This is a genomic window from Vibrio sp. bablab_jr001 (assembly GCF_016464285.1).
In the GTDB taxonomy this organism is placed as follows: Bacteria; Pseudomonadota; Gammaproteobacteria; order Enterobacterales; family Vibrionaceae; genus Vibrio; species Vibrio fluvialis.
On record NZ_JACDWZ010000039.1, the window covers coordinates 401,735 to 516,714 of the forward strand.

Annotated in this window: 119 protein-coding genes and 2 tRNA genes (1 of these 121 cut by a window edge); 32 read left to right on the forward strand and 89 right to left on the reverse strand. The window is 48.2% G+C overall.

The window, feature by feature from the left end; all coding sequences use genetic code 11:
- Positions 1–51 precede the first annotated feature (51 nt).
- Positions 52–930 (forward strand): winged helix-turn-helix domain-containing protein, encoded by an 879-nt coding sequence (locus JIG40_RS04620; protein ID WP_199464861.1) that lies wholly within the window; start codon positions 52–54, stop codon positions 928–930.
- Positions 927–1,415, forward strand: coding sequence for a hypothetical protein (locus JIG40_RS04625; RefSeq protein WP_199464862.1), 489 nt, complete (start codon positions 927–929; stop codon positions 1,413–1,415). The genes JIG40_RS04620 and JIG40_RS04625 overlap by 4 nt, the downstream gene beginning before the upstream one ends.
- A 764-nt stretch (positions 1,416–2,179) precedes the next feature.
- Here the strand turns inward: JIG40_RS04625 and JIG40_RS04630 are convergent.
- The 3 genes from JIG40_RS04630 to sohB all read right to left on the reverse strand — a co-directional run bounded on the left by JIG40_RS04630 (position 2,180) and on the right by sohB (position 4,290).
- Positions 2,180–2,413 carry a hypothetical protein gene (locus JIG40_RS04630; protein ID WP_231118042.1) on the reverse strand — a complete coding sequence of 78 codons (234 nt, stop codon included), beginning with the start codon at positions 2,411–2,413 and terminating at the stop codon, positions 2,180–2,182.
- A gap of 474 nt (positions 2,414–2,887) precedes the next feature.
- On the reverse strand, positions 2,888–3,139 hold the full coding sequence (locus JIG40_RS04635) for a DUF2999 family protein (protein WP_020329897.1): 252 nt from the start codon (positions 3,137–3,139) through the stop codon (positions 2,888–2,890).
- An 89-nt stretch (positions 3,140–3,228) separates the two neighbouring features.
- On the reverse strand, positions 3,229–4,290 hold the full coding sequence (gene sohB / locus JIG40_RS04640; RefSeq protein WP_199464863.1) for a protease SohB: 1,062 nt from the start codon (positions 4,288–4,290) through the stop codon (positions 3,229–3,231).
- Between the two features lie 89 nt (positions 4,291–4,379).
- On the opposite strand from sohB, the gene JIG40_RS04645 reads away from it, so the two are divergent.
- The 4 genes from JIG40_RS04645 to JIG40_RS04660 all read left to right on the forward strand — a co-directional run bounded on the left by JIG40_RS04645 (position 4,380) and on the right by JIG40_RS04660 (position 10,431).
- Positions 4,380–5,123 carry a YciK family oxidoreductase gene (locus JIG40_RS04645; RefSeq protein ID WP_020329895.1) on the forward strand — a complete coding sequence of 248 codons (744 nt, stop codon included), beginning with the start codon at positions 4,380–4,382 and terminating at the stop codon, positions 5,121–5,123.
- 127 nt (positions 5,124–5,250) lie between these two features.
- Positions 5,251–5,925 carry a translesion DNA synthesis-associated protein ImuA gene (imuA, locus tag JIG40_RS04650; protein WP_024374713.1) on the forward strand — a complete coding sequence of 225 codons (675 nt, stop codon included), beginning with the start codon at positions 5,251–5,253 and terminating at the stop codon, positions 5,923–5,925.
- Between the two features lie 2 nt (positions 5,926–5,927).
- The gene (locus JIG40_RS04655; RefSeq protein WP_199464965.1) at positions 5,928–7,352 is read left to right on the forward strand and encodes a DNA polymerase Y family protein; all 1,425 of its coding nucleotides are present in this window, start codon (positions 5,928–5,930) and stop codon (positions 7,350–7,352) included.
- A 7-nt stretch (positions 7,353–7,359) separates the two neighbouring features.
- Entirely contained in the window at positions 7,360–10,431 is a 3,072-nt protein-coding gene (locus JIG40_RS04660) for an error-prone DNA polymerase (protein WP_199464864.1), read from the forward strand.
- A gap of 81 nt (positions 10,432–10,512) precedes the next feature.
- Here JIG40_RS04660 and JIG40_RS04665 read toward each other — a convergent pair whose 3' ends face one another.
- Together JIG40_RS04665 and JIG40_RS04670 are read right to left on the reverse strand one after the other, a co-directional pair.
- Positions 10,513–11,454 (reverse strand): chemotaxis protein CheV, encoded by a 942-nt coding sequence (locus JIG40_RS04665; protein ID WP_024374820.1) that lies wholly within the window; start codon positions 11,452–11,454, stop codon positions 10,513–10,515.
- 117 nt (positions 11,455–11,571) lie between these two features.
- The gene (locus tag JIG40_RS04670; RefSeq protein ID WP_020329890.1) at positions 11,572–12,795 is read right to left on the reverse strand and encodes an ROK family protein; all 1,224 of its coding nucleotides are present in this window, start codon (positions 12,793–12,795) and stop codon (positions 11,572–11,574) included.
- A 291-nt stretch (positions 12,796–13,086) separates the two neighbouring features.
- Here JIG40_RS04670 and pyk point away from each other — a divergent pair, with 291 nt between their 5' ends.
- Complete coding sequence (pyk, locus tag JIG40_RS04675) at positions 13,087–14,532, forward strand: pyruvate kinase (protein WP_199464865.1); 1,446 nt, start codon at positions 13,087–13,089, stop codon at positions 14,530–14,532.
- Between the two features lie 56 nt (positions 14,533–14,588).
- Here the strand turns inward: pyk and JIG40_RS04680 are convergent, their stop codons facing one another.
- Complete coding sequence (locus JIG40_RS04680) at positions 14,589–15,776, reverse strand: DUF6363 domain-containing protein (protein ID WP_020329888.1); 1,188 nt, start codon at positions 15,774–15,776, stop codon at positions 14,589–14,591.
- An 18-nt stretch (positions 15,777–15,794) separates the two neighbouring features.
- Positions 15,795–15,884 carry a YnhF family membrane protein gene (locus JIG40_RS04685; RefSeq protein ID WP_032081448.1) on the reverse strand — a complete coding sequence of 30 codons (90 nt, stop codon included), beginning with the start codon at positions 15,882–15,884 and terminating at the stop codon, positions 15,795–15,797.
- Positions 15,885–16,018: 134 nt separating this feature from the next.
- Here JIG40_RS04685 and JIG40_RS04690 point away from each other — a divergent pair, with 134 nt between their 5' ends.
- The 3 genes from JIG40_RS04690 (at position 16,019) to JIG40_RS04700 (ending at position 18,651) form a co-directional block, all read left to right on the forward strand.
- On the forward strand, positions 16,019–16,600 hold the full coding sequence (locus JIG40_RS04690) for an outer membrane beta-barrel protein (RefSeq protein ID WP_024374738.1): 582 nt from the start codon (positions 16,019–16,021) through the stop codon (positions 16,598–16,600).
- 495 nt (positions 16,601–17,095) lie between these two features.
- Positions 17,096–18,556: a sodium-dependent transporter gene (locus JIG40_RS04695; protein ID WP_024374739.1), complete on the forward strand. Its 1,461-nt coding sequence runs from the start codon at positions 17,096–17,098 to the stop codon at positions 18,554–18,556.
- Positions 18,556–18,651, forward strand: coding sequence for a MetS family NSS transporter small subunit (locus tag JIG40_RS04700; RefSeq protein WP_104408473.1), 96 nt, complete (start codon positions 18,556–18,558; stop codon positions 18,649–18,651). Before JIG40_RS04695 ends, JIG40_RS04700 begins: the two co-directional genes overlap by 1 nt.
- Before the next feature lie 56 nt (positions 18,652–18,707).
- Here JIG40_RS04700 and JIG40_RS04705 read toward each other — a convergent pair whose 3' ends face one another.
- The 17 genes from JIG40_RS04705 to yceD form a co-directional block, all read right to left on the reverse strand.
- Positions 18,708–19,112 (reverse strand): hypothetical protein, encoded by a 405-nt coding sequence (locus JIG40_RS04705; RefSeq protein ID WP_020329885.1) that lies wholly within the window; start codon positions 19,110–19,112, stop codon positions 18,708–18,710.
- Positions 19,113–19,289: 177 nt separating this feature from the next.
- Positions 19,290–20,720, reverse strand: coding sequence for a PTS glucose transporter subunit IIBC (ptsG, locus tag JIG40_RS04710; RefSeq protein ID WP_047462629.1), 1,431 nt, complete (start codon positions 20,718–20,720; stop codon positions 19,290–19,292).
- Between the two features lie 316 nt (positions 20,721–21,036).
- Positions 21,037–21,498, reverse strand: coding sequence for a hypothetical protein (locus JIG40_RS04715; protein WP_020433344.1), 462 nt, complete (start codon positions 21,496–21,498; stop codon positions 21,037–21,039).
- The gene (locus JIG40_RS04720) at positions 21,498–23,117 is read right to left on the reverse strand and encodes a PTS transporter subunit EIIC (RefSeq protein ID WP_143682593.1); all 1,620 of its coding nucleotides are present in this window, start codon (positions 23,115–23,117) and stop codon (positions 21,498–21,500) included. Before JIG40_RS04720 ends, JIG40_RS04715 begins: the two co-directional genes overlap by 1 nt.
- Before the next feature lie 445 nt (positions 23,118–23,562).
- On the reverse strand, positions 23,563–24,330 hold the full coding sequence (locus JIG40_RS04725) for a YchF/TatD family DNA exonuclease (RefSeq protein WP_199464866.1): 768 nt from the start codon (positions 24,328–24,330) through the stop codon (positions 23,563–23,565).
- Positions 24,321–25,286 carry a DNA polymerase III subunit delta' gene (gene holB / locus JIG40_RS04730; RefSeq protein WP_199464867.1) on the reverse strand — a complete coding sequence of 322 codons (966 nt, stop codon included), beginning with the start codon at positions 25,284–25,286 and terminating at the stop codon, positions 24,321–24,323. Before holB ends, JIG40_RS04725 begins: the two co-directional genes overlap by 10 nt.
- A gap of 9 nt (positions 25,287–25,295) precedes the next feature.
- Positions 25,296–25,925 carry a dTMP kinase gene (gene tmk, locus JIG40_RS04735; protein ID WP_154184158.1) on the reverse strand — a complete coding sequence of 210 codons (630 nt, stop codon included), beginning with the start codon at positions 25,923–25,925 and terminating at the stop codon, positions 25,296–25,298.
- Positions 25,925–26,938, reverse strand: coding sequence for an endolytic transglycosylase MltG (gene mltG, locus JIG40_RS04740; protein WP_061056269.1), 1,014 nt, complete (start codon positions 26,936–26,938; stop codon positions 25,925–25,927). The genes tmk and mltG overlap by 1 nt, the downstream gene beginning before the upstream one ends.
- Complete coding sequence (gene pabC / locus JIG40_RS04745; protein WP_055452495.1) at positions 26,935–27,738, reverse strand: aminodeoxychorismate lyase; 804 nt, start codon at positions 27,736–27,738, stop codon at positions 26,935–26,937. The genes mltG and pabC overlap by 4 nt, the downstream gene beginning before the upstream one ends.
- Before the next feature lie 85 nt (positions 27,739–27,823).
- On the reverse strand, positions 27,824–29,068 hold the full coding sequence (gene fabF, locus JIG40_RS04750) for a beta-ketoacyl-ACP synthase II (protein WP_024374329.1): 1,245 nt from the start codon (positions 29,066–29,068) through the stop codon (positions 27,824–27,826).
- A 90-nt stretch (positions 29,069–29,158) separates the two neighbouring features.
- Positions 29,159–29,392 carry an acyl carrier protein gene (acpP, locus tag JIG40_RS04755; RefSeq protein WP_014204679.1) on the reverse strand — a complete coding sequence of 78 codons (234 nt, stop codon included), beginning with the start codon at positions 29,390–29,392 and terminating at the stop codon, positions 29,159–29,161.
- Positions 29,393–29,625: 233 nt separating this feature from the next.
- The gene (gene fabG / locus JIG40_RS04760) at positions 29,626–30,360 is read right to left on the reverse strand and encodes a 3-oxoacyl-ACP reductase FabG (RefSeq protein ID WP_024374330.1); all 735 of its coding nucleotides are present in this window, start codon (positions 30,358–30,360) and stop codon (positions 29,626–29,628) included.
- Positions 30,361–30,387: 27 nt separating this feature from the next.
- Positions 30,388–31,311: an ACP S-malonyltransferase gene (gene fabD / locus JIG40_RS04765; RefSeq protein WP_020433355.1), complete on the reverse strand. Its 924-nt coding sequence runs from the start codon at positions 31,309–31,311 to the stop codon at positions 30,388–30,390.
- Between the two features lie 74 nt (positions 31,312–31,385).
- Positions 31,386–32,336: a beta-ketoacyl-ACP synthase III gene (locus JIG40_RS04770; protein ID WP_020329871.1), complete on the reverse strand. Its 951-nt coding sequence runs from the start codon at positions 32,334–32,336 to the stop codon at positions 31,386–31,388.
- Between the two features lie 5 nt (positions 32,337–32,341).
- Positions 32,342–33,367, reverse strand: coding sequence for a phosphate acyltransferase PlsX (gene plsX / locus JIG40_RS04775; RefSeq protein ID WP_020329870.1), 1,026 nt, complete (start codon positions 33,365–33,367; stop codon positions 32,342–32,344).
- Positions 33,368–33,376: 9 nt separating this feature from the next.
- Positions 33,377–33,547: a 50S ribosomal protein L32 gene (gene rpmF, locus JIG40_RS04780; protein WP_014204674.1), complete on the reverse strand. Its 171-nt coding sequence runs from the start codon at positions 33,545–33,547 to the stop codon at positions 33,377–33,379.
- A gap of 31 nt (positions 33,548–33,578) precedes the next feature.
- Positions 33,579–34,103 (reverse strand): 23S rRNA accumulation protein YceD, encoded by a 525-nt coding sequence (gene yceD, locus JIG40_RS04785; protein ID WP_032080140.1) that lies wholly within the window; start codon positions 34,101–34,103, stop codon positions 33,579–33,581.
- Positions 34,104–34,250: 147 nt separating this feature from the next.
- On the opposite strand from yceD, the gene JIG40_RS04790 reads away from it, so the two are divergent.
- On the forward strand, positions 34,251–34,832 hold the full coding sequence (locus JIG40_RS04790; protein ID WP_199464868.1) for a nucleoside triphosphate pyrophosphatase: 582 nt from the start codon (positions 34,251–34,253) through the stop codon (positions 34,830–34,832).
- A gap of 45 nt (positions 34,833–34,877) precedes the next feature.
- Here JIG40_RS04790 and rluC read toward each other — a convergent pair whose 3' ends face one another.
- Complete coding sequence (gene rluC / locus JIG40_RS04795; RefSeq protein ID WP_020329867.1) at positions 34,878–35,828, reverse strand: 23S rRNA pseudouridine(955/2504/2580) synthase RluC; 951 nt, start codon at positions 35,826–35,828, stop codon at positions 34,878–34,880.
- Positions 35,829–36,445: 617 nt separating this feature from the next.
- Here rluC and rne point away from each other — a divergent pair.
- On the forward strand, positions 36,446–39,508 hold the full coding sequence (gene rne, locus JIG40_RS04800) for a ribonuclease E (protein WP_199464869.1): 3,063 nt from the start codon (positions 36,446–36,448) through the stop codon (positions 39,506–39,508).
- 52 nt (positions 39,509–39,560) lie between these two features.
- On the opposite strand, the gene JIG40_RS04805 is transcribed toward rne, so the two are convergent.
- Positions 39,561–40,319 (reverse strand): DUF481 domain-containing protein, encoded by a 759-nt coding sequence (locus JIG40_RS04805; RefSeq protein ID WP_199464870.1) that lies wholly within the window; start codon positions 40,317–40,319, stop codon positions 39,561–39,563.
- A 345-nt stretch (positions 40,320–40,664) separates the two neighbouring features.
- On the opposite strand from JIG40_RS04805, the gene JIG40_RS04810 reads away from it, so the two are divergent.
- Positions 40,665–42,224 carry a SulP family inorganic anion transporter gene (locus tag JIG40_RS04810; RefSeq protein ID WP_165879991.1) on the forward strand — a complete coding sequence of 520 codons (1,560 nt, stop codon included), beginning with the start codon at positions 40,665–40,667 and terminating at the stop codon, positions 42,222–42,224.
- Between the two features lie 147 nt (positions 42,225–42,371).
- A complete protein-coding gene (locus JIG40_RS04815; protein ID WP_199464871.1) occupies positions 42,372–43,247 on the forward strand; it encodes a DMT family transporter in 876 nt (291 codons plus the stop codon).
- An 89-nt stretch (positions 43,248–43,336) separates the two neighbouring features.
- On the opposite strand, the gene adhE is transcribed toward JIG40_RS04815, so the two are convergent.
- A complete protein-coding gene (adhE, locus tag JIG40_RS04820) occupies positions 43,337–46,039 on the reverse strand; it encodes a bifunctional acetaldehyde-CoA/alcohol dehydrogenase (RefSeq protein WP_020329862.1) in 2,703 nt (900 codons plus the stop codon).
- A gap of 629 nt (positions 46,040–46,668) precedes the next feature.
- Here adhE and JIG40_RS04825 point away from each other — a divergent pair.
- A complete protein-coding gene (locus JIG40_RS04825) occupies positions 46,669–47,304 on the forward strand; it encodes a YchE family NAAT transporter (RefSeq protein WP_020329859.1) in 636 nt (211 codons plus the stop codon).
- Between the two features lie 51 nt (positions 47,305–47,355).
- Positions 47,356–48,240, forward strand: a complete 885-nt coding sequence (locus tag JIG40_RS04830; RefSeq protein WP_032081010.1) for an ion transporter — start codon at positions 47,356–47,358, stop codon at positions 48,238–48,240.
- Between the two features lie 28 nt (positions 48,241–48,268).
- On the opposite strand, the gene asd is transcribed toward JIG40_RS04830, so the two are convergent.
- Positions 48,269–49,384: an aspartate-semialdehyde dehydrogenase gene (asd, locus tag JIG40_RS04835; RefSeq protein WP_020331300.1), complete on the reverse strand. Its 1,116-nt coding sequence runs from the start codon at positions 49,382–49,384 to the stop codon at positions 48,269–48,271.
- A gap of 425 nt (positions 49,385–49,809) precedes the next feature.
- Here asd and nhaC point away from each other — a divergent pair, with 425 nt between their 5' ends.
- Positions 49,810–51,249: a Na+/H+ antiporter NhaC gene (gene nhaC / locus JIG40_RS04840; protein WP_020331299.1), complete on the forward strand. Its 1,440-nt coding sequence runs from the start codon at positions 49,810–49,812 to the stop codon at positions 51,247–51,249.
- Positions 51,250–51,305: 56 nt separating this feature from the next.
- Here nhaC and JIG40_RS04845 read toward each other — a convergent pair whose 3' ends face one another.
- Positions 51,306–52,556: an Hpt domain-containing protein gene (locus tag JIG40_RS04845; protein WP_242014360.1), complete on the reverse strand. Its 1,251-nt coding sequence runs from the start codon at positions 52,554–52,556 to the stop codon at positions 51,306–51,308.
- A 115-nt stretch (positions 52,557–52,671) separates the two neighbouring features.
- On the reverse strand, positions 52,672–53,673 hold the full coding sequence (gene yejK, locus JIG40_RS04850) for a nucleoid-associated protein YejK (RefSeq protein ID WP_024374226.1): 1,002 nt from the start codon (positions 53,671–53,673) through the stop codon (positions 52,672–52,674).
- Positions 53,674–53,757: 84 nt separating this feature from the next.
- Here yejK and JIG40_RS04855 point away from each other — a divergent pair, with 84 nt between their 5' ends.
- The 3 genes from JIG40_RS04855 to JIG40_RS04865 all read left to right on the forward strand — a co-directional run bounded on the left by JIG40_RS04855 (position 53,758) and on the right by JIG40_RS04865 (position 55,952).
- Positions 53,758–53,973, forward strand: coding sequence for a YejL family protein (locus tag JIG40_RS04855; protein ID WP_020331296.1), 216 nt, complete (start codon positions 53,758–53,760; stop codon positions 53,971–53,973).
- Positions 53,974–54,007: 34 nt separating this feature from the next.
- Positions 54,008–55,813, forward strand: a complete 1,806-nt coding sequence (locus tag JIG40_RS04860) for a DUF3413 domain-containing protein (RefSeq protein ID WP_038157969.1) — start codon at positions 54,008–54,010, stop codon at positions 55,811–55,813.
- A 62-nt stretch (positions 55,814–55,875) separates the two neighbouring features.
- Positions 55,876–55,952, forward strand: a tRNA-Pro gene (locus JIG40_RS04865).
- A 125-nt stretch (positions 55,953–56,077) separates the two neighbouring features.
- Here JIG40_RS04865 and JIG40_RS04870 read toward each other — a convergent pair.
- The 16 genes from JIG40_RS04870 to JIG40_RS04945 all read right to left on the reverse strand — a co-directional run bounded on the left by JIG40_RS04870 (position 56,078) and on the right by JIG40_RS04945 (position 65,616).
- Positions 56,078–56,380, reverse strand: coding sequence for a hypothetical protein (locus tag JIG40_RS04870; RefSeq protein ID WP_199464872.1), 303 nt, complete (start codon positions 56,378–56,380; stop codon positions 56,078–56,080).
- Positions 56,373–57,554 carry a tyrosine-type recombinase/integrase gene (locus JIG40_RS23015; protein WP_199464873.1) on the reverse strand — a complete coding sequence of 394 codons (1,182 nt, stop codon included), beginning with the start codon at positions 57,552–57,554 and terminating at the stop codon, positions 56,373–56,375. The genes JIG40_RS04870 and JIG40_RS23015 overlap by 8 nt, the downstream gene beginning before the upstream one ends.
- 21 nt (positions 57,555–57,575) lie before the next feature.
- Positions 57,576–57,770, reverse strand: coding sequence for a hypothetical protein (locus tag JIG40_RS04880; RefSeq protein WP_156102025.1), 195 nt, complete (start codon positions 57,768–57,770; stop codon positions 57,576–57,578).
- 202 nt (positions 57,771–57,972) lie between these two features.
- Positions 57,973–58,488, reverse strand: coding sequence for a PadR family transcriptional regulator (locus tag JIG40_RS04885; RefSeq protein WP_042483660.1), 516 nt, complete (start codon positions 58,486–58,488; stop codon positions 57,973–57,975).
- A gap of 16 nt (positions 58,489–58,504) precedes the next feature.
- Positions 58,505–59,125, reverse strand: a complete 621-nt coding sequence (locus JIG40_RS04890) for an HNH endonuclease signature motif containing protein (protein WP_199464874.1) — start codon at positions 59,123–59,125, stop codon at positions 58,505–58,507.
- Positions 59,118–59,354 (reverse strand): hypothetical protein, encoded by a 237-nt coding sequence (locus JIG40_RS04895; protein ID WP_199464875.1) that lies wholly within the window; start codon positions 59,352–59,354, stop codon positions 59,118–59,120. The genes JIG40_RS04890 and JIG40_RS04895 overlap by 8 nt, the downstream gene beginning before the upstream one ends.
- A gap of 33 nt (positions 59,355–59,387) precedes the next feature.
- Entirely contained in the window at positions 59,388–59,633 is a 246-nt protein-coding gene (locus JIG40_RS04900; RefSeq protein WP_199464876.1) for a hypothetical protein, read from the reverse strand.
- A complete protein-coding gene (locus JIG40_RS04905; protein ID WP_020433376.1) occupies positions 59,611–59,880 on the reverse strand; it encodes a hypothetical protein in 270 nt (89 codons plus the stop codon). The genes JIG40_RS04900 and JIG40_RS04905 overlap by 23 nt, the downstream gene beginning before the upstream one ends.
- On the reverse strand, positions 59,877–60,182 hold the full coding sequence (locus JIG40_RS04910) for a DUF3850 domain-containing protein (protein ID WP_199464877.1): 306 nt from the start codon (positions 60,180–60,182) through the stop codon (positions 59,877–59,879). Before JIG40_RS04910 ends, JIG40_RS04905 begins: the two co-directional genes overlap by 4 nt.
- Before the next feature lie 9 nt (positions 60,183–60,191).
- Positions 60,192–62,951 carry a toprim domain-containing protein gene (locus JIG40_RS04915; RefSeq protein WP_199464878.1) on the reverse strand — a complete coding sequence of 920 codons (2,760 nt, stop codon included), beginning with the start codon at positions 62,949–62,951 and terminating at the stop codon, positions 60,192–60,194.
- Positions 62,917–63,219 (reverse strand): hypothetical protein, encoded by a 303-nt coding sequence (locus JIG40_RS22835; protein WP_152467905.1) that lies wholly within the window; start codon positions 63,217–63,219, stop codon positions 62,917–62,919. Before JIG40_RS22835 ends, JIG40_RS04915 begins: the two co-directional genes overlap by 35 nt.
- Complete coding sequence (locus tag JIG40_RS04925) at positions 63,203–63,502, reverse strand: hypothetical protein (protein WP_199464879.1); 300 nt, start codon at positions 63,500–63,502, stop codon at positions 63,203–63,205. Before JIG40_RS04925 ends, JIG40_RS22835 begins: the two co-directional genes overlap by 17 nt.
- Positions 63,495–63,809 (reverse strand): hypothetical protein, encoded by a 315-nt coding sequence (locus JIG40_RS04930; protein WP_042483677.1) that lies wholly within the window; start codon positions 63,807–63,809, stop codon positions 63,495–63,497. The genes JIG40_RS04925 and JIG40_RS04930 overlap by 8 nt, the downstream gene beginning before the upstream one ends.
- Before the next feature lie 210 nt (positions 63,810–64,019).
- The gene (locus tag JIG40_RS04935; RefSeq protein ID WP_199464880.1) at positions 64,020–64,721 is read right to left on the reverse strand and encodes a tyrosine-type recombinase/integrase; all 702 of its coding nucleotides are present in this window, start codon (positions 64,719–64,721) and stop codon (positions 64,020–64,022) included.
- 28 nt (positions 64,722–64,749) lie between these two features.
- Positions 64,750–65,232 carry a phage regulatory CII family protein gene (locus JIG40_RS04940; protein ID WP_020432400.1) on the reverse strand — a complete coding sequence of 161 codons (483 nt, stop codon included), beginning with the start codon at positions 65,230–65,232 and terminating at the stop codon, positions 64,750–64,752.
- 198 nt (positions 65,233–65,430) lie between these two features.
- Positions 65,431–65,616, reverse strand: a complete 186-nt coding sequence (locus tag JIG40_RS04945; RefSeq protein WP_020432401.1) for a hypothetical protein — start codon at positions 65,614–65,616, stop codon at positions 65,431–65,433.
- A 200-nt stretch (positions 65,617–65,816) separates the two neighbouring features.
- On the opposite strand from JIG40_RS04945, the gene JIG40_RS04950 reads away from it, so the two are divergent.
- Complete coding sequence (locus tag JIG40_RS04950; RefSeq protein WP_199464881.1) at positions 65,817–66,641, forward strand: transcriptional regulator; 825 nt, start codon at positions 65,817–65,819, stop codon at positions 66,639–66,641.
- Positions 66,642–66,903: 262 nt separating this feature from the next.
- On the forward strand, positions 66,904–67,863 hold the full coding sequence (locus JIG40_RS04955; RefSeq protein ID WP_158125255.1) for a hypothetical protein: 960 nt from the start codon (positions 66,904–66,906) through the stop codon (positions 67,861–67,863).
- A 19-nt stretch (positions 67,864–67,882) separates the two neighbouring features.
- On the opposite strand, the gene JIG40_RS04960 is transcribed toward JIG40_RS04955, so the two are convergent.
- The 22 genes from JIG40_RS04960 to JIG40_RS05065 all read right to left on the reverse strand — a co-directional run bounded on the left by JIG40_RS04960 (position 67,883) and on the right by JIG40_RS05065 (position 84,645).
- The gene (locus JIG40_RS04960) at positions 67,883–68,890 is read right to left on the reverse strand and encodes a contractile injection system protein, VgrG/Pvc8 family (RefSeq protein ID WP_199464882.1); all 1,008 of its coding nucleotides are present in this window, start codon (positions 68,888–68,890) and stop codon (positions 67,883–67,885) included.
- Positions 68,881–69,087 carry a tail protein X gene (locus JIG40_RS04965; protein WP_199464883.1) on the reverse strand — a complete coding sequence of 69 codons (207 nt, stop codon included), beginning with the start codon at positions 69,085–69,087 and terminating at the stop codon, positions 68,881–68,883. The genes JIG40_RS04960 and JIG40_RS04965 overlap by 10 nt, the downstream gene beginning before the upstream one ends.
- A 2-nt stretch (positions 69,088–69,089) precedes the next feature.
- Positions 69,090–69,482: a phage tail protein gene (locus tag JIG40_RS04970; RefSeq protein WP_020432407.1), complete on the reverse strand. Its 393-nt coding sequence runs from the start codon at positions 69,480–69,482 to the stop codon at positions 69,090–69,092.
- A 9-nt stretch (positions 69,483–69,491) separates the two neighbouring features.
- A complete protein-coding gene (locus tag JIG40_RS04975) occupies positions 69,492–71,621 on the reverse strand; it encodes a phage tail tape measure protein (protein ID WP_199464884.1) in 2,130 nt (709 codons plus the stop codon).
- A gap of 76 nt (positions 71,622–71,697) precedes the next feature.
- Positions 71,698–72,054: a phage tail assembly protein gene (locus tag JIG40_RS04980; RefSeq protein WP_199464885.1), complete on the reverse strand. Its 357-nt coding sequence runs from the start codon at positions 72,052–72,054 to the stop codon at positions 71,698–71,700.
- Positions 72,055–72,062: 8 nt separating this feature from the next.
- Positions 72,063–72,575 carry a phage major tail tube protein gene (locus JIG40_RS04985; RefSeq protein ID WP_199464886.1) on the reverse strand — a complete coding sequence of 171 codons (513 nt, stop codon included), beginning with the start codon at positions 72,573–72,575 and terminating at the stop codon, positions 72,063–72,065.
- Between the two features lie 9 nt (positions 72,576–72,584).
- Positions 72,585–73,745, reverse strand: coding sequence for a phage tail sheath C-terminal domain-containing protein (locus JIG40_RS04990; RefSeq protein ID WP_199464887.1), 1,161 nt, complete (start codon positions 73,743–73,745; stop codon positions 72,585–72,587).
- A gap of 88 nt (positions 73,746–73,833) precedes the next feature.
- On the reverse strand, positions 73,834–74,394 hold the full coding sequence (locus tag JIG40_RS04995) for a hypothetical protein (RefSeq protein ID WP_199464888.1): 561 nt from the start codon (positions 74,392–74,394) through the stop codon (positions 73,834–73,836).
- Positions 74,391–75,608 carry a phage tail protein gene (locus tag JIG40_RS05000; RefSeq protein WP_199464889.1) on the reverse strand — a complete coding sequence of 406 codons (1,218 nt, stop codon included), beginning with the start codon at positions 75,606–75,608 and terminating at the stop codon, positions 74,391–74,393. The genes JIG40_RS04995 and JIG40_RS05000 overlap by 4 nt, the downstream gene beginning before the upstream one ends.
- Complete coding sequence (locus JIG40_RS05005) at positions 75,605–76,252, reverse strand: phage tail protein I (protein ID WP_042483718.1); 648 nt, start codon at positions 76,250–76,252, stop codon at positions 75,605–75,607. Before JIG40_RS05005 ends, JIG40_RS05000 begins: the two co-directional genes overlap by 4 nt.
- Entirely contained in the window at positions 76,252–77,121 is an 870-nt protein-coding gene (locus JIG40_RS05010; protein ID WP_199464890.1) for a baseplate J/gp47 family protein, read from the reverse strand. The genes JIG40_RS05005 and JIG40_RS05010 overlap by 1 nt, the downstream gene beginning before the upstream one ends.
- A complete protein-coding gene (locus JIG40_RS05015) occupies positions 77,118–77,465 on the reverse strand; it encodes a dTDP-glucose pyrophosphorylase (RefSeq protein WP_158125741.1) in 348 nt (115 codons plus the stop codon). Before JIG40_RS05015 ends, JIG40_RS05010 begins: the two co-directional genes overlap by 4 nt.
- A 7-nt stretch (positions 77,466–77,472) precedes the next feature.
- Positions 77,473–78,105: a phage baseplate assembly protein V gene (locus JIG40_RS05020; protein WP_244662634.1), complete on the reverse strand. Its 633-nt coding sequence runs from the start codon at positions 78,103–78,105 to the stop codon at positions 77,473–77,475.
- Positions 78,098–78,637, reverse strand: a complete 540-nt coding sequence (locus JIG40_RS05025; protein WP_199464891.1) for a hypothetical protein — start codon at positions 78,635–78,637, stop codon at positions 78,098–78,100. The genes JIG40_RS05020 and JIG40_RS05025 overlap by 8 nt, the downstream gene beginning before the upstream one ends.
- 9 nt (positions 78,638–78,646) lie before the next feature.
- Positions 78,647–79,144, reverse strand: coding sequence for a hypothetical protein (locus JIG40_RS05030; RefSeq protein ID WP_199464892.1), 498 nt, complete (start codon positions 79,142–79,144; stop codon positions 78,647–78,649).
- Positions 79,137–79,742, reverse strand: coding sequence for a hypothetical protein (locus JIG40_RS05035; protein ID WP_199464893.1), 606 nt, complete (start codon positions 79,740–79,742; stop codon positions 79,137–79,139). The genes JIG40_RS05030 and JIG40_RS05035 overlap by 8 nt, the downstream gene beginning before the upstream one ends.
- Before the next feature lie 2 nt (positions 79,743–79,744).
- Entirely contained in the window at positions 79,745–80,050 is a 306-nt protein-coding gene (locus JIG40_RS05040; protein ID WP_199464894.1) for a chromosome partitioning protein ParA, read from the reverse strand.
- Positions 80,040–80,636, reverse strand: a complete 597-nt coding sequence (locus JIG40_RS05045; protein WP_020432434.1) for a 3TM-type holin — start codon at positions 80,634–80,636, stop codon at positions 80,040–80,042. Before JIG40_RS05045 ends, JIG40_RS05040 begins: the two co-directional genes overlap by 11 nt.
- 53 nt (positions 80,637–80,689) lie before the next feature.
- Complete coding sequence (locus JIG40_RS05050) at positions 80,690–81,274, reverse strand: ABC transporter ATPase (RefSeq protein ID WP_199464895.1); 585 nt, start codon at positions 81,272–81,274, stop codon at positions 80,690–80,692.
- 72 nt (positions 81,275–81,346) lie between these two features.
- Complete coding sequence (locus JIG40_RS05055) at positions 81,347–83,920, reverse strand: hypothetical protein (protein ID WP_199464896.1); 2,574 nt, start codon at positions 83,918–83,920, stop codon at positions 81,347–81,349.
- Positions 83,921–84,021: 101 nt separating this feature from the next.
- A complete protein-coding gene (locus JIG40_RS05060; RefSeq protein ID WP_199464897.1) occupies positions 84,022–84,222 on the reverse strand; it encodes a hypothetical protein in 201 nt (66 codons plus the stop codon).
- 225 nt (positions 84,223–84,447) lie between these two features.
- Positions 84,448–84,645, reverse strand: coding sequence for a hypothetical protein (locus JIG40_RS05065; RefSeq protein ID WP_199464898.1), 198 nt, complete (start codon positions 84,643–84,645; stop codon positions 84,448–84,450).
- Between the two features lie 358 nt (positions 84,646–85,003).
- Between JIG40_RS05065 and JIG40_RS05070 the strand changes: the two genes are divergently transcribed.
- Both JIG40_RS05070 and JIG40_RS05075 read left to right on the forward strand, forming a co-directional pair.
- A complete protein-coding gene (locus JIG40_RS05070) occupies positions 85,004–85,432 on the forward strand; it encodes a hypothetical protein (protein WP_199464899.1) in 429 nt (142 codons plus the stop codon).
- Between the two features lie 14 nt (positions 85,433–85,446).
- Entirely contained in the window at positions 85,447–85,629 is a 183-nt protein-coding gene (locus tag JIG40_RS05075; protein ID WP_199464900.1) for a hypothetical protein, read from the forward strand.
- Positions 85,630–85,944: 315 nt separating this feature from the next.
- On the opposite strand, the gene JIG40_RS05080 is transcribed toward JIG40_RS05075, so the two are convergent.
- From JIG40_RS05080 to JIG40_RS05110, 7 genes are all read right to left on the reverse strand, one after another.
- Complete coding sequence (locus JIG40_RS05080) at positions 85,945–87,033, reverse strand: hypothetical protein (RefSeq protein ID WP_199464901.1); 1,089 nt, start codon at positions 87,031–87,033, stop codon at positions 85,945–85,947.
- Positions 87,034–87,038: 5 nt separating this feature from the next.
- Positions 87,039–88,415 carry a hypothetical protein gene (locus JIG40_RS05085; RefSeq protein WP_199464902.1) on the reverse strand — a complete coding sequence of 459 codons (1,377 nt, stop codon included), beginning with the start codon at positions 88,413–88,415 and terminating at the stop codon, positions 87,039–87,041.
- The gene (locus JIG40_RS05090; protein ID WP_199464903.1) at positions 88,412–90,010 is read right to left on the reverse strand and encodes a hypothetical protein; all 1,599 of its coding nucleotides are present in this window, start codon (positions 90,008–90,010) and stop codon (positions 88,412–88,414) included. Before JIG40_RS05090 ends, JIG40_RS05085 begins: the two co-directional genes overlap by 4 nt.
- Positions 90,003–90,941: a hypothetical protein gene (locus JIG40_RS05095; protein ID WP_244662635.1), complete on the reverse strand. Its 939-nt coding sequence runs from the start codon at positions 90,939–90,941 to the stop codon at positions 90,003–90,005. Before JIG40_RS05095 ends, JIG40_RS05090 begins: the two co-directional genes overlap by 8 nt.
- A 26-nt stretch (positions 90,942–90,967) precedes the next feature.
- Positions 90,968–91,660, reverse strand: a complete 693-nt coding sequence (locus JIG40_RS05100; protein ID WP_199464905.1) for a hypothetical protein — start codon at positions 91,658–91,660, stop codon at positions 90,968–90,970.
- Positions 91,661–92,160: 500 nt separating this feature from the next.
- The gene (locus JIG40_RS05105; RefSeq protein WP_199464906.1) at positions 92,161–92,412 is read right to left on the reverse strand and encodes a co-chaperone GroES; all 252 of its coding nucleotides are present in this window, start codon (positions 92,410–92,412) and stop codon (positions 92,161–92,163) included.
- Complete coding sequence (locus JIG40_RS05110) at positions 92,409–93,455, reverse strand: tyrosine-type recombinase/integrase (protein ID WP_199464907.1); 1,047 nt, start codon at positions 93,453–93,455, stop codon at positions 92,409–92,411. The genes JIG40_RS05105 and JIG40_RS05110 overlap by 4 nt, the downstream gene beginning before the upstream one ends.
- 639 nt (positions 93,456–94,094) lie before the next feature.
- Here JIG40_RS05110 and JIG40_RS05115 point away from each other — a divergent pair.
- The 3 genes from JIG40_RS05115 to JIG40_RS05125 all read left to right on the forward strand — a co-directional run bounded on the left by JIG40_RS05115 (position 94,095) and on the right by JIG40_RS05125 (position 96,596).
- Positions 94,095–94,658: a putative peptidoglycan-binding domain-containing protein gene (locus tag JIG40_RS05115; protein WP_199464908.1), complete on the forward strand. Its 564-nt coding sequence runs from the start codon at positions 94,095–94,097 to the stop codon at positions 94,656–94,658.
- A gap of 335 nt (positions 94,659–94,993) precedes the next feature.
- A tRNA-Ser gene (locus tag JIG40_RS05120) sits at positions 94,994–95,084 on the forward strand.
- 318 nt (positions 95,085–95,402) lie between these two features.
- Complete coding sequence (locus tag JIG40_RS05125; protein ID WP_154184151.1) at positions 95,403–96,596, forward strand: amino acid aminotransferase; 1,194 nt, start codon at positions 95,403–95,405, stop codon at positions 96,594–96,596.
- A 32-nt stretch (positions 96,597–96,628) separates the two neighbouring features.
- Here JIG40_RS05125 and JIG40_RS05130 read toward each other — a convergent pair whose 3' ends face one another.
- The 14 genes from JIG40_RS05130 to JIG40_RS05195 form a co-directional block, all read right to left on the reverse strand.
- Positions 96,629–97,111 (reverse strand): NUDIX domain-containing protein, encoded by a 483-nt coding sequence (locus JIG40_RS05130; protein WP_143682601.1) that lies wholly within the window; start codon positions 97,109–97,111, stop codon positions 96,629–96,631.
- Between the two features lie 3 nt (positions 97,112–97,114).
- Entirely contained in the window at positions 97,115–98,035 is a 921-nt protein-coding gene (locus tag JIG40_RS05135; RefSeq protein ID WP_143682602.1) for a histone deacetylase, read from the reverse strand.
- 81 nt (positions 98,036–98,116) lie between these two features.
- Positions 98,117–99,067: an AEC family transporter gene (locus JIG40_RS05140; RefSeq protein ID WP_185961633.1), complete on the reverse strand. Its 951-nt coding sequence runs from the start codon at positions 99,065–99,067 to the stop codon at positions 98,117–98,119.
- A gap of 132 nt (positions 99,068–99,199) precedes the next feature.
- Positions 99,200–101,041 (reverse strand): sugar phosphate isomerase/epimerase and 4-hydroxyphenylpyruvate domain-containing protein, encoded by a 1,842-nt coding sequence (locus JIG40_RS05145; RefSeq protein WP_055453163.1) that lies wholly within the window; start codon positions 101,039–101,041, stop codon positions 99,200–99,202.
- 32 nt (positions 101,042–101,073) lie between these two features.
- Positions 101,074–101,898: a quinate dehydrogenase gene (locus tag JIG40_RS05150; RefSeq protein WP_061056260.1), complete on the reverse strand. Its 825-nt coding sequence runs from the start codon at positions 101,896–101,898 to the stop codon at positions 101,074–101,076.
- Between the two features lie 119 nt (positions 101,899–102,017).
- Entirely contained in the window at positions 102,018–103,535 is a 1,518-nt protein-coding gene (locus JIG40_RS05155; RefSeq protein WP_020331285.1) for a tripartite tricarboxylate transporter permease, read from the reverse strand.
- Position 103,536: 1 nt separating this feature from the next.
- On the reverse strand, positions 103,537–104,052 hold the full coding sequence (locus tag JIG40_RS05160) for a tripartite tricarboxylate transporter TctB family protein (RefSeq protein ID WP_020331284.1): 516 nt from the start codon (positions 104,050–104,052) through the stop codon (positions 103,537–103,539).
- Positions 104,053–104,134: 82 nt separating this feature from the next.
- Positions 104,135–105,142: a tripartite tricarboxylate transporter substrate binding protein gene (locus JIG40_RS05165; protein ID WP_100267508.1), complete on the reverse strand. Its 1,008-nt coding sequence runs from the start codon at positions 105,140–105,142 to the stop codon at positions 104,135–104,137.
- 43 nt (positions 105,143–105,185) lie between these two features.
- Positions 105,186–106,019 (reverse strand): class III extradiol dioxygenase family protein, encoded by an 834-nt coding sequence (locus JIG40_RS05170; protein ID WP_020331281.1) that lies wholly within the window; start codon positions 106,017–106,019, stop codon positions 105,186–105,188.
- Positions 106,020–106,023: 4 nt separating this feature from the next.
- The gene (locus tag JIG40_RS05175) at positions 106,024–106,377 is read right to left on the reverse strand and encodes a protocatechuate 4,5-dioxygenase subunit alpha (RefSeq protein WP_020331280.1); all 354 of its coding nucleotides are present in this window, start codon (positions 106,375–106,377) and stop codon (positions 106,024–106,026) included.
- Between the two features lie 10 nt (positions 106,378–106,387).
- On the reverse strand, positions 106,388–107,257 hold the full coding sequence (locus JIG40_RS05180; protein WP_199464909.1) for an amidohydrolase family protein: 870 nt from the start codon (positions 107,255–107,257) through the stop codon (positions 106,388–106,390).
- A 53-nt stretch (positions 107,258–107,310) separates the two neighbouring features.
- On the reverse strand, positions 107,311–108,378 hold the full coding sequence (locus tag JIG40_RS05185; protein WP_199464910.1) for a 4-oxalomesaconate tautomerase: 1,068 nt from the start codon (positions 108,376–108,378) through the stop codon (positions 107,311–107,313).
- The gene (locus JIG40_RS05190; protein ID WP_020331276.1) at positions 108,371–109,048 is read right to left on the reverse strand and encodes a 4-carboxy-4-hydroxy-2-oxoadipate aldolase/oxaloacetate decarboxylase; all 678 of its coding nucleotides are present in this window, start codon (positions 109,046–109,048) and stop codon (positions 108,371–108,373) included. Before JIG40_RS05190 ends, JIG40_RS05185 begins: the two co-directional genes overlap by 8 nt.
- Positions 109,049–109,064: 16 nt before the next feature.
- A complete protein-coding gene (locus JIG40_RS05195) occupies positions 109,065–110,090 on the reverse strand; it encodes an amidohydrolase family protein (RefSeq protein ID WP_020331275.1) in 1,026 nt (341 codons plus the stop codon).
- A gap of 155 nt (positions 110,091–110,245) precedes the next feature.
- Here JIG40_RS05195 and JIG40_RS05200 point away from each other — a divergent pair, with 155 nt between their 5' ends.
- From JIG40_RS05200 to JIG40_RS05220, 5 genes are all read left to right on the forward strand, one after another.
- On the forward strand, positions 110,246–111,466 hold the full coding sequence (locus tag JIG40_RS05200) for a LysR family transcriptional regulator (RefSeq protein WP_020331274.1): 1,221 nt from the start codon (positions 110,246–110,248) through the stop codon (positions 111,464–111,466).
- 155 nt (positions 111,467–111,621) lie between these two features.
- On the forward strand, positions 111,622–112,116 hold the full coding sequence (locus tag JIG40_RS05205) for a hypothetical protein (protein ID WP_199464911.1): 495 nt from the start codon (positions 111,622–111,624) through the stop codon (positions 112,114–112,116).
- Between the two features lie 24 nt (positions 112,117–112,140).
- Positions 112,141–113,094, forward strand: coding sequence for a Gfo/Idh/MocA family oxidoreductase (locus tag JIG40_RS05210; RefSeq protein ID WP_020331271.1), 954 nt, complete (start codon positions 112,141–112,143; stop codon positions 113,092–113,094).
- Positions 113,095–113,098: 4 nt separating this feature from the next.
- Complete coding sequence (locus JIG40_RS05215) at positions 113,099–114,100, forward strand: aldo/keto reductase (RefSeq protein WP_199464912.1); 1,002 nt, start codon at positions 113,099–113,101, stop codon at positions 114,098–114,100.
- A gap of 136 nt (positions 114,101–114,236) precedes the next feature.
- Positions 114,237–114,980, forward strand: partial view of a TRAP transporter substrate-binding protein gene (locus tag JIG40_RS05220; RefSeq protein ID WP_199464913.1) — the 5' portion only. 291 nt of this gene lie beyond the right edge of the window; 744 of the gene's 1,035 nt are visible here — the first part of the coding sequence; its start codon is at positions 114,237–114,239; its stop codon lies beyond the right edge, outside the window.

Consider the following 114,980-nt stretch of genomic DNA (forward strand, 5'->3'; position numbering starts at 1 on the left):
TGTAGTACTATGGTTTCGTATCGCCATGCGAAAGTGAGAGACAAGCATAGAATGACTAGCAACTACATATATATTGACTTTAGTGAGGAAGGAGGGAGCTATTTTATTGCTGTCGATCAAGTGAGATATAAATGTTCCTATGCTGAATCAGCGATACTCGCTCACCTGCTAAATCACAAAGGTGAGTACTATAGTAAAGAGAACCTCGCATCAATTGGATGGCCAGGAAAACTGGTCTCGAAAAACTCAGTCCCAGTCTCTATTGCTAACCTTAGAAAGATCCTAAAAAATCACACTCAGCTGGATATCATCATCAATGAAAAAAATAAGGGATACGTTGTTGTAGACCCTAAAATTCTGCTTTCAGAAGCAGAAACAGAAACAGAAACAGAAACAGAAACAGAAACAGAAACAGAAACAGAAACAGAAACAGAAACAGAAACAGAAACAGAAACAGAAACAGAAACAGAAAGTATGGCCGAGGCCGCACAGGTCATCAATAAAAAGTCTCCTTTCCCATCGGTGCGCCTCCAACAGTTAACATCTCAATTCATCGGTTATCCTCTTTTGGTTGTTAATCTGATTCTTCTCGTGCTGTTTGTATTGCAAAGCAACAATCATATTGAAACATCACCCGTCAACATTGTTCAAACTAATAGTTATATTGCTGTATTACCAAATAACGACACCACGTTGTTTTCTAAACTAGTCTCCAACCAGCAGGGCTCTGATACCAAAGAAATCGCATTTAGCAGCTTGGATAAAATGATCAAACAGGCTCTTCAACAAAATAAACATGTTTTATTTATCAACTCTATAGGAAACAGGGTCGTTATTGACTGCTTAAGGCAAGAATCTTTGGTCTCCTACTCTGGTAATGACCTAGATGAAATTGTTCAAGAGCTGAAAATCCGCGGGTGTAATCTATGAAACACTTAAAAATAATTAACACATTGCTTTTTTTTATTCTTATTATTGCATTCATTTCAATAAACAGAAGAAGTGAGTTACCTGTTGATGGATACTATAAAAGAAATGAAGTCATCATCATGAATAATGAAGATAGAATTGAGTTAAAAACCAATGTCGACTTTTTGTCTAAAGAAGAAAAATACACATCCATCGTAAATATTTCCGACATTTACAATAAAAAACAATATAGCTCATTTTCTATCAATGGTGACATTTACATTAAAGATGGAATACTTTTCTCCAAGACCAAAAAAATTGAAGAAGTTGAACAAATTAACAAGCCAGTTGTGTTTATTGCTTCATCTTCACCTATTGTCAGTCAGATACAAAAATCTTTTTTAGGTGTCGATATCTACAAAGAAAGAAGATACCAATATTTGCTGGCTGATAAATACTTCTGCTACTACGATGTGGATAAAATCATTGTTCGATGCATGGAGTAATTAGCTAGGCTTCGGAAATAACGATTATTAATATTAATTATTTCTTATCTCTTTTGTCTAACACTATCTTTCGAATAAATGCACAAAAGAGATATGACTATGAGACTAGGAATTATTTTATCTGTTCTATTCTGGCTATCCATTATCATCACCTTCCAGGCTATTATTACCTTCATTTATTCTGGATAACCTATGTTACCTTACTAGCAGAAACTGAACGCTCCTCACTTGGACCTACTGAGATCAACATACTCACGGAGCTTGTGAGAACATTCATCACTGTCAATCAGCATTGCCGTCTATCTTACGATCATTGCAGGTTAAGACCAGTTCATATGGACGGCACGTTCCGATTCAAGTGTAACCAGAATGGCGAATGTATCGATCGATTTTTTCTTTATGTATAGCCTCACACAGGCGATTTTCCTGTTGCTATCAACAAAGTTTTCAAGTCAAGAGTCCACGGCTGAATGCTGCGTGCTTGCTCCGTGTGATGGTTGGATTGCTGAGATGAAGAAAGTGAATTGCCTATTAATCTCGTTGATTAAGGATGAATAATCTTTAATCCGAGTAAACCACTCTTTTCTTTTTAAATAGATGAGTCAGATCTAATCGGGATCAACGCATCTTAGGATGCTTGATTAGACTGTATTATTTTGTCGTTAGGCCCGGAGGGAGTTGTGAGCTCTGCCTATATACTCCCTACAGGTGGATTATGATGAATGTGATCGACATTGCTATATCACACATCAACAGTTCTGTGTTTAATTGCAGCTCAGGCCTCGTTTCTGCACTTCTGTTTTGTTCGCTTCAACGTAGTAAATATTGGTGTCTTCCTTGTAGTTTTTACATAGCTCCTCATCCGAGAACTTCGCAGCACGCTCTTGGCTCGCGTTAGCGGCTTTTTCTTTTAAGGCTGAACATCCAGTCATACTAAGAACTAGGATGGATAACGTAAGGGTAAACAGGTTCTTGTTCATTTTAGCTGTACTTAACATTCGTACCACTCTCTATTGTAAAGTTGTTTGATTGGGAAAAGATGTAACCGGAGTATGTACTCAAACCCACGGTCAGTCGTAAGGTCATTCGTTCAATTCGTTTTCATCACAGAACGTCGTTGACAAGCTGATTATCTGACCACATGAACTGAGTTCCCAATTATTAAATTTAATTAGGCAGAGCTAAGGCATCTGGATATCTTCAGGGCAACGAACAGAGAGAGGCTTATTGGCTTGCTATGCTTAAATGATTACATAGCTATGACCCATTAAACATTTTCAAACTCCTCCAGCTCCTAAAACCAAATGGAACACAGCGCTCCATTTATTCCTCATTTAGTGAGAAATTCGTGGATAAATATTTACGGTACCTGGAATAACTAAAGCCGTTCCGGCCTGCGCCAACGAAAAACAAAAAGGGCCGTCAGCATGACACCGGCGACCCTTTCCATTGCTTACGAACCAGCAATAAACTTACTGCTGCAACTTCGCCTTCGCTTCTTCAACTTTCGAGAAATCCAAGCCCAGCTCTTCCACGGCTTCTTTAATCAGCGCCGGATTTTGCATCACTTGGCCCATCAGTAGTTGCAGTTTTTCCTGCGGCAAACCCAGTTGGCTGATGGTCATCATCGCCGCCAGCGGGTTTTGCGTCAGCGCCTGAAACAGCTCACCAATTTGTTGGTCACTAATATTGTTCTCTTTCAACAGTGCGAGAATCGGGTTCATCACAGTACCTTTTTTAACTATGTCATCAAATGAACGAGGTCATCAAACGAAAGCGCCCATATTGGGGCGCTTGGGTGGTTCAATATGGATTATACAATCGGACGCTGGCCGCGGCTGATAAGCTTCAGCAACACGCTGTCGGCGGCTTCACTGGCCACACCCGCCAGCTTGGCGGTCAGTTTTTTCTTCTGCACGTAATGGAGCGCCAGTACAGTTTTGTTCTTACACGCGTCGACAATCAGGTCGTCTGAGGTTTTGATCTCATCCACCAGCCCCAGTGCTTTGGCTTGGGTACCGAACCAGTGCTCGCCAGTCGCCACTTTTTCCAAATCCAGATCCGGACGGTGTTCACGAATAAAGTCTTTGAATAGTACGTGCGTTTCTTCCAGCTCTTCTTTGAACTTTTCGCGTGCTTTATCGGTATTTTCACCGAACATCGTGAGCGTGCGTTTGTATTCACCCGCGGTCAGCTGTTCAAATTCAATGTCGTGTTTCTTCAGCAATTTGTTGAAGTTAGGCAGTTGCGCGACCACACCAATCGAACCGACAATCGCAAACGGCGCCGACACGATTTTATCGGCGATACATGCCATCATGTAACCACCACTGGCCGCCACTTTGTCGACCGCAATCGTCAGCGGCAGACCAGCTGCTTTCAGGCGATCCAACTGAGAAGATGCCAGGCCATAGCCGTGCACCATGCCGCCGCCCGTTTCCAGGCGCAGCAGCACTTCATCGCCCTGTTGTGCAACCGCCAAAATGGCCGTGACTTCTTCACGCAGCGAGGTGACTTCTTTGGCATCGATGCTGCCGTGGAAATCCAGCACGAACAGATGCGGATCGCGCTTCGTATCTAGTTCGCCGCTTTTCGCTGCTTTTTTGACTTCTTTTTCGCGAGATTTGTTCTTTTCCTTTTCGCTTTTCTTCTCCGCTTTGTCGCGGGCTTTCAGAAAAGCGTCATCATGGAGATGAGATTCAAGCTGTTCCACTGTCTGCTTGTGTTGCTCAGTCAGGTTGGTGACTTCCAGCTCGCCTTTGGCAGCGCTGTGTCTTCCGCCCACGGACTTCACAATGACTAATAACACCACGAGAGCGACGACGACAGTCGCAATCTTGGCCAAAAACAGGCCATAGTCCAACAAAAATTCCAATGTGTTCATCCTCTTCAATGCGAATTGGTGTATTGTAACCACCTTGTCACGAAGACTTAAAGCAAATCATAAGAATAAGGAAACGTAACGTGGATTATTCAGTTTCTAAAGATGCCCTGAAAGATAAAGTTATTCTGGTGACCGGTGCTGGTGATGGCATTGGTAAACAGGCAGCCATCTCTTACGCCGCGCACGGTGCTACCGTGATTCTGCTTGGCCGCACAGTGAAAAAACTGGAGCAGACCTACGACGAAATCGAAGCCGCGGGTTACCCGCAGCCGGCAATCGTTCCGCTGGACATGAAAGGCGCCACCAAACAGAACTACGTTGATATGGTTGATACTATTGAGGGCCAGTTTGGTCGTCTGGATGGTGTGTTACACAACGCAGGGATTCTGGGTGTATTAAGCCCATTCGATCAAATCGGCGAAGATACGTTTGATGATGTGATGCAGGTCAATGTGAAATCTCAGTTCTTGATGACACAAGCACTGCTGCCACTACTGCACAAATCTGACGATGCGCGCATTGTGTTCACCAGTTCAACGGTGGGTCACGTCGGTCGCGCGTTCTGGGGTACTTACTCGATCTCAAAGTTTGCTACCGAAGGCATGATGCAAGTGCTGGCAGACGAGCTGAGCGACAGCACCATTCGCGTCAACGCCATTAATCCTGGCGGCACCCGCACGGGCATGCGCGCCAAAGCGTTCCCGGCAGAAGATGCTGAATTGCTGAAAACGCCGCTGGATATCATGCCACTCTACGTCTATCTGATGGCGCCGGAAGGGAAAGCGGTCAACGGTCAGTGCATCGACGCACAACCCAAAAAATAAACGAAAGACTCGTTCTGAATTCAAAGCCTTGCTCAATCAGCAGGGCTTTGTACTTTCTGCCCCGCGACTTTTCTCTTGAATGTTCAACATAACGAAATATACTGTACAAATATACAGGTAAATTGTTATGTATGAACTGATCGAACACCTCAAAAATAAACACTGGTTATGGCAAGGCTCCGATACGCCGTGCGAGCCACCCTCTCATGCTACAGGCTTTGCCGAACTCGACAGCCAGCTGGCTGGCGGCTTTCCGGCACACGGCGTGATTGATATTCAGTCGGCATGCGGCATCGGTGAACTGCGTCTGTTGTTTCCTTATCTGCAGCAACATCATGAACGCCTGACCGTACTGATCAACCCGCCGGGACAAGTGCACGCCGAAAGCCTGCAACACGCTGGAATCCATCTCGATAACGTGTTGATTCTCACCCCGCCAACCGCCAAGGAAGCGTTGTGGTCAGCCGAGCAATGTGCTCGCAGCGGCGCTTGCAGCCAAGTGCTGTTGTGGCAGGAAAAACTGGAAGTGCATCACGCGCGCCGTCTGCAAGTGGCGTGTGAAACCGGTGACTGTTTGCAGTTCCTGTTCCGCTCGCGCCAAGACAGCCTGTTTTCTTTGCCCGTGACCATGACACTCGTCCTGAGCGCCCATCCTCAAGGCGTGGAAGTGAGTGTTCCCAAACGTCGTGGCGGCTGGCCATTGGGCGCTTTTTCTGTCTCGATGGCAGAGCGCTGGCAAGCGCTCACATTGCCCCGACCCGCGTCGGTGGTGGTGCCGTTTCCGCTGCGCAAGCAAGGCTGATGATGACGCTGTGGATCTACCTGCATTTTCCTGCGCTGCAACTCGATACCGTGTTTGCGCCGGCGGCAGAAACGGAGCCTGCAGTTCCGGTGGTGATTGTCGATGGGCGCGTGCATCAAGTGGTGCAAGCCAACGAACTGGCTTTCAACCAAGGCATCACACTGGACATGGGGCTTGGCAGCGCGGCCGCGTTGTGCGCGGAGCTGCAAGTACACCCTTACGATGCCGAGATTGAGCAACGAGCGGTGGAAGAAATTGCGCAGTGGCTCTATTTGGTCACCTCCGACATTGCCCTGTATCCGCCGCAAGGGCTTTTGCTACGCGCAACCAATATGCTATCGCTCTATGGTGGCCTAACCGCTTATTGGCGCACGCTCAGCCATCATCTGGATCAACGCGGCGTGCGTTACCACTACGGGTGTGGTTTTTCACCGTTGAGCGCCATGTTGCTCGCCAAAAGCGGTGCCAACCTGATTGAAGCGGATACGGCCATCTTGCGCCAAAAGGTCGGTCGCTTTCCGCTGACTGCCACCGAACTGGAAGGTAAACACACCGATAAACTGGCGCGCGTCGGCATTCGAGACATCGATAGCCTGCTCGCGCTACCCATGCAGGAGATCGCGCGCCGCTTTGACATCGATTTGGTCAACTATGTTGGCCGACTGCTGGGACAATTCAAACATCCGGTCAGTTTTTATCATCCACCGGAAGCGTTTCACAGCCATCTAGAACTGCTGTATGAAATCGACAACGTGCAGTGGTTGGAAAAACCGCTGCGCCGCCTGCTCACGCGGTTGGAGCTGTTTCTGACACTGCGCAATCAGGTTGCGTTCGATCTGAAACTCACGCTGACGCAGCGTGACAAAATTCAACACAGTGTGACATTCACCTCCGCACGCGGCGATTATCAGGCGGAAAAATGGGCGCAGTTGTGCCGCTTGAGCATGGAATCGCTGCTGCTGGAACATCCAGTCGTCAGCCTGACGCTAAGCGTGGTGCGGGCGGGGCTTGCCGAGCAGACTGCCGAAGATTTTTTCTCGGGCATCAAAGGCCAACAAAGCGCGTTGGAACTGATCACGCTTCTACAAGCCAAACTCGGCCCATCGCATGTGCACAAGCTGCAACTGGGTGATGACCCAAGGCCGGAAAAGCGCAGTCGCTATGTCCATCCAAATGTACATCCAGCCACGACAACAACCGAGCCACTGCGCCGCGCCGAATTGCGTCCCAGCCTGCTGTTACCACAGCCGCAGCCGCTGTGCGAAGCGGTCTCGTTGATTCATGGCCCGGAACGCATCGCGACCGGTTGGTGGGACGGCCACAACATGATTCGTGATTATTTTATCGCTCGCACCGAGCAAGGGCGCTGGCTGTGGGTGTTTCGCACTCCCGAGCAGCAATGGTTTATTCACGGCCAATTCAGCTGAGGCAATCATGGTTTATGCAGAACTGTTCTGTCAGAGTAATTTCTCGTTTCTGACCGGCGCATCCCACCCCGAAGAATTGGTCATTCAGGCTGACTTTCTGCGCTATCACGCCATCGCGATTACCGATGAGTGCTCGCTGGCTGGCGTGGTCCGCGCCCACACTGCCATAAAGCAGCAACAACTGGGCATCAAGCAGATTGTCGGCAGCCTGTTTCAGCTTAATGACGAGTGCCGCTTTGTGTTGCTGTGCCCGAATCAGGACGCGTATGCTGAACTGTGCCGCATCATCACCAATGCTCGGCGGCGCAGTGAGAAAGGCCAATACAAACTGTCGGAATGGGATGTGATGTCGGCGCGCCACTGCCTGGTGATTTGGCTGCCGAGCCACACCGAGCGCGACAGGCACTGGGGGCAATGGCTGCGTCAGCATCACCCCCATCGATTATGGCTGGGCGTGCAACGCCACCTCGGGCCGCAAGACAACGCTTACCTCAGCCACTGCCGCACGCTGGCACGAGAATTAGAGATGCCAATTACCGCCTGCGGCGGCGTGTTGATGCACAACGCAACCCGCCTGCCCCTGCAACACATTCTGACCGCTATTCAACGCGGCCAACCGGTAGAACACATTCAGGCCCATTTGGTGAGCAATACCGAGCGTGCGCTGCGCAGCCAGGCCAAGCTGAGTAAACTGTTTCCGCCCGAATGGCTGCAAGAAAGTGTGCGCATTGCTGAGCGCTGTGAATTCCAGTTGGGCTCGCTTCACTACCGCTACCCCAGTGAGTTGGTGCCCGATGGTCACACGCCGATGGCCTATCTGCGCCAGCTCGTCGAGCAAGGCAAAGCGCTGCGCTTTCCGCACGGCGTGCCCGCCGACATCAACGCCACAATTGAAAAAGAGCTGACGCTGATTGAAGAGCTCGATCTACCCTACTATTTTCTCACCATTCACGACATTGTGATGTTCGCCAAACGCAGCGGCATTCTTTATCAGGGGCGCGGTTCGGCGGCCAATTCCGTGGTGTGTTACTGCCTGGAAATCACTTCGGTGGACCCACGCCAGATCAGCGTGCTGTTTGAGCGCTTCATCAGTAAAGAGCGCCAAGAGCCGCCGGATATTGATGTCGATTTTGAACACGAACGGCGCGAAGAGGTGATTCAGTATCTGTATCGCAAGTATGGCCGTGAGCGAGCAGCCTTGGCGGCGACGGTGATCAGCTATCGCTTTAAAAGCGCCGTGCGCGATGTGGGTAAGGCGCTCGGCATCCATGAAGCGCAACTCGATTTTTTCATCAAGAACGTTAACCGCCGCGATCGCGGTTTGGGCTGGCAAGCGCAGCTCACTGAACTGGGCTTGGAACCGCAGTCGCTCAAAGGACAGCAGTTTATTGAGCTGGTCAACGAACTGATCGGCTTTCCACGTCATTTATCGCAGCACGTCGGCGGTTTCGTGATTTCCTCCGGCCCGCTGTACGAACTGGTGCCGGTTGAAAATGCCGCCATGCCGGAACGCACCATTATTCAGTGGGATAAGGACGATTTGGAGAGTCTCGGGCTGTTTAAAGTCGATGTGTTGGCGCTTGGCATGTTAACCGCCATTCGTAAGTGCTTTACCTGCATTGAGCAGCGCCATCAGCGCAAACTCAGCATTGCCGATATCACCCGCCTGCAGGATGATGCCAACGTGTATGGCATGATTCAGCGCGCCGACACCATTGGCGTGTTTCAGATTGAATCGCGCGCCCAGATGAGCATGCTGCCGCGCCTGAAACCGCGCAGCTACTACGACTTGGTGATTCAGATTGCGATTGTGCGTCCCGGTCCGATTCAGGGCGACATGGTGCACCCGTTTCTCAAGCGGCGCGATAGGATTGAAGACGTCACCTACCCGTCTAAAGAAGTGGAAGCCGTACTCCAACGCACCATGGGCGTGCCGATTTTCCAGGAACAGGTGATCAAAATAGCCATGGTCGCCGCCGGATTTTCGGGCGGGGAAGCCGATCAATTACGCCGCGCTATGGCGTCATGGAAAAAAACTGGTGAACTGGCGAAATTTCGCACCAAGCTGATTAACGGCATGCTGGCGCGGGGCTATGAACTGGCGTTTGCCGAGCGGATTTACGATCAAATCTGCGGTTTTGGCGAATACGGTTTTCCGGAAAGTCATTCGGCCTCGTTTGCGGTACTGGCGTACTGCTCTGCATGGCTGAAATACTACTATCCGGAAGCGTTTTATACCGCGCTGCTGAACAGCTTGCCGATGGGCTTTTACAGCGCCTCGCAACTGGTTCAGGATGCTCAGCGTCACGGCATCGCGGTGCTACCGGTGTGCGTGAACGCCTCGCAGTGGGATCATCAAGTGGTCGAGCATGATCAGCAATGGGCAATGCGCCTTGGCCTGCGACAGGTAAAAGGCTTCAGCGAACAAGGTGCGCAATTGCTGCTGAGCGCTCGTCCGGCGCAAGGATTTCAGCACCCGGCGCAGTTGAAACGTTGCGGGCTCACCCAAAAGGACATGGAGTCGCTCGCGTCAGCCAACGCGCTGCACAGCTTTGCGCATAATCGCTATTCGACCCGCTGGACAATGATGGATTCGCTCTCCGATTTGCCTCTGTTTGAGCAACTAGAAGAAGCTGCGCCTGCGCTTTATCAACAGCCCAGTGACATGGATACCTTGGTCGAAGACTACGCCTCGCTCGGTTTGTCTCTCACCCAGCACCCGGTGACCTTGCTCGATACCGCAGGCGAACTGGGGCGTTTTACCCGCATGCGAGATTTGATTCAGTTACCGCACAAGTCGCTGGTCACCGTGGCAGGAATCGTCACCGGACGCCAGTCCCCTGGCACGGCGGCGGGCGTGACCTTTTTTACTCTGGAAGATGATACCGGCAACATCAATGTGGTGGTATGGCAAGCCACTGCGCGGGCGCAAAAAAGCGCCTATATCAGCGCCAAGATGCTGATGGTGAAAGGAATTTTGGAACGCGAAGGCAACGTAATTCACGTCATCGCCGGCCGACTTATCGACCTGACGCCCAAACTCCACCAGTTACAAACTCAGTCGCGGGATTTTCATTAACGTTGCGCGGTGCGTTAGCTTCACCGACAAAAAAAGCGCTGACAATTCAGCGCTTTTGAATGCAAGTGTACTTGGCTGCGATTAGAGAATTTCACGCATGCGATCTTGCACCGCTTCCACCAATCGGTCCGGCTGGAACTTGGAAATAAAACGGTTACAACCGACTTTCTGAACCATGGCTTCGTTAAAGCTGCCACTCAGAGAAGTATTGAGGGTAATAAACAAGTCCGCCATGCGCGGGTCGTTGCGCACTTCATGCGTCAGTTTATAGCCATCCATTTCCGGCATTTCAGCATCGGTGATCATCATCAGCAGCTCTTTGTTGATGTCTTTGCCTTTATCACACCAGCTTTTTAGTAGCTTCAGCGCTTCCAAGCCATCGCGACATTCGATGATATTCAGACCAAGCTGTGACAGCGTGCCTTTCACCTGGTTACGTGCGGTTGATGAGTCATCCACGATCAGAATATTACGTCCGACCATTTCATCCACCAGCGCAGGATCCAGCACCTCTTGTGAGATCGACACATCGTAATCGATGATCTCTGCCAGCACTTTTTCAACGTCGATGATTTCAACGATTTTAGTTTGGTCCTGCTCTTTGATTTGAGTAATCGCCGTCAGATAGTTTGAACGTCCGGCCGATTTTGGTGGCGGCTGAATCTCGGTCCAAGCGGTATTGACGATATTACGCACCTGCCCGACCAGAAAGCCCTGCACTGTACGGTTATATTCGGTGATGATCAGATTTTGCTCGGGGTTTTCTAAACGCGAAGGCGGAAAACCAATCGCGCGGCGCAAATCGATAATCGGCACCGGATCACCACGTAACGACGCCACACCAGTAATGTTCGGGTGCGAACCCGGCATTTTGGTGGTTTTCGGCATCTTAATGACTTCCCGAACCTTAAATACGTTGATAGCAAAAATTTGGCGACTATTTAAGCTAAATAGCAACAATTCGAGGCGGTTTTCCCCCACCAGATTGGTACGCTGATCGACCGTATTTAAAATACCCGACATACAAAATCCCAAAAGTGAATAACGCTCTATAGCTAAACAGTATAGCTATCTTCGCGAATGGTAAATGTAACCTGAACGGCAAATGTAAACCGGAGAGAGAAAAAAACGAAGAAAAACTTACCCTTCAACCACTTTCATCAGCAACAAACCATCGTACAGAGCCTGTTTGATCAGTGCGGCACCGGGCATGGTCGCTTGCTTATAAAAACGTGATTCCACCAGTTGTAAATCCTGATGGTAAACCGGCAGGCTCTGCTCTTCGATGCAACGCTGAATCGCAGGATAGAGTACATTTTTCGCCTGATTGATGACGCCACCAATCAGCACTTTTTCCGGGTTGAACAGGTTAATCACAATCGCTATCGCCGAGCCGAGATAACGGCCCAGTGTTTCTACCACGTCGACCGCAAGCGGATCGCCTTCCGCGGCCGCGGCACAAATGTCTTCGATCGTAATGTCTTCGTGCGCTTTTTCGCTCAGCGACGAGGCTTCACCGGCAGCAAGGCGTTCTGCCACTTGTTCACGAATGGCCTGCGAACTGGCAACCGTTTCCAAACAGCCAATATTACCGCAATGGCAGCGTTTGCCATTCGGATCAATCTGAATGTGGCCCAGCTCCCCGATATTACCGTGACGACCTTGTAGCACGCGACCATCAAGAATAATCCCCGCCCCCAAACCGTGGTGAATTGAGATCAGTACCGAGTTGTCGACGTCTTGCGAATGACCAAACAGTTTTTCCGCCAGTGCCCAGGCACGAGTGTCGTTGGCCACAAAGACCGGTAGGCCGGTCGCCTTATAAATCTCCGGCCCTAAAGCCAAGTTTGCCACATTGTAGTGTGGCATTTGCAGCACAATGCCCTGATCGGAATTCACCAAGCCAGGGAGCGTAATGGCAATGCTGGTGACGCGATCAAGCTGTGCAGCGTAAGTCTGGAAAAATTCGTCAATTTCAAACAGCAGTCGCTCTAATACATCATCCTGATCGATTTCGTGTATATCGATTTTGGTATCAATCAGTACATCGCCACCTAACTCATGGAGCGCTATGGTCAGGTAGCCACGTCCGAGACGCATGGAGAGAAATTGCCAGCCTTCATTGTTAGTTTGTAGCCCCACCGCAGGACGGCCTCGGCTGATGGCTTCTTGGACGGTGGTTTCGTGTATCAGGTGAGCTTCAATCAATTCGCGGGTGATTTTGGTAATACTTGCTGGCGCAAGTTCACTTTCTTTCGACAGATCGATGCGGGATATGGGACCTTTTTGGTCTATGAGTTTATATACACGGCCAGCATTGACCTGTTTGATGTGATCAATATGGCCTGGTTGAGCCATGTACATGGGGCGCTCCAGAATTCAATAACCTGCCAATTTTTTTACTTTGCGAAGTAATTGTGAAGCAATTTGGTGAATAGCCGTGACAGGCATCACGCATATACGTGGAACTTTGTGTTTTCAGTCAAATAGTGATCCATCTATTCCCGGATTCAATACCAGCTGGTCAGTTATTTTTCGGCATTAATTATCTTGTTGCAAAGCGTAAATATCCTTCAGGGCTCCCAAACTCTTCAAATATCTTGCATATACTTAAGGAGTCTCAATTCCTCTGTCCGATCATTTCAGGAGATCAGAATGACCTCAGCATTAAGAAGAACAAAAATTGTCACGACTTTAGGGCCTTCAACAGACAAAGGAGAAACTCTGGAAGCGATCATCCGCGCGGGAGCCAACGTAGTACGTATGAACTTCTCGCACGGCTCAGCCGAAGATCACAAAGCCAGAGCGCAGAAAGTGCGCGAGATTGCCGCCAAGTTGGGAAAACACGTCGCGATTCTGGGCGACCTGCAAGGGCCGAAAATTCGTGTCTCGACCTTTAAAGAGGGCAAAATTGAACTTATCGAAGGTGAACGATTTGTACTGGATGCCGATCTGGCACCAGGCGAAGGGGATCAGGATGCTGTCGGTATTGATTACAAAAATCTGCCAAAAGATGTGCAACGTGAAGACATTCTGCTGCTGGACGACGGCCGCGTACAACTACTGGTGGTTGCAGTCGACGGCAGTAAAGTACACACCACCGTACTGGTTGGTGGTCCGTTATCAAATAACAAAGGCATCAACAAAAAAGGCGGCGGCCTGTCTGCCGATGCGCTGACAGAAAAAGACAAACGTGATATTCAGCTCGCCGCTGAAATCAAAGTGGATTATCTCGCCGTATCGTTCCCGCGCAACGGTGCGGATATGGATTATGCTCGCCGCCTGGCCCGCGATGCCGGCCTCGAAGCCCGACTGGTTGCCAAAGTCGAGCGTGCGGAAACGGTCTCCTGTGACGAAAACATCGATGATATCGTGCGAGCATCCGACGTAATCATGGTTGCTCGTGGTGATTTGGGGGTTGAAATCGGTGACCCGGAACTGATCGCCGTGCAGAAGAAACTGATTCACCGCGCCAAAGCGCTGAACCGCATTGTAATTACCGCAACACAGATGATGGAATCAATGATCGCAAACCCGATGCCGACGCGAGCCGAAGTGATGGACGTTGCCAACGCAGTATTGGATGGCACCGATGCCGTCATGCTGTCCGGTGAAACTGCGGCGGGTAAATACCCGGTTGAAACCGTCAAAGCAATGGCAGAAGTGTGCATCGGCGCAGAAAAGATGATTGAATCCAACCAACAAAACTATCGCATTGATCGCTCCTTTACCACCGCTGAAGAGACCGTAGCCATGTCAACCATCTACGCAGCCAACCATCTGGAAGGTGTTAAAGCGATGGTGACCCTGACCGAATCCGGGCGCACCTCACTGATGACTTCACGTCTCAACTCGGTGCTGCCGATTTTCGCGATGTCGCGGAATGAAAGTACCCTTAACCGCTGTGCACTCTATCGCGGGGTCATGCCGTTCTATTTTGACAGCAAAAATGGCACTGGCTTTGAAGTCGCACAAGCGGCGCTGGAAGCGCTGAAAGAGAAGAAACTCCTCGCCTTTGGCGATCTGGTGATCATCACCCAAGGTGACATTATGGAGGTGGAAGGTTCCACGAACTGTATGCGTATCTTACCTGTCCTCTGATTGCGAAACCGTAAAAGGCCCGTAAACCGGGCCTTTCTATTTATCGCTGTTGTCGCTTATTCACCATGATCCGGCATCGAAAGCGCATGTTGTTTCAACCGTTCCGACTTGAGCTCGCTGGCATCAAGATAGGTTTTAACAAAACGAAAACCGGCTTCCCGCCCAAGTTCATAATCGTGCATCAGGTCGTCTGTGCTGCTCAACAACGAACTGGATTTGAGCGGTTCACTGGGTGCTATCTGCACAATAAACGTATCATCCGGTGGCGTGCGCAGAAAATCACACGTCAACGAATACGTCTGGTAGTGCACCATCAGCATGTCTGCCAGACCGGAATCAAACTTATCGCCAATCAGGTGGCTTAAACGGTAGATATCATCAGCGCCAAACAGCCAACGACCACCGTTTAAAGTACCAAGATGTTTGTGCTCCATCTTCGCCAGCTTAGATTTCTCGATCTGCTGATAGAAGAAGCTGTTCCAGTCATCTTTCCATTGGACGAGTTTGTTTTGCCACTGATTCTGAATGGTATTAAACGAATCCCGAAACCACTTCACGGGCTCATGTTGGGGTTCTATACGAATTGGCAATTCCGATTCATCTTCCAGATTCTCAGTACGAATCACGGCAATGAAGCGTGCTTCGCGGCGCCAGGCCTCCTGAACCGGAATCGAAGCCGACACGCCACCATCAATATAATGTTGATGAGCCAGTTCCACTTCATGAGGATACAAACGTGGGATTGCACAAGTCGCAATCAGCACGTTGCGCCAGTCCGGGCCAAGAATCGGAAAATAGAAATCGCTCAATGTTCGGGTCGAGGTCACCGCTGCAAACGCTTTTCGCTGACCAAGCACCTGACGGCCCATGTCCAAATCCAATCGATACGGATAATCACAAATCTTATCCAGTGCCCAGTCGAGATTTAAATACTGCTTACGCCGAATGTAACTAAACAGGTGGAAAAACTGCGGGTCAGTGGTTAAGTCGACAATAAAAGACTTACCCAACTCAGGTTGACGACACAAAAACGAGCTGATGTTCAGCGCGCCCGCTGACGTGCCAAAGAATTCTTCGAATGGATCGAAATTGGACATCATAAAGGCATCAAACACACCGGCGGTAAAAATCCCTCGCTGCCCGCCACCTTGAGCGACCAACGCGTTTTTTCCGCCGATAAATTTGGAGAGCCGAGTTAAATCGACCCGAGAGTCCAATTCAGAAACAGTTCCACTATTAATCATAAGCAGAACCCTTATTGCTTAACTTGTAATGGCGATGAGTCCAAAGCCAATCAATACTGCAAACACGGTCACAACGACGCAAAGTGCAAATTTGAAATCGCGTTCCATACACCACCTCCTTCGTGATATCGAAGTAATAACAGTGGTGCGACCCATGTTCAAGAATTGCTGGTTTTTCGTGCACGATTATGAAGTTACTATCACAATTACTCAACTAGCCCAGAAAAATTTCGAGGTTTGTCATGCGTAATCGCTATTTTGTGCTTGTTGCTCTGTCGCTCGTTGCTCCAGTGAAAGCCGCCGTCTACCTTACACCGTTTGTTGGTTATACCGTCGGCGGCGAAGTGGAAGACAGCCAGGGCAATGCCTATGACGTTAAACCTTCGGCAAGCTTCGCGCTGGCAGCTGAGATCCCCTATCAAACGGGTCGTTTCGGCCTGCTTTATGCCACGCAGCAGACCGACATTGACAACATCAACCACAGCGCTGCGATGCACTACCTGCAATTTCAAAGCAGTTTGTACTACCCGATCGACGAGGCATTCTCGAGCTATCTGGGCTTAGGGGTTGGCGCATCGTATGCCGATGTCGACTGGGCAGAGAATAAATACGGATTTTCAGCCAGCATTTTTACCGGACTGGAATATCGCTTCACCTCCAACATTGCTCTCAACACTCAACTGCGCTGGTTGGGGACGGTTGTCGACAACGATACGAGTGCTGTCTGCACCTCGGGAGACTCCACCAGCAAATGTCTAATTCACTTTAAATCTGACTGGATGAATCAGTTTTCTGCCAATCTTGGGATGACGATTCACTTCTGATGACATTGCGCGAGGAAGGTCAAAAATTGGAGAGATTCACTGAGGAGTGTATATTTTTCAGTCATACGCACTTTCATTAAATACAGTTATATCAATTGCATTAAGAGTTCTGACCAGTCGATTAATTTATTGATTTAATAATTTAACAAATATATAACTAATTAAAGAGCAAAAAAACAACAAAGAGGCCAACAACGCAGAACAAAATCACGTTTACAATCTATTGCCTTGTGCGAAAGATCTCTGTAGTCTCGAAACCAATGCGTAGCTGATTATTTCAGATTTCGCAAACACACATCGTAAAACTAAGAACAATATTCTGAGTTTTCTGTCAGCTAATAATATTTAAAACTAACTTTTTGCTGATTCATGGATGATAGAGCAAATTTATAACAATCAGACCACATTCTGATTGGTTATCACCTATCATTATGAAACAAGCAGCATAAGCTACAGAAAAGCTTCATACCTCAGGGAGTTGTAAAGGAGTAATCTATGAAGCGAGAACAATGGGGATCCCGTGCCGGATTTATTCTGGCAGCAGTCGGATCTGCGATCGGTTTGGGTAACATCTGGCGTTTCCCATACATGGCCTACGAGAACGGCGGCGGCGCCTTTTTCATCCCTTACCTGTTTGCCATGATCACGGCAGGTATCCCGTTCATGATCCTAGAATTTTCTATGGGTCAGAAAAACCGCGGTTCTGCACCAGCCACTCTGGCACGCATCAATTCCAAGTTCGAATGGCTGGGTTGGTTCCAAGTGGGTGTTGCAGCGGTGATCGCCGTTTACTACGTGGCGGTTATCGGTTGGGCAATCTCTTATTTCGGCATGTCTTTCGACCAAAGCTGGGGTACAGACACTAACGCTTTCTTCTTTAGTGATTATCTGGGTCTGGGTGACAACTCACCAACGAATCTGGGTGGCATTCAGTGGAAAATTGCGATTGCGATGACCATTGCTTGGGCAATTACTTATGCTGCTATCGTCGGCGGCGTGAAGTCCGGTATCGAGCGTGCATCGAAAATCATGATGCCAATCCTGTTCGTGATGGTTCTTCTTCTGATCGCTCGTATGATTTTCCTACCAGGTGCTCTGGATGGTGTGAACTACATGTTCGAACCTGATTTCAGCAAAATCTGGGATGTGAAAGTTTGGGCAGCGGCATACGGCCAGATCTTCTTTACCCTGAGTATTGGTTTCGCGATCATGCTGGCTTACTCTAGCTACCTGCCAGAGAAATCAGACATCACCAATAACGCGTTCATGACGGTACTGATCAACTGTGGCTTCTCAATTCTGGCCGGTATCATGATCTTCTCGGTTCTGGGCTACATGGCACAGGAACAGGGCAAACCACTGACTGAAGTTGTATCTGCAGGTGTTGGTCTGGCGTTTGTGACTCTGCCAGCAGCAATCAACTTGCTGCCAGCGCCATACATCCTTGGCCCACTATTCTTCCTGGCACTAGTGGTTGCAGGCCTGAGCTCACACATCTCTATCATGGAAGCGGTAACTTCTGCGGTTATCGACAAACTGGGTTGGAGCCGTAAGAAAGCAGCAAACATCGTGATTGGCGTAGGTTTCATCGTCTCAATGGCGTTTGCAACCAACGGCGGCCTGCTGCTGCTTGACTTGGTTGACCACTTCGCCAACAACGTGGGCATCATGGCAAGTTGTCTGGTTGAACTGGTTCTGATGACTTGGCTGATGAAGATCTCTGATGCACGTAAATACGTGAACTCCATTTCTGACTTCAGTGTGGGTGTGTGGTTCGATATCTGTCTGCGCTTTATCTCTCCAGTGATTCTGGCGATCATCGTGGCAACCAAACTAAGAACACTATTGACTGAAGGCTACGGTGGCTACGACCTGACTCTGGGTTGGGTTATGATTGCAGCCCTGTTCGTCATTGGTGTGGCGATCAACCTAACCAGCCGTAAGGAGAACTACTAATGACGACGAGTGCTATCGTAATGATGATTATCGGTTTAGGCATTACTTGGGGTGGCGCAGCCATCTGCATCAAGAAAGCAATGAATAAACAGTAATTCCTGAAAAGGAATAAAAAAGCCGGCACGCATGCCGGCTTTTTTGTGTTCTGCGATTAGAAACGGTAGGTAATACCCAGCGCCGCTCCCAGTTGCAATTCTGGACCTGAGTGCAGGTTGAGCTCAGGGTGCACCTGACCATACAGATTGAAGTTTTGGTTGATCTGCCAGTCCAAGCCAAGTGGAACGCGCACACCAAAGTCATCATCCCATTCAGCCCAGCCGCCCGCGCCAACATACCAATCAAAAGGTACATTCGGGTTATTAAAGCTGCCGCGTTGAATAATGTAATCAAACGCTGCGCCATCATTTCCCAGAGTAAAACGGTATTGGTTGTTCACTTCCAGAACTGCGCTCAGTTGTTGGTCCACCGCCATGCCGACTTTCAGGCTGTTACCCTGCTGCGCAAAAGCCGTCAGCGGCAATCCCAAAAGCAGTGCCGTCATCCCTAATGTCTTCATATATTCATTTCCTGTATAGGTTTTGATGTCGGAACAAACTTTAGCCGAATGGCGTGGTCCCTATGTCAATCCAGAGTAAGGGGAAATCAAAGCTATTGTTGAAATGGCCAGACACCAGAAAAAATAAAAGGAGACTACAGAGTCTCCTTTTACTTGAGAATAATGAAAGAGTCGTGATTAACCGTGGTTACGGATCCACTCATCCATTTCGGTTTTCAGATTATCGGACTTAGTACCAAAAATGGCCTGCACGCCTCCTGAAACTACAACCACACCTGCGGCGCCGAGTTTTTTCAGTTTGTCCTGATCAACTTGCTCGGTATCCGCAACGGATACGCGCAGGCGAGTGATACAGGCATCCAGGTTAGTAATGTTGGCTTTACCACCGAATGCCGCTACCAACTCACCAGCCAGTTCCGTGCCTTGCGCGGAAGATTCGTCTGCCGCTTCGTCTTCACGACCCGGCGTTTTCAGATCCAACGCTCGAATAACAAAAGTAAACACCACGTAGTACAGCACAGCATAGGCAACACCCAAACCCACCAACATTGGCATGTTCTCGGCGCGTGGCGACTGAACAACAAAGTCAATGAAACCGTTCGAGAAGGTATGACCATGTACCACACCCAGCGAATTGGTTAGCACATAAGCCAGACCTGCCAACACCGCGTGAATACCGTACAGAACCGGCGCGATGAACAGGAACGAAAACTCGATAGGTTCAGTAATACCAGTCAGGAATGAAGTCAGCGCCGCTGATGCCATGATACCCATCACTTTGGCGCGGTTCTCTGGTTTGGCACAGTGCGCAATAGCAAACGCGGCAGCCGGCAGACCAAACATTTTGAACAGATAACCACCCGCAAGCTGACCAAAACCATTCCCTGCAGCGCGAGATGCATCGTCCGCCGTCAGGAAACACGTCATGATGCCATGTACGGTTTCACCTGCACCGTTGACACACGTGCCCGCTTCGTAGAAGAAAGGAACGTTCCAGATGTGATGAAGACCAAATGGGATAAGAGAACGTTCAACCACACCGTAAATACCAAACGCCAGAACCGGGTTCTGATGTGCAGCCCAATCTGAGAATGTCGCGATAGCGGCACCAATGGGTGGCCAGATAAAAGAAAGAATGACACCCAAAACAATCGACAGGAAACCCGTAATAATCGGCACGGCGCGTTTACCTGCGAAGAAACCGAGATACTCGGGTAATTGAATTTTATAGAAACGGTTAAATGCCCAGGCAGCGACGCCACCAGCAAGGATACCGCCCAGCACACCCGTATCGATTTTCTCGACACCCATCGCCATCGCCATCACTTTCAGTGTCGCGACCATGATGCCGTAACCTACGATGGCGGAAAGTCCGGATACACCGTCGTTATTGGTGAAACCTAATGCTACACCGACGGCAAACAACAATGCCATCTGCCCAAATACCGAGCCGCCCGCTTGCTCCATCAAATTCGAAACAATATCCGGCAGCCAGCTGAAATTGGCAGCACCGACCCCAAGCAAAATACCCGCAACTGGGAGCACCGATACTGGAAGCATCAGCGCCTTACCCACTTTTTGCAGGTTAGCAAAAGCGTTCTTAAACATGTTTATGCTCCTGATTAACTTATTGGAATAAATGGGTTCTAACGGCATACCCCCGTAGCCTAAATGTTAGCACCCAATAGAAATGTAACCACTCGGGGATTATATTTTTCGTCTCTAAATATAGTTTGATAACACTCAAACTTTATTCACTATGCCGAGCATTTGTTACAGAAATCTCTACCAGGTCTATTTAGGCGACGATATTAGGTTTAAAAGATGCGGAATAAGGACAATGGAATACAGGGGACATTCCTATTTAGGAACGAGAGTAACAGGGGCATAAAAAAGCCCGCATAAAATGCGGGCTTTTCATTCATTAGTGCTCTAGCCTTTTTCGTGCTCGGGTTTCATGCAGAGGCTCAACGTCATACATGTAGAGTTGAATGGCCGAATAGGCCGCATACAAACCCAGTGTGGCACAGAAAAAAACAATCTTCTCTTTTTCGCGAGATAGGTAAGTCGACAAATCCTTAGGCTTTATCCACTGACCACTGTCGACTCGCAGCAGATATTTTCCCAGAGACTTCCCTATCAGGTTAAAACAGATAGCACCGAAACCGAGATATATGCCGATAAAGACCAACAGCATCAGCAGTACAATCAGTAACAGGACAGGCAACGCCATCGTATCGTTTAGCGATAAACCTCCAGTTTTTTCACTGAAGAGCCCTGTTACGACTGCCAGCAGAACCGTCACCACCACCTGAGTGAACATCTTCGCCACCATGGCATCGATGATAAAGGCACCGGTTCTTCTGAATTTGTCACCAATACTCATTACTTACCAAGCAGAGAGTTGATTTGAGCTTTGTAACCTGCAGCTTCAGCGCCGTAGATTGCCTGGATACCAGTGTCGCCAACTTTAACCAGACCGCGAGCACCCAGCTCTTGAGTCCAGTAATCGTTACCTTTCACTTGTGCACCATCTTTAACAGTGATACGCAGACGAGTGATACATGCATCTACATCAACGATGTTTTCTGCGCCACCCAGGGCTTCGATCATGTCTTTTGCTTTCTGGTTGTCACCTGCTGAACCGCTTTTCGCTGCGTGGTAATCTTTCTTAGATACTACCGCTACTGCGCTGCCTTTACGACCTGGAGTTTTCACGTCGAACTTGATGATGAACCAACGGAATACGAAGAAGTAAACGAATGCGTAAGCGATACCCACTAGAGGGATGAAGTACCAGTGGTTTTCAACACCGGTTAGGCCTGGAAGCATACCGAACAGGGTAAAGTCGATGAAACCACCACTGAATGTCATACCAACTTTAACGTTCAGCATATCCATCAACATGAATGACAGACCAGCTAGAGGAACGTGAATCGCGTAGTAAAGTGCTGGAGCCAGGAACAGGAATGTGAATTCGATTGGCTCAGTAATACCAGTCAGGAATGCAGTCAGAGCAACAGAGAACAACAGACCACCTGCCGCTTTCTTGTTCTCATCATCAGCCAGTGTGTACATCGCGTACGCAGCTGCTGGCAGACCGAACATCATGAATGGGAATTTACCAGTCATGAAGTTAGTTGAAGTGAATTGCGAGAAGTCACCCGTTGCCAGAGAAGCAAAGAAGATGTTCTGAGTACCTTTAACCACTTCACCAGCGATTTGAGCAGTACCACCGATCTCTGTCTGCCATAGTGGCAGGTAGAATACGTGGTGCAGACCAACAGGAATCAGAGAACGTTCGATGATACCGAAGATCAGAGACGCAATGTAACCGTGACCAGATGCAGTCATTTCACCCAGAGCAGCACCGATTGCACCGAATGCAGCACCGAAGAAAGGCCAGATGAAAGTCAGTACGATACCGTAGAACAGCGCAGCAAATGCACTGATGATCGGAACGAAACGCGCGCCACCAAAGAAGCCTAGGTAATCAGGCAGTTTCGCATCGTGGTATTTGTTGTGAAGAACAACAGTAACTGCACCTGCAATCAGACCACCAAATACACCCATACTCAGAGTGTTGGAGATACCCAGCATATCTGCCAGTACGCCCGGGTATTCGCTACCCATCAGTACTACAGTGTTGGTATCCAGGTTGATCATGCTTGCTACAACCAGAGTCTTAGCAATCGCCACGTTCATTACTAGGTAAGAAATCAGCGCTGCCAGTGCCGCAGCACCTTTCTCTGCACGAGCGAAACCTACAGCAATCGCCAGAGCGAACATAACAGGAAGGTTAGCGAATACGATACCGCCCGCTGCTGTCATAATTTGTAGGAAGCTGTTCAGAACAGTTCCGTCTTGAAGCACACCGATGTTGTACGCTTCGATCATTGTAGGGTTGGTAAAGCTCCCCCCGATACCCAGCATGATACCCGCTGCAGGCAGCAGTGCGATGGGTAACATAATGGATTGTGAAAGTTTACTAAAGAAACCTTTCATACATTTATGCTCCTGATAAAGTTATTAGAATTGTTGAGTTCTGACGGCACACCCCCGTAGCCATAGTGTCAGTGCTCAATGAAAATGTAACACAATATGCATTATATTTTTCGGCTCTAAATATATATTGATGCCCCTCAAGCTTTCTAGTTTGGAATGAAATTTAGTTTCAAAGTAATAGACAGATCACAATCCCCCGGCTCCTTTGAAATCCTTTACATTTCATCTATCTATCTGTTTTTATTGATATAAAAATTACTAAACATTAATTTTGCTTAGTGAATAAATTCGATCGCATTGTTATTTTTCGTAACAAAATTACATAAGGATGAATTTGAGCCACATTTTCAACATTTTTCGTAAACAAGCGCAATTTTTAGCTTACTCAGAATAAATAATAGAAAAAAAGAGAGCCTGAGCTCTCTTTTTAGCCAAAGTTTTCTTTCTATCGCAAAAAAAGATTGTGGTAGTTTTGGGTGGTTTTTTCAGCAACTTCGCTTAATGAAACCCCTTTCAGTTGCGATATATACGCAGCAACCTCGACCACATAGGCTGGCTGATTCTGTTTTCCTCGGTGCGGAACCGGGGCAAGATACGGAGAATCCGTTTCGATCAACAGGCGATCCAACGGCAGTTGTTTAACCACGTCTTTCAGCTCTGTGGCTTGACGAAACGTCACGATCCCAGAGATCGAGATGTAAAAGCCAAGATCCATCGCCGCTTGTGCAAAAGGCAGATCTTCCGTAAAACAGTGAATCACGCCACCACATTGATCTGCACCACCTCTACGCAACATGTCCAGGGTATCTTGACGCGCATTACGGGTATGGATAATCAATGGTTTGTTTAGTGCAACCGCGGTGTCTATCTGCTGAGAAAAACGCAGCTTCTGAAGTTCTGCCGTTTCCGGTTGGTAGTGGTAGTCCAAGCCGGTTTCACCAATCGCGACTACTTTCGGGTGCTTGGCGTACTCGTGAAAACGATCCAGTTCAAAATCGCTCTCCACATCCAGCGGATGCACGCCACAAGAAGCGTGAACATTATCAAACGGAGTGATCATCTCCAGCATGTCCGGGAATGAGTCTAACGTCACACCCACTGACATCAGCTGCTTCACGTTAGCCTGACGTGCTTTTTCAATCACATCTTCAATGCCGTTGTGTAAATCCTGATAATCGAGTTTGTCCAGGTGACAGTGTGAATCTACAAACATGCTTCCTCATTAAATTTCAGTAACCAATCGGTGATCACCAGCTCGCTGTTTAAGCCGCTGAAAACACGCAGTTGTTCAGACAGTTTAGCCAATGCTTCGGTCTGCTGCTGCAAAAGCGCGAAGCTGCAAGCCTTGGCGACGGCCAGGCAACCTGGCGTCATATGGTTTTGTGCCAGACTAAAGTGCGCTTTCTGGGCATCCGTCATCAGATACCACAACCAGTTTAAGCGGCTCTGCGGCTCACTGGCCGCGAGTTTGGCACATTCTAGTTGGCTGAGTATGTCGCCTTGAATTGCCTGAATAAACTTCGTTTCCAGTTCCTGATATTGTTTCATACCACCGGACGCAATGAATTCTCGGGTCAGCAGCGGCGCATTGCCATGAATGTGTGAAGCAAACGCGGGCACATCTTGTTGCAGTTCTCCCGCCAACCACTCCGCTACCAACGATGCAAACGGTTCTGCCACTGTGATTTGCTGGCAGCGGCTGACAATCGTCGGCAACAAATGATTGATACGTGAGGTCAGCAGCACAAAAACACACTTTTCTGCCGGCTCTTCCAATGTTTTCAGCAATGCGTTCGCCGCCGATTCATTCATCGCTTCAGCGGGCTCAATCACAATCAGGCGATAACCTGACAACTGTGAGGATTCCTGCGCCAAGCGATTACATTGACGAATCTGGTCAACACTGATGGTTCGCCCCTCTTTTTCCGGGCGAACAAGATGATAGTCGGGATGACTCCCCGACTGCATCAGATCGCAGCCGTGACAAAAGCCGCAGGGCTCACTGCTGTGGGTCTGACACATCAGTGCGCGGGCAAATTGCTCCGCCATTTGAAATGTGCCAAGTCCAGCTGGCGCTGAAATCAGAGTGGCCGAAGCAAAGCTCTGCTCATTCAGACGCTGCTTCCAGCTTTGCCAAGCGTCCGCTAACCAAGGATAGATGTGTTGCATAGTGATTCCTTAAGCGCTCTGCAACCAGTTTTCCAGCGCTTGCTTGATGTCGTGCGTAACCTGCTCAATGGTCTGCTCTGCATTGATGGTCACCACGGCGTCATCAGCGGCGGCCAATTCCAAATAACGCTCACGAGTACGCTCAAAAAAACTGATGTCCATCTTTTCGATGCGATCGAGTTCACCACGGCCACGGGCACGTTCCAAGCCGACTTTCGGATCGATATCCAGATAGAGTGTAAAATCGGGCTTAAATGCGCCGAGTGTGGTTTGTTTGAGGCTTTGCATAGTTTCACGTGCGATCTGGCGACCACCGCCTTGATAAGCCTGAGAAGACATGTCATGGCGGTCACCCACCACCCACTGTCCCTGTTTTAACGCAGGTTTTATCACGTTCTCGACCAATTGAACGCGCGCCGCATACATCAGCAGCAGTTCGGTCATATCCTGCAGAACTTCACCTTCATGCTCTTCTTTCACCAGCGCGCGCATTTTTTCTGCCAGCACTGTGCCGCCCGGTTCACGCGTGCGTGTGATGTTCTCAATGCCATGGGCATGGAGTGTCTCAACGACCGCTTGAATAGCCGTACTCTTACCTGCGCCCTCAAGGCCTTCTACTACGATATATTTTGAATTCATTACTGTTGTCTGAGCTGTTTTAAGTAAGCGCGTACCGCGCGGTTATGTTCTGTAAGATTCTTTGAAAACACATGACCACCGTTTCCACTGGCGACGAAATAAAGATACGCGCTCTGCTCTGGGTTCAATGCGGCGCGAATCGACGCTTCGCCAGGCATCGCAATCGGCGTTGGCGGCAATCCATTGATCACGTAGGTGTTGTACGGTGTTGGTGCACGCAGATCCTTTTTACGAATGTTGCCGTCGTAATTATCGCCCATACCGTAAATCACGGTTGGGTCTGTCTGCAGGCGCATTCTTTTATTGAGGCGATTGACGAACACCGACGCAATGCGTTCACGCTCCGATTCCACCGCGGTCTCTTTCTCAATAATTGAAGCCAGAATCAGTGCTTGGTATGGGGACGTCAACGGCAGGTTTTCCTGACGGGTTTCCCAAGCACTATTGAGAATGCCTTCCAACTTGCGGTGGGCACGCTTGAGAATATCGAGATCGCTGACCCCTTTAGTGAAATGATAGGTTTCCGCCAGAAACAGCCCTTCGAGTTTTGACTGCTCGATGCCCAATTGTTTGGCAATGTCCGCTTCCGAACTTTCGGTTAACGTATGCTTGAGCTGTTCATTTTGTTCAAGGATCGCCATCCATTCGCTAAAGCGGCTGCCTTCTACAAACGTAATCGCGAACTGATGCTCTTTGCCCGAAACCAACAATTTCAGCGCTTGTGCCAGCTTCATATCAGGCATCAGCTGATAAGTACCCGCTTTAATCTGTGTCAGTTCCGGATGGAAACGACGAACCAGTTTTTCAGCAAACTGAGAGTCTATCCAGCCATGTTTGGTCATGAGGGACAGTGCGCCATTGAGGCTAGTGCCTGACGGGATCGTCACCAGTTGTTCGCTTTGAATATCGAGAGGTTGTGACAAGTAAACATCCACTTGTTTAGTCACATAGAAGTACCCCACGGCTGCCAGAGCCAATAAGGTAAATAGCAGTGAAACGAGTTTTTTAATCACGAATTAAAGCTCTCCTGAAATCGTCGTGTGTAAAAACCGATGGAATAGTGCTGCCCGGCAAGCGCCGTTACCGGTGCGACTTCCATAATCGCATTAGAAATAAATACTTCGTCGGCATTGTCGAGATGGTCGAGCTCAAACTCACCAATCACCACTTTCAAACCGAACTTCGGAGCATCCTGAATAATAAGCCGCCGCGCAATACCAGACACGCCAGCATTATCGAGACTCGGCGTATACAACGTTTCCCCTTTTATCCAGAACAAGTTTGCCATGGTGGTTTCCACCAGATGGCCGTGAATATCCAGACAAACACCATCAGCAAACCCTGCTCTGTCCATTTCCCCTTTCAACAATACCTGCTCCAGACGGTTGTTGTGTTTGTGTCCGGCCAATAATGGATTGATACCCATACGATGGTGACACACGCCAAGGTGAAGTCCGTGTTGCTGCCAATCAGCATAGTGACCAGGGAAAGCAAAGTTGCTAATAGTAACATTGGGCTGAGTTAAATGCGCGGGACTGTAACCACGTCCGCCTTCACCTCGGCTGATGTGTAATTTAAGACCGGCTCTTTCGTCACCCAGGGTTGCAGCGTCCAACCAGGAACGAATTTGTGCCCAATCAGGCAGAGGAATGTCTAACAAATTCAGGCAGGCTTCCATGCGCTCAATATGATATGGCCAATGCTGAATGTCGCCCTGCTTAGTTAGGATGGTGGTAAAGCAACCATCACCATATTGGAAAGAGCGGTCTGCGATTGCGACCGTGTCACGGGGTTCACCGTTGTGCCAGAACATTTTTCTTCTCCCTGAAAAAAGAAACGGCTTAATGCTAAGCATCAAGCCGTTTCAACTCAAGTAAAGTTCAATGAAAATGCGGTGATTATACGCGCTTGAAGATCAGTGAACCGTTTGTGCCACCAAAGCCAAACGAGTTACACATCGCGTATTCCATGCCTTCCACTTTACGTGCTGTGTGCGGAACCAGATCCACGCCCAGACCTTCTTCTGGATTATCCAGGTTGATGGTTGGCGGAACGATTTGGTCGACCAGCGACAACACCGTAATGATAGCTTCAACCGAACCGGCGGCACCCAATAGGTGACCCGTCATTGATTTGGTAGAAGAGATCAGAACTTGTTTTGCACCGTCTTCGCCCAGAGCGCGTTTGATACCTTTCACTTCCGCTACGTCACCCGCTGGAGTAGACGTACCGTGCGCGTTCACGTAGCCGATTTGAGTACCTGCTACTGCTGCATCACGCATCGCTGCTTCCATTGCCAGTGCGCCACCCGAACCATCTTCACTTGGTGAAGTCATGTGGTAAGCGTCACCAGACATACCGAAGCCTACGATTTCTGCGTAGATTTTCGCGCCACGCGCTTTCGCGTGTTCATATTCTTCCAGAACCATCACGCCTGCACCGTCACCCAAAACAAAACCATCACGGTCTTTGTCCCATGGACGAGAAGCTTTTGTTGGCTCATCATTGCGTGTAGACAGTGCTTTCGCCGCACCAAAGCCAGCCATACCCAGAGGGGTTGACGCTTTTTCGCTACCGCCTGCAACCATCGCTTCCGCATCACCGTATGCAATCATACGAGCTGCGTGACCGATGTTGTGTAAACCTGTAGTACATGCAGTTGAAATCGCGATGTTAGGACCACGAAGACCACGCATGATAGATAGGTTACCCGCAACCATGTTCACGATGGTTGAAGGTACAAAGAACGGGCTCACTTTACGTGGACCTTTCTCCATAAGCGCCTGATGACCTGTTTCGATCAAATCAAGACCACCGATACCAGAGCCGATTGCAACACCGACGCGTGGAGCGTTTTCTTCAGTGATTACCAGACCAGAATCGTCTAGCGCTTGGATACCCGCCGCAATACCGTACTGGATAAACAAATCCATTTTACGGGCATCTTTTTTAGACATGTACTCTTCGCAGTTAAAATCTTTTACCAGACCTGCGAAACGAGTTGAGAAATTTGTTGTATCAAAGTGTTCGATATTCACGATACCACTTTGACCAGCTAGCAGGGCTTTCCAAGAAGATTCTACAGTGTTGCCTACCGGTGACAACATACCCATGCCAGTGACAACGACACGACGCTTGGACACGATCATATTCTCCGGAAATGAAAATTCTATGAGAGATTATAGATGAGTGAGAAAAACTCAGGCGGCCAGAGGGCCGCCTGGGGAGAGACATTACTGAGCGCTGTTTACGTAATCGATCGCAGCTTGAACAGTAGTGATTTTCTCTGCTTCTTCATCAGGAATCTCAGTGTCGAATTCTTCTTCCAGAGCCATAACAAGCTCAACTGTGTCCAGAGAATCCGCACCTAGGTCTTCAACGAAAGAAGCTTCGTTTTTAACTTCTGCTTCGTCTACGCCTAGCTGTTCAACGATGATTTTCTTTACGCGTTCTTCGATGTTGCTCATTTTTCTTTTCCTTTACAGATTTCGCCTAATGCGATGATTCCGTAGTTTATTCGAACTAGTGAAAGTTGCAAGGGGGACCTTGCTGGTCAAACCACAAATTTGGCGATTTTAACCGAAATTCACACCATTTTTGACATATATCATGCACAAATCTTGCGCATTTCACTGACAAGTTTTGGACGAAGTCAACATTTTACTAAACCAGTTTCGTTCATTTCGCCCCAAACTTGGCCTTAAACCATGTACATTCCGCCGTTAACGTGCAGAGTTTCACCAGTAATGTACGCTGCTTCCGGAGATGCCAGGAATGCAACCGCGGATGCGATTTCACGTGGATCCCCCAAACGACCTGCTGGCACTTGTGCTAGTGTAGCAGTACGTTGGTCGTCATTCAGCGCTTTTGTCATATCCGTTTCGATGAAACCTGGAGCAACTGTGTTCACAGTCACGCCACGAGATGCAACTTCACGCGCCATTGACTTGGTAAAGCCAATTACGCCCGCTTTTGCTGCTGCGTAGTTCGTTTGACCAGCGTTGCCCATTGTACCGACAACAGAACCAACGTTGATGATACGACCTTGACGTTTTTTCATCATGCCACGTAGTACAGCTTTAGACAGACGGAAGATAGACGTCAAGTTAGTATCCAGGATATCCGTCCATTCGTCATCTTTCATGCGCATTAGCAGGTTATCACGAGTGATACCTGCGTTGTTCACCAGAATATCGATGCCGCCAAATTCGTCGTTGATGCTTTTCAGCACAGACTCGATAGAGTCTACGTCTGTCACGTTCAACGCCAAACCTTTACCGTTATCGCCTAGGTACGCGCTGATTGCATCTGCACCGCTTTCACTGGTTGCCGTACCGATTACTGTGGCACCACGTTCAACCAATAGTTCCGCGATCGCTTTACCGATACCACGGCTTGCGCCAGTTACCAGGGCAACTTTGCCTTCCAGGTTCATGAAATTATTCATGTTTATTTCCTATTCTTACTTAACCGCTTCCAGTGAAGCGATGTCGTTCACTGCAGCTGCGTCTAGCGTTTTCACAATACGTTTAGTCAGACCAGTCAACACCTTGCCTGGGCCAACTTCAATCAGTTTTTCAATGCCTTGTTCTGCCATCTTCTCAACGCCTTCGGTCCAGCGAACTGGGCTGTGCAATTGACGAACCAACGCATCTTTGATTTTCGCTGGATCAGTTTCAGCGACTACATCAACGTTGTTGATAACAGGAATTTGTGGAGTGTTGAATGTCAGCGCTTCTAGCGCAACAGCCAATTTTTCAGCCGCTGGTTTCATCAGAGCACAATGTGAAGGTACAGAAACTGGCAGAGGCAGAGCACGTTTAGCGCCCGCTTCTTTACACAGTGCGCCAGCGCGTTCTACCGCATCTTTCTGGCCTGCGATAACCACCTGACCTGGTGAGTTAAAGTTCACAGGAGACACTACATCACCTTGCGCAGCTTCTTCACACGCTTTGGCAATAGCCGCATCATCCAGACCGATGATCGCGTACATTGCGCCTGTCCCTGCTGGTACGGCTTCTTGCATCAGTTGACCACGCAGTTCAACCAGTTTGATCGCAGCTTTAAAATCAATCACACCAGCACAAACCAGTGCTGAGTATTCACCCAGGCTGTGGCCTGCCAGCACTTCTGGCTGCTCCAGGCCCAGCTCCTGCCATACACGCCAGATAGCAACAGAAGACGCCAGCAGTGCAGGTTGAGTACGGAAAGTCTGGTTGAGATCTTCTGCAGGACCATTCTGAACCAGAGCCCAGAGATCGTAACCCAGTGCGTCAGACGCTTCTGCAAAAGTTTGTTTAACTACATCATACTGTTCGCCAAGCTCGGCAAGCATACCAACTGCCTGAGAACCCTGACCTGGAAATACGATAGCAAACTTGCTCATTGTTTTTTTCCTTAACTAAGAATGAATAAGGAGTCTCGCGACTCCTTAAAGTCTAATTTATTATTGAGCGGGCGTTAGAACTTGACTAACGCAGAACCCCAGGTGAAACCACCACCAAAGGCTTCTAAAAGCAGAGTCTGACCACGTTTGATACGGCCATCACGTACCGCTTCATCCAGTGCCGTTGGCACCGTCGCAGCGGAAGTATTACCATGACGGTCAAGCGTGATCACCACTTGATCCAGCGACATTGATAGCTTTTTCGCTGTCGCAGAAATAATTCGGTAGTTCGCCTGATGTGGCACCAACCAGTCTAGTTCAGACTTATGCATGTTGTTGGCAGCCAGAGTGTCTTTGACCAGTTTTGAAAGCTGAGTCACAGCTACTTTGAATACTTCGTTGCCTGCCATGTACAACCATTTGTCGACATCACCACCGCGCTCTGGCACTTCCAGGCTCAGTAGATCACCGAATTCGCCATCGGCATAAATGTGGGTCGACAAAATACCTGGCTCTTCACTGGCACCAACCACCACGGCACCCGCACCATCACCAAAAAGAATGATAGTGGAACGATCCGTCGGGTCACAGGTTTTTGACAACGCATCAGAACCAATGACCAGCACGTTTTTGCACATGCCGGATTTGATATGCTGATCAGCCACCGACAAACCGTACATAAAGCCGGAACATGCCGCTGCAAGATCAAACGCCGGACAGCCTTTGATGCCCAGTTTCGCTTGAACCTGACAGGCTGAAGATGGAAACGTATGGCTGCTACTGGTTGTGGCAAGAATGATTAAGTCGATGTCGTTTTTATCAATGCCCGCCATTTCAATGGCGTTTTGCGCAGCATAAAAGCCCATATCGGCTACGGTTTCATTTTCTGCGGCAATACGACGCTCACGAATACCGGTGCGCGTGACAATCCACTCATCACTTGTATCTACCATTTTCTCCAAATCTGCGTTAGTACGCACCTGAGATGGCAGGTAGCTGCCTGTACCTAAAATTTTGCTATACATGAAGACTAATAATGCCTCTCGAGTAAAACCGCTTCCAAACGATCGCTTATACGGCTGGGTACTTGTCGTTTCACTTCATGTACCGCTTCTGAAATTGCATTCACGACAGCGGATACATCAGCACTTCCATGACTTTTAATGACAATGCCGCGCAATCCTAGCAAACTTGCGCCGTTATACTGGTCGGGGTTCAATGTTTTTAGTTCAGTAAATAGCTCAGAAAACAGTTTTCTGGCAATCCAACCCTTTATGGATGAGGCTAAAAACTTACTTTTTAACTTATCGATAAAGAGTTGCGCAGTTCCTTCACACGTTTTCAGACATACGTTGCCGACAAAACCGTCACACACCACGACATCGGCGGTGTCTAACAGCAGTTGGTTACCTTCAATATAACCAATAAAATTCACAGCTTGTGTCTGATGGAGCATTTCTGCACAACGTTTGACAAGATCATTGCCTTTTATTTCCTCAGCACCGATATTGAGAATCGCAACTCGTGGCGGACGAGACAAATGCTGTTCTGCCAAAGCTGAGCCCATGACAGCAAACTGAAACAGCGAATCTGCATCACTGGAAACATTCGCACCGAGGTCCAACATCCAGGTTCTGCCGCCGGACGCAGTAGGCAGCGCAGAAACTAACGCTGGTCTGTCGATACCTGGTAATAATTTAAGACGGAAACGAGAAAGCGCCATCAAGGCACCGGTATTGCCGGCGCTGACACAGGCATCAGCTTGCCCTTCTGCAACCAAATCGATCGCCATGCCCATAGAGCTGCCATGACTGTTGCGAAGCGCGAGAGAGGGTTTCTCTGAGTTAGAAATAACTCGGTCACTGTGCAAAATACTCAAACGAGTGTTTGCTTCGTAACCTAGAAGTGAAAGTTGACGGGCGATCATGGCCTGATCACCAACGAGGGTCACTTTTAGCTCTGGGAAATGCGACAGTGCCTGCACGGCGGCAGGCACTGTGACGCGAGGACCGAAATCCCCGCCCATTGCATCAAGTGCAACGGTTAAATTATGCAAAGGTCAACCTTACTTGTTGATAACCTTTTTGCCACGGTAGTAACCGTCAGCAGTCACGTTGTGACGTAGGTGAGTTTCACCTGAAGTCGCATCTACAGATAGAGCAGCTGTAGTAAGCGCATCGTGTGAACGACGCATACCACGGCGTGAACGTGTTTTACGGTTTTGTTGTACGGCCATTGACCCTACTCCTATGTTATTGCTTAAAGATTTACTTCTTTAAACTTTTTAAAACATCGAATGGATTCGGCTTGTCTTCCAACACTTCGTCTGGAAGTTCACCAAACACCATATTGTCTGAATTAACGCTACAATCCGCTTCGTCATGCATTGCTACCTGAGGCAGATTAATGATGAACTCGTCTTCAACTAGCTGAATCAGGTCAACCTCACCAAACTCGTTCAGATCTACCAAATCGTACTCGTCCGGGGCGTCTTCTTCACTTTTAGGCCCGAAATACGGGGTGTAAGTGAATTCGACCTCACACTCGTGTGTGAAAACCTCATTACAGCGTTGACACTCTAAATCGACTTCGATGTTAGCTTTACCAGAGATAACAACGAGTCGCTGTTCATCAAGCCCAAATGACAATGAAACTTGTGCGTCGCGTTTAACGCCTGCAGTTGATTCCTCTAAGCGCTTAAAAAGACTCATTTGGATGATGCCATCGTAGTCAAGTCGTTTTGAAGCTGCTTTCGCCGGATCAACTGATCGCGGTATTTTTACCTTTTGCATAGGGCGCGAATATTATCTTCCAAAATAGGTTTAGTCAAAGAAAAAGGCAAAAAAGTTAGTTTTTTTTCCCTTTCCGCTGAGAGCATTATGAACAGCCAGTTTACTTGAGATATGCTGCTGCCAAACTCGCGATAATTGTAAATTAAAATGCAAAATTACCAACTAGTTTTAGCGTCCACATCCCCATTTCGTCAGCAACTTCTGAGCAAACTACATCTGCCCTTTTCCACAGCGACACCAGATTGCGATGAAACTCCGCACGTCGGGGAATCCCCTCAGCGACTGGTGCAACGTCTGGCAGAAGAAAAAGCCCGTTCATGCTCTGTAACTGCACCGAGTTTAGTGATTGGCTCTGACCAGGTTTGCGTGATCAACGGTCAAATCGTCGGCAAGCCACACACTCGAGAAAAAGCGATTGAACAACTGCTCAGCCAGAGTGGTCAGGCGATCACTTTTTACACCGGATTAGCGCTGTACAACACTGAAACCGATCAGGCACAGGTTGTACTCGATACCTTTACTGTGCATTTTCGTCAGCTAAGCCGCGAAATGGCGACTCACTACGTCGATAGAGAACAACCTATCAACTGTGCGGGCAGTTTTAAAAGCGAGGGACTAGGTATCGCTTTATTCGAGCGTTTGGAGGGCGATGACCCCAATACACTGGTTGGGCTTCCGCTGATCCAATTAGTCAAATTGCTGGAGAACGAATCCGTCTACGTATTGTAAACACGCTTCAGACGAAAAGGCTTGTCGTGAGACAAGCCTTTTCGTTCATCCCGCCTGACGCATTTTCGCCAGTGCTTTTTCCAACTTGGCGTCGAGCGGTGCATTGATTTCCATCTTCTCACCGCTGGCAGGGTGAACAAACTGAATATTGGCCGCATGCAGGAATAAACGGTCTATGCCGAATTGCGCTGTGTAAGCATCAAAGCGGCGGTCACCATAACGGTCATCCCACGCAATCGGATGGCCAACATATTGAGTGTGAACACGAATCTGGTGGGTTCGGCCAGTGATTGGGCTTGCCTGGATCAGCGTTGCCTGAGGGAACTTTTCCAAAATTTTGAAGCGGGTTTCCGACGGCTTTCCATTCGGGTTGACGCGCACAATACTGTTGACTTCGTTCTTCAGTAGCGGAGCGTTGACCACTTTGCAGCTGTTTTTCCACTCGCCCATCACGAGTGCGAAGTAATACTTCTGTACGGTTTTCTCTCGAAACTGGCTCTGTAACTGACGCAGTGCTGAACGCTTTTTGGCAATCAACAGAATGCCGGACGTATCGCGGTCAATGCGATGCACCAGTTCAAGAAAACGCGCTTGCGGACGCAGAGCTCGCATCGCTTCAATCGCGCCAAATTTCAACCCGCTGCCGCCGTGCACCGCCGTGCCTGACGGTTTGTTCAGTACCAACATATGGTCATCTTCATAGAGGATGCAATGCTCGAGCTCCGCAACTTTATTAAGCTTGGTGCTCGGTGCTGGTGCTTCGTCCTCTTTGATTTCCATCGTCACTGGTGGAACGCGTACGATATCGCCCGCTTCGAGTTTGTATTCCGCTTTGACGCGCTTTTTGTTCACGCGTACTTCGCCCTTACGCAGAATCCGATAAACCACGCTTTTCGGGATAGTTTTTAATTGGTTGCGCAAAAAGTTATCAATGCGCTGACCAGCCATGTCTTCATCGATATCGATGAACTGGACTTCTGTTCTCATTTCGCTCATGGCGGCTATTCTAACCGTTATAGGATGAAATTCACATTTTTCTTCGTAACAAAAAAACGGCGTTTCAGCTTAAAATTCGCTCTAAATTGTTGAAAGTCACACCAATAGCACACTTTGCACCGACAAATCGGCGTTGTTTTACTGATAGATTTCAAAACTTGTTTGCAATTTTCTCTGCGAATAATCAGCGTTCACTGACATTTTTTGTACAGAGTCTTAAAATTTTAAGCGCTTTCTAATAAAGCCGATTGCTGAGTTTACCAGTCGCTGCTATAGTTCACAGCTGCAATAATCGAACAGGTGATAAATTATTTTAACCGTTCTTTTGGCGCAGTTTTATGAGTAGTCGGCCGAACATCAATGTGCAGCACGTGGCGTAAGACACCATTGGTTGAGGCTTTCTTGTTGCTCTACTCATCGTCATTTCATGTTGAGTACTCTCCGCCTCTATGCGGATCACAGGCGTGTTGCATGCTTGTGATGACTGACGTGCCCTCAGAGCATCCCCTCCAGCCGGGAGGCTGTAACGAATAAGCCATGGGATCAGGCACCGTGAAAACGAAACAAACGCAGCAAGAACAATAATCAAAATGAAAGAAAGAAAACGAGATTTTTAAATGAAAAGAATGTTAATTAACGCAACTCAGAAAGAAGAGTTGCGTGTCGCATTGGTGGATGGCCAGCGACTTTTCGATTTGGATATCGAAAGTCCTGGACATGAATCCAAAAAAGCAAATATCTACAAAGGTCGCATCACCCGCATTGAACCAAGTCTGGAAGCAGCATTCGTCGATTACGGCGCAGAAAGACACGGTTTCCTCCCTCTCAAAGAAATTGCCCGCGAATATTTCCCTGAAGGTTACAGCTACCAAGGCCGTCCAAGCATTAAAGAAGTGCTGACCGAAGGCCAGGAAGTGATCGTGCAAGTTGAGAAAGAGGAACGCGGCAGCAAAGGCGCAGCCCTGACCACCTTCATCTCCCTTGCAGGTAGCTACCTGGTTCTGATGCCTAACAACCCTCGTGCTGGCGGTATTTCTCGCCGTATCGAAGGTGACGAGCGCACTGAACTTAAGTCGGCGTTAAGCACGTTGGAACTGCCTCAGGGCATGGGCCTTATCGTGCGTACCGCTGGTGTAGGTAAAAGCGGCGAAGAGCTGGAGTGGGACCTGAATGTTCTGTTGAACCACTGGAGTGCGATCAAGCAAGCGTCGGATTCAAATCCTGCGCCATTCCTGATCCACCAGGAAAGTAACGTTATCGTACGTGCGATTCGTGACTACCTGCGCCGTGACATCGGTGAAATCCTGATCGACAGCAACACCATCTACGAACGTGCGCTTGAGCACATCCGTTTGGTGCGTCCTGATTTCGTTAATCGCGTGAAGAAGTATGACGGTGAAGTTCCACTGTTCAGCCACTTCCAGATTGAAAGCCAAATCGAATCTGCGTTCCAACGTGAAGTTCGTCTGCCATCTGGTGGTTCGATTGTTATCGACCCAACCGAAGCACTGACCTCTATCGATATCAACTCCGCCCGTGCAACCAAAGGTGGCGATATCGAAGAAACCGCTCTGAACACGAACTTGGAAGCTGCTGACGAAATCGCTCGCCAACTTCGTCTGCGTGACCTTGGTGGTTTGGTCGTCATCGACTTCATCGATATGACGCCAGTTCGCCATCAACGTGAAGTGGAAAACCGTCTGCGTGAAGCGGTACGTGTTGACCGAGCTCGCGTTCAAATTGGCCGTATTTCACGCTTTGGTCTGCTGGAAATGTCGCGTCAGCGTCTGAGCCCATCACTGGCTGAAGCAAGCCACCACATCTGTCCTCGTTGTACTGGTACAGGTGTCATTCGTGACAACGAATCTCTGGCTCTGTCTGTTCTGCGTTTGATCGAAGAAGAAGCCCTGAAAGACAACACCTCTCAGGTGCTGGCTGTCGTACCGGTTTCTATCGCATCTTACCTGTTGAACGAGAAGCGTCGTTCAGTGAACCACATTGAGCGCATTCAGGAAGTGAAAATCACGGTTGTGCCTAACTCAGATATGGAAACACCTCATTTTGAAGTGATTCGTGTCCGTGAAGGCGAAGAACAGAATATTCTGTCTTACCTGATTCCTCGCAAACTGGAAGCAATGAAAGAAGCTGAAGGTAAAGAGCCATCAGAATCTGAGATCAAACCAAAACGTATCGAAGAACCGGTACTGAAAGGTTTTGCTGCTCCAGCTCAAGCGGTTCCGGCACCTGCACCATCTCCGAAACCTCAGGTTGAAAAACCACAGGAAGTTAAGGAAGAAAAACCAGGTCTGTTTAGCCGCTTCTTGAAAGCCTTGTCGGGTCTGTTCGCAGCACCAGCACAAGAGCCGAAGAAGGAAGAGCAAGACAAACCTAAAGCGAAAGGCAACGATGACCGTAACAAGTCTTCTCAGCCACGTCGTGACCGTAATGATCGCCGTCGTAACTCACGAGATAAGAACAAGCGTAAGCCAAACGACGAAACGAAAGATAAAGCTGGCGAGAACAAAGCGTTCGAAGATAAAGACACGCAGACGACCCGCAAGCAAGAGCGTAAGCCAAAGCAAGATCGCGGTGAGCGTAATGACCGTGGTGAACGCGGTGAGCGCGGTGAGCGTAATGACCGAGGCGAGCGCAACGAGCGTAGTGATCGTAACGAGCCACGTCGCAACAAGCGTGACGATGCAAAATCAGCCAAGCTGATGGAGCAAGGTCGTCAGCTGGCCGCGGATGCTCAACAAGAGCCGACGGATGCTCCTCGCAACGAAGCGAAGGAAGAAAAAGCAGCCGTAGTGAAAGAGCGTCGTCAACGTCGCAAACTGACTAAGCAGATTCGCGTTAAAGATCAGCAGGCTGCCGAGGAAGAGATCCTCAATGATACAACTCCAGTGGTAGATGATGCGGTTGAGTCTGTGAAAGAGATCAACACCGAAGTTGCTGACACAGAAGGTCAAGAAGGCGATAACGATCAGAAACAGCGTCGTAACCGTCGTTCACCTCGCCACCTGCGTGCAAGTGGTCAGCGCCGCCGTCGCGGACGTGATCGCCGCCCTAATCCATTCCGCCTGCGTAAAGGTGGAGTTGCCTCTCCTGAGATGGCAATGGGTAAAGTCATGCCACGTTACGATTTGGCCAAACCTGCGCCAAAAGCACCGAAAGTTGAAGAGACTCCGGTAGCAGAAGTAAGCGTTGCTCTGGGTGGTGTTGCTTGTCCGGAAATGGCAATGGGTAAAGTGATCATTCGCCGTGAAACACCTGCTGTAGTCGCAGAAGCACCGATGGAAACACCTGTTGTTGAAGCGATCGCGGAAATCGTGGATCAACCTGAAGTGGTTGAAACAGTAGTCGCTCCGGTTGTCGTTGAAGCGCCAAGCGAAGAAACCGTTGCAGAACCAGAAGTGGTTGTTGAAGTTGCGGTAGCGGAACCAGTAGCTGCACCGATCGTCGAAGAAGCTCCGATTGTCGTCAGCAAACCAGTGGCTAAACCTGCTGTAACGTCTGGTCGCGCCTCGGCGCCAATGGCGAAAGCGCCTGGTACCAACGAACTGAAGGAAATCACTGTACTCGCAGCACCGTTCCGCAGTGAACGTTACCAATCTCGCGGTGCAGGTAGCCAAGCTGCCAGCAACCAAGCGAGCGCTACAATGACTAAGCCTCAGTTCTAACACCATCACGGTTAGATAATAAAAGCCCACCTCACGGTGGGCTTTTTATTGTTCAGAATGCATAATTCAAACTCAGCGTGCTGTAGATTTCATCGTGACTCTTACCTGCCGCGACCTGCGAGTTGTAGATGTACTCTGTATCGAGCACCAACGCTAATTTCTCCGCTAGCTTGTTTTTCAAAAAGGCATTCGCAGTTGTCGTGGTATTCGAATCGCCATAGTCGACCCGCAACCCACCGCCAACATTCATTGCCGCTGTTAGTTGGGTATTACCGTTGACGAATGCGTTCGCAATCACATCGTCCTGACTCTCGTTCGGGCGAGTTTTATCGTAAGACTGGCGCTTGGAATAACGAAAACCAGGACCGGAACCCATCTCAAGTTTTGATGTCTCATCGTCAATCAACGTCTTGCCTAAACCGGCCACAATCAGCGCTTGGTGACGGTAAGTCGCAAACTGATCGTGCTCGTATTTAGCGTTACTAAACCAAAACATATCGTCCGTCACGCTGTGTTTGATGTCGTAAATAATCCGATATTTGTTGGTCCCGTCGTCATCTGACTGATGAGAATAGTAAGTGGCTAATGATAACTGCTGCTTACGCTGTGCTTCATCGTACTTCAATGTCGTTCCCGAATTGACGGACATCGATGTGCTGTCGGTTTTAGAGAAAATAAAGCCTAACTTGGCATCGCCGCTCAATTTACTTGTTGATTTGCCACTGTCTGACTCTTGTGGTGCAGAAAAAGCGCCTGTTGAACCTACACAAAATAGCACCATCGCCGCAACAGTGTTTCCTTTGGCTGACATAACCTATCTCCAACTGAAAAAGCATAAAGCGGCCACTATATGACACCTGACACACTGCAACGTTAACTGACCGTCAAAAAAGGCAGAGGTAGGCCTGAAACACAGCCCGTTATCGGTTTACGTTATTACGGCTAGCGGGATATTTACCCGGTTAATTGTTGAACTTAATCACACTATTCAGTACCATCGCCGACTGAAAAACTGACACCCTTCTGCTGCTATTCTTTTTTTGTCACAATTTTGGCCTGTCGTCGGTGACTCATGTCATCGCACTTGCATTGGGCTTAGCGTCAGCACAGAGCATGTGTCTCCACTCATTTAACGACAGCGAAAAACTGAATACTCATGTTTGAATTCCCACAATTTTCTAAGCATTCGGTAAAAAATGACGTGCTATCGGGCTTAACCGTAGCGCTGGCATTGGTTCCCGAAGCCGTCGCATTTGCCTTCGTGGCGGGTGTGGATCCCATGGTTGGTCTTTACGCCGCCTTTATTGTCGGTCTGGTTACCTCAATTTTTGGCGGTCGTCCGGGCATGATCTCTGGCGCCACGGGTGCAATGGCCGTCGTCATGGTGAGTCTGGTCGCTTCACATGGCGTTCAGTACCTGTTTGCTGCCATCTTGTTTGCTGGCATGCTGCAGATTGCCGCAGGTCTGTTTAAGCTCGGTAAATTCATTCGTATGGTACCGCATCCGGTGATGATCGGTTTCGTTAATGGTCTGGCGATTGTGATTTTCCTCGCCCAACTTGGTCAGTTCAAGGCGCCAGATATCAACGGCATGCTGACCTGGTTACCACAAGACCAAATGATGCTGATGCTGGGTTTGGTTGCTCTGACGATGGCCATCATTTACTTCCTGCCTAAAATCACCACGGCCGTGCCATCTTCGCTGGCGGCGATCGTAACGATTACGCTCCTCGTTCAGGGATTGGGGCTGGAAACTCGCACGGTAGTGGATTTCCTGCGCGCGATGTCGGGCAATGAGGCGGCAACACTGGCGGGCAACCTGCCAAGCTTCTCGATTCCAAGTGTGCCAATGACACTGGAAACGCTGCAAATCATTCTGCCTTATTCTGTAATTCTGGCTGCGATCGGCCTGATTGAATCACTGCTGACCCTGACGGTGCTCGATGAGATGACCAACACTCGCGGTCAGTCTAACCGCGAGTGTATGGGCCAGGGCCTGGCAAACATCACGTGTTCAATGTTCGGTGCCATGGGCGGCTGTGCGATGATTGGCCAGTCAATGATCAACGTAAACTCAGGTGGCCGTGGTCGTCTTTCGGGTATTGTTGCCGCGGTGATGCTGCTGGTCTTTATTCTGTTTGCTTCTTCTCTGATTGAGATGATCCCTCTAGCCGCACTGGTTGGCGTGATGTTTATGGTGGTGATTGGTACCTTTGAATGGGCAACATTCAAACTGGCGCGCCGCGTACCTAAGCAAGACTTCTTCGTGATAGTACTGGTTACCGTCGTGACGGTCTTTACCGATTTGGCGATTGCAGTCGCAGTTGGCGTGATTGCTTCAGCGTTGATGTTTGCCTGGGAACACGCGAAACACATCTACGCCAGCAGCCACATCAATGATGAAGGCTCAAAGGTTTACCAGATCAACGGTCCGATTTTCTTTGGCTCCGCAGCCAACTTCCTCGAACTGTTCGACGCACAGAGCGATCCACAAGATGTGATTGTTGATTTCGCCCAGTCGCGTGTTGCCGATCACTCCGCCATTGAGGCGATTGAAACCATTGCTGAGCGTTACGCCAGTGTCGGCAAAACTCTGCATCTTCGCCATCTGAGTCAGGATTGTCGCGCCCTGCTACAAAAAGCAGGTAGCCTGGTTGAAATTAACGTTAAAGAAGACCCAAGCTACAAAGTGGCGACCGACGTGTTGGCTGGTTAAGCTGAGCGTTAGCCATGATCAGCATCCTAAAGCCTCTCTCTTGAGAGGCTTTTTTGTTTTTGCTGCTTTATTACCCATGAATTAACTTGCTGATACTCTATAGCTTTCATAGCATAGTGCCCTCGTTCTTTTCTCGGACACTTCATCATGACATGGATCTTCTTCACCTTTCTTGCCGCCTTCATGCAATCCTGGCGAAACGCCTTTCAAAGCCGTCTCTCCGGCGATGTGAAGACCGCAGGCGTTACCCTAGCACGCTTTCTCTGGTCAGGTCCTTTAGCGGCGCTTTATCTTGCCGTGCTCTATCAAGTTGAACCGATAGCCTTACCCACGTTTAACTCCTTGTTCGTTATCTTCATCGTGGGGGCATCATTGATGCAAATTCTCGCCACGGCATTGATGGTGAAACTGTTTAAATTCAATAATTACGCGGTCGGCGCCGGACTGGCCAAGAGCGAAGCGCTCGTGGCCGCTATTCTGGGGATGCTCTTCTTTGGGACCCACCTGAGCCTCCTTGGTTGGATCGGTGTACTGCTGGGTGGCATAGGCGTATTTATGTTGAGTGCTCAAGGTGGCTTTCGCCAACTGTCTCTGCCCACCATTTTGCTTGGCTTAGGAAGTGGCAGCGCGTTCGCCCTTACGTCGCTTTGGGTTCGTGAAGCTAGCCTCGCCCTTGGTCTGCCTTTTCCTCATAGTGCGGCCTGGGTGTTGCTGCTGGTGATTTCGCTACAAACCGTCCTCTTGGTCGGCTACTTGCTGGTACGAGATATCCACACTCTCAAAGTCCTGTGGTCGAAGCCCAAACTGACGCTTCTTACCAGCGTCAGCAGTTGTGTGGGTTCCATTGGCTGGTTCAGCGCCATGTCATTGCAGGCGGTGCCTTACGTCAAAACCCTCGGGCAGGTCGAAATATTTTTTACTATGTTGATTTCCGTATTCTGGCTCAAACAGCGGGTACGGATTAAAGATGGTTTGGGTCTGATTCTGGTGGCCTTAGCCGCAGTCATGGTGATGTGGACTTAGTCATCCCCCAAAAACGAAAAAGCCCCACCAAACGGTGGGGCTTGTCTTTTTCCCGATTATAAGTTTCGTGCTAGCGAAAACTTATCTCATTACGCTTCAGCTTTGTCTTTCTTCGCTTTAGGCGCAACTTTTGCTGCTTCTTGGTCTGCTTTTTTCTTGATTACAGTTGTACCTTCGAAAGTTTCACCTTCAACGAATGGTTTACCGTAGTAAGAAGCCAACAGTACTTCTTTCAGCTCGCTGATTAGAGGGTAACGTGGGTTCGCACCAGTACATTGGTCATCGAACGCTTCTACCGCTAGCTCATCAACTTTCGCCAGGAAGTCCGCTTCGTTCACACCTGCAGCCTGAATAGACGCTGGAATATCCAGAGCCAGTTTCAGCTCTTCCAACCAACCTAGCAGACGCTCAATTTTCTGAGCAGTGCGGTCGCCTGGTTGAGACAGCCCCAAGTGGTCAGCCACTTCAGCATAACGACGACGAGCTTGTGGACGGTCGTACTGAGAGAATGCAGTTTGTTTAGTTGGGTTGTCATTCGCGTTGTAACGAACTACGTTTGCCATCAGCAGTGAGTTTGCCAGACCGTGAGGTAGGTGGAACTCAGCACCGATTTTGTGCGCCATTGAGTGACATACACCCAGGAATGCGTTGGCAAATGCCACACCAGCAATAGTAGCTGCGTTGTGTACTTTCTCACGAGCGATTGGATCTTTCGCGCCGTTTGCGTAGCTTGAAGGCAGGTATTCTTTCAGCAGTTTCAGTGCTTGCAGAGCCTGACCGTCAGAGTATTCGTTCGCCAGTACAGATACGTAAGCTTCCAGAGCGTGAACCACTGCATCGTAACCACCGAAGGCAGTCAGAGACTTAGGCATGTTCATGACCAGGTTCGCGTCTACGATCGCCATGTTTGGAGTCAGTTCGTAGTCAGCCAGTGGGTATTTCGCACCAGTCTGATCGTCTGTCACTACCGCGAATGGCGTTACTTCTGAACCAGTACCTGAAGTGGTTGTGATACAAACCAGCTCAGCTTTTTGACCCATTTTAGGGAACTTGTAGATACGTTTACGGATGTCCATAAAGCGCATGGCCAGTTCTTCGAAGTGAGTTTCTGGGTGCTCGTACATTACCCACATGATCTTCGCAGCATCCATTGGTGAACCACCGCCCAGAGCCAGAATAACGTCTGGTTGGAAGCTACGCATTTGCTCTGCACCTTTCTTAACGATAGACAGAGTTGGATCCGCTTCTACTTCGTAGAATGTAGTCACTTCCATGCCTTGAGCTTTCAGCAGGCTCACTACTTCATCTGCGTAACCGTTATTGAATAGGAAACGGTCAGTTACCAGGAATGCGCGTTTCTTACCTTCTAGGTCGCCCAGAGCGACTGGAAGGCTACCGCGACGGAAGTAGATTGATTTAGGTAGTTTGTGCCACAACATGTTTTCAGCTCGCTTCGCAACAATTTTCTTGTTGATTAGGTGTTTAGGACCTACGTTCTCAGAGATAGAGTTACCACCCCAAGAACCACAACCTAGCGTCAGAGATGGCGCAACGTTGAAGTTGTACAGGTCACCGATACCACCGTGAGTAGTCGGGATGTTCACCAGAATACGAGCTGTTTTCAGACGGTCGCCGAAGTAACGGATACGGTCTGCGTTCACGTCTTGGTCAGTGTATAGGCCTGAAGTATGACCGATACCGCCGATTTCAACCATTTTCACTGCCTGGTCAACCGCGTTTTCGAAAGAAGAAGCACGGAACATACCCAGTGTTGGAGACAGTTTCTCATGAGCGAACTCATCGTCGTAAGACACTTCACCGATACCTTCACCCACTAGGATCTTAGTATCCGCTGGTACTTTAACGCCGGCCATTTCAGCAATCTTAGTTGCAGGCTGACCTACGATTTTCGCGTTCAGAGCACCATCAATCAGAAGCACTTTACGCACTTTGTCTGCGTCTGCTTTGCTCAGTACGTGCGCTTTGTGAGTCGCGAAACGCTCTTTCACTTCGTCGTACACTTCGTCCATAACGATCACAGCCTGCTCAGAAGCACACACTACGCCGTTGTCGAAAGTTTTAGACATCAGAACTGATGCTACCGCACGCTTGATGTCAGCAGTTTCGTCGATAACTACAGGCACGTTACCCGCACCTACGCCGATCGCTGGTTTACCTGAAGAGTATGCCGCTTTCACCATGCCTGGACCGCCAGTTGCAAGGATCAGTGCAATACCTTCATGTTTCATCAGTGCGTTAGACAGTTCGACAGATGGTTGGTCAATCCAACCGATGATGTCTTTTGGAGCACCAGCAGCAACCGCTGCATCCAGAACCAGTTTCGCCGCATCGTTAGTTGAGTTCTTCGCACGTGGGTGTGGTGAGAAGATGATACCGTTACGAGTTTTCAGAGAAATCAGTGATTTGAAAATCGCAGTTGAAGTTGGGTTAGTGGTTGGGACAATACCACAGATGATACCTACAGGCTCAGCGATGGTCATGGTGCCCATGCTGTCGTCTTCTTCAAGAATGCCGCAAGTTTTTTCATCTTTGTACTTGTTGTAGATGTACTCAGATGCAAAGTGGTTCTTGATTACTTTATCCTCAACGATACCCATGCCTGATTCTGCTACCGCTTGTTGCGCTAGAGGAATACGAGCTTGGTTAGCTGCTAGAGATGCTGCACGGAAGATTTTGTCTACTTGCTCTTGAGAGTAAGTAGCAAATTCAGCTTGTGCTGCTTTTACGCGAGCCACAAGAGCATCAAGTTCAGCCAGGTTAGTTACAGGCATAATGAATCTCCTAAAATAGAAAAACGTTAAAAACTCTTTATTAAATATGCGTCCTTGAGTTTTTTCTCATTTGGTCAACGATTTATCTAACGACAGACTTAGTAAATTGCTTTCATGGCTGAGTATAATATTTCAGTGTGTGAAAAAAATTGACTCAGATCAGTAATGAAAAAGTAATTACCCCTCAAGGGGTATAAGCCTATAGAAAAAACACCTAAGCGACTGATAATAAAAATAAATAAAAACCATCGCCCGGTGATAAAAAACTTCACCCTTGGGCCAACAAAACTAAAAAAACTACAATACTTTGTAAAAAAGTTTCATTTTTAAACAACAACGCTACGTGTAACCGAGGTTTAATGTGCTACTAAGAGTATATCTTGCTCCGTATCCCCCTCCACCACCACCCACTTTTTTTACAAAAAATGTGCTGATGTTAACAAACTGCGCGGAACACATACGCAATAAACACAATAGTGAAACAAAGCCTTTGCAACATTTGACCATAATTAGTTTTTTTTAATCATCAGACCAAAAACGCGATACTTTTTTTCATTCGTCCTTTTGCTATCTTTGACTTACATTACGCTTGCTTCATTTCAATCCCGTGATCGCCAAGAGACCCCTTAATGCATTTTGAGTTTGCTATCTTTCTACAGTTCTTTTTAGGTCTGGTTGCTGCTGTTAACCCGGTCGGTATCATGCCGATTTTCGTTTCTCTCACCGGTCACATGACGCCGGATGAAAAGAAAAAGACCGCGCGCACCGCTAACGTAGCCGTCGCAGTGATTCTGATTACCGCACTTCTGGGTGGTCAGATGCTGCTGGATATGTTCAGTATTTCTCTGGACTCATTTCGCGTAGCAGGTGGTCTGCTGTTACTGAGTATCGCCTTTTCGATGATGAGCGGTAAGCTGGGTGAAGATAAGCAAAACAAGCAGGAAAAATCGGAATACATCAGCCGCGAGCAAATTGGCGTCGTGCCCCTTGCCATGCCTTTAATGGCTGGCCCTGGTGCCATCAGTTCGACTATTGTTTACGGATCACGTTATCCGGCTATGATGGATACCGCAGGCATCATTCTGACTATTTTGGTGTTCAGTGTAGCGTCCTGGCTGCTGTTTCGCTCTGCGCCATACATCGTCCGCCTGCTGGGTCAAACCGGCATCAACGTCATTACTCGTATTATGGGCCTGATCCTTGGCGCACTGGGTATCGAATTCATTACCAATGGTTTGCGCAGCCTGTTCCCAGGGTTAGCGTAAACGCTGGCGAGACGTTATGATATTGCAACGGATGAAAAAGGTTGTAATATCATGCCCAACAACACACTCAGACATCAGCTTTACGTCATCATTTTCGGCACTCATACACGTGCTGGTCGACTGTTCGACATTGCACTGATTGTCGCCATTCTGACTTCTATTTTTACCCTGATTCTGGAGTCGATTCCTGAAGTTTCAGCAGTATGGAAAACTGAAATTCGTTATATCGAATATTTCTTTACCGCTCTGTTTACTATCGAGTATTTGCTGCGCCTTTACTGCTCGCCAAAGCCAACGGCTTACGCGAAAAGCTTTTATGGTGTGATTGATTTGTTGTCGATCCTCCCCACCTATTTCGCCCTGCTGTTCCCATCAGCCACATTCATGGGCGCGATTCGCCTGCTAAGGGTGATGCGGATCTTCCGAATTCTCAAGCTGGTGCGCTACCTGCAAGACTCCAACATTTTGATGCGTTCGTTACTTGGTGCCCGGCGCAAAGTCCTGATTTTCTTTAGCACAGTAGCGGTGTTGGTCACGATCTTTGGCTCGTTGGTGTATGTCATTGAAGGGCCGGAAAACGGTTTTACCAGCATTCCACAAAGTATTTACTGGGCGATTGTGACCATTACGACGGTCGGTTATGGCGACGTGGCGCCGCAAACGCCACTGGGAAAAGCCGTCGCTTCGCTCACCATGTTGCTGGGCTATTCGATTCTGGCGGTGCCTACCGGGATCATCACCGCCGAACTGAATCAGGAAATGAGCTCCCATCGCTCCTTGGTCAAATGTCCGAACTGTTCGTTGTCAGGACACGAATCTGACGCGTTGTATTGCAAACATTGTGGCAGCGAGCTGGCCGACCCGGATAAGCGGGTGGTGCCGGTATTGAGTGGGCACGATGAATATGAGGAGTTTGATAAAAATAAAGCGCCATGAAGGCGCTTTATTTTTTAGGAGAGAGTGCTTACTGTTTTTCAGCCAGAATGATGCGCAGTGTACGACGCAGAGGTTCTGCCGCACCCCATAATAACTGGTCACCCACAGTGAAGGCGTTCAGGAAGTCATCGCCCATAGACATCTTACGCAGACGGCCTACTGGCACAGACAGAGTACCTGTGACTTTCGCTGGGCTCAATTCACGAGCGGTGATGTCGCGCTCATTCGGGATAACTTTTACCCAATCGTTGTGCGTTGCGATCATCTCTTCAATTTCATCCAGCGGTACATTTTGTTTCAGCTTGATGGTCAGCGCCTGAGAGTGGCAACGCATCGCACCGATGCGGACACAGGTACCGTCGATTGGTACTGGAGAGTTTTGCAGGCCCAGAATCTTGTTCGCTTCTACGCCAGCTTTCCACTCTTCTTTGCTCTGACCGTTGTCGCGTTTCACGTCGATCCAAGGGATCAGAGACCCTGCTAGCGGTACGCCAAACTGGTCTGTCGGGAAGCTTGAAGAGCGCATGGTTTCTGCCACTTTCTGGTCGATATCCAGAATAGAGCTTGATGGGTTTGCCAGCTCAGAGCTTACGGCATCATTGATCACGCCCATTTGAGAAATGAGTTCGCGCATGTTTTGTGCACCCGCGCCAGAAGCGGCTTGGTAGGTCATCGCGCTCATCCATTCCACCAGACCACGCTCAAACAGACCACCCAGGCCCATCAGCATCAGGCTAACGGTACAGTTACCGCCAACGAAAGTGTTGGTGCCACCGTGAATACCTTGTTGGATTTGAGTCAGGTTGACTGGATCCAGAGTAATAATGGAGTCTTTGTCCATGCGAAGTGTAGACGCTGCATCAATCCAGTAGCCTTTCCAGCCTGCCTGGCGAAGTGCCGGGTACACTTTCTCAGTGTAGCTGCCGCCCTGACATGTAATAACCGCATCCAACTGCTTCAGGCTATCAATATCAAACGCATCTTGAAGTAAACCTGCTTCTTTGCCGAAGTTTGGCGCAGGGATACCGATTTGTGACGTACTGTAGAAAACGGGCTCAATCAGGTCAAAATCACGCTCTTCAACCATACGTTGCATGAGTACAGAACCAACCATGCCACGCCAACCCACTAAACCTACTCTCATCGCACTAACTCTCCGTGTATTCCAGTTAAAAATTCAATCCACCATCTATAAGTGGTTCAGGATAAAATCTCAAGCCTTTCTTCAGAAAAGTCGTAACTTTTTCTTTCGTAGCCCCTGTATTTACGGTCGTTTAGCTTTCAAGCCGTTAAAACCATTATATTTCTCAATTGTTCAGCGTTTGGTAATCAAATTTTCACTTAATTACCGAGCTTTTGTTACACGTATTTTTCACATTACAAATTATTTTGTTTCAAATAGTTTTCTCAATAACAACATTTAATCTCATCAGTTAACGGCCATAACGACACAAATCACACCAATTGAGTTTAATGTCGATATATTATTCCAACTCATGTACAGTTCCGCCGAATTCGTAAGGATGTTTACCTCTCCTTAGTATAACTACCCGATAAGAGGTTCCAATAATGACTCAAGCCCCCAAACGCTTACCTAGTCTGTTACAAGTGATTGTATCGCTGGGTCTGTTTTTACTCCTGGCTTTTTCGTTTACTGCTAAGCTCGATCTGCCTATTCAACTGGCTTTGTACATTGGCTGGTTCATCATTATTACGCTGGGCATCCGCCTTGGTCACAAGTACCAAGATTTGGAAAAAGCAGCACTCAACGGCATTTCTAACGGTTTAGGTGCTGTTTTAATACTTTTAGCGGTTGGCGCGCTGGTCGGCACCTGGATTTCCGGCGGTATTGTACCAACGATCATTTACTACGGTCTGAAAGCTATCCATCCTTCCATCTTTTTGCTGGCGACCATGGTGATCTGTTCTCTGACGGCGCTGGCAACCGGCACCTCTTGGGGAGCAGCAGGCACAGCAGGTATTGCGATGATGGGTATCGGCCAGGGTCTCGGCGTTCCGGCACCAATCACCGCAGGCGCGGTGCTGTCCGGCTGTTACTTTGGTGACAAAATGTCCCCACTGTCTGACTCCGTGATTCTGGCATCTTCGATGTCTAACGTTGAGGTTGTGGAACACATCAAAGGCATGTTGCCGATCGCACTGATCAGCTACGTAATTACTGGCATCATGTTTACCCTGTTCGGCTTCCACTACGCGGGCAACGTGGACATGTCACAGGTTCAATCTGTGATTAATGCGATGGAAACGCAGTTCTACATTACGCCTTACTCGTTCATTCCGGTGTTGATCGTACTGGGCCTGCTGGCGATGCGTATGCCTTCATTCCCGGTGATCAGTTTTGGTTCTCTGCTTGGCATTATCTGGGCGGTGATGATTCAGGATGTCGACTTCCTGCAAGCATTCAATACTGCATGGGCACCGTTCAGCATCCAGTCAGGTGTCGATTTCATTGACGCAATTCTCAACCGCGGTGGTATGTCTTCCATGCTGGGTTCTGTCGCGGTTATCGTGTTCGGCCTGGGCTTTGGTGGCCTGCTGGACAAAGTGGGTGTGCTGGAAACCATCGCCAAACTGTTTGAGCGTCGCGTCACCAGTCCTGGCTCGCTAGCGACCAGCACCATCGGAACAGCATTCATGGGCAACGTGTTTGGTTCTGCGATGTACGTCTCTCTGATCCTGACACCGAAAATCTGCGCCAAAAACTACGACCGTCTGGGCTACAAGCGTAAAAACCTGTCTCGTAATGCCGAGTTTGGCGGCACGCTGACATCAGGTATGGTGCCTTGGAGTGACAACGGTATCTACATGGCGAGTATTCTTGGTGTGGCAACGCTATCGTATGCACCGTTCATGTGGCTGAGCTTCGTGTGTATCCTTGTGACAATTTTCACCTCTTACATGGGTTGGTTTGTTGACAAGTGCGAGCCCACCGCCGAAGTGGCAGATGAAGCCGAACCGGAAGCGGTGCTGCAAAAGCAGTCTGCTTAAAGCAAAAAAAAAGAGCGCGATATTCGCGCTCTTTTTTTATCCGTGGTTGTCTGATTTCAACTGGCCCGCTTATTGAGAAAATAGCGGGCACTTTCAATGGCCAGTTTGAGCTGAGATGTCAGTTGCTGCAGTTCAGGCTCAGAAGGCATGGTGTCCTGCTTTAGTTTCATTTCTATCGCCATGGCAATTTCACGCAGTCCATCAGCCCCTAAATTTCCAGCCACACCTTTCAGACTGTGTGCTTTGCGCAGCGCAGCTTGCGGATCGGTGGTTAACAATTGCCGTAAACTCTGGTCATCGTTGCGATGATCTTCAACAAACACTTCAAGCAACATATTCACCGAATCATGATCATCATTGAGCGATGACAGCATGCGCCCAATGTCGATGGCCGTCCCTTCTTCCGGCTGGGGAATCGGCTGAGGCTTAGTCATTATCGGCGTGACAATGTTGTGTTCCTTTTCCACCATTGTGACTACAGCGCTCGTTTCTTTGGCCGCCTCTTTTTTGCCCGCAGAATCGGCGGTGCGGCCGCTGCGCATCATCAAGCCAACCAACAGTAACATTGCGATGGCGCTGCCGCCCATGCTCACAATCGTCAGGGTTTTAAACCGATCCTCATACTGAGCATTCACCGACATGATTTCATTGTGCACCCGATGACGCAGCAGCTTATCTACCAGATTGTCACCTTCGGCATAATGGCTGAGCAGCGTCGAGACCTTCGCAAGCGTATGTTGCAGATCATTTTTCGCGTCTTGTGGCAATGTCTCGGACAATTTCAATAAAGCATCAAAGGTACGATAGAGCTCAGGACTGCGCGCGCCCTCTGTGTAGAGCGCCTGCAACACATAAGCGCCAATCTTGAGATAATCCGCCTGAATATCCGGCTGCGATGCGTAACGCTCGCGCAGAGTCTGCAACCGCTCAACCAAATCGTTCACCGACAGTTCCACCGCCAGAAAACTTTGTGTTTGTTCGATAAAACGATCTGTTACGTAGAGAGTTTGCGTTAAATCGGGTTGAAACCAGTCGGAGGTCGAGTCTGCTTCCAATTGCAGCCGTAAGGAGTAGATCAACTGAATGTTGAGCGCCAAATCGTTGGCTCGCGTGGTTCGATAGGGCGCACTGAAATAGATGGTATTGCGCAGACCTTCCACGCTGTTTTCCAGTTCGTTGAGATTACGACTGGTGGTTTCCAGAGCGCGGTATTGCAACAAAACGAACAGCATCACCGCTCCCCATACGGCAATAACGGCGAGATACGACTTGTCCCTGAATAGCCCACTAACGCTGTTTGCACTCATCCCTGCTCTCTGCATTACGATTTATTATTAAATACAAGCATATACTGAAATACAAAACCTGTCGTGACGCCACCAAAAAAGCCGAAAAAAAGAGCGCGATTGCGCTCTCTTTGACTTACTGCTTACGAGTCAGTTGATCACGTAAGTTTGGCGGTGTGCCTTTAATGGTCAGCGTGTCCGTTTCTGGATCGTAGAACACACGCTCACCCATCAACAGGCTGTCAAAGCTGATATTGAGGCCGCCACCAGCCCCCACGTATTTGGTCAGCTTGCGCACGGTGCTGCGATCACCCGGGAAACTTTCTTCCAGCTCGTAACCATGTTCGCGTGTGAAATCGAAGAAGCTGGTGCCATCAGTGCTGGCTGGCAACTCACCCGACAGTTCTTGAATCTGTACCTCTTCGCCCGCTTTAATCTGGTCGCTACAGTAATCGTAAACCTGCTTTTTGTAGCTGATCGCTTCGTCTTTTTCGAGCTTAGAATCGGTACAGAAATCTTCCACCGCCTGCATCAGCAGTTGGTTTTGTTGTTTTGGATCCAAACCGATATCCGCTTGTAGGAAGTCGAGGAAGAAATCCGCCACTTTACGCCCCACACGGCCTTTGATGTAAGACAGGTAACGGTTGGAATCGCGATCCGTCTCGTAGCTCGACAAATCGATACGCGCGGCGATATCCATCTTGTTAATGTCGAGGTAATCAGTCGCGCTGATGTCGAGACCTTCGGTCACTTTCAAGCTTTGGTTCATTGGCAAAATGCCGATAAACAGATAATCAGTAGCCAGCGACTGATATTCCGCCATCACCAGAATACCTTCGTCAGCAAACGGGTATTTCGCCAATTCATCTTTCAGACGCTGTGCGCTCAGTTGCGAAAATTCGTAAAAGTTTCGCTCACCTTTACGTAATTCCTGCAACCAGCTTTGAAAATCACTGTCAGACTTAAACGAACCGAACCCCTTACCCGCTTTCGCGTTGAACACGCGATGCAGTTCGGCCACTAGGTTTTCGGTTGAAGTATCATTATCGAGAGACTGAGCGCGGTAGTTAACCATCAACTCGTCATTATCGTTTTTGCGCAGTTGATGCAAAATGACATTGGAAAGGTGCAAACTCATAGTGAAATATTCATCGTACTGGTTTCAGTTGTAAGGCATAGTAGGTTATCATAAGCCGCTTTTACTATCATCATTAGAGTCTTTATGCCAATTACATCGAAATACAGTGACGAAAAAGTTGAAACTATCCTGACTGAAATCGCTGCCGTTCTTGATAAACATGATGCTTCTCCAGAGCTTACCCTGATGATTGCAGGAAACGTGGCGACCAACGTGTTGAACCAAAACGTTGCCTCAGCACAGCGCAAAGCGATTGCGGAGAAGTTTGCTCAAGCGTTAATGTCTTCGTTACAAGACTAATTTTATATACAACACCGGATAAATAGAAAAATACATGGTAGATAGCGGAAACACATACGGCGAACGTGTGTCTCGTCTGGTTGGGTGGGGGCATTGGTTTGCCTTCTTCAACATTATCGCAGCAATGCTTATTGGCACACGCTACATTGCTCAGTCGCCGTGGCCGGATACGTTTCTGGGCCAATTTTACCTGACAATGTCTTGGGTCGGTCATTTCGGCTTCCTGGTTTTTGCCATCTATCTGTTAATTCTGTTTCCTCTCACGTTCCTGATACCGTCACGAACGTTGTTTCGGTTTATTGCCGTCTGTTTCGCCACATTCGGCTTAACCGTTCTGCTGATTGATACGCAGACCTATCAAACGATTAATCTTCACCTCACCCCGGTGGTGTGGGAATTGTTATTCAGCGACGACAGCAATGTCAGCGCCGATTTGCAACATCTGTTCGTGGTGCTGCCACTGATTTTCTTGTTACAGCTCGGACTGTCGGAATGGGTCTGGCGCAAGCAGCGTAAATTGTCACATAAGCGCATCGGCCGCCCGATGGCTGCCGTGTTCTTCATCAGTTTCATTGGTAGTCATCTGATTTATGTTTGGTCGGATGCGTACCTTTACACGCCGGTAACCAGCCAGAAGTCAAATTTCCCACTCTCCTACCCGATGACCGCGAAGTCCTTCATGGAAAAACATGGCTTGTTGGATCGTGAGGAATACCTCAAGCGTCTGGAAGAGAAGAACCGCAGCAACGTGGATCTGGTCAGCTACCCGCTGGAAAAAATTCAGTTCGGCCGCCGCGCGAACAATCTCAACATTCTGATCGTGAGTGTGGATAATCTGCGTGCAGACGTGCTCACTAAAGACATGATGCCGAACATGACTCAGTTTGCGGAAAACAACCTGAACTTCACTAACCATTACAGCTCAAGCAACGATGCGTTTGGTATGTTCGGCCTGTTTTATGGCTTACCGAGCAGCTATGCCAGCAGCATCACAGTGCAAGGTACCGCACCTGTACTGGTCGATGTGCTCAAATCGCAGTCCTACCAGTTTGGCCTGTTCAGCGGTGATAACTTCAGTGACAGCCTTTACCAGGAAACCATTTTCCGCGGTATGCCGCTGTCTAAAGCACCGTTCGACCCTGACACCACATCTGACGAACAGACCATTCAACGCTGGGCCAACTGGGTCAGCGATAAAAGTGGCTCGCCATGGTTTGGCTTCCTGGAACTCACGACCGTCGATAATTTCAGTAACTACGCAGACAGCAATTCCAAAGCCTCAGCGACCGAAAAGCTACGTAATAACTATCACCATTCAGTGAATGTCGCAGACCAGGAACTCGGGTTGCTGTTTGCCAAACTGCAAGAGATGGAACTGCTGGATAAAACCGTGGTGGTGATTACGTCTAATCACGGGACTGAATTCAACGAAACCAAAACCAACAGCTGGGGCGCGAACAGCAACTACAGCCGTTACCAGTTACAGGTGCCAATGGTGATTCACTGGCCGGGTAAAATTGCGGCGACCTTTACGCATCGCTCCAGCCATCTCGATCTGAGTGTGACGCTGTTGCAGGATCTATTGGGCGTTTCATCGAATCCGAATGATTTCAGCAGCGGCCGTAACCTGTTTAATGAAAACAAAAGAAAATGGATTCTGGCTGGCGATTCTCGTGAGCTGGCATTAATTACCGATAAAGACACCACGGTGATCGATAAGTTTGGTAACTTCAAACTGTTCGACGACAATTACCAACGTTTGAAAGACGCTAACCCAACTCTGCCAATTCTGATGCAAGGCCTGACCGAGTTGCAGCGTTTTTATTCAAAGGATAATTAAATCAGCGCGTTATCCAGCTTTCCAGTTGACGCACGGAATGAAAATGATTAGATTAATCCCATCGGACTGTAGCGCAGCTTGGTAGCGCACCGTCATGGGGTGTCGGGGGTCGGAGGTTCAAATCCTCTCAGTCCGACCATACACCTAGAGCCCGTAATTCAAAGAGTTACGGGCTTTTTTACGCCTATAAAAAACCGCCTGAAAATGAGGCGGTTTGAATATGGTTTGAAAACTGTTTGAATACTAGTGCACAGAGCGACAGAATTATTGCACCAAGTCTTTGATCGCAGCCTGAAGCTTAGCCTGCTTTTCTTCATCAAGATAAGGCATAACTTGAGGTCCTACAGTTACTATCAAATCCTTCAACTGCTCATCACGCTCGGCGCCATCAAACATCAATGCCGTAACCAAACCGGACAACACTGAAAATGACGGACTACCATCTGGATGCTTCAGTTCTTCAATGATGTTATCGGCATGAATCGATGCAACGTCTTCGCTGATACCTTGCTGTTTTGATTTTTCGATTATCAAAGTCTTAATATTCGCTAATGCTTCTTTATCCATGATGTTCCCTTAGTGTTCTAATTCCCAACTCTGCAGGTGGCACTTTAACCCATTGAATATGCCCTGCCTTATAGATTTCTGTGCTTCTAGCATCAGAGTGCGCCGCCCGAATTTGTGGGTCATAACCTGACTCATCGTAAAGATGAATGCTCAAACTCCGAATTTCGTGAAATGTTGGGCGCTGTGTACTTGGTACGTCTTTTTTTACGTTGGCCATATCCCTGTAATTAGAAAACTGGCGGCTTAAATACTTACGGTTGACTTGGGTTATATGGTCGCAGTTCTGGCTAATATCGTTCGAAAGCCGTTGTGGTTGCCTGTGAACAATGTACGGCGAATCGATACCATCTTTCTTGCTATCTTCGATAATATTTAAAAGAGACGTTGTCACTGGAATGATGACGCGACTCGATTCATGCTTCTGCACTTTTTGGCGATGGATCTTAATGTACCCATAGACCTTCCAATCACCTTCAATAACTGGTTCAGGTAAGTACTCAACATCGGAGTATTTCAAAGCACAAATTTCATTAACTGCGTGAGTTGTCTCTAAAGACAAATCCATAGCTATCTTCAACCAGCTAGGCGCGATGGCTCTTATCCGATGATACTCTTCCAGCTTGAGCCTTTTACGTTGCTTATTATCCTTTGGCTTTCGTTTCTTACGCTTTGCAGGGTTATCGATCATGACGGATTCATCGACTGCATACGAAAAAACTTTTTCTAGGAATGAAAGCCAACGGTTATACACATTATTTGATTTATTCGTGGCGACTTCGTTAAGGACAAGGTTTACTTCATCCAAACCAATAGCCGCACCGACATATCCACCTAGAATCAACCTTAGCTTTATCAATTTATTATTGAAGTCATTTAGCGTTCCCTGAGTGGGGCTTTCCTCACTCTCATATCTTGAGCTAATCCTATCAAGAAATTCAGAGAATAAAGTTTGCTTTCGCATGTAAGCCGGTGAAGGTGTTTCTTCAATGTGGGTAATGTCCTTGGCTACTCTGAAAGTGGCGTTATAACGCTTGGCCATAGACACAGCTTTCGACTTGTCATGTCCAAGCGATTTCCAAGTCGCATCGATGCGTCGAAATACATAACCTTTGTTGTTGTAGTAATAGAGACCTTCTGGAAGGTCTCTATATTTTTTACTTCTAGGACGTGGCACGGTCACCTCATAAATGAATAATTAATGCGTCATCAAATCATCCAATAAAGGATCCCCGAATGACTGCTTTTCTCTATCTATATCCACATAATAAGTGCGACCTATTCGCTTACCTGGCAACGTACCTAAATCGATTTCCCTACGACAGATTCGAACGTCTGGAGCACAACCTTCTGAAAAACGTGTTTTTCTCCAAGTGCTGAGTTTCACTAACATAAAAGATCTCCACCCACAGGGACGAACAAAAAAACCTGTGAACCTATGGGATGAAATGAACAGACTTAATTAATTCAGATAGTTAAATGACTTCTGGTTAATTCTTAGCCCTCAAGTTGCCGCAAGAGGGCTTTGAAAACCTATGGGACGATCCATGGAATCCCATAGGTTGTGTTTGAGCCATGAGCATAGTTTTGCGGACCTATGCTGCCTGTGTTTGCTCCTCTAATGTCATTGTATTTAATACATTAGTTACCCAATGATGTTCAGCCATCAAACGCTCACATTCTCGATTGGTAACTAATGACGACAAAACATCACCTTGCTGAAGTTTGGCTTCATTCTCTTTGACAGCGTTTTCTAACTGTTGAAGCAATAACGAATCCAGTTGCTCGAAGTAGTAGCGATTAGCGAGAAATAAATGAACCAATGCTTCATCCTGGGGGCGCTGGACTGACGGTTCGATATCCAAAGCATTCGTTAACAAATTCTTTCCCGTTTCGTTCAACAAGTAGAGTTTCTTATCAGGTTTACCTGACTGAGGAATTTCTTCCAATGACACAACACCCTGTTTATGGAGTTTGGCCAAATCGCGATAAATCTGTTGGTGAGACGCTTTCCAACCCTTATCAAGTAATGACTTCGATAAGTCATAGCCGGTTGATGCTTCCTGGCTAATTTCAGCCATCATTACGAGTTGTAAATTTGATAGATACATATTCATTTCCTTTTGATCAGTTGATTCGGTTGCTAGCTTCAAATGTGGCAACTTCAAGCTTTGATAGTAATCGTCCGGTTTCCTTCAGTTCGCTTGGCAAGTCGTTCACTCGGTTTTGATTCATTCTCAAGTTCACAGACTGAGATACACATTCAAGATTGGATAATTTGCAGTTCAACTTATCTCCATCAATGAAGCGCAAGATCATTCCTTTAGGTACTTCACCGTTCTCTTTTTCCCAAATGACATAGTGCTTAGGGCGATAGCGAGTATCCGCGCCTGTATATGGATTTCGTTCCGCTACGTTGATTAGGATGTAACCATCTTTTGAGCAAATGCGTTCATGGCCAACAGGCTTTTTGTTGTGTGGTACCTGACCTGATTGGAAGCTTCCTGAGTTTGGTTTACATAATCCTTTGGTTCCGGTGTTCCATGGCAACTCACCTTTTTCAAAGCAACCGTTTCGCCCCGTCAACCAACCATGACGCTTGCAGTATGCTGCGATCGCTTTCTGACTTTGTTCAAGTCCGAACGTAGAATTGAATTGTTCAGTGAGTTCTTTTCGTGGAAGTAACGAATTGTCTTTTAAAAACTTCTTCTGGTCTTCCGTATATTGGTGACAAACTCCTTTAGGCATTGCGCTTGTCCTCCATCATAGGTACCTGGTATTTCCCTGCGTACTCAGCTTTAAATTTTGCTCCTTCAAGGACAAGTTGAGCATTATTGACTATCTGTTGAGAGACAGAAGTTATAGCTTTGGTACGTACAACTTCCATCTCCAACGCTTGACCTTTTAAATCCTCATCACTCAAACGTTCAATCTGAGCGAATAAGTGGTTATTCAAATCTGTTAATTGATTTTTCATATGCTTTACCTTCTGCGGTTTATACAGTTTGTATTAACAGTGATGATTGAGAACTTTCACGGTCACATCTAAGTGCAATGATGTGATACCTAGCTTTGCTGCTAAGCGTTTACGATTGCCTGCATCGAGATTGATGGCGCTGGCCAACGTTTCATACTTGTTCTCGTGGTTGCTCATATCGTGCTTTTTGCCTTCGATATATGGCTTGTCCATACCGGCTTCTTCGTAGACTTCAGCAATGAGTTTTGCAATATGGTTAAGCGGTTTTGTTTTTGGCATTTTCAACTGCCTCCTTGTTTAGTTTTTCGAACTCTTGTTCGTTACAAATAAGAAAGCCTCCAAAACCTGCGTCTCGATGTAGTACACCGTTACCGATAATGTGGCTTTCCAATAGATCACACGCCGATTCAACAGCCTTCTCAAAGCTTGAAAACGAACCAAGCTCCATCTTGATGACTTCGTCAGATTTCTTGCATACCGAAAGCGCGCCGTTGTCATTGAGAAAAGCTGCGATGTAGTTATTCAATTAAAGTCCCTCAGTTCAGCGAAGCTCATCGGTACCCAACCAACAGCCATACTGTTGTCTTCTCCTATTACTTTTCCGCCGCTGATCCAATCGAAGGAAAAAACAATGTAGCCATCTTGTTGGGCGTAGCTAGTGATGTACTTGATGCGAATAGTCAGATAACGATTACCTTCTTCTTCGATTAGCGTTACTCGATCGCCTACTTTGAAATCCCTGTCGTTCTTGCGAATTTCAAAGGTCTTGTCGCCCAAAATGATGGAATTTAAGTGCTCTGTTTTAATTTTGAGTTGATGGTTTTTCATCCCTCCTCCTTACTGGTTAGTTTCTTTCTCTTGAACGTCGTCTGGAACGGCTGGGAACAGGCCGAACTCTCGCAAGTTCTCAACGCCCAGGGCGACAAAGTTGGCGATGCGTTTGCCGTTGATAGATTTCTCATGGCCATCTTTCAAAACTACTTTGGCTTCTTTCAATTGCTTCTTGAGGATGCGATCGCTCTTCACTGGCAAACTATCGAATTTGGCTTTTAATGCTGGGCTTTGGCTGATGTGCTGCATGATGTGGCTAGTACGAACTAACAAGCACAACTCACCTTCCACCCAGTCAAATGCGTATGGATGACGGAAGTGACCAGCATCCATTTCGCCTAGAATCAGCTCCATGATCCAAACCCATGGCTCACGCTCGGCTTCTGTCTCACGAATATGGGTGTTCATCTCAGTAACGATGTCTTTTACAAAATCACCGTAGTTACTCGCTACACCTGTGAATTCACATAGAAGGCGCCAAGTCAGCATTAGGCATGCATAGTTATCACGCATACGGTTAGCACCGTTGTCATCTGGTTTTGCCATGCAATGCTTAGAGAGGTAATCCACACATTCTCGGTAGGCACGTTTCATTTGCGGACGAGTGTATGAAGTCAAATATTTGATCCAGTCTTTAACAGGGAAACGAGGTAATTCATCGGGAATCATGTCTCCCTTACGGCCTGTTAGATCTGAACGAACCAATTTGCCCAGTAGTGATTGCACCGGCACATCCTCACCAGCTAGTAGAACTGGCGCGATACTCAAGAACTCGGTCATATCGGTACCACGGCGAGTGATGGTGTATTGGTAACTTTCTTGAAGCATGGCAACGGCTTTATCGATTACACCCTGTCCCTGAGCTGAAAGCTCTTCCCAACCAACTGGATGAGAGGTGTGCGATATCGATGTCAGCAAACGGAACTCGGTTTTCAAACTCTGGCCAGAGAACATGGTAAACGCCAAAGTGCGTTCTAATGATTTAACCAAAGTTGATTTACCCGCCCCTTTACCAGCGTTAAGCATGTAGTGTGGCCAGAATCCTAAGAACGTTTTGGCATGAGCACCTAACCCCCAAACCAATAACATCAAAGCGGCATTGTTTTTGAAAGTTGCGTGGTAAGCCTCAATGACTCGACGGCCTTGTTCTGGTGTTCCTGAAGGGAATTGCAGGTTGTGATAAGGACACTGCTGAGTTGGGTCAGTGAAGAAAGAATCAGGTCCTTCATTTAAGATGGCTTTGCCATCATGCCAGGCTAAACCCACGAAGTTCACAGCGCTACGTTCACCGATGTGAGTAGCACGCTCTAGAATCGAGATCATACGGGTGAACTTTCCTGGGTTGAAAATACCACCGCCAACACGACGCCAAACGTCGATGTTGTACAATTGCTCGCGCTTAAGTACAAAACGAGTCAGTTCATTAGGTGAATCTGGCGTTTGGATAGTTGCAGAGTAAACTTTCGTTGGCTGTAAATCCGGTTCGCCAGTCATCGCAGAGCTGGCTGAAGAAATAGTAATTTTCGATAAGCCTGCAATGCGGAAAGAACAAACGTCCTGCGGAATTTTCTGCTCACTTTCCCCGTCGGTAACCACTTTCAGGTAACTGGTAAAGTCCGGTTTTACTCGGTAAGTCCAATAAAGATGTTGGTCATGATTGGGTAGTGGTAAACGCTTGTGATTAGCATGTTCAAATTCACCGTCTTGCCCAGTAACGAGCCACTGATCCAAGTTGTAGATAAGGTTATATTTGGTGAGTTTTGGTCCGTGCTGTTTCAAAAAGTCGTTAAGGTCATTAAGCCCTTCCCACTTACCATTTTTATGATCAACAAGGAAACAAGGGATGTTTAATGCGGTACATTTCTCATGAACTATCCAAGCGGCTTCTGGTCCAGGTCTGTGACCTTTCCTAGGTCCGTCCGCGATAGGTTCATCATTATCGAAGCAACAAATCACACGTTTGCCCGTTAAAAAGCGCCAATCAATTTCTTCGACCGCTAAACCGCGAGTTGCAATAGCTGTAAACAACCCTTTACCTTTCCCTTCAGGGTCAAAAGCTGCGATCGCAGAAATAGCATTGATAGCAGACTCAACCACAATCACTGTTTTTGCGCGCTTTAATGCAACCTTGTCAGGAATGTATGGATAACCGCGTTTCTCACCCATAGCTTTGGTTTTGTTGTCACCATTCAAAGCCGGATCAATAAAACGTAAATCAATCCCCATCACTTCGTTAGTAAACAAACAGCGACTAGGGAACGTCACCGCTGGGCCACCGTAACCAAGTTCACCAGGGTTCTTTTTCGGGCTATGCCAGTCACTAAAACCGATAGCACCACGTTTGATAAGCATCTCAACGACAGGAGCAGGAATGCCACGTTGATCAACCAAATACGCCTTTGCATCCGATGCAACAGCCAGCTGCTTATCTGCAACCCAAGAAAGCTGACTTTGCTGCTTAATTTGCTGAGGAGCATTATCAGTAGGAATATTGAATTCAGCATGAAGCCACTGCATAGCCTCGCTGGAATCTACCGCTTGGCCACAATAAATAACCAAATCAATACAGGAACCTTTTTCACCAGACGTATGGTCTTTCCACATCATGTAACCCGCTTGGGCGGCATCAAAAATGCTGACACTTGGATGTTTGTCCGGGCGATTAGGAGCCTTATAGTTTCCAGTAGGGTCTGGACGTTCCATACCCAAACGATCAGCCAACTCGTGTAAATCAATGATCTGTTTTAGTTGTTCTGCGGACGCCATAGAGCGTGCCTCCGATATCTTTTAAATCTACCCCAATCGCAACTGGGCCAAAGTACTGTTCTAAATTCTGTTTTACCTGTTGAAATTCCGATGACTTCAACAGGTTGGCAATGGGTTGGTGGTTTTGCTGAATATGCGCCCACACCATCTGCTTTTTATCTGGCTCTAATGTGGTTAACACCACGGAAGGCGCGGCCAGTCGGGTTAAAACAGGCGTGGAATACCAGAGGGGGCATTGCCACCCCCTGTAGCTATAAGTCACACGCATAAATCCGACGCAGACAAGCTGAAGCAATCCAAAGCTGTTCACTTAAATGGCAGCTATGAGTGAGTTGCTGTTGATCCACTTGCTCCTGAGGTAAATGTTTGAGTTCGTCTTCATCCAATTTGATGTGGCCTTCTTGCTCCCACTGAGTGAAAACTGCATCTTGTTCATCGATGAACACATGACGATTAATAAACCCTTGTTGGCGAACCATCTGTTGTTCCAGTTTGAACAAACAAGCTCGTTCCGGTGGCGAAAGCTTTGTCGCCGCTACTTGGTTAGGCATAACTCTTCTCCATGTAAGCTTCGACAAGCTTCTGTGATGGGCGAATCTGATGCTTGCGCCAAACAGAGTTCTCATTCAACAACGATAAAAACTCATCAACATAAGCTTCAGGAACTCCATCACCAGAGCACCAAAGACGAATATCGATAGGCCTTAACTTCATCCGTTCTGCCACGTACTCTTCCAAGCGCTTTGAATTCGCTCTTCCACCAAATACATGCAAGTTGATATTGCGTAGTGCCGCGGCAAGCGCCTTTCTACGCATATCCATTGCTGCTTCTTGTAACCTAGCCATAGCCTTATACATCCTTATCCCCTTATCGATACGAGCGAACTGAAACGACTCTGTCTTTACTAATCAGCAGAGGTTCTATACCCAAGCATTTCACAACCATATTTGCTCCCTGCTCTTCACATTTCTCAACCAACCAGAACGCATGACCTTCAATGTTGACGGCATCACCACGAACTAAAGACTCTGCACTTTGCTGCTTAAAATATGGAACTAACGCTCTTTCTATCGAAAACATGTGCTTGCCTCTCTCATCGCTGAATCCAGAGACTCACGGTCAGGAGTCGTATAGATCGAGGTTGTAGATAAGTTCGTGTGTCCAAGCACCGCTTGAACTCTGCGCAGCGCATCTGGTGACGTTGTGCGTTCTAGATAGCGTTTTGCCCATGAGTGGCGTAACCAGTGCGGTGTACCTGCAGGTACTTCGGCAAGTCGGCACCATTGTGTAAAACGGTGTTGGAAAGAACGGCGGCTCATCGCCTGATTGTTTCGGCTAAGAAAAAGAGGACGGTCTAATCGTGGCGTTTCCCAATCGATGCCTTCGCTCATTTCTTTATGAATTTTAAGTAAGTGTCTTAACGCTCTGGTTGCGGACTTGTTTAAAGCGATCGGGTGCTTCTTAAGGTTCTTAGCGTTCATGCTGTCGTAAACCAAATAGCCTTCTTGCAAACTACGTTCAGCGTCACCAACCGTTAGCCCAACCATAGGCAAATCGTGACGTTGTGCCTTACCTGCATCTGGGCCAGCTAACACTCCTAAACGAATCGCAGTTTCACGCATCAGTAGCATCCAGTAGTAATCCCTCTTCGCATAAATGCCCTGTGTTTCCTTCACCGTTTTGAATAACTTTTTCTCTTCCTGCTCAGTGAAGTAGTGCAGAAACAGATTGATTGAAGAACTTAGATTTTGAGTTGATAAAGTATTCATGGCATACCTCCGTTGGCTTCGCCGTTACTTAATTCACTACAACTAGTGCACGAAGACGTTCTAACAGCGCCAAAGCAGCCGTAAACGTTTCACGTAATTCACGTTCAATTCTTTCGAATTCATGTTGTTCGATATCACCGTCTTCTAATGCTTCAGCAATAGCGCGGTTTACATCGCCGATTTCGGCATGCCATTGGCTATAACTGTTCAGCAGCTCAACATCAGAAATGCCGGAATAATCACCGAGGAAATAAAGCGAGTAGCCAAGTTCGGAAGCGATAGAGCGGAGGATTTGAATGTCTCCCGTTAGCTTCATAAGGCGTAAAGCATCAAACAGCCCAAACTTGTGGCCATGTTGATTTGGGTTGATCTCATTAGGAAGAACGCCCGGGCGCTTACCCAGCAGACGTTCAAGTTCTGCAGTGTTGTTGAATTGTTTTAACGTGCTGTAGCTGGCATTCACTACCTGAGGGAATTCACAGGTAAGAGCCGCTTCAATAACTGATGTCATCGTAATCTCCTGATAAACGAATACGTTTTGTTTTTCAGAAGGCTGCGCTACAATCTACGGTAAGGATGAAATGGTGTTTGAGCCGTGAGCATAGAGGTTGCACCCTCGCTCTGAGTCCCTACAGATGACTGTTTTAACAGACCTCTGGCCGCTTACTGATTGCCGTTGGTAAGCGGTTTTTTATTATTTACGAACATATCAAGCCACCTTTTCCAAAGGTGCTAAACCAAGCTCCTTCTCTTTTTCTTCAATAGCTTTACGCAACATAATCCGAACCATTTGTGCGATATTGCGATCTTCAATTTCTACAATTCGCTGTAGACGATTTTTTAGGTCCTGATCTCGGGTACTGATGACACTGTCATCTGATTTTCGTTTGCTCATAGCTAGCAACCTCCTTCCTACGTCGTTTGTGTTGAACTAAAAACCTATAATCAAATCACTTTTTAGGCTGCAAGAGCCGTGATAGCATGTTGTTATAGTGTATACATTGTATAATTAAGTCACTTTTTAGTTTAACTGTATTCAATGTAGACGATATTAGATCACTTTTTAGTTTCACACAAGACCGGAAAACCGAAAATATGACCAATTCTTTTGTTGAGCGCCTCAATTTAGTTCTAGGTGACAGAAAACAAACACCTTGGGGAAAGTCGCTGGGTTTCACTGGCGGGTCTATTTCTTCAATTTTTGGTGGAAGAATTCCTGGTCCAGAAATACTCAACATCATTCGTCGTGTTGAAAATGTAAATCTCAACTGGTTACTGTCTGGAAGTGGCAGCCCATATAGTGTTGATTACATTCAGTCAGCAGAAAGACTGACCGACACTGTTGATCAGCTGCTTATGGACGAAGATTGGAAGGTTTACGTATGTAACTTAGGAGCTCGTACAGTACTGGTTCTATCACTACCAGGACAGTATGAATCTAAGGACAAATGGTATGATTACACTATATGCCAAGTACTCGTTGGTCCCGGAAGCGAGGAACTAGCGAGCGTTCTTAAGGCTAGCTTTAGTGAAAGAGAAATATATTTGGCAGAAATGCTAGCTGGTGACGTTTTGGACCAAATTGCAGAAGGTCTCCTAGGAACCTATTCGCTTCTTGTTCATGAAGACTCACATCTAATCAACTTTTCCAGCAGAGTTGTCGTTCCTGAACAAATCCAGTACTGCCCACGAGTATACATGGGCGAAGGAACTAGCTATGCGGTACCAATAGCAACAGACTTGATGCGTTCAGTCGTAAAACTGGTAGAGCAATGTGAAGAAGAAAGTAAGCAAAATTTAAGCGCAGACCAAAAAGCTCGTGTTATTACTGCTGTTTACCGTCAAGCGGAGAAGCTTGGTTTATCTGAAGAAGAAATATCTTCAGCCATAGAAACTTCTTTTGATGTACTCAAGGACTGAAACTCTTTAGAACGAGCAATACAAGCTAATTTTTCCAACGCCAGAGCAAGTACTATCTGCTCTGGCGTTTCTTTTTCTGTATCTCGAACCTGTTCCATTCTTACTCCGCGAACAATGCTGTATGCATGTACAGTATTATAAATTTATAGATTGAAAGCAAGACCTTACGCACTGGTATTGATATAATACTTGTTGCGCACATCGTAAAATCAATAAGGCTAATTTGATTCTATGGGTGTAAAGGCTAAGGAAAGGAGACTAAATGGATCAGGTAAAATCTTTTTCTCATTATTTTGAAGTAGAGAACCGTGAGGCATATAACCCAGATGCCTTTGTTACAATTACTAATTTTTCTAAACTTATCGGAGCATATGATTTTGATGATCAAGTCATATGCCAGGTTGAAAAAAATGGTGGTAAATGTGGACATCCACACAACAAAGGGTGGCTAGGTGTAACCACTGCTGGTGATGAAGTTCTTATCGGAGGCTTCTGTGCTAAAAAATATTTTAAAGCTGATAATAATTTCATTGCGGAAAGGAACCGTATAAATAGAGAGTTAGAATTAATCAGATACAACGGTATTATTGATAAATTCTTAGCTCAACGAGCTGATATTGAAAAAGAAGTAGACGAATTACATAAAAGTGTAAAAACAATTCGGTTGCTACAAACCAATATGCTCAATAGCCTGCCAAATGAAGTGTCCCGTTTCTTAGAAATTGCTGAGAAAACCAAAAATTACAGTGTATCCATTGACATCAAATACGTCGAAACTGACAAAGAAACAAATAAAACTTACACCTCGTGGGTTACACAGAACATTGGTAATATAAAAAACGCTGGTTTTATAGACCGCAAAAAAATTGCAAGTTACTACGAAAAACTTAGTGGTATAAAAACAGCCTTTACTCAAATAGACTCAACCTCAGATAAGAACTTACAGAAGCTTAAAAAGTGGGCTGAAACGTTTTCCAGTCTAGAGCTGCTACGCAAAGACATAACTGAATCAATCACTGAATATCAATCGTTTATCACTACAGATAACTTGAACCTTCTTCTGTTAACAACAACTAATCGCACCAGTCGAAAAACAATAGTTGAGTTAATCAGTGTAAATAATCCTTCCGAAACGATTAAATCTCCGACTCAATATGTTAGTGAATTTGAAGCAACGATTAGAGAAGAAGTCGGAGGAAGAGAGTTCAGGTTATCTCAATAGATGGCAACTTAACCATTACCTACCCCAGCCTCGGTATATCCCCAACATCCTGTTTGGGGATAACAAACTCGCCACTTAATACATGCCCGTTCTCATCCAGTACTTCCCTTACGCTTTGGCACATCCAGTAGGTGTTGAACTCTTTTCTGGTGTGTCCGGAAAGCAGAATGTTGCGCTCGGCCTGTATGCCAGAGACAAATGGCATTTCATCTAAGGTGAGTTTGTAATCACCACACTGCTCTCGATACAAAGCAGACTGAGCAGCTGCTTTCGCTGCCGCCTGTGTTGGATACACCTTGCTGAGCTTCTTCACTTTTCCAGAACTTTCCCCAACCCGCACCGCTTGTTTTTGCCCTTCGGCTACAGCTTGCCAGTATGCTTCTACCGCCTGAAACTTTCCGGTTCCTTCCAGAGTGATTTCTGCTTCGGTCTCATCGGTTAAATGCACTGCTACCGCAGGTAAGGTTTTACCGCTTACGCTTTGGTTATCTCCACGAGGAAAAAAGACGAGTTTTTTATTTGCCACTTTCATAGTGGCGCCATGCTCGGTAGCCAGTTCGGTAACCAAATCGGCATCGCTTTGGCCTGCCTGAATGTAGTGTTCAATTGTGGTATTGGCATATTCTGCAGACACCGAAGGCGTTAATCCGTTACGTTGTGCCACGGTTTCAACCAGCGTTTTCAGTGTGGTGGTTTGCCAGGTGTAATCACGCTGAGTTTTAAAACTGCCGCCTAGGTTCGCAGCATCGCCAGAGAGCACAATTTGTTTTTCAGGGCTGCGCAATTTTACCGAGTTAACGGTGTAACTACCCCTGAACACCAAGTGTTTATCATCTTTCCCTGTGTAGATTTGCATGGTGGCTTCATTACGTGGGAACGCTATTTTACCATCGTCGGCCAGTACCAGTTCGAAGCTATCGCTATCGATACCCGCGGCATCATTGATAACCAGACGAACAAAGAAATCGCGAATGGTTGGAGTTATGTCTTTACCGTTAGCGACGATTTTGTAGTTGTTCAATCCCATAAGCTGATCTCTTCTTCTTGTGCCGGTTGCTCGAGAGGAGGCAGTTCTATTTCTACGCCAGCCGCTAATGGATGTGGCAATGCCGAAAGCCCACGGTTGGCTTTTAGTACAGCTTCATATGCTCCTGGCATACCGTCGTAATAGCGGTATGCGATGTCATCGATTTGGTCACCTTCTTTTGTGATGTACTTGGTCATGGCTATTCCTTATCTGGATACTCTTTGATCTCGATGGTGAATTCGATTTTACGCGCCACGCCTTTGGTGAAGAGCTTGGTTTTGTTGACTTCCAGCGTTCGCATTGTCCATAAGCCCCAGTCTCGACCTAAACCATCAATCATGCGCAGCGGCTTGCCTTTGTCCCCTTCCGCTTTCATCTTATCGGTTTGCCCTAAGCCACCTCTGAAATGCGGATAAATGGTTCCTTCAAAACGCAGTGTGGCCAAGTCACCACCGATGAATTGTGAACGGGGTTTTCGACCAGCCAAATTCTTATCAGCCCAGCGCCAAGCGTAGGTTTCACTAATGCTTTGCAGAGCGGCGGTATCGATACTGAAGCGATATTCACCCAGTGCCATCATTACATCTGCCATGGGTTCTCCTTATGAATCTGCAAAGCGTACATTGCGACCGCCCACATTCAGTTTCTCCATCTGCTTGGCCACGCGAACAACCATCTTCTCTAGCTTATCGATTTGATCATCGCTGGCGTTGCCTTGAACATGGAAAACAGGGTTGAAGTTTATCTGTGCCGGTGCATTGCTATTTGACGAACTGTTGAGCGTTCTTGCCGTGCTATTTGCTGTTTGAGTTAATTGGAGAGCACTTTGCGCATTACCTTTTTTCACTGCGTCACCGGGTTTGGATCTATCTGAACCGAACAGACCACCAATCCAACTGCCTAGTGAATCACCACCCATACCACCAATTAATGCACCTGCTATACCGCCGATAGCGGTACCAATAACAGGCACAAACGAACCCATTGCAGCACCAAGAGACGCGCCAGCCATAGCGCCACCCATGCTTCCTACGGTTCCACCTACCTGCTGAGATTTCTCTTTGCTTGAGAGTGAATCATTCATCAGCGTTGAACCAATATCGAGAGCGCCAAGAGCCGCGCCGATATAAGGCAGCTTACGAGTTAAACCGCCCAACTTACCAAGCGTTCTTCCAGGCATAGAACGAGTACGTGGTTTACCGCGCTTGCGCGTTCTTCCTCCTTCCATTCCTCCGCCAAAGCCACCTGATGGCATGTTGGTAACATAAACATTAGACACTTCACCGCTTGGTAAACCTGGTACACCTGCACCGCCACCTTTGGGACCACGCACAAAATCAACCACGCTTTTACCCATTTTGTACGCTTTGCGCCCTGCCCATACTGCGCCAAGTGTTCCCGCTAATGCTGTTGCACCGGTTAATGCCTTATTGAGGTTTTCAGGTTCGATGCTGTTGATTGCATCGGCAAGGTCTGCGATCGGCTCTGCCAGTTTTTCATCGGCGAAGCTCATCCATGCGGTTTTCAATGTCATCATGGCTGCGTTCGCGGTTTGAGCTGCTCGAGCAGAGTCCTGCAGAACGGCAGTACCATCACCACTGATAGACAAGAAAGAATCGAACGAGGCTTTTCCGTCCTCACTAGAGAGCACTTTCATAAAACGCATGGCTTCATCACCAAACAGTTGGCTGTATTCGGTAATGTCGGAATTTGTGGCTTCCATGATCTCTTTGACGATTGAAGGCAGGTCGCGGAATTTCTTTTCTCCTCGCGCTAGTGCTTCTTCATCAAACACTTCGATGCCAAGCTTCTCGATGTCTTCATAGTTGGAAGTGATGTCTGCCAGAACAGATTCCATCGCACTGGCCGCTTCAGCTGCAGAACCGGAACCCATACGGGAGATCTGCAGCATGGCACCCATTTCTTGAACGGCTTTTGGCCCTGTTCTTCCCATGGCAGCATAAGCTGCAGATACAGAAGCACCTTCAGCCGCCAAGTTCTGCAATGTGAATGCACCGGCTTTACCTTGGACAACTAACGTATCGATCGCAGAAAGCACATCTTCGCTATTCTTCAGCCCGAACTTTTGCGACATATCGGCAAACATTTCACCAACATCGATACCCGCGGCACCTGTCGCCTGCATAACGCGACCAATGTTGGCCATATTCTCCTGAGCGAATTTGAGATTACCGGTTTTCTCTACAATCTTTTCGACTGCGGAAAGCATTTCGCTTTGGTCTACACGAACATCTGCTTGCTGAGAAGTGGCAAACATCTCGGCTCGCAGCGTCGCCATTTCATCTTTGGTTTTGCCCGCCTGAATACCTAAGCGTTCATAGCGTTCTTCTAAGCCCATAACCGCAACGGCTGAACCTGTCCCTGCAGCGCCCGTCGCTAGTGCAGTCCACTTGTTGCCGATGCTATCAAGGCCTTCATCCATCTTTTCGACACTGCGCCGCATGAGATCGCTCTTCTTAATTGCGGCACCAATGTCTTGGGTGTATTTGCGAACCTTCTTACCCGCATTGATGAAGCCATTACCAGTACGAGTAACGGCTCTGCCAGTACGTTGGTTTTCTCTACCGAGCTTAGTGGTCTCGTTTTTTAGTCGTTGATTGCTTTTGCCCAGGCGCTGATTCTGGCGCTCTAGATCGTCAAAAGCTCGGGAGACAGACCTGTCAACCCGAGCTTCTATACCAATCCCGACAGATGCTTTGTTGTCTGCCATTGTTAGTCCTCTTTTTCATCTTTCAACTCACTGAGCTTTTTGCACTCAGTGAGCCAGTCGAACAATTCCGCTATGGTTAATCGTCGGAGCTCTTCGAGTGAGATTCCGCCACAGAACTTGGAAATAGCAATGCAGACTGAGCGGCATGTCTCGGGAGTGGTAACAAAAAACAGTCATACGCCTTTTGCAGTTGCAAGTAGTCATATTGCGCTAAGCTACCAATGAACTCGCGGGTCGTGTTCGTCAGGTTGGCAAACAAGTGCGCTTCATGCTCTGCGTTATCATCATGAACTTCACCCTGATGCACAAAACGGCTGTTCTTCTGCGCCAGAATGACATCGTTGGTTGTTGGCGGTCGCATGGTTAAAACCGTTTGTTCCTGACCGTCGAGCTTCTGTGGTACCTGCAGAGCGATTTTAATTGGTTGATACATGGTTACTCCTAAATACCCAATGCTTTGTTGATACCAGCGCGCAGGTCTACGCCACCTACGCGCTCGATACCGCCAAGAATATCGATGTGTACTAGCTCAACTCCGTTAGAAAGAATGGTGTAAGTGTTCCAGGTGATTTTGCAATTCATCTCAGAGAGTTTTTTACGTTCAATCTCACCCATATCCAAGCCGTAAACTCGACCTGTTGCTTTAACTGTAAAACTTTCAACACCATTTTGACCTTGCAGCGCGGAACGGAAAACAAACGGCTTTTCATAGCCATTGGTTAAGCCATACATAGCAATGGTTTCTGCATTCAGTTCTGCGATGGTGATTTCGATATCTTCCGGTTCAACCGCAGCCATATCGATTTTGATTGAACCAGCCATACCGCCAGCAATGTATTCTTCCACCGCTCGGTTTAAAGCAGGCAGTTTTACTTTTGACACTAAGCCAAGTAAGCCAACGCCGTCCTGATACCAGGCATAATCGGCGAGCACTTTTGGTGGTCTGCGTTCCATGGGAATTCCTTACTCGAAGATTACGTCGGCGTAATCGTTAATAAAGTGGCTGGTGACCGTGATGTTTTGAGCGATACCAGGAGGAGTGAAGTCGTAATCCAGATAGAAATTACCCGCAATGATGGATTCCGGCGGGTTTAAATCTGGGTCGGCCCATGCGGTTGCGCCGTATAGATGACCACCACGAATTTCACCATCAAGGCCTTGCTGAACGGAATCAGTTACATCTTCTACAAAAGTGCGCAGGATTTTACGGTCACGCGCCCACTTAAGGCTGGTTGTGATCATGTCCAGAATCATGTCGTTGACACGCACATGCGAATTGAACTGCCATTTAGGATCATCACTACAGCTCAAGTTGCCCCAAGAACGGTAGCCGTCATCGAGAATCACGGTGGTGATTTGGTTTTCGTTCAGTAAGTGCGCCATGCAGTTGGTATCACCATCTGCATAATCAATTGGAATTTCAGTGCCCAACGTACCGTTGATTTTTAGGTTGGAGATTGAGGCGCTGTAGCCGTAGTTCGGGTCCTGGTCTTTTTGGATTTCCAAACCAAGCATGTACGAGCTCATCGGAACCAAACGACCTTCCGCATTTTTCATGCGTGGCCAGAATAACTCTAAGCGTTTGTCACCCCACAACTGACGATAAGCAACTGCTTCTTCGTAAGTGGTTCCCGGACATTCACCAAACACTTTGCAGCGCAATCGAGTGGCGATGGGTAGTAACTTGGTCAGTACTGATTGTTCTTTTAAGAAATCAGGCACATGCAATAAACGAGGACGTTTACCCGTAATGGATTGCACATCAAGAATGGCTTCAATGCCTGACTTTGCTCCCGTTACTGGGTCGACACCACCAATGATATTGAGGATGGTAGCCGCAGCATCCACGCCTTCTTCAACGCGAATAATCGCAATAGCACAGCGTTTTTGGTCGTAGACTGCTTCGAGTGCATCCGGCAGTGTGCCAGCGTTGTTACCCACCATATCGAGCTTAGCGATTTTGTGAATGTTACCTGCCACAAGAACGGGTTTGTTTAGAGGATAAGTTTCTGCATCTGCGTCTGGAGCGGTACCCACAACAACAGCAAAAGACGTGTCGGCCATTTGCATTGGTCGCACACCACTGTTGTCGGTTACTCCAAAGATGCCATGTTTAAAGGTCATGGTGTAGTTCCTTTGTTGTTAGAAACTCACCTTCAGCGGCACTGTTTTCTTAAGTTTATGGGTTAAAGACGTGAAAAGGAGGGGTTATTTAAACTGGCAGTTCAGGCCAAGGGTTATCAGCACGAATTTTCAGGTAGGCCGCATCCGCCTGCGCTTCGTATTCCGCCGCTTTGGTTTCATCCCCTTCAACACGGCGAATCATCTTCGCTTCGTTGTTAAGACGATCAACGATCTGCACATAGAGGCTTTCGCGAGTGTTGGTGACTTGCTGAACTTCGGCTTCATATTTAGCTTGAGTGTCTACTTGCCAATCGGCTAGTTCATCGCTCCAAGTTACGTATTGGTGTGATGGTTTGGTGAGTGTCCAACCGTCTTCAATATCACCCAAGTCTTTCACCTGTTTTGATTCAAGCGGTTTAGCTGTGTTGTAGATGGTTTTACCACGGTGGTCGGCAACGTACTCGGTAGCGGTTGGTCGTCCGTTTTCAAACTTACAAACACGAACCACTAAACCTTCTTTATCTGGTAGAGGTTTAATCAGCAATGCATCACGAGGGTATTCAGGAAGTGCCTGACGAAGTGTTGTAGAGATACCTTTCTGATTAACAACCAGAGTCTCTTTGTTATAGGTGTAATAAAAGTCAATCATAGTGCGTATCCTACCCATTCAATGTATGCCCGAGGCTGGTTTTCGTCGGTAGTTGGGACGACATTAGAAGCAGAGAACGTGGCGTTGATAGTTCCAACACCAGTTCCTGGCGCAGCTTGATTGATACCACTAGTTTCAGTAACAAATGTACTAGTAAAAACTCCAGCACTAGTCAGACCAGGGTAAAGCTGCAAATTTCCTATCACCCCGCTTATATTACGAATCCCATCTTCATGCGTTTCACCAGCCAACCAATTTGTACCATCAGCCGCACGAACAAAACGCCCTTGTCGGTCTGGAATATTGATTAATGTATTGTCTGTTTCATCAATCCATTCAGGCTTTGCAGTAGCCAGTGAGTGAAATACCGCTACAGGTAATTGCTGACCAATACCAAGTACCATGTTTTCTGGAATTGCATCGTTATCCCACGCCATAGTTTCACCTGGCACTTTGGAAGTGTTCGGTTTCCAGTAGAATGGCTTAGTCACATCTGTCCAGCCGACGCGGCGGTTTAATGGATCGCTTGGGTCTTTACCACTGAACGGCTCTAAGCTGTAGGCTTCCCACTGATAAGTTCTATCTGCTACTCGGGTGTAACAGGTGTCACCACAGTAGTAAGTTCGGTTAGGGTCGTATTCTAAACCTTGGGCTTTTGAAGATAGCGGGTACTGGGTGTGTGGGTCTGTGGCATCAGTATGTGCCTTGTCCTTATCATCCACATATTTACGTGTTGCCGTCACGATCGTTGGGTCAATCATGATAATAGGATCGAGTGATGTAACAGCGAACGTCATCTCAATGTAGATATCATTCACTTCTCCGCCATTGTTGACACCGGACAGAATTGGAATACGAACCGAGTTGCCAACAGCATGGAGATAGGAATTGCCATCATAAACCGCAATCGCTGCAAACTCCCGCACAGCGACATCAACGACATTATCTGGAATTTTTGCCCAAACTTTTAACTGAGGGATACCGCCCTCTTCTGATGGTTCAATTTTCTCCATCCCCGTAACTGGGATGCGAGTAATTTCATTGACCAATGTCGTTTGAGTTCGAGAAGGTTGAACATACTGGTCGTTACCATCACCAATCGCAATATGAGTAAAGGTAATCGACTTATTATTCAGTTTCCCGTTAACTTCTGCATTTTCACCTAGCAAGGTGAGAATTGAACCATAGTTCAGCGCAGATTCTGGAATACTCATTCTAACTCCAAGGGTAATGCGCCAGATCGAATGATCATACCAAGGCGAACAAAACTGACATGCTCAACGTTAACTGAGCTAACAATGTTTTCGGTTCGCCATGGGCCAGAGCGAATCGCTAAGCCCATTCGGCTCAATACACCAATATTGATAGGATTCTGGATTTGACTGGTAATAGAAATACTCTCTAAGTGAGAGCGGGTATTTTTGGCGTTATTCACTGCCGTATAGATTTGCGGTACCGTGTTTTCGTCGATATCGGAATTACGAGCCTCCAAGTTAACTCGGAAAAAACCAGGGGCTAAGTTCGCTTCGTCATCGAACCATTCTGTGACACTCAAACCATCATCTCGAATAGATTCGATGCTTTTATCCAGAGCGTAACGAGTCCCTTTTGTGGTGTGAATCGGGTTAGAAGCAGCAATAACATCGCGCTTGGTTTGCTCGCTCCAATTCTCATCCCAATAGTCAACGCTCATTTCCCAGGCTAAATACGGGAGTAAATCTACTCGGCACTGATATGGGTCGTAAAAGTTGCGAATGTCGCGTTCAATAAGAGCCAGTTCTTCCCAGAACACTTGCTCCATGACTCGTTCCATCTTTGAAGCAGATGGAGGCAACTTGCTAACGAATACCGATGCCATTACACAGCACCTGCCTGAGTAACGATGATCTCAGTGCAGTAAGGTGCTTCTGTCATAGCACACAGCACTGAAGCTGCTGGTTGAAGAATATTGACATCGATGACGGGCTGAAAACTCACATTGGAATCTGAGCCTTCACTTTGAACGTGAGCTGCAGCGTTAATCAAAGACAGAGAAACTTGCCCACCCAAAACGTGTGTTTCAGTGACTAAACTCTGTAGTCGTTTGGTTGCTTGGGTGATAGTTTCACTTTCACCTGGTCCATTCGGCAACGTAAGCTCAACTTCAATCACATAAGGTTTAATGACTGCCGATTTAACCGTGAGCTTATCGTTCAACGGTCTTAGGTTGTCCTTGCTAACATAGCTGTTTACCTTATCAAGCAAAGCTTGTGGTGCTGTGCCATCACCCGTTCTGCTAAGTATGTATAAATCGACGATGAAACCGTCTGGGCTATCAGGGTATGCATCCTGAACATCTTCATCTGCAGCTAAGGCATGGAAAATATAAGCGCCATCAGGGCCTGCGGTTGAGAAACTTTCTGGAGCCATTTGAACTCGACGGCGAAACTCATCATCCGTTTCGGTATCGAATTTTTCTACTGGGCGCCAATCCGCTAAGCGTTGCAAGTTGTTGCCTGTTGCGTAGGCCACCATGTTTTCTAATGAAATATCCTGGAACTCTTGGCGAGCTCGTGTGACTTCTTCCCCCATTGCCGAAAACGCAAAGTAAAGCGGATCCCCCGCTTTAGGTACATTGGTATCCATAAGCTCAGCAAAACGAGCCAACATGCGGTCACGAGGAATAGACGCATCCAACTGCTGCACAATTTCAGGTGGTGGTAGTTGTGATATTTCAATCTGGTTCACAAGCTTAACCCCGAAATCTCTTCGATGGAGCCGTCAAAAAGTAGCTCAACTTCCACAGATAACGTCACTTCATTTTCTCCGTACTCTAGCCAAGTTTTCACTAGTTTTAGCTCGTCAGTGAATCCGTTTGGAGGGTGAGCGATAGCGTCGGCCACGTCGGCATAAATATCGATAGCTAAATCGGGCGTGATATTTCTATCCACTCTTTCAGGCAAATTTGAACCATAAGCACGGTTAAGCGGTAAAGAACCTCTGCGAGTTTTAAAACAACGATTCAGACGTTGCTTACGTTCTGCTGCATCGGTTATCAGTAAGCCGGTATTTTCATTAATTCCTGTGGCCATCATTCACCTACTGTTTTTGGTTGGCTTTACCCGTGATTGGGTCACCGTGTTGATGATCATGGTCGTTGTAAATATCTCGGTCTTCAGCCATTGAACGGACACTGTCTGAAATATTTTGTCCGGCAGAAACGTTAACAACAGCTGAAATGCTGGCTTGCGATGCAATGTTACCCGTAGAGGTTTGCTTACCGTTATGCTCGATGTCGCCATCAAATATAAGCTTGGGAGCAGCTAAGCGAATTTCTGTTGCTGCAACGAGATTAACTTTGCCAACTACCGAACCAGACAGAACTTTGCTACCCATGTCGTACTGCAACCAAGTACCGTCTGGAAATTCCCGATAAAACAAGTTGAGGTCATCTTTCGGTTGGTCGTTTGAGTTCTGGTTCAGGCTGGCAACGATAACGCCACCTTGAGTATCGAACTCTTTAACAACTACAACCTGTTCTCCCACCTGTAGAGGAGCAAAATCTTTTACAGCGCCAGCATGACCAACATTCGCCGGTATCAAATCCGTTTCAAGTTCAGGTGTGTATTGCACAACATAACGTAATGGTTTGGCCTGAACCTCTTTTATGGTTCCAATTTGGATCATCTGAGATATTCGCCGCACCAATTGAGACTGAGTAAGCTCATGCATTCTCTTCTGGCTCCAAATCTGACAACGTAAAATAGTTCTCTTCATTGCCAATATCTGGCGAAAGCCCAACATGAATTTCAGCCGGTACTTCTTCTGGTCCTTCTGGCAACCAATCAATCTCACCGCCGAAGTCATACGGGCCAGCCACGCATTCACAGATAAACCAACCATCTGGTTTTTCTTGTTGCTGCGATGTCATCACTTTCTGGATAGAAATATTGCCTGCGGCCGACGAGGAACAAAACAATCGCCACTCTTTTAAGAAATTGAGTTCTGCATCTTCAACATCGATACCGTCAGCATCTTTTCCACAGTAAATGCGACCAATCACCATGAAGTTCATTCTGGTGTTGTACACATCCCCAAGTGGGCTTTCACCTGAATAAACCAGCGTTAATATGCCAAGCTTTAAGTCTTCGTTTTTGTATGCGGCTCTATCCTGCCAGTTGCGAGTTACTGTGCGTGTTGGGTTGCGAGTTTCAAAAGCACTTTTAATGCCTTCCAATATTTCATTGGGCATAGGTTGTGGCATGTTGCTCTCCTAGAGTTGAAAACCTGCAGCTCGCAAACCGTCATTCACCGAACGCTTGAGAATATCAGCGACTTGGTCTTGAGTTTGTTCTGCGGCACGGTCGTAGAAGTCATTGCCTTGGGTGCCGTTCTTGGCGATAGAGCGAGCAATCATAAAAGCCAAATCTCGTTGATCGGCTTTTGGGTGTTTGGGCTGAATGCGTTTGACTCGAACCCAATCAAGAACTGATTGAACAGGTGGCATTCCTTGGGCATCGGTTCCCTGTACAACAAAAGCGTTGTAACGCAGTGAGCTGGTGATCATGCGTTGCAGTTCACCTTTCATTTGGCTTTTGATGGAATGAGTTAGCGTCGTTTCACCTTTTGGGGCTTCTTCTCGAACAGTTTTGGAAACTAAAGAGCCAGCAGTACTAATGCCAGCTTTGAGACGCTTATTAATTATGTCTGGTGCGGTCCTTAAAGCTTCATCCAATATCGACGTTTGTAAATCAACACTTAACTCACGCATCTTTCACCTGTCGCTCAAACTGTGTCATCAACTGCTCATGAATAGCCGCTGGCGTTCCGTTCTTAGCTTCACCACCCACACTATTACGCACCGATACAGTTTTATTCAGTTGATGAACCGCAATGTATTTCACCGCTTCAGCAACGCAGCGAAGAAGCAGCAGAGATTCATCTTGAACATCTACAGAAATGGCATCGTTAACAATTTTACGGCTACCGTAGTAGGTGTATGAGAAGTCGCGACCACAGCTCATCACTACCGATTCAGACGGGTAATGAGAAAGTTGCACCCACTTCTGGTTTTCATCACTTTCAATCACAGACAAGCTCGGTAACTTTCGAGGGTATCCTTGTTCCCAAGGTTGCTTCGCCCTTTGGCTTTGGCCATACAGCACATTTCTAACTCGAATAATGTCACTCGGTGCCAAATAGAGCATTTGGTTTGTCATGAGAGAAAAGGTCGCGACCTTAGTATGTGGTCGATAGCGGCTGAAATCAGACAAGGCAGTTTCAACTATTTGTTGTTCAGTGCCTTCAATAAGTTCAGCGCTATCCATCATGGCTTTCTTTAGACGGTCTATTAACGTAGCTAATTGCATGGTTAACCCACCTGATTTTTAAATATAAAAGTACAGACGCTGCCGAGAATGCCTAGCAGTATCCAGATAAGATCACGGTTGTACTTGGTCTTTTCATTGGTACCACTCTGCCCTTGCTCTAAAGGTCTTACTCGTTCTTCCAATTTGTCGAAATCGCGATCTAAGCGCCCAAACTGGTTTTCCAAATTTGAGTGCTTGGTTTGTAGTTCAACCATCTGGCTCATTAGGTTAGTTTGCTGCTTCATGTAATCACGCATTTCAACACGGAAAGAGTGGAACTCGCCTTGTGATACAGGGCTATTTGACATTACTACCTCCGCGAATGGTCGAGGCGATACTCCCTAACACGCCTGCTGGCACCACACCTGCGGAGACTTGTTTATCTTGCGAACGTTTGTGAATGTTCAGCCCGAGAACGGTTAACGCCACACTGAATAAGCCCGTGAGTTTTGCAGCTCCGGTAAAGGCTTGCTCTGTGTATTCAGGGTGAATGATCATGAGCAGACAAATACCAAAGAACAATGATGACCAGGCTAAGCAAACGGCATAGCCAAATGTTGGGCGCCAACGACGAACATAAGCGTCGTCGCTCGCCAATTCGGCTTGCATGGTTTTATGCTGCTCGGTTAGCGCAAGTTTGCGCTCTGTACTTTCGAGTTCAGCTTGCTGGTAAGTTAATTCACGTAACCGAATACGCTCTTCACTTTCCATTTCCGTGATCTTGAGTAACGCGTCAGGATTGCGGCGGATTTCAGCTTCAATCGCTTCAGGTGTATGTTCCACCCCTAGAGCATTCGCCACCAAGGCACCAACACCGCCACCTACTGGACCACCTATCAAGCTACCAACCAAAGGCGCTGCATCTGCGATGAGTGATTTAACTTTATCCCACATAGAGACTCCTTAAGAAAAAAGCCCGAAGCTAGTCCGGGCTATGATTGGCGGGTTTACTGTTGCTCTTTAAGTTTGGACAAAGCTTCCTGGATAACTTTGAGCTTCATTTTATTGTCGCCCGCTGCGAGCAGTTCAACTTGCAGGTCGCTTTCGTCCTTACCTTCTAGCGTTTTGGCGAAAGCTTCAGGCGTTAAGTCTCGCTCAGCTTTTCGTGTGGCCAACTCTTCATCAATACCGCTGAGTAGTCCCTTACGTTTCTGGTCAGCCGCTTCAAGCTCTGATAAACGCGCCAGTTCTTCATCCGTCAACTCGGAAAAGAAAGGCTTAATTTCGTCGATCTTCTTCGTTAGGAGTTCTTCGAAAATCTTATCCTGGAATGCACCGGCATCCGCTTTGTTTGGATTTTCAAAATGGATAATTGGTAAACGTGCTGCAGCGTTTGGCTGCACGACTGTTTGACCAAAGTACTTAGGCGTAATGCTGAAGTTGATATAGAGAATAACGATCGCACGATTTACCTGAGCCGCAGCAGGAACAAAGCGCGCATCCACTTCACGAGTTTCACCAGGATGAACAGTGCGACCACCGATATTAACGGCTTGCTTGGTATTGTTTGTGTATGCAGTCATGATTGGCATGATTTATTACCTTAAATTGGTTAGCAAAAAGGCCCCGAAACTGTATTTACAGTAACGGGGCAATGGCTCGCTCTATCGACCTGAAGCTGAATAGAACAGTACGCTGGTAAAGCGGTTACGAATTGGTTTAGGACAGTGAATTGCGTTGTACTCTTCACCGTACGCTTCCTTACCACCTTTCAACTGACCATTAGCATCACGCGCTTCTTGCATGTCGCTCAGAGTGAATGGTTTCACCACTGAATAAGCCATCGCGCCTTTTTGGCCCATGATGATACGTTCATCACCCAGATGCGTTGCTGGAGCGTTAGTTGAATACGCAGGCAGCGCTTTCACCATTTCCAGATCACCTTGTGCATTGGTGTCAGTACCGTTGCGCTTCATCGATGCGACGAACTGCTCAGCGTTGGTACAGGTATCGTTCAAGGTGTGTGACATCAATAGGAAGTCAGGAGTGATAAAGCGATCATCTTTCATGATGGCTTTACGACGGCCAATCGCCTGCAACAGTTTGTTGTAGTGCTTCTCTGGCGTTACGCCATCTGGAATATCACTGTCCACTTTGACGATGTTGGTTGCGTAGCTATAGCTGATAGACGCAGCGCCAGCGGTGATAGACTTCAATGCACCAGATTCATCAACCAACACGAACTTGCCTAGGTTGTATGAGGTAACAATGTAGTAAGTACCTGCAGCCTGTGAGCCTGTTCCATCAAATGGCTTAATTTGCGTTGCATCGATGGTGAGCACCATTGGGTTTTCTGTTGTACCCACGGTGTTGCCTTGCAAATCGTATTGTTGATGCGGCGCTACTACTGGGAACTGTGCTGTTTTGAATTCATACGAATCTTGGAGCTGAGCAGTGATTACTTCACCGTTCACCTCTGCAGCTAAGTACGAGTCAGCGACGCGTTGCATCGCATTGACGATGCGACGTGCAACCATCTCTTTGATGATGCGGCTAGCTGTTGCTACGTTACGACCCCAAGCATCCCAGTTAATGGCTGATGACTTGGAAAAATGCATGAGCTCGTTCGAGACTTCAAACGCGACTTTCATTGGCAATACGTAAGCCAAATCCATGCGCTGTGAGTTTTTCACTTTTGGAATGGTACCGTGCTCAAACACAATGCCATCACCCATAATGGCGGAAACATCACGGCTTTCGTATGGAATTTGAGTGGTTGCTGACGCGCTGAAATCTGTCAGTGTTTGCACCAGCTGCAGAACATTGAGATCAGATAGAGCTTCACGAATGACTTCACGTTGAACTGATACTGGCAATTCCGAATCAGACATAACGTTAGCGCCACCTTGCCCCGCAAGTACCAGACGTTCAGCATGAATACGGCGGTGGTTTTGGCGGTCAAACTCTGCAAGTACCTGACGACAGAACGCAGGCAGGTTTTTCTCTTCAGTAAGGTGTAACTGACCTAACGCATAAGTATTGGTGTTACGTAGGTTAGCGTGAATTTGTTCTTGTAGCTGTAAGCTTTCGCGTTGTTGGTCTGGAGTTTGAACCACTGAACCAGTTGGTGAGCCCATAAAGCCCATTCCGCTTAACTGAATAGAAACCATTTTTTGGTTGCCATGAGCAATTTGGTTTTCAGCCAGTTTGGTCACTTGCTCATCAGACATTTCAACCGTGATCAGGTCTTGAGTTTCTTTTAGTTCTTTCTTCACTTCGTCGCTAAGGCCTTCGGCTTTATCGATCGCATCAGTAAAGATTTTCACTTTGGCACCGAGCTTTTGCTTTTTCTCGGCTTGAGCTTGGGCTGTTTTAGTGGCTTGTTCGCCAAGAATACGCACGACATCATCTTCGCTTAACGTACCGCCAGTAAGCTTGATCACCGGCACAGATGAACTGCCCGATTCAGACAGCTGCTTGGCAATGCCTTCGATTTGTTCACTGAGTGCTTTTGCTTGAGTTTCTTCACTGATACCTGTCAGTGAATCAGTAAGTAGTTTAACCATCGCTGTGTGTTGCTCAGCCGACAGCTTTAAACCTTTCAGCTGCTTTTCAAACAGCGCAATTAGTTGGGTCCACATGGTTTGACGTTCCTCAGAAAATTTATTAGCTAGAGACTCGGAAAGATAGGTTGGGCACTCGTGAAGGCTGGCTTCACTAAGTTCGATTTTGTCCAGGTTCTTAATGCATGGTCGGGTGACCAAACCTGCCCCTAAGAGCGTTGGACCAAATTCTGGATACTGGCCGTTCTCTCCGGCTTCGTTGCTGACATAATTAGGATGTATTTCGGCAGACAAGTATTTGAAACCGTCTTTGGTGACTTTATTGATGCCGAGTTCGTACCACTCCACCTCTGCTCGTAAACGTCCACGGTCGGTAAATAAACGTCTTACCACCGCCCCAGCGCCATCTTCTGGCTTGTGTGCAATATCGATATTGATTTCTTGGCCATAAACTCCAGCGTTGAAGTTTTTGATCATGGAATCGAACATCTGCTGGGTCAGTTCAAACTCACCGTATCGTGGGTCACAAAATTTTCCGGTTCGGGTAATGGTGACGACACTGCGTTTATTTGAGGTATCCACCTTTACAGCGTCAGAAAGTAGATGAATCACACCATGGGGTGCTGAAGATGAAAGCGCCAGTACAACACTAGCCGTGAGGTGAGACTTAATCATGAGATTTCCTTTGCCTATAAACGAAAAAAGCCCCTGAAAGTTCAGGGGCTCGGTCGCCATTTATGGACAGTTTGGAATGAGCATCTAACCGTTTGGAGGGGTTAAACTTCTTTTGCCTCGTTGCTGCCTAAATACTGATAAAGATCCGACAATGAATTTATCGCCTTCTCATAAAGTTCTTTCGCTGCACTATCACCTTTAATTACCGGATGCTCTCCAAGTGCAGACTCTAATTGCTCCAATTGAATATAGGTACGGTCCATCGCTTCATGCTGATGGAAAGGATCTAATGTTTTACTCATATTCTCACCTCAACTAATTAACTGGAACGTTAACCCAGTTCTTACACCGACACAATGCCCTGCCTGTTCTAACATCTACACATCGCGATCGAATCATTCCTTTGTGAGTAAAGATAACATGCCCGCATTCACAGACTACTGCTCGGTACGGTTTGTTTAACAATGCGTCAAGTGCTACGTCAAACGACGAATCTGGTTGTTTATGTACTGGTGAGAGACTACCCATTAGTGCGCCTCCATACTGATCAAAGCAGCATCGAGCTTTTCACCGAGAGCTTGGAAAAGAAAGAAAAGTTGTTCAGCGGTTAAGGTTTCAACCGTGCCTTCGCCAGCACCAGCCATAGCAGATAAACCGCCGACCATTTGGCGTGCTTCATAAACAAGTGAATGGGAATCTTTTGTAGAATGAGTTTGTGCAGACATAGCTATGTCTCCTGTGTAATAGCTTCAGTTGCTACCACAAAGAGAACGCTAATACTCAAAGGGTGGTAGCTCGGACAAGGTTAGCGTTACCAGCTACACAGGTACTGGCGAGACCAAAGTCTCCCCTGCCCGAGCCACCATAGAATACTGCTTTTTTAGGTGTGCGCGAACACCGCCCACAAAAAAAGACGCTGAGCGCATCTTATTTGGGCTCTGTGTAAATTTTCTGGACGCTAACCCAGTTAACAGATTTTGCTGTTATGACAATGAGACTAACTGCGCATTTTCTAAAAGTCAAGGTTATACATTAGGTTGTATATCTATACGATAAATAAAACTTTATATAAACGGAGTTGTTATGAAAAAGGTCATTTACATGGTTTGCTTACCCGTAGCATTTCTACTCGCTGGTTGCGGCAGCGATGATAATGGACTAGCAAAGCCAACCTTTGAAGGAAAGACCGAAATTGTATCCATCGTGAATTCAAACTGGGAAAAACTGATAACTCAGTGCCCTGCTTTAAACAAGTATAGTAAAGATCTTTCTTATGATGGTTTAAGCGACTGGACTGATTTAGACGGTGCAATGAGCCGCGTAGAAATAAAATTCAAAGTATCAAAAGAACCTAAAAGCATTCCTAACTCGTTCAATGCATGGGGACACACCTGCTCTTTCGGTATTTCACCAGACGGCAAAACATTACGTATTCAAAAAGAGCTATGTGTTTCTGTTTGCCAAGGTAAGAAGTACCAAGGGAATGGGAACGATTACGTTACTTCACTATAAACAAGGAAATTTACATGGCTAATTTTTTGACATTCAAGTCACTAAACACAGAAGAACCAATTACCATTAACGCAAACCATATAGTCAGTGTTGAGCCTGCTGATGATGGTGAGTGCATCGTACGTTTATCATCTGACAAAGTGATAACAATTGAAGCTGAATTCGACAAGTTGGCTATAACTTTAGAAGGCCTTTAAACATTGAAGCTAAAAAAGCCTGACAACTCAGGCTTTTTTAACAACTGGCACTTTTACCCAACGCTTACAACGGCACAATGCTGTACCTTCATGAAGCTTCACGCATCGAGAACGGATGATACCTTCACTATCACAAATGCAGTGGCCACAAATACAAGTGACCTTACTGACTAGCTGAGTGGTTTGGTTTAGCTGATGACTTTGATTTGGTGCAACACTCATTGTAATCCCCTAGCAACTGACTGATTGTCTCTAACTTTTTGGCTGACGTAAGCATTATAAGGAAATCTACGTGGAAAACAGGGGGCAAGTTATTCACAGGCTGTCAGTATCAATACCCTTACGTTTCAAAGCTGGTTCTAAGTGCTTCCAAGGCGTAGCTATCATATTTTGAGACAGGATATCCCGATGTAATGCGGATACCTTTTTATCATGGCCAAGCACCGCTTTTTGTGTGTCTCTGCTCTGCCCTTTTAACCAATCAATGCGATTTGATGTATTAGTTCTATCGTCTTCTGTGATTTCATCGATGAACACCACTTGTTCATAACTCAATGTATTTGGATGCGCTGGCCATGGGCTCTTTCCTTTGGGATAAACACCTTTTCCCAAGCCATACAAATTAACCCTGGCGTGCATATCGCAAATATCCCGCCTTGGGTGATTAGGGCTAAGTTTGAATTTGGTACCAACAACAAACTCATCCTCAAAGGCTGAATTCTGAAAAGCCATGCCATGAGCTCGGTTGATTTCAGTACGCATCACTCGCTTAATTTGGTGATACGGTGCGCCTTGATCATCAATCAAGACATCTTTCATTTTTTTATTGAGTGCTGAATTGCTTGCCATGTTTGCCTGTTGAGAAATCTCAGAAGGTACCGCCTCAGCTCTTCGTTGATATTCCTGAGCAGCATCAGCTGCAGAGTTACCCAAAATAACCGCACGTTCTACAGCCTGAATTAACTGTTCTTTTGCATTGCGATGAACACGCCAGAGACGATCGCTAAGCTGTAAACCATCTTTTTGCTTCATAGTTCGCACAGCTAAAACAGCTGAATCAATAGACTGCGAAACTCGCTCTGCAGGGATAGTGGTTGAAAACGTATTACCACCGTTCTTGGCCGCTTCAACGATATAACCATCAACCATGTTCGATTGAGTTAGATTTATCTGATTAAGGATGCCTTCAATCTGAGTGGTAAGAGCCTGTAACTGGGAAAGTCGAACCATGCCTAGTTCATCTGCAGCATTGGTAATGAGATATTGAATTTCGACTAGTGCAGACTGATACAGAGTTGCCAGCTCCCTCATCGCCTGCGCATCGAGTTCATTGGTTGCCCGTTCTGCTGCCTGCATCGCTCTACGAATGGTGGCTTTTACCTGAGTACGTTCATTCTCGGCCATTGCATTCACCCGTTACTGATTGAAGTTGCGCTTTCGCCTTTCGGCTGGTTGTTTGGCGTGATGCTAACTTTCGGTTTTCCGTCTTCCTCCTCTTCCAGTTCGTTATGCTCTGGATAAGGGTCATTGCTGTTTGCCTCTTCTTCTCGCATTGCCTCAGCTCGTTGAGTATCAACACCAGCTGCTTCCCAAGCAAGTTTACGCGGCATACCCAAAGCCTGATATTTAAGAGCCAAATCTGCACGTTGGTTTTTGCTGTCAGTCATACGTTCAGCGAATTGGATCTGGAACTGATAAGAATCTGGGTTAATGCCAGCTAACAATAACTGCAGCTTAAAACCATCTTCATAGGCATAAGCCAATGCGTCCTGCAATGAATCTATTTCTTCGTAATAATCACGCTTCAAGTCTTCGAGAACATCACGAGCTAAGTCATCCACATAACCAAACAAACCTTTTGGCGCTGGAGCACCAGAGAAGAAAGCATCAATCAGCAAGGTGATATCTGCGATTTGTTCCAGGTTAGCATCACCACCAACCGCGGTAACACTGAGTTTGTTACCGTAAAAGTCGGTAGCAATTTCACCAGATTCACCTTCTACTCGCTCTCGATATTCATCCAGAGCCTTTTGGTCAGCGCCATCTAATGAGTGAGCTAGCTTCTGCGGTGCTCGAGTACGCCGGCGAATGACCAAGTCTTCCTCTGTCATCTTCAGCTTCTGCCAAATACTACGGGAAGCATCCATATATGGGCGCCCCATACACCCCATATCATCGAAGTTGTCAGGGTCCAAACGACTAACTGTTAGCTGCCACAGTGGAAAGGTACACAGCTCTTGCATAGTCACTGGGTGAACCTGACGAAACGCTTTCTTGGTATCTTTAAAACGCCCTGTTTGGTCAACGATTGGAATAATGGTCTCTGTAGGCATACGCAGTGAGCCTGTTACCTGACGCAATTCATTGACGATCCATTGCAGAGGAAGGTTGCCCTCTTTAGCCAAGCCTGCTGCATCACTCATCAGCTTCATACGGTTGTTTATCTGCAGACGTAAAACAAACTGCTGCCATAGTTTGTTAATTCGTGGGCTTTCTTTGCCAATCCAATGCAACTTCAAACCACCTTTAGTGGCATCACGAGCTATACGACGGTGGATTTTCTTCACCCTTGGATCAACCTTATCCATATATCGAATAGTTACGATGGCCGCTCTTAATTGAGGGTCGATTTGCATTTGGTCATAGAGGTACTGCACCGAACGTTCAGGATCAGCAATATGACCTTTCTCTGTTGTTGCCTCTCCATGATGGTTACCTGATGTATTAGGCGCGGAAGGAAGAGGTCTATTTCTCAAGATGGCCCAAATTTGGGAGAACTTGCTCATCGTAAATTCCTTAGCTGATCGAATGCGCTTGGGGCGCCTAGAAGTTGTTCGCGTGTTTTATGGTGAATAGTGATGATGCTTGGTACTGGCGCAGCGCCTTGAGTGACGAGTGCCCAATGTGAAGCCATATGCGCGTCAAATAAGTCATCACCCAACGCTTTCTTCACCATCTGATAACTGCTGTAACTACCCGCTTTCACAGGTGATGGTTTGATGTTTTTGAGCTGCCTTGGCAGGCTGACGTAATCTTCTAATGCAGGGTCAGAGTCTCGGTCATCAACATAAGGAAGTACCATTTGGCGGTTGTGGTATGCGCTACGTAATGACTGAGCCATTTGATGTTTAGCCATACCTTCAAAACGTAAAGGGGAAAACGCCCATTCTGGCCATGTAGTCGCCGTGCTCTCACCGCCACCAATACTTTTGCGGTCGATTTGCGTTAAGCCTTCAGCAAATAGATCATCGTTAACCTGCGTTATAAGCCCGATACCAAAGGCATCACCGATGGCGTAATCAGGGCGAAAGTAACGCCAGAATCCGACCAAATCTTTACGAATAACGCTTTCATCCGTTCCCGGGTGCCAAGTTTTAGCGAAGATAACGACCGAAAAATTACCGATTTGTTCTTCGACAATCAGCGAAGATCGAGAGGAAGCTAGGTTTTCACCGTGACCTGTATGGTCATAGCCAAAAGAGAGTACGCCACGTTTTTTGTAAACGGTGTAAGGTTCCGGCTCTACTGGTTCCAAACCAATGCGAACGCCAACCTGAATGGCATAGCGAATGTACTTTTCCCAAATCAAGTTTTTAGCGGCAACGTTAATGCACAGCAGCTGACGAATGTATTCATCTTCCGGCAACTGCTTACGCATCGACATGATGAATTCTTCATTCAGAATCCCGAGCTCAATACCAAGGTAGCAATCAACGGTTGGCAGGCAGCTATATTCGCCAGAATCTATCAACCCGCTGAGAGTATCAGCGCCTTTGAATACTCCAGTGATGCGGATTTGTGGTTTGTTGATGGCTGTTTTACTGGCTCCTAAGCGACGATTGGAGCCCATCATCAATAGGAATCGACCGTAAAGACGATCAGAATCCATATCATCAACTTCTTCTAATGATGCCCAGGTTAAATCACCACCATCGACGTTGGCCATGATGCCGTAAGCTCGCGCTTTTGAACGGTTAGCGAATTCGTAGTAGGTGTCTGCCAGCTGCTTACGCCCCGATTTATAAGCGATAAATCCGTTCAAAATGTCAGAGCGGCGAATCGCATCCAGATGATAACTAAGATTCACCAATGACTGGGCTTCACGAGGCGCAACAATACCGCCCTCCTGATCGCCATTGATGGCGTTGTACTCCAAAAAGTACATTTCTTTGACGGCAGTTTTACCAGTACGACGGCAACTGTAATCAACCGTGTTTTGGTGCGTATCCATTTCTTCCATTTTGAGCAACTGGACTGGGTCAAGCTCTACGTTGTGAACATGTTTGTGCCACATGCCGTGATTTCCGGCATATCGCATAATCTCAGTTTCAGCTCTGCTCTGGATTTCAACCCGCTCTTTCGCTGTGACGCGTTCAGCCATTATTTACCTCGCTATCAATGACATCCGCGTCTTCTGCAGAATATTCCTGATTGTGTTCCAGCAAAATGTCGTCACTTCTCACTCGTTGCTTAGAACGGGAGATCATGTCGCGTAATCCGTCCATCTGTTCTGACATCTTGCGTTGATACTCAAGTGCGGATTCACGTTCATCTTCATGTTCCCGCGTTTTGCCCATCTCGATGCCGTGGTCAATTTGGACTTTTGGCGTCATGTTGAGGTCAGCCATCGACATATTGTTTTTGCTTAGCATCTCAAGCATTGGCTTGAGCAATGGGTGCGCTTTCACTTCCTCAATAGTTTCCATCACGCCATGATCATTTTTGTACTGACCAATATGGAAACCACCTTCTTTATCGAAGTCATAAACGGGATTACGCAAAGCTACACCATCAGAGACGATGGTTTGCATCATGTCCTGAAATATCGCGGCCAAGTTCGCCTGGTTGATAGCATGCAGTTCAGTGAGTTTTGTTGGGTCATTGGACTGAAAGGCGATTAGGTGCTGCATCATCAGTTCGGTTCGTTTGATACAAGCAGGCTGCGTCGCGCAATAGGCATGGTCAACATCGCAGGTTTTACACTGCGGGTATTTGCCAGGGCGAGCAGGGAAAAACAAGGCTGTTTTTGCGTTGGCGCCGTGCTTAAGTGCGTTGAATCGACTGACTCCCCTGTTGCTTACTTCTTGCAAATTTGCTGATGATTTGGCTTTACCTTCCGTTGTTCTTGGTCCTGTCGCTGCCAGTACTGCACAGAACTGACCGACCTCCCAAGGAACTTGCTGCACTTCGCGCCGACAGCTGTCGCAAATAGCGAAATATCGATACGGATGCGCTCGGTTTGGTTCTTCTTCAATGCGTGATGCTTCGCTCTTGAATGTGTAATCACAAGAGGCGCACTTGAATGTAATCATGGACTTTGGCTGTTTATGCTCGTTCATCACACCATTTCGCCAGATTTTTGATTGTGATTGGAGGGATTAAAATCAGTAATCATCTTTGAAGCTAAGTTGATGCGTGATTGCGACGCGGTTTGGCCAGTCCAAAATAAAAGGTGTTGTGAAACTTTGTACTTAGGGACGCCTGCATTAAGAAGGCTGAACATTAGGATGTGTTTTAAATGCGTATTCCAGGTATTAAAAAGAGGGACGTAAACTCGCAGCGTTCTTCTCCCCGGATAGAAAGCAACGTCGTAAAGAGTTTTCCATATAAAGCGATATTGTTCCGGAGATGTCGAATAGTAGACTTCAAACCAAGGCTTAGATAAACGCTGAGCATCAAGCCAAAGTTCAAACTCATCAGTGGTCATCTGCAGGTGTTTGTCCTTCAACTTACCAATTTGAATGCGTAACCGATGACCAGTCCGGAGTTCTTCTAAACCTCGCCACAACTCTAAAAACTTTAATGCACCGATATGGTTCTGGATTTCAGCCCAATGGCTTGGAAGAGGTAAACAGCTAAATGCTTTTTCTAACTCAAGGTCACTTAATGAAAGTTCTAATTTGGTGTAGTTATCTAGGTACCTACCCCCCTCTATTGGCAGGGGTAAATCTTTATGCCGAGCCCCCACCCCATGAGCAGTGACCTGATGATCCTTAAGTACATCTAGATATTTTTGAATTGAACTGCACATTACCTAGTCCTTTATGAAAACTGTATCCAGTAAACACAAAGGCTCGGTCACCACAGTAAGCTGATGAACTGCGCATTCTGTTAGTATGTGCAGCTAGTGATACATGTCACATTTCAGAGTTTGGTCGTTTCGAAGGTGAGTTCTCAGAGGTCCCGCAATCGTCCGACAACATCCAGTATACCTGAGTTTAGAAAATAAGTTAAAGACGGGTTATATAAGTTCTAAGACGTTAAAGTGCAGTAAGGAAGTCTGTGTAGAGCTCTCAAATATTCTAAGATTGAATTGGTACTAACTAAGCAAAGCTATCAACAATTTCAAGGAAAGACAGATGGATTAAGAAAATGAAGTTTGCCACGTATGTGGTGGGTCTGGAGTAGGTAAAGCGACTGGACGTACACAACAAGAGTGGGAAGAAGAAGGTTGTCCTTATGACCCCATTCAATGTCAGCATTGCAACGGTTCAGGAGTGGAACCAAGCTGATATAACTAACGGGGAGTAATTAAACTCCCCCACAATTAATGAACGATATCTCTGCTTCGTTAATAAACAACCAGGTTTGGCCATTACATGCTACTTCTAATCCTGAATAAGGATTGAATTGGACCTGATGGCCAACATTAACCTCTTTAACTTTTGGCCCTGTAGCTGTAACGGTACCTCTGTTCACAGGAATGTCCGGAATCCAAAGTAAACCTTCAACCGGCTTATCACGCTCAATGACTACCCAATCGTGCAATGGTCTTAACTTCATACCAATTTACCTTTCTTGAATTCGTTCAATAATGCCGTAACTGGAGTGTCCATCTTACTTAATGGATTTCCTTTATCGAGAACATTAGTCATCTTACGCATCGAGATATGAGTGTAAATTTCTGAGGTCTTCGGGTCAGCATGTCCCATTAGCGCTTGGATTTGCAGTGTAGAGGAATCGGACTCGGCCAGCTCGGTACCAAACAGGTGGCGAATAGCATGAGCATGTGCCTGGTCTTCTGGAACTCCGGCATCAATAGCGTATCGTTTTATCATTCTATCGACTGCTCGAGTAGATAAACGACGCAACTCGCCTCGATGTTCCCATTCAGGAACATGGCGATTACGCAAATTAACAAACAATACTTGATCACCGTTCTCGAGTAAGCGGTCAACATTTCTTAAGTCTTGGTGACCAAGATATGCTTGGACTAAAAGCATGGCTTCAAGTGGTACCGGCACTAAACGCTCACGTTCACCTTTCTCTAATGTTCTTATGGCCAAACGCTCAACTTCACCATACTGATACCAGATTAACTGTGATTCATTCAACCCACACAAACCAGCAACCCGAAAGCCACAACCAATGAGTAATGCCAACATAGCACTATCTCGAACACCAGATAATGACGATAAGTCAGGCTGAAACAATAATGCCTCGGCACTTTTAAGCCCCATGAACCTTGGAAGCCTGCGTCCCATCCGGGGGTAAACCAAATCTTGAGCCGGGTTTTTAGAAACCATACGGCGTTTGGCAAGAAAAGAATAAAACCCTCGAATAGCAGCAACAGCAACTTTTCTCGATGCTGCTGAATAACCAGCTCGATGCAACCAGCCGCCAGAGAACTGCTCCAAAATTTTAAGCTCAGCGTTAGCAAAGTTTCCGTTCAGAAACTTCCCCAACTGGTTAAGCAAACCTCGATATTTTCTCACTGTCCTAGCGCTGCAATTCTCATTCTCCTGCTTCCAGGTAAGAAATTGATCAATTAGATCAGATTGGGTTGATGAAGCTTTCATTTCTTTGGCAGGGGCAGAAAAATCCATGGACTTGTGGGCTCGCTAAGTGAGAACTAACTGAAGCTAGTATTTACAAGGCTTTCAGCAATTTGGAGGGCTTTAAATAATCCATGGAAAAACATATGGAGCTTAAAAAAACATATGGGATAAAAAATGAACAATAAAAATTATCTATGGGGACCTATTTGCGCGCATTTCTCTTTTCCTAGTTATCTATCTCTCTCTTTTTATTAAATAAAGAAAGAAAAGAAAGAAGAGCAGCGCAAAATTGATCAATTTGCCAATACATGGAAAAACAAAGCGAATGCATGTGAAAAATAGACTAATGCATGGGCGTAAATTTATTACAAAACCAGTAGAAATGCGGCATTGAGAAAGATACTCCATATATTCACAGGTTTTGACTAAGTATGCGTGACATCGGAATTGACAGAGCAGACTCAGGCCACCATCTTATTTTTCATGTCCAGAGCCCTGTCTGCGCGCCCATATTCTCTAAGGGGGTGCGGGGGACAGAACAATTAGGAAGTCGAAGCGCCTTTTTATGATGGGCGTTCTTTATATGGGGTAAGAGACCGTACGTTAGCGTATCGACACCTTAAAGAACGCCCTCTTAAGGGTTTTCCAACAAGATAAGAATGCACATGGCAACCAAAGGAGAACGCTATGTGTATACCTAAACCAAGAACTATTAATGAAATCATCCTTGAAGCTATGAAAAAGGAAGGATTCAGATCAAACCACGTTGATGACCTGGGCGGAGATACTACTTACGGCATAACAGAAGCTACGGCTCGTCGCTTAGGCTACAAAGACTCAATGGCTAACTTGACGCCGGAGATAGCCTATTCACTCTATCTAAACGAATACGTGCAACGGGTTAACTTTGACGACATACACGCCGTTAGTGCAATTGTTGGTGAAGAGGTTATTGATACCGGAATTAACATGGGTCAGAACACCGCAGCTGTATTCCTGCAGCGTTGGTTAAATGTATTCAACAACAAGCAGTCTTATTACAAAGATTTGGTCATCGATGGCCAAGTTGGTCCAGCAACAATCTCTGCTCTGAAGGCGTTCTTAAGCAAACGTGGCCAAGAGGGTGAAGTGGTATTGTGGAAATCGCTCAACTGCAGCCAAGGCGGCCGTTATTTGGATATCACGCAAGCCAGGGAAAACAACGAAAGCTTCGTCTATGGATGGATGAGAAATCGAGTTGGATTGGTTTGAAAACTACCTGCTAACTCATTGATTTAAATGTATGTGTTTGCACTAAAATGCACTATCCACCATAGCTATAAAACAAGCATTAACATTAAAAATCAACAGGTTAACAAATAAGATAAACCGTCATGGGGTGTCGGGGGTCGGAGGTTCAAATCCTCTCAGTCCGACCATACACCTAGAGGGGAGTTTCCACATGGAAACTCCCCTTTTTCGTGTCACAAACTCCCAAAAATCCTACTCAGAACAACTTTTTGCGTTTAAACGCGCACAAATGCAGCAAACAGTTCAATTGGGGCTTTACAAGATTTCCAGAGGCCGATAATATGCGCCTCAACAACGGAGAGATGGCTGAGTGGTTGAAAGCACCGGTCTTGAAAACCGGCGTACGTTAATAGCGTACCTAGGGTTCAAATCCCTATCTCTCCGCCACATTCGAAAAAGCCGCTGAGTCATCAGCGGCTTTTTTCATTTCTGCTTTGCCATTCTTTTCGTATCAATGCACTGAGCATTACCGTTTCCAAATATCAGCGACGCAAAGTTCATATCGCTGGCGAACTTCTCTTCACAACAAAAAACACTCACCGCGCAGTTGAGAGTTGACGTCACAATCCTGTTGGTGTCATTGTCGGTCATCGGGCTGCATGACCTCGGCCTGTTTATTTTTGTCGAACTGACGCTGAACCTGATTAACACCTTCAAACGCAGCTCAGACAGTTATCAGGTCAAATACAATAAGGAGAAAATACTGTGCTCAACCACGTTACTGCCTACGCCGGAGACCCTATCCTCTCGTTGATGGAAAAATTCATGGCGGACAGCCGCGAAGATAAAGTCAATCTGAGCATCGGCCTGTATTACGATGAAAACGGCAAGATTCCCACTCTGGACTCGGTGGCTGCCTCGCAGGAACAACTGGCTCAGGCTGAGAAACAACCGTGCGTGTATCTGCCCATGGAAGGTTTGGCACCTTATCGTGCTGCCGTGCAATCGCTGGTATTTGGCACTCACCATCCGGCACTGGAAACCGAGCGCGTTGCCACCATTCAGACTTTAGGCGGCTCAGGCGCACTGATGATTGGCGCAGATTTTCTCCATCACTACTTTCCACAATCGAAAGTATGGGTCAGCAACCCGACGTGGGAAAACCACAACGCAATTTTCGCCGGGGCTGGTTTCAACGTCGGCACTTACCCTTACTTCAACCCACAAAACAAAATGCTCGATTTCGACGGCATGATTGCCGCGCTGCGCCAACTGCCTGCGCAAGACATCGTGCTGCTTCACCCGTGCTGCCATAACCCAACGGGCGTAGATCTGACCACAGCACAATGGGACGAAGTGATTGACGTCATCAAGCAGCAGCAGTTGATCCCGTTCTTTGATATGGCTTATCAGGGTTACGGCGAAAGCATGGCCGACGATGCGTATGTGATTCGTAAGATTGCCCATGAAGAAGGCGTGGTGAGTTTTGTCTCCAACTCGTTCTCGAAGATTTTCTCACTCTACGGAGAACGTGTCGGTGGTTTGTCTGTGGTGTGTGGCAATGCTGAAGAAGCCTCGCGCGTATTGGGTCAACTAAAAGCGACTGTGCGCCGCAACTACTCCAGCCCGGCTAAATACGGCGCGACAGTGGTCTCTGGCGTGCTGTGCAGTGAAGCACTCAAAGCGCAATGGCTGAATGAAGTGGAAGGCATGCGCAGCCGCATTCTGACCATGCGTGAAGCATTGCACGACAAACTGAAGCAACTGCGTCCGGATCAAGATTTCAGCTTCCTGATTAAACAAAAAGGCATGTTCAGCTACACAGGCTTTAGTTCGGCGCAAGTCGATACGTTGCGCGAAACCCACGGCATCTACCTGATTGCGAGCGGCCGTATGTGTCTGGCTGGCTTAAATGCCGCGAACGTAGACAAAGTCGCCGCCGCGTTTGCTGCGCTGTAAGCACAACATCATCTCTGATCGGGCACGTCTGATCAGAGATGATTCACCTCTTCAGCATTACCCTGAATGTAACTGCCAAGGTGCGTGCTGAACCGCCCCTGTTGCACCAGTTCAATCAGTGGGCCTTGCAGCTCTTTAGGGTACATACGCATGGTCGGCAGCTTATCCAGCGGCACCCACTCCACCGACTGAATCGCTTCTTCATCATTCAGTCCTTTGAGATTTTCGATGTGCGGCGTGCCCCGGTAACTATCGATGACATAGAAAAACTCGGCATGATAACGCTGCGGGTTGCGTTCAAGAAACTCGCGCACGCAAATCAGCTCACCCACTTCAACATCAATACCCGCTTCCTCACGAAACTCACGCTGAACACACGCTTTGGTGCTGCGGTCACCCACTTCAAACCCACCGCCGGGAGGAATCCAATATTCACCGGTAAAATCATGAATTTTCACCAACAAAATGGCGTCGTTTTCAATTAACAGGCCCGCGCCGCGAATACGATGTTCCATGGGTTACTCCTTGTGAACGTGAAATGCGGCTTTAAAAAGCTGCATGTGAATCGGCACCAGTGTCTGATGGTCGCTGCGATAGCCACCACCAACCACACACGCCATCGGCAACTGATGCTGTCTGGCAAGGCGCATCATAAAGCAGTCGCGCTGAAAAATAGCATTGGTGGACACATTAAAGTAACCCAGTTCGTCATCCTGATGAATGTCGATGCCGGCGTCATAAATAATGAGGTCGGGGCGATGCAGATTGACGGCCATCTCCACTACCGCTTGAAAATGGCTTAGGAACTCGTCATCGCCCGCTTCACGGCTTAGCGCAATGTCGATGTCGGATTCGGGCTTGCGCGCCGGAAAGTTTTTGTCGCAATGAAACGACAGCGTAATGATGTCGTCGCGCGCCGCACATAACGTCGCGGTGCCGTCGCCATGGTGCACATCACTGTCAACGATCAACACTTTGTCAATTCCGTCCAGCATCAAGGCCTGATGCGCTGCCAAGACCAAATCGTTGTACAGGCAAAAGCCGCTACCAAAATCGCGGTGCGCATGGTGATAACCGCCGCTAAGGTGAATCGCCACGCCATGTTCCACGGCCAGTTTAGCCGTCAGACAAGTGCCGCCCGCTGAAGTCAGCGTACGTTCAATCAGTGTTTCACTCCACGGAAAGCCGATACGGCGCATTTTCGCCGCAGGCAGCGAGCCGGAAGTCAGCGCATCGACGTATTCGCTGTCGTGAACCTGTTTGATCTCCTCGCACGTCAGCGCAGTGGGCGAGAAAAATTCAAAAGCGTGCGACCAGTCCGAGTCAGCCTGCATGCCGAGCAGTGCTTCATACAACAGGCGGTACTTGTTTATCGGATAGCGATGCCCTTGCGGCAGAGGCAACTGAGAATAAATAGAGTGGTAGACCAGAGGGATCATAGCCGTGCCAGTACAATTTCGAATAAGCGAATGTTAACAGCTTGCAGTTAAAAAATCACAGCAACGCTTATCCAGATAACGTTACATAGCAGCCAGCCACCAGTGCGCAATACTCAGCATCAACGGAATGGTCACCAGTGACGCAGCCGTCGTGGTCAGTTGCGCTGTCGCGCAGAAGGCGCGCCGACCATACAGCTCACCCACAATCGCGTAGATACTCATCATCGGTACGGCAGTGATCACCACTAGCGTCATGGTCAATTCCGGTTCACCGGGCAGCAACCAACTCATCAACATCAGCGCCACCAAAGGGTGGATAATCAGTTTGCCAAGCATGGTCAGCGACAACGGTACCCAGCGGGTTTGTTTCATCATCACTCCGGCTAACGAGCCGCCGATAACAAACAGCGCAACCGATACGGCCGACGGTGCCAGCAGCGTCAGCGTCTGACGAATTACATCCGGGATCGGCACGGACAACACGTTCCCACACACACCAACCACAATGGCGATCAGCAACGGGTTTTTCACCGTACGCCTGGCGACGCCAAGCAAGCGCTGACGCAATCCGGTTTGGGTGGTAATCGAGTGATAATCCATCAGCACAAAACAGACGGGCATGATGCACAGGTTCTCAATAATCAGCGCCATCGCAAAGCCGCTTACTGGTGGCGTATCCATCAATTGCAGCATGATGGGATAACCAACGAACGCACTGTTGGGGACCACCATGCCCGTCATCATCACCGCACTGTCGAGTTTGCTCTGCGCGCCAGCTTTATTCAGCAGCCAATAGCCAAGTACCATTACGCTGACAGAGGTCAGCAGATACGCGAGCAGATAACGCAGATTGAACAGGTCATCCAAAGGCAGATCAATCAGGGTTTTGACGATGACCGCCGGCAGCGCAAGATACATAACATAGCGCCCCATCTCGGCAACAGATGTCGCAGAAATCAAGCGGCGACGAACACATAAATAGCCAAGGAAGATGACTAGAAAGATGGGAAACACGACCGACAAAACGTTCAAAACTGCTTTCCTTATCGTTATAGAAACCTAGCGCGATGACGCGACACCGACCGAACTGACAGCGCAAAGACGCAGAGGGTGACACCGTGCGGCATCACCCTCAATTCATGATCACATTGCGTGGGCGAACGCTTAGTTACTACGTTGCTGCTCGCGAGCCTGAGCGGCTAAGCGAATATGCGCATTCGGCTCACCATAGCCCTGATAATTTACCCGTTGCACCACTTCAAAGAACACACCGAAATGCTCTTTGGTGTAGAAGTGGAAAAAATGGCCATCGTCATTTTCATCGTACAGCACATTGTACTCCTGCATCGTGGTTAATAATTCAGGGTCAAGCTGAAAACGCGCATCCAAATCACGATAGTAGTTCGCCGGAATCGGCAAAATGCACTCTCTGGCGACCTTTTTCACCGTAGCAAAAATGTCTTCGCAGTTGAATGCAATTTGCTGTACGCCCGCTCCCTGCGAACGGTTCACAAATCGTTGCGCTGCGGAGTTACGTGCCGATGACGAGTTGAACGGAATGCGGATTTTTCCGTCCGGACTTTTTGCGACACGACTGGTGACCAGACCATTAATGTCGGTCAGATCCTGACTTGGTTCGATATCAAAGCCAAACAATGCCTTAAAGAAAAAGGTCGCTGAAAGCATATCGGTATCGAGAACCGTCTGACCAACGTGGTCGAATGCCTGCAAGCCGACCTGTTCGGTTTGCTCCTGATCGTGAGCCACCGGCACAAAATCGATATCAAAGAACTCCGGTTGCGATTGGCTGTCGACAAAGTAAATCAGTTGATCGCCGACACCTTTGATAGCCGGAATATTGAGCTCACCCGGCCCGGCCTGATTGTTAAAACGCGCGCAGCCGTAGTGCTTAGTGCGTTTGATCATCTGAGCGACGCTGCTGGTCCCTAATCCGAGAGCACACACCGAAACACCGTGAGACAAAAAGTACTGGTGCGCCTGACTCTTCGGCTCATGATTGAGTACCAAATTAATGTTGCCTTGGCGCATCAAATCGACATTTTTAGAGCGGTGACGATGAGTGACCGAAAAACCAAGCTGTTTAAACAAATCCACCAGTTGCTGGCCATCTTCCCCTTCAATTGCAAACTCGATAAACGCCAGTTCATCAATGGTCGGTTTAGGCACTTCTGGCTCTTTGAGCTGCTCACCAAGCCAAATCAGCGAACGCATGCCATCAATCGCTTTTTCAGTCGCCTGCGATGCACGAAAGCCATCGTTAAAAATCTCATGCGAGATATAGTCGTGATAGCCTTTTTCCTTCAGACACTGCATGAACTCCAGAATCGGCATATCGCCCTGCCCCGGAAAACAACGGAAATGGCGGCTAAAATTGAGCACATCCATTTGCAGACTTGGCGCATCCGCCAGTTGCACCAACGCGATTTTGTCGGCGGTGATTTCGTTGCGCAGCGTATCGAGCGTGTTGTTGCGCGCGTACATATGGAAAGTATCGAGCAGAATACCCAAGTGGCTGTGGTCTGCTCGCTTGACGATGTCCCATGCCTGGTCGTAATCGTGCACGAAGCGTCCCCACGCCAGCGCTTCATAGCCAATCATGAAGTGCTCTTTTTGCGCCAGTTCGGCCAGTTCATGTAAATCCGCCGCGGCACGGGCAGGATCGTCAATCACGTGTGGCGAGACGTTAGAACAGATCATCAGTTTCGACGTGCCCAGCTCATGCATCAGCTCAAACTTTTTCCGTGCCTGATAGAAGTTCTGCTTACGCAGCGGTTCCGGCATGGCTTCAAAATTACGCAGCGGTTGCAGGGCAATGATTTCAAGCCCGAGACTTTCCGCCAACTGTCTGACCTGACGCGGCGTGAGCTCTGATTGCGTCAAATCGTTTTCGAAAATTTCCACGCCATCAAAGCCGGCATTCGCCGCCGCGTGCAGCTTCTCCACCAGCGAACCGGAAATACTGACCGTTGCAATTCCTGTTTTCATTTCTTTATCCTTAATTGGCGAGCCTGAAGGTATTACTCGGCGCTGATTTCACCACGTAGCGTATCGCTGTCGACCGGACAGTCAGCAAAACACTCATACGCATCCACGCCTTGGTGGATAAAGAGTTCAAAGCCGCTGATCACACTCATGCCTTGTTGCTGAGCCAGCGCGATAAACTCGGTTCTGACCGGGGTATACACCGCATCAAACACCCAGCGTTGCGACTGAACCTGCTCCTCAGTAAACGCTGCGCCCGGCGTGGTGTAGTGCCCCACCGGCGTCGCATTCACTAAGCCATCACACTCCAACGCGCAGGCAGTCAGTGCATCGCGGCTCACGGCGCTGCACGAAATACCCGCCTGCTGCAAATCATCGATCAGTGCCTGCAAACTGGTGGGTTGTTCGTCGTAAATGTAAAGATGTTCCACCGCAAGCTGACCTAAACCAAAAGCAATCGCGCGGCCGACACCGCCGGCACCTTTCATCAGCACTTTGCCAGGGCTCTGCTCCGGGCACTCTTTGCGGTAAGAGCGGACAAAACCGCTGCAGTCAGTATTGGTGCCACGCAGCGTGTCGCCATCGATCAACAGCGTATTCAGCGCCCCCAGACGCTCACTGGTTTTGAATTTGCTTTGCACGATATTCCACGCCCACACTTTATAGGGATGAGTGATATTCACTCCGCGGTAGCCGCGCTGCTTGAGATCATTCAGCAACGCAAACAGCGCTTGCTCGTTTTCCAGTTCGCAGTCAAACAGTTCATACGTGGTGTTAATGTTGAGTTTTTTACCCAGTAATTCATGAAGTTGAGGGGACTTACTTTTTTGAATGTGTTGACCAATGAGTCCGAGTTTCATACGACGTTCCTCTTCTGTTTTCTCTGACACGCGGCAGCAGCTACCCGCAACACGGCCACATAAAGGCTGTGCTGGGGTCATTACCGTTGTCTTAATAATGTATTCGGCGACGAGTTAGGTTATTTGGCGACGGATTTGCTATACAGGCATCGCCCTTTGTATTTCTTCCAAATCGGAGTTTGCGACAGATAGATGAGGGCAATCATCACCGCCAGCACGCTTGAAATCGGGCTGGTGAAAATTCCCTGAATCAAACCAATCACGCTGTCCTGCTCCGCCAGCATGGCACGGCGCCAGTTCTGATCCATCAAGCTACTGAGGATCACGCCGAGAATGACGGGAGCAATCGGGTAATTGTACTGACGCATGAAGTAGCCCAGAATCCCGAAGGCCATCATCCACCACACATCCGTGATCGAGTTGTTGATGGCGTACGCCCCGACCACCGACAACACCACAATCAGCGGCATCAGGATGCCTTTCGGGCAACTGACCAGTTTGCTGAACACCTTGATGCCCGTCAGGCCAAAAATCAGCACGAAGATATTGGCCAGCGTCAGGTTACCGACGGTAAACCAGAAGATGCTTGGGTTCTCAGCCAGCAACAGCGGGCCAGGGTTCAGACCATGGATAAACAGCGCGCCGATAAAGACCGCCGTCACCGCATCGCCCGGAATACCCAGCGTCAGCATCGGAATGTAAGCGCCACCGACGGCCGCGTTGTTGGCAGACTCCGGTGCCACCAGACCTTCCTTCGCGCCCTGACCAAACGGCACTTCCGGATTTTTGGTGGTACGTTTTGCGTAGTCGTAGGCCATCAGCGAAGCAATGTCCCCACCGGTGCCCGGCAGTGCGCCGACAATCACCCCCATCAGGGACGATTTGATACTCAGTGGCAGATAACGACGCACGTCCATCCAACCGGGAATGATTTTAGTCAGCTTCTGTTTAATCACGGTTTTATCGATGTTGTGCAGTTGGCTCAGCACTTCCGACAAACCGAACATGCCGATCATCACCGCAATCGGGTTGATGCCATCCCACAACTCGACAATACCGAACGTGAAGCGCTCTTCCGCCGTCATCGGGTCAAGACCAACCGTCCCGACCAGGATCCCCAGCGCGCCAGTAAACATGCCTTTGGCGAAACTGCCGTTGGAGAGCGAACTGATGAGCATAATGCCCAGCATGCCGATCATCAGGTAATCACGTGGCTGAAACTGAATGGCAAACGTGCTGACCAGCGGCGCCGCAAACGAGAGCACCAGAATGCCGACAAAGCCGCCAATCACCGACATAATGGTGGTCAGGCCGATTGCGCGTCCGGCTTCGCCTTTTTCCGCCAGCGGATAGCCGTCCAGTGCAGTCGCAATCGCAGATGGCGCGCCCGGAATATTAAGCAGGATTGCCGTTCGCGACCCGCCGTACACACCGCCCATGTATACGCCCACCATCAGGCACAGCGCATTATTAAGATCCCACGGGAAGGTAAACGAAATCAGGATCGAGACGGCCATGGTCACTGACAGTCCCGGAATCGCGCCGATATAAATGCCGAGAAACGTACCGAGCGCGGTGAGCGCCAGTAAGTTGAACGATGTCCAGGACATCAAGAAATAGTTGAGAGATTCCAACATGTTATGCGCCTCCCTTCATCAGTTGTGACAGATAAGAAAGCAGTTCTGCTTCAGGGAAAACCCCTTCTGGCAGAATAACCAGAAACACTAAACGAAAGACGATGTAGATCACCACCAACGCGACCAATGCCATACCGATGGCACTGGTTAAGCGGCGCTTGTGCAGGAAATAGAGCGCGACAGTGAGAAAAATCAGCGCTGAAACAATAAAGCCAACGCTCTCAAGGCAGAGTGAAAATACGCCGATCAGCGCCATCATAAAGACGACATTACCCGGTAAGACATGTTTGAAAAACTGCGTCACCGCGGCTGGAACCGCCGCCTTCTTCCAGCTTTCCCACAGCGTGAGCGCTGAAAACACTAACATGATTGCAGCCGCACTCAGCGGAAATGAACCCGGTGAACTGAGTGTGTACAAATCAGAAATAAAAAAGGCTTGATACAGCAACACAAGGCTCAATACGACCATTAACGCGTTAAATACCAATTCACCCGGCTTTCTGGATTTAACATCCATGGCAAATCTCCTCGATAGTCCTTTTTATAAAGTGTGCGAAGCCACTGGCATGCTCCGGCATGCCAGGGTCGCAGTAACACTGTTACTTGCTGATCTTTTTAATATTGAATTCTTCAGGCGAGTGTTTGGCGATGCCAGAATCGTAGACAATCCACGAAGCGACAGAGCGGAACCGTTCCAGATAGTCGTTCGCCGCGTCTCCGGACAGCCCCAGGAAGGTAAAGCCACGTTTCGTGACCAGATCTTTAAAATCTGCGCTGGCCGCAGATTGGTTGAAGGCTTGCGACAGCTTTTGCACAGCCTCATCTGGCGTGCCTTTTTTCACAAAGATGCCAAAGAATGAACTGTATGGTAGCTGCGAGGCGAGTTCCGGATAGAAGTCCGTCACCGGCTTAACCCCCGGCAGTTCCGGATTAGCGGTTTTGTCCATCAGACCGATGATCTTCATCTGCCCCGCACGCAGGTACTCTTTCGCCGGGCCATAAGAGGTCGGCATCACATCAATGGCGTTGCCCAGCAGCGCCGTCATCCCCGGACCATCGCCGTTGTATGGAATATTGGTGACTTCAAAGTGTTCCTGGTTTTGCAGAATCGCCAACAGAATCGATGGCAGACCGCCCGGCCCGGTTGAACCGACTTTGATCTCTTTCGGATGCGCTTTCGCGTAGTCGATGAACTCTTTCACGTTGTCGTAAGGCGCATCATTGCGCGCCACGATAATCGAAATACCCTGAGCCAGAATCGAAATCGGCACCATATCGCTGTAGTCGATATCAGCCAGTCCCATCACTTTATACAGCTGAGGGTTTTCAGCGCCCATCAGCAGTGTGTAGCCATCGGCGCCACGCGCGTTAACGTATTTGGTCGCAATCGCCCCGACCCCGCCGCTACGGTTGGTCAGAATCACATCGGTACCCAGCAGCTTTTCTGCTTCCGGCGTCACCGAGCGCATGATGCTGTCCGTTGCACCGCCTGCGCCCCATTGAATGATGCCCTGAATGTTCTTGTTCGGGTAATCCGCGGCCATCGCCAGCGTCGACCCCATCATCATCGCGCCAACGGCAAGGCGCTTGAAGTAAGAGTGTTTCATAATCTCGTCCTGTATTTATATTTTAATGAAATTAATGATTTAACTACTCAAGTAACAACAATCCGGCTCCCGTGTTGGAAATCGGTATATGGTAGTTGCTGTGTTTCACGGTCAGCTGCGGGTTGAGCACGCCGCGCATTCCGAGCCACATGATCAGCTCAGGTCCCTGAGAACCGGCCTGTTCAACCAAATCACGAATGGTCAGTTTGGTTAACGCTTCGGGTTCGTTAACAATCTTATCCATGCAATAAAGGTCAAATTCCTTGTTGATGAAGCCGGCACGCTCGCCATCCAGCTGATGCGATAAACCGCCGGTACCCAGCACCACCACTTTCAGATCTTTGTCGAAGCTGCGAATCGCATCGCCCATCGCTTTGCCAAGGTCGTAACAACGTTTTGGCGAAGGCATCGGATGTTGTTCAACGTTGATGCACACCGGAATCACTTTGATGTGGTCGTATTGGTAACCGGGCCACATCAGTTGCATCGGTACCGTCAGGCCATGATCGACTTTCATCTCCTGACAGATAGTGATGTCAAATTCCTTATCGACCAGTTCATTACAGATGTGCCACGCCAGTTCCGATTCACCACGAATGGTCGGAATCGGCTTTATCCCCCAGCCTTCATCCGCATTGTGGTACTCTTCCGCCACGCCGATAGCAAACGTCGGTTTACGGTCAATGAAAAATTCCAGACCGTGGTCGTTATAAAAAATCACTGCGACATCCGGTTGCTTTTCTGCCAGCCATTCACGCACGGGTGGATAAGCAGCAAAAAATGATTTCCAGTACGGCGTGTCTTGTAGGCCTTCATCGATCGCTTTGCCGATTGCCGGAATATGTGATGTGGTGATCCCACCTAAAACTTGAGCCATCTGCTTATCTCCCTGCATCCACCAGCTTCTGTTTAAACGCTTCGACACTCATGCCTGTCTGCAATGCGCCGATATCCTGCATGTTCATGCCCAACGCTCCGGCGAACTTCGCCAGATAGTAAATGTTGCCACCCAGCTCAATCATGCGCAGCAGGTCGCGCTCGCGAACCGCCTGCTTCTGTTCGTCAGTCAGACCAAAGCGGTCGCAATAAGCCATTTCATCGCTGAAAAACGCTTCACGCGCAGACGCTTCGTTAAGCGAGTAACACATTTTGTTGAGGCCATAACCCTTGCGCGCCATGTGACCATCGAAAAACGTGGTACCAAAAATGGGCACTTCATTTTTTACATACGCCATGCTCAGTTCCTCATTTCCAGTACAGTTTCATAGGGTTGGTCACCAGCAACGTCTGTTGCAGCGCTTCGGTTGGGGCAATGCGCGGAATCACATCCACCAGATGGCCATCATCCGGCATGTGCGATTTCATGTTCGGATGCGGCCAGTCAGTGCCCCACAACACTTGATTAGGGAAGTGTTCCACCAGATAGCGGGCAAATGGCACCACATCGCTGTAATCCGGCGGCGTTTGTGTCAGGCGCTCTGGGCAGCTCACTTTAGTCCAGATGTGTGGATTGTCTGCCAACAGCTGGGCGAATTTCTGGAAGTTCGGATGATCGACACCCAGTGCAACGTCCGGGCGGCCCATGTGGTCGATGACGATTTGTGTGTCCAGCTCAAGCAGGAATGGGGCGATGTCGTCAAAATCCTGCGCTTCGAAATAGACCACAATGTGCCAGCCAAACGGGCGGATTTTTTCTGCGATACCGAGGAACACCTCTTTAGGCGTCGCATCGACCAGACGTTTCACAAAATTAAAGCGCACGCCGCGCACACCCAGATCATGCATGTGTTGCAGCTCTTGTTCGGTGATGTCGGGAGAAACCACCGCCACACCACGCGCTAAATCCCCCGCGGTTTCCAGTGCGTCCAGCAGTGCGGCGTTATCGGTGCCGTGGCATGACGCCTGCACAATCACATTGCGTGCAAAACCGAGATGATCGCGCAGTGCAAACAGCTGATCTTTTGACGCATCACACGGCGTGTATTTGCGCTTCGGCGAATACGGGAACTGATCGCCCGGGCCAAACACGTGGCAATGCGCGTCGACCGCCCCGGCTGGCGCAACGTAATGCGGCTTACTTGGGCTGGGATGAAAGGGTAAGTAGTCTTTATCCATGTTTCTCGTCCTTATTATTCTAATCTTTCGTCAGTTTCACGCGGATGTGGGGGTTAACGGCCAAACACCACACCATCAAACAGTTTGCGAGCGGTTCGCAGAATGGCAGCGCTCTTGACGTTGTCGTTTCCATCCAGCGTTACCACCACACTGAGCTCTCCGCTCGGATGCTCAATGCTGAGTGTCATACGCTCACTCTTGTGTACCTTCGCGACTCGGGTCGCAGGCGACCCCGGCAGCAAACACGCGGTGGCCACGCTCACTGCTCCCAGGACACCAATCGCGTCATGGCAGCGGTGAGGAATAAAAGTGCGCGTATTGATGGCACCACCCGCTGAAGGCGCGCTCACGATACTCATTTTGGGCACGGACAATTCCGTCACATCACCCAGATTCATCAAGGCTCCGGCTTTGAGCCGCAGCTGTTCCAGTTGTTGGCGCAGCTCTTGATTGCTTTCCAGCTCCTGCGGCGTTTCGCAGCCTGATAATCCGAGTTCTTCCGCCAGAACCACCACCACCGGCATGCCGTTGTCGATCAAGGTGACCTGCAGCCCGTTGATCTCATCGACGGGATTACCCGTTGGCAGCAGCGCACCACAACTTGAGCCTGCCGTGTCCTGAAACTCAATCTCGACAGGGCTTGCCATGCCGGGCACGCCATCAATACGGGCTTCTCCCCGGTAACTTACCTGACCTTGCGGAGTTGGAATACGGCATACGGCAATTTGCTCCGTGTTTTCCATAAACACAGTGACATCCGTCACTCCGTCTTGCGCGGCGACCAGACCATGCTCAATGGCAAACGGTCCAACACCCGCCAGAATGTTGCCGCAGTTCTGCTTATCGGTGACCAGAGCCTGGTCAACGAACACTTGCAGAAACAGGTAATCCACATCCACGCCGGTACGTTCAGAAGGCTTTACCACCGCCACTTTCGAGGTCAGTGGATTCGCGCCGCCCATGCCGTCGATCTGTTTGGCATCCGGAGAACCCATGACATCCAGCAGAAAAGCGTCACGCGCTACGCGCTCCTGCGGCAGATCCGACGCAAGAAAATAGCCGCCTTTTGACGTTCCGCCGCGCATCCACATGCAGGGTGCACAAAGTGGCTGCTCAGACATACTTGAGGCCTTCTTTTTCCAAACGGCCGCGCATCTCATAGATATCCAGCCCCAGTTCGCCATTGGCTAAACGCACGCGTTTGGCTTCTTCACGCGCTTCACGGGCACGGGCTTCTTCCAGAACCCAGGCCGCTTCTTCGCGGCGCACCACACAGACGCCATCGTCATCGGCAACAATCACATCGCCCGGGTTGATCACTTCATCGGCACACACAATCGGTACGTTGACCGACCCCAGAGTGGCTTTGATGGTGCCCTGCGCGAAAATGTGTTTTGACCACACCGGGAAATTCATCTGCTTGAGTGTGCGGACATCGCGAACACCGCCATCAATAATGAGGCCAACCACGCCACGCGACTGCGCAGAGGTTGCCAGCAAGTCACCAAAGAAACCGTGGTTAGACGGCGACGTGGGCGCAAACACCAGAATGTCACCGGCCTTGGCTTGTTCCATGGCCACGTGCATCATCCAGTTGTCCCCTGCCGCGCCAGAGATAGTCAGTGCCGAACCTGCCACTGAGACATCGCTGTAGATTGGGCGCATATAATCGGCCAGCAGGCCTTTGCGGCCCTGCGCTTCATGCACCGTTGCCACACCACATTTCGCCAGCCCGGCAATGATCTCCGGGTCAACACGTTCAATATTCTGCACTACGACGTTATTACTCATCGTTCTTACTCCTTGGTTACGCTTTGCTTAGCTGCGCGTCTAAGCGGCTGAAAACACGGCGCGCGTTGCCTTCGAAAATCTGCGATTTCTCTTCGGCACTCAGCTTGGTGTTGGCGTCGATATAACGTTTGGTGTCATCGAAGTAGTGGCCGGTTTCCGGGTCGATACCACGCACGGCACCAATCATTTCTGAGGCAAACAGAATGTTTTTGGTCGGAATCAGATCCAGCAGCAGGTCGATGCCTTTCTGGTGATAGACACAGGTATCGAAATAGATGTTGTTCAATACCGACTCTTCCAGCGGTGGCAGGCCCATGTCCTGCGCGATACCGCGGAAACGACCCCAGTGGTAAGGCACGGCGCCACCGCCATGAGGAATGATGATTTTGAGTTCCGGGAAATCTTTGAAGACATCCGACATCAGCAGTTGGCTGAATGCGGTGGTATCGGCACCCAGATAGTGTGAACTGGTGGTGTGGAAACAGTGGTTACAGGCGGCGCTGACGTGAATCATGGCCGGCACATCCAGCTCGACTAATTTCTCATAAAGCGGGTAAAAGCTGCGGTCAGCCAGTGAGGCATCTTGCCAGAAGCCGCCCGTGGTGTCGGGGTTGAGGTTACAGCCGATAAATCCCATCTCTTCCACACAACGCACCAGCTCAGGAATCGATTTGCTTGGCGTCACGCCCGGTGATTGTGGCAACTGTGCGACTGGCGCGAAGTTTGCCGGGTAAAGGTCACAGACACGGCGAATCAAGTCATTCTGATGCTCGGTCCAGTAACGGCTGGTGTATTCATTACCGATGTGGTGTCCCATCCAGCTGGCGCGAGGTGAGAAAATCGTTAAATCGGTACCGCGCTCACGCTGCAGGCGCAGCTGGTTGTTCTCGATACTTTCACGAATCTCATCATCGCTGATGTGAATGGCCCCTTTCTCGCCACGATAGGCCGGGTCTTGTTTCAGCGCCGCCTTTTGCGACTCACGGTAATCCGCCACCTGAGGCGGCGTGGTGGTGTAATGTCCATGACAATCAATGATCATACTTAGTCTGCTCCCTGGTCACTAAGCAATTGGGCTTACTCAATGCGTGGATCACAGTATTTACATCTTGATTACCTTTTGCCATTTCAATTTACACCAACGGTATTGGTTTTTGATATAGTGAGTTCATACAGGATAAAAACATTACGCATGATATGGACAAGATTCCCAACCTACGACACCTGGTCGCGTTTGTGGCGGTGGTCAAACATGGCAGCATCAGCAAAGCCTCGGAAAGCATCTTTCTCTCCCAGCCCGCCATCACCCAGGCACTGGCCAAAATTGAGAAGGAGCTCAAAGCTTCGTTGTTTGAAAGAAAGACGGATGGCATGAATCTCACGCCGGAGGGAGAACTGTTCAGCTTTCGAATTGAACGCGCGTTGGAAATGCTCAATCAGGCGATCAAAAAGAACTATCGGCTGGATAAAACCTCCGGCAGCCCCGGTTCTCCAAGCCTGTTTGCCGTCACCACCACTCAGCTTCGGGCGCTGGTTGCGGTCTCAGAAGCGCAGAACTACTCGGCCGCCGGACGCAATATTGGTGTGTCGCAATCGTCACTCTATCGGGCGTGCAAAGATCTGGAAGAGTACATGGGCACCGTGCTGTTTGAAAAAACCAGCCTTGGCGTCAGCCCGAGTAAAGCGGCGCAAAGCCTCAGCCGTGCTATCAAGCTGGCTTTTAACGAGATTAATCAGGGCATTGCCGAGATTGATGCCAACAACAACATCAGCTCCGGCAGCATCATCGTTGGTAGTCTTCCGCTGGCCAGAACCTGTATTTTACCCAATGCAATCAATGAATTTACTGAGATTCGTCCAGATTTTAACGTCAGTGTGCTCGATGGTTTGTATGAAGACTTACTTGAGCATTTACGCCGCGGCGAACTGGACGTTATCGTCGGCGCGCTGCGCTTTCCGATGCCCTCTTATGACGTGCACCAAGAGACGCTGTTTTTCACCTCGAACGTCATTCTGGCACGCAAAGGCCATCCGCTTGGCCAACTGAAAAAGCCGGTGACACTGGATGATTTGTGCCGTTACGGCTGGGTGGTATCACGCAAAAACACCCCTGGCAGAACCATGTTCGAACAGCTCTTTACCACTAAGGAGCACGTGCTGCCGCAGCAAATCATTGAAGCCAGTTCGCAGATGCTGGTGCGCGAAATTGTGGTCGGCAGCGACAAACTGACCATGCTGCCCAAGCATCAGGTGCACCGTGAACTGAGCGACGGTGCGTTTGAAATCATCCCGTATGATACCGAGCAGCAAAAGCGCGCCATCGGCATCACGATTCGTAAAAGCTGGCGCGGCACGACAGCGCAAGAAGCCTTCATTGATACCATTCGGAAAATCGGTCTTTCCCTGATTAAGCTATAAGAAATTGATATAGGCTATCCACTATTGGCTATTCAAAATTTGAATAGCCAATACTAAATTCTAATTATCCCCCTTCTTAACAGTTTGCTAACTTTTCTATCAACGAAAAGTTTTCAATACACTCCATTAACATAATTTTGATTCAAGGACTGTGTATGCCAAAGATATCGCGACTGGCCTTCATCGGTTTTGGTCACACCGCAGAACGCATGCTGAAGCTTGGGCTCAATCGCCCCGACCGCATCATTACCGCCTTCGACCCGAATGCGTTGCAGGACGACACCTGCAAAGCCCAGTTGGAACGGTTTATTTTCTGTGGCGTCCAGGGCTGCTTTTCTGTCGCCGATGCCATGCACAGCGCCCATCTGGTACTGCTTTCAGACAGTGAGCAAGACTTATCGCCTTGGCTGAAGGAGCTGAAAAGCCACATTCAACCCGGTCAGATCGTCGCGGATTTACGCACTCACAACGACGATAAGTCTCAGCTCAAACAGGGGGTCGAGGCCTCGCAGGCCATTTACCTCGACGGCCAGCTGCAAGTCGATGGCAGTGAACTGGCGATTGCCAGCCCCCAGACCGAAGCGATGCTGGATATGCTGAAATCACTGGAAGTCTCACCCCATCAGATTGCGGTCAGCCGCCGTGTTTAAACCACATTATAAAAAGGAAGAAGTATGAATATTTGTGTCGTTGGTGCCTCTGGAGCTTTTGGAACCAAACACCTTGAAGCACTCAGCCAGATTGATGATGTTCAGGTCACCGCGCTGGTGGGTAGCGAAGTTGATAAAATGACGGCGCTCGGCAAACAATATCCACACGCGGTGATCAGCGACAGCCTGAGCGAAGCGCTTAAACTCGACAATGTGGATGCGGTGATTCTGGCAACGCCAACCCATCTGCATGCCAGTCAGGCGATTGAATGTCTCGAAGCAGGCAAACACGTACTGGTTGAGATTCCGATGGCCGACAACATCGAAGATGCACGCCGTTTGGTGGAAACTCAGCAGCGCACCGGTCTGGTGGCCGTGGCCGGTCACACTCGCCGCTTCAATCCGAGCCATCAGTGGATTCACAATAAAATTGCCGCGGGTGAACTCCACATTCAGCAAATGGATGTTCAGACTTATTTCTTCCGCCGCACCAACACCAACGCCAAAGGCGAAGCGCGTACCTGGACGGATCACCTGTTGTGGCACCACGCTTGCCATACGGTCGACCTGTTCCAGTATCAGACCGGCGAATCTGCCAGCCAGCTACAAGCCATGCAGGGACCGATTCATCCGCAACTCGGTATCGCGATGGACATGAGCATCGGCATGAAAGTGCCATCCGGCGCGTTGTGTACGTTGTCGCTGTCTTTCAACAACGACGGCCCGTTCGGCACGTTTTTCCGCTACATCTGTGAAGAAGGCACCTATCTGGCGCGCTACGACGACCTGTATGACGGCTACGAAAACCCGATTGACCTGTCAGGCGTTGCGGTATCCAACAACGGTATCGAACTGATTGACCGTGAATTCATCGCCGCCATCCGTGAAAAGCGCGAGCCAAACTCGTCTGTGCTGCAATGCCTGAGCGCGATGGAAACGCTGCACAAACTCGAACAGCTGCTGGAAAACAACGGGTAAGGTTATGAAACGCATCGGACAACTCACCAGTCGCGCCGTCGGATTAGGCTGTATGAATCTCTCGCATGCCTACGGTCCGGCGACACCGGAAAAACAGGCAGCGCAGCTTCTTAATCAGGCGCTGGATTTAGGGTACGACCATCTCGATACCGCGACGTTGTACGGTGCGGGTGCCAACGAGTCGTTGCTTGGCCGCGCAGTCATGCACCGTCGCCGCGAGTTTCTGCTCGCCAGTAAGTGCGGCATGTATATGGATGCGCAGGGCAAAAAACGCATCAGCGGCGATCCGGCGCTGATTCGCCAGCAGTGTGAAGCGAGCTTGCGCCGCCTCAACACCGATGTGATCGATCTGTACTACCTGCACCGCTGGGACAAAGTGACTCCGATTGAAGAGACCGTCGGTGAGCTGAGTCGCTTGGTGGACGAAGGTAAGATTCGCGAAATCGGTCTGTCTGAAGTCTCGGCGCAGACGCTGCGTAAAGCGCACTCGGTGCATCCGATTGCCGCGGTGCAGTCCGAATACTCACTCTGGACGCGCAATCCGGAAATTGCCCTGCTCGATGCCTGCCGCGAACTCGGCACCACACTGGTGGCGTTCAGCCCGCTTGGCCGCGGCATGCTCACCGGCACGCTGAAAAGCACCGACGCGTTCACAGAGAAAGACATTCGCCGCGCCATGCCACGCTTTGATGAGAGCAATTTCGCTCACAATCTGACACTGATTGAAGGGCTGCAAACGCAGCTTGAGGAATGGCAACAGGCCGGTTTATTGGAGATGAACCTGGCCCAGTTGTCACTGAGCTGGCTGAACAGCCAGCCCGTGGAACTGGTTTCGATTCCGGGCACCACCAATCTGGCGCATCTGGCTGAGAACATCGCGGCCAGCGAGCAGTCGCTCAACGCTGAGATTGTGTCGGCGCTGAGCGAGATGATTCACTCCGCCAATGTTGCCGGCCCGCGTTACAACGCCGCGACACAAAAGGAAATTGATACCGAAGAATTCTGAGTAATACAGAACACTCGCAAGGAGGCGAACGACGGACATTCTGTCAGTCCGTCGGTGCCCATCACCACGCCTGCTGCGAATCACCGGATTTACCACCGGACAAACGTGAAAACAAACAAAAGTATGGATGCGAATAATGAAAAAGATAACAACTCTTACCTACGCTTGTGCACTGGGCACTCTTATCGCTGCTTCATCCGCTCAGGCTGCTGACGTTACGCTGCGCTTTGGCCATTTCTGGCCTGCCGTCTCGGCGACGCAGAAAGACATCTTTCAGGCTTGGGCGGATCAGGTGAAACAAGATTCCGACGGTCGCATCAAAGTCGATATCTATGCCAGCTCCATGCTTGCCAAGCCGCCTGCACAGTACGATGCCGTAAGCCACCAAATCATCGATGTGACGGCAACCGTTCAGGGCTACACCGCGAACCGTTTCCCGCTGACCCAAGTAGTGGAACTACCGGGCGTGGTCAAAACCGCAGTGCAGGGTTCGTGTGTGATTCAGAGTTTGTATAACGAAGGTTTGATCGCCTCAGAATACAAAGACACCAAGCCTCTGTTCCTGTTTACGCACGGTCCGGGCATGCTGCATACCAAAGATAAGAAGGTCGAAAAACCGGAAGATCTGGCTAACCTGCGCATCCGCCGCCCAACCTCCGTGGTGGCCAGTTTCCTGGGAAAAGTCAAAGCGCTGCCGGTCGGCATGCCTGCCCCAGACTCTTACCAATCGCTGCAACGCGGCGTGATTGACGGTGTGGCGCTGCCTTGGGAAGGCGCGACAGTATTCAAAATCAATGAACTGGCGAACAACCACACCGACATCGGTGGTCTCTACTCGCTGGCGTTTATCGTCACCATGAACAAAGACGTCTACAACCGC

Bases quoted from the DNA above. Each gene is read 5' to 3' on its own strand.
- fabD (WP_020433355.1), bottom strand. From the start codon at position 31,311: ATGAGCAAGTTTGCTATCGTATTTCCAGGTCAGGGTTCTCAGGCAGTT.
- JIG40_RS04950 (WP_199464881.1), top strand. From the start codon at position 65,817: ATGACCAATTCTTTTGTTGAGCGCCTCAATTTAGTTCTAGGTGACAGA.
- JIG40_RS04695 (WP_024374739.1), top strand. From the start codon at position 17,096: ATGAAGCGAGAACAATGGGGATCCCGTGCCGGATTTATTCTGGCAGCA.
- JIG40_RS04980 (WP_199464885.1), bottom strand. From the start codon at position 72,054: ATGTATCAACCAATTAAAATCGCTCTGCAGGTACCACAGAAGCTCGAC.
- JIG40_RS05145 (WP_055453163.1), bottom strand. From the start codon at position 101,041: ATGAAAACAGGAATTGCAACGGTCAGTATTTCCGGTTCGCTGGTGGAG.
- JIG40_RS04720 (WP_143682593.1), bottom strand. From the start codon at position 23,117: ATGAAAGGTTTCTTTAGTAAACTTTCACAATCCATTATGTTACCCATC.
- JIG40_RS05130 (WP_143682601.1), bottom strand. From the start codon at position 97,111: ATGGAACATCGTATTCGCGGCGCGGGCCTGTTAATTGAAAACGACGCC.
- JIG40_RS04940 (WP_020432400.1), bottom strand. From the start codon at position 65,232: ATGACATCAGTTATTGAAGCGGCTCTTACCTGTGAATTCCCTCAGGTA.
- JIG40_RS04830 (WP_032081010.1), top strand. From the start codon at position 47,356: ATGCCCAACAACACACTCAGACATCAGCTTTACGTCATCATTTTCGGC.
- JIG40_RS04930 (WP_042483677.1), bottom strand. From the start codon at position 63,809: ATGTATAAGGCTATGGCTAGGTTACAAGAAGCAGCAATGGATATGCGT.
- JIG40_RS04810 (WP_165879991.1), top strand. From the start codon at position 40,665: ATGTTTGAATTCCCACAATTTTCTAAGCATTCGGTAAAAAATGACGTG.
- JIG40_RS05060 (WP_199464897.1), bottom strand. From the start codon at position 84,222: ATGAGTAAAACATTAGATCCTTTCCATCAGCATGAAGCGATGGACCGT.
- acpP (WP_014204679.1), bottom strand. From the start codon at position 29,392: ATGAGCAACATCGAAGAACGCGTAAAGAAAATCATCGTTGAACAGCTA.
- JIG40_RS04955 (WP_158125255.1), top strand. From the start codon at position 66,904: ATGGATCAGGTAAAATCTTTTTCTCATTATTTTGAAGTAGAGAACCGT.
- JIG40_RS04630 (WP_231118042.1), bottom strand. From the start codon at position 2,413: ATGTTAAGTACAGCTAAAATGAACAAGAACCTGTTTACCCTTACGTTA.
- tmk (WP_154184158.1), bottom strand. From the start codon at position 25,925: ATGAATTCAAAATATATCGTAGTAGAAGGCCTTGAGGGCGCAGGTAAG.
- JIG40_RS04665 (WP_024374820.1), bottom strand. From the start codon at position 11,454: ATGTCGGGTATTTTAAATACGGTCGATCAGCGTACCAATCTGGTGGGG.
- fabG (WP_024374330.1), bottom strand. From the start codon at position 30,360: ATGAACCTGGAAGGCAAAGTTGCCCTGGTAACTGGCGCAAGCCGTGGT.
- JIG40_RS04975 (WP_199464884.1), bottom strand. From the start codon at position 71,621: ATGGCAGACAACAAAGCATCTGTCGGGATTGGTATAGAAGCTCGGGTT.
- JIG40_RS04815 (WP_199464871.1), top strand. From the start codon at position 42,372: ATGACATGGATCTTCTTCACCTTTCTTGCCGCCTTCATGCAATCCTGG.
- JIG40_RS04985 (WP_199464886.1), bottom strand. From the start codon at position 72,575: ATGGAACGCAGACCACCAAAAGTGCTCGCCGATTATGCCTGGTATCAG.
- JIG40_RS04970 (WP_020432407.1), bottom strand. From the start codon at position 69,482: ATGGCAGATGTAATGATGGCACTGGGTGAATATCGCTTCAGTATCGAT.
- JIG40_RS05165 (WP_100267508.1), bottom strand. From the start codon at position 105,142: ATGAAACACTCTTACTTCAAGCGCCTTGCCGTTGGCGCGATGATGATG.
- JIG40_RS04960 (WP_199464882.1), bottom strand. From the start codon at position 68,890: ATGGGATTGAACAACTACAAAATCGTCGCTAACGGTAAAGACATAACT.
- JIG40_RS04725 (WP_199464866.1), bottom strand. From the start codon at position 24,330: ATGTTTGTAGATTCACACTGTCACCTGGACAAACTCGATTATCAGGAT.
- JIG40_RS05025 (WP_199464891.1), bottom strand. From the start codon at position 78,637: ATGCCACAACCTATGCCCAATGAAATATTGGAAGGCATTAAAAGTGCT.
- JIG40_RS05075 (WP_199464900.1), top strand. From the start codon at position 85,447: ATGGCTAATTTTTTGACATTCAAGTCACTAAACACAGAAGAACCAATT.
- JIG40_RS05095 (WP_244662635.1), bottom strand. From the start codon at position 90,941: ATGATTACATTCAAGTGCGCCTCTTGTGATTACACATTCAAGAGCGAA.
- JIG40_RS04715 (WP_020433344.1), bottom strand. From the start codon at position 21,498: ATGAGTATTGGTGACAAATTCAGAAGAACCGGTGCCTTTATCATCGAT.
- JIG40_RS04620 (WP_199464861.1), top strand. From the start codon at position 52: ATGACTAGCAACTACATATATATTGACTTTAGTGAGGAAGGAGGGAGC.
- JIG40_RS05005 (WP_042483718.1), bottom strand. From the start codon at position 76,252: ATGGCATCGGTATTCGTTAGCAAGTTGCCTCCATCTGCTTCAAAGATG.
- JIG40_RS04680 (WP_020329888.1), bottom strand. From the start codon at position 15,776: ATGATTAATAGTGGAACTGTTTCTGAATTGGACTCTCGGGTCGATTTA.
- JIG40_RS05190 (WP_020331276.1), bottom strand. From the start codon at position 109,048: ATGAGTAATAACGTCGTAGTGCAGAATATTGAACGTGTTGACCCGGAG.
- JIG40_RS05185 (WP_199464910.1), bottom strand. From the start codon at position 108,378: ATGTCTGAGCAGCCACTTTGTGCACCCTGCATGTGGATGCGCGGCGGA.
- rluC (WP_020329867.1), bottom strand. From the start codon at position 35,828: ATGAGCGAAATGAGAACAGAAGTCCAGTTCATCGATATCGATGAAGAC.
- JIG40_RS04790 (WP_199464868.1), top strand. From the start codon at position 34,251: ATGCAAAATTACCAACTAGTTTTAGCGTCCACATCCCCATTTCGTCAG.
- JIG40_RS04900 (WP_199464876.1), bottom strand. From the start codon at position 59,633: ATGCCAAAAACAAAACCGCTTAACCATATTGCAAAACTCATTGCTGAA.
- JIG40_RS05100 (WP_199464905.1), bottom strand. From the start codon at position 91,660: ATGTGCAGTTCAATTCAAAAATATCTAGATGTACTTAAGGATCATCAG.
- JIG40_RS05080 (WP_199464901.1), bottom strand. From the start codon at position 87,033: ATGGCCGAGAATGAACGTACTCAGGTAAAAGCCACCATTCGTAGAGCG.
- JIG40_RS05195 (WP_020331275.1), bottom strand. From the start codon at position 110,090: ATGATCATTGATTGTCATGGACATTACACCACCACGCCGCCTCAGGTG.
- JIG40_RS04910 (WP_199464877.1), bottom strand. From the start codon at position 60,182: ATGAAAAACCATCAACTCAAAATTAAAACAGAGCACTTAAATTCCATC.
- JIG40_RS05155 (WP_020331285.1), bottom strand. From the start codon at position 103,535: ATGTTGGAATCTCTCAACTATTTCTTGATGTCCTGGACATCGTTCAAC.
- JIG40_RS04655 (WP_199464965.1), top strand. From the start codon at position 5,928: ATGACGCTGTGGATCTACCTGCATTTTCCTGCGCTGCAACTCGATACC.
- rne (WP_199464869.1), top strand. From the start codon at position 36,446: ATGAAAAGAATGTTAATTAACGCAACTCAGAAAGAAGAGTTGCGTGTC.
- JIG40_RS05135 (WP_143682602.1), bottom strand. From the start codon at position 98,035: ATGATCCCTCTGGTCTACCACTCTATTTATTCTCAGTTGCCTCTGCCG.
- yceD (WP_032080140.1), bottom strand. From the start codon at position 34,103: ATGCAAAAGGTAAAAATACCGCGATCAGTTGATCCGGCGAAAGCAGCT.
- JIG40_RS04990 (WP_199464887.1), bottom strand. From the start codon at position 73,745: ATGACCTTTAAACATGGCATCTTTGGAGTAACCGACAACAGTGGTGTG.
- JIG40_RS04870 (WP_199464872.1), bottom strand. From the start codon at position 56,380: ATGGATAAAGAAGCATTAGCGAATATTAAGACTTTGATAATCGAAAAA.
- JIG40_RS05030 (WP_199464892.1), bottom strand. From the start codon at position 79,144: ATGCGTGAGTTAAGTGTTGATTTACAAACGTCGATATTGGATGAAGCT.
- JIG40_RS05215 (WP_199464912.1), top strand. From the start codon at position 113,099: ATGAAACGCATCGGACAACTCACCAGTCGCGCCGTCGGATTAGGCTGT.
- JIG40_RS05020 (WP_244662634.1), bottom strand. From the start codon at position 78,105: ATGCATGAGCTTACTCAGTCTCAATTGGTGCGGCGAATATCTCAGATG.
- JIG40_RS05180 (WP_199464909.1), bottom strand. From the start codon at position 107,257: ATGGATAAAGACTACTTACCCTTTCATCCCAGCCCAAGTAAGCCGCAT.
- holB (WP_199464867.1), bottom strand. From the start codon at position 25,286: ATGCAACACATCTATCCTTGGTTAGCGGACGCTTGGCAAAGCTGGAAG.
- JIG40_RS04700 (WP_104408473.1), top strand. From the start codon at position 18,556: ATGACGACGAGTGCTATCGTAATGATGATTATCGGTTTAGGCATTACT.
- JIG40_RS05105 (WP_199464906.1), bottom strand. From the start codon at position 92,412: ATGAAGTTAAGACCATTGCACGATTGGGTAGTCATTGAGCGTGATAAG.
- JIG40_RS05070 (WP_199464899.1), top strand. From the start codon at position 85,004: ATGAAAAAGGTCATTTACATGGTTTGCTTACCCGTAGCATTTCTACTC.
- rpmF (WP_014204674.1), bottom strand. From the start codon at position 33,547: ATGGCCGTACAACAAAACCGTAAAACACGTTCACGCCGTGGTATGCGT.
- JIG40_RS04705 (WP_020329885.1), bottom strand. From the start codon at position 19,112: ATGAAGACATTAGGGATGACGGCACTGCTTTTGGGATTGCCGCTGACG.
- JIG40_RS04660 (WP_199464864.1), top strand. From the start codon at position 7,360: ATGGTTTATGCAGAACTGTTCTGTCAGAGTAATTTCTCGTTTCTGACC.
- JIG40_RS22835 (WP_152467905.1), bottom strand. From the start codon at position 63,219: ATGCGTGTGACTTATAGCTACAGGGGGTGGCAATGCCCCCTCTGGTAT.
- JIG40_RS05050 (WP_199464895.1), bottom strand. From the start codon at position 81,274: ATGCCAATCATGACTGCATACACAAACAATACCAAGCAAGCCGTTAAT.
- JIG40_RS04845 (WP_242014360.1), bottom strand. From the start codon at position 52,556: ATGAGTGCAAACAGCGTTAGTGGGCTATTCAGGGACAAGTCGTATCTC.
- JIG40_RS04685 (WP_032081448.1), bottom strand. From the start codon at position 15,884: ATGGAACGCGATTTCAAATTTGCACTTTGCGTCGTTGTGACCGTGTTT.
- JIG40_RS04690 (WP_024374738.1), top strand. From the start codon at position 16,019: ATGCGTAATCGCTATTTTGTGCTTGTTGCTCTGTCGCTCGTTGCTCCA.
- JIG40_RS04935 (WP_199464880.1), bottom strand. From the start codon at position 64,721: ATGAATACTTTATCAACTCAAAATCTAAGTTCTTCAATCAATCTGTTT.
- pyk (WP_199464865.1), top strand. From the start codon at position 13,087: ATGACCTCAGCATTAAGAAGAACAAAAATTGTCACGACTTTAGGGCCT.
- JIG40_RS04855 (WP_020331296.1), top strand. From the start codon at position 53,758: ATGCCAATTACATCGAAATACAGTGACGAAAAAGTTGAAACTATCCTG.
- JIG40_RS04945 (WP_020432401.1), bottom strand. From the start codon at position 65,616: ATGAGCAAACGAAAATCAGATGACAGTGTCATCAGTACCCGAGATCAG.
- JIG40_RS05115 (WP_199464908.1), top strand. From the start codon at position 94,095: ATGTGTATACCTAAACCAAGAACTATTAATGAAATCATCCTTGAAGCT.
- JIG40_RS04825 (WP_020329859.1), top strand. From the start codon at position 46,669: ATGCATTTTGAGTTTGCTATCTTTCTACAGTTCTTTTTAGGTCTGGTT.
- pabC (WP_055452495.1), bottom strand. From the start codon at position 27,738: ATGTTCTGGCACAACGGTGAACCCCGTGACACGGTCGCAATCGCAGAC.
- JIG40_RS05065 (WP_199464898.1), bottom strand. From the start codon at position 84,645: ATGTCTGCACAAACTCATTCTACAAAAGATTCCCATTCACTTGTTTAT.
- JIG40_RS04670 (WP_020329890.1), bottom strand. From the start codon at position 12,795: ATGTACATGGCTCAACCAGGCCATATTGATCACATCAAACAGGTCAAT.
- JIG40_RS04965 (WP_199464883.1), bottom strand. From the start codon at position 69,087: ATGACCAAGTACATCACAAAAGAAGGTGACCAAATCGATGACATCGCA.
- JIG40_RS05055 (WP_199464896.1), bottom strand. From the start codon at position 83,920: ATGATTAAGTCTCACCTCACGGCTAGTGTTGTACTGGCGCTTTCATCT.
- JIG40_RS04805 (WP_199464870.1), bottom strand. From the start codon at position 40,319: ATGTCAGCCAAAGGAAACACTGTTGCGGCGATGGTGCTATTTTGTGTA.
- nhaC (WP_020331299.1), top strand. From the start codon at position 49,810: ATGACTCAAGCCCCCAAACGCTTACCTAGTCTGTTACAAGTGATTGTA.
- adhE (WP_020329862.1), bottom strand. From the start codon at position 46,039: ATGCCTGTAACTAACCTGGCTGAACTTGATGCTCTTGTGGCTCGCGTA.
- JIG40_RS04880 (WP_156102025.1), bottom strand. From the start codon at position 57,770: ATGTTAGTGAAACTCAGCACTTGGAGAAAAACACGTTTTTCAGAAGGT.
- JIG40_RS04925 (WP_199464879.1), bottom strand. From the start codon at position 63,502: ATGCCTAACCAAGTAGCGGCGACAAAGCTTTCGCCACCGGAACGAGCT.
- JIG40_RS05045 (WP_020432434.1), bottom strand. From the start codon at position 80,636: ATGTGGGATAAAGTTAAATCACTCATCGCAGATGCAGCGCCTTTGGTT.
- JIG40_RS04890 (WP_199464874.1), bottom strand. From the start codon at position 59,125: ATGCCTAAAGGAGTTTGTCACCAATATACGGAAGACCAGAAGAAGTTT.
- JIG40_RS05150 (WP_061056260.1), bottom strand. From the start codon at position 101,898: ATGAAACTCGGACTCATTGGTCAACACATTCAAAAAAGTAAGTCCCCT.
- JIG40_RS05200 (WP_020331274.1), top strand. From the start codon at position 110,246: ATGGACAAGATTCCCAACCTACGACACCTGGTCGCGTTTGTGGCGGTG.
- JIG40_RS04860 (WP_038157969.1), top strand. From the start codon at position 54,008: ATGGTAGATAGCGGAAACACATACGGCGAACGTGTGTCTCGTCTGGTT.
- JIG40_RS04895 (WP_199464875.1), bottom strand. From the start codon at position 59,354: ATGAAAAATCAATTAACAGATTTGAATAACCACTTATTCGCTCAGATT.
- JIG40_RS05205 (WP_199464911.1), top strand. From the start codon at position 111,622: ATGCCAAAGATATCGCGACTGGCCTTCATCGGTTTTGGTCACACCGCA.
- JIG40_RS04885 (WP_042483660.1), bottom strand. From the start codon at position 58,488: ATGTATCTATCAAATTTACAACTCGTAATGATGGCTGAAATTAGCCAG.
- imuA (WP_024374713.1), top strand. From the start codon at position 5,251: ATGTATGAACTGATCGAACACCTCAAAAATAAACACTGGTTATGGCAA.
- JIG40_RS05000 (WP_199464889.1), bottom strand. From the start codon at position 75,608: ATGAGTATTCCAGAATCTGCGCTGAACTATGGTTCAATTCTCACCTTG.
- JIG40_RS05085 (WP_199464902.1), bottom strand. From the start codon at position 88,415: ATGAGCAAGTTCTCCCAAATTTGGGCCATCTTGAGAAATAGACCTCTT.
- JIG40_RS05040 (WP_199464894.1), bottom strand. From the start codon at position 80,050: ATGTCAAATAGCCCTGTATCACAAGGCGAGTTCCACTCTTTCCGTGTT.
- JIG40_RS05090 (WP_199464903.1), bottom strand. From the start codon at position 90,010: ATGGCTGAACGCGTCACAGCGAAAGAGCGGGTTGAAATCCAGAGCAGA.
- JIG40_RS04995 (WP_199464888.1), bottom strand. From the start codon at position 74,394: ATGATTGACTTTTATTACACCTATAACAAAGAGACTCTGGTTGTTAAT.
- JIG40_RS05110 (WP_199464907.1), bottom strand. From the start codon at position 93,455: ATGGATTTTTCTGCCCCTGCCAAAGAAATGAAAGCTTCATCAACCCAA.
- JIG40_RS05015 (WP_158125741.1), bottom strand. From the start codon at position 77,465: ATGGCCACAGGAATTAATGAAAATACCGGCTTACTGATAACCGATGCA.
- JIG40_RS05035 (WP_199464893.1), bottom strand. From the start codon at position 79,742: ATGCAATTAGCTACGTTAATAGACCGTCTAAAGAAAGCCATGATGGAT.
- asd (WP_020331300.1), bottom strand. From the start codon at position 49,384: ATGAGAGTAGGTTTAGTGGGTTGGCGTGGCATGGTTGGTTCTGTACTC.
- JIG40_RS04635 (WP_020329897.1), bottom strand. From the start codon at position 3,139: ATGAACCCGATTCTCGCACTGTTGAAAGAGAACAATATTAGTGACCAA.
- JIG40_RS05210 (WP_020331271.1), top strand. From the start codon at position 112,141: ATGAATATTTGTGTCGTTGGTGCCTCTGGAGCTTTTGGAACCAAACAC.
- JIG40_RS05170 (WP_020331281.1), bottom strand. From the start codon at position 106,019: ATGGCTCAAGTTTTAGGTGGGATCACCACATCACATATTCCGGCAATC.
- JIG40_RS04625 (WP_199464862.1), top strand. From the start codon at position 927: ATGAAACACTTAAAAATAATTAACACATTGCTTTTTTTTATTCTTATT.
- JIG40_RS05160 (WP_020331284.1), bottom strand. From the start codon at position 104,052: ATGGATGTTAAATCCAGAAAGCCGGGTGAATTGGTATTTAACGCGTTA.
- yejK (WP_024374226.1), bottom strand. From the start codon at position 53,673: ATGAGTTTGCACCTTTCCAATGTCATTTTGCATCAACTGCGCAAAAAC.
- JIG40_RS05175 (WP_020331280.1), bottom strand. From the start codon at position 106,377: ATGGCGTATGTAAAAAATGAAGTGCCCATTTTTGGTACCACGTTTTTC.
- JIG40_RS04770 (WP_020329871.1), bottom strand. From the start codon at position 32,336: ATGTATAGCAAAATTTTAGGTACAGGCAGCTACCTGCCATCTCAGGTG.
- JIG40_RS04915 (WP_199464878.1), bottom strand. From the start codon at position 62,951: ATGGCGTCCGCAGAACAACTAAAACAGATCATTGATTTACACGAGTTG.
- ptsG (WP_047462629.1), bottom strand. From the start codon at position 20,720: ATGTTTAAGAACGCTTTTGCTAACCTGCAAAAAGTGGGTAAGGCGCTG.